This window comes from Mesorhizobium sp. WSM4837, assembly GCF_055811435.1.
In genome coordinates this window covers 56,055-148,190 of the sequence record NZ_JBVVQE010000006.1, presented here as the reverse complement: position 1 = coordinate 148,190, position 92,136 = coordinate 56,055, and the positions used below count along the sequence as shown (strand labels likewise).

The 92,136-nt window shown below is 60.8% G+C and carries 81 protein-coding genes and 9 pseudogenes (1 of these 90 cut by a window edge); 44 read left to right on the top strand and 46 right to left on the bottom strand.

Annotation, left to right across the window (positions count from 1 at the left end; translation table 11 throughout):
- From AC0L3D_RS05615 to AC0L3D_RS05595, 5 genes are all read left to right on the top strand, one after another.
- Positions 1 to 141 (top strand): transposase (locus AC0L3D_RS05615; protein ID WP_473643393.1); only part of this gene is annotated, 141 nt, incomplete at its 5' end.
- A complete protein-coding gene (locus tag AC0L3D_RS05610) occupies positions 138 to 686 on the top strand; it encodes an HAD-IC family P-type ATPase (RefSeq protein WP_473643392.1) in 549 nt (182 codons plus the stop codon). The genes AC0L3D_RS05615 and AC0L3D_RS05610, both read left to right, overlap by 4 nt.
- Positions 683 to 949, top strand: coding sequence for a cbb3-type cytochrome oxidase assembly protein CcoS (ccoS, locus tag AC0L3D_RS05605; RefSeq protein ID WP_123148495.1), 267 nt, complete (start codon positions 683 to 685; stop codon positions 947 to 949). The genes AC0L3D_RS05610 and ccoS overlap by 4 nt, the downstream gene beginning before the upstream one ends.
- Before the next feature lie 288 nt (positions 950 to 1,237).
- Positions 1,238 to 1,792, top strand: a complete 555-nt coding sequence (locus tag AC0L3D_RS05600) for a hypothetical protein (protein ID WP_287344782.1) — start codon at positions 1,238 to 1,240, stop codon at positions 1,790 to 1,792.
- A complete protein-coding gene (locus AC0L3D_RS05595) occupies positions 1,789 to 3,024 on the top strand; it encodes an HlyD family secretion protein (protein WP_287344780.1) in 1,236 nt (411 codons plus the stop codon). The genes AC0L3D_RS05600 and AC0L3D_RS05595 overlap by 4 nt, the downstream gene beginning before the upstream one ends.
- Positions 3,025 to 3,163: 139 nt before the next feature.
- On the opposite strand, the gene AC0L3D_RS05590 is transcribed toward AC0L3D_RS05595, so the two are convergent.
- The 5 genes from AC0L3D_RS05590 to AC0L3D_RS05570 form a co-directional block, all read right to left on the bottom strand.
- Positions 3,164 to 3,502, bottom strand: a complete 339-nt coding sequence (locus AC0L3D_RS05590; protein ID WP_473643382.1) for a hypothetical protein — start codon at positions 3,500 to 3,502, stop codon at positions 3,164 to 3,166.
- A 103-nt stretch (positions 3,503 to 3,605) separates the two neighbouring features.
- Complete coding sequence (locus tag AC0L3D_RS05585) at positions 3,606 to 4,442, bottom strand: universal stress protein (RefSeq protein WP_287260228.1); 837 nt, start codon at positions 4,440 to 4,442, stop codon at positions 3,606 to 3,608.
- A 78-nt stretch (positions 4,443 to 4,520) separates the two neighbouring features.
- Positions 4,521 to 5,471 (bottom strand): DUF2950 domain-containing protein, encoded by a 951-nt coding sequence (locus tag AC0L3D_RS05580; protein ID WP_473643380.1) that lies wholly within the window; start codon positions 5,469 to 5,471, stop codon positions 4,521 to 4,523.
- A gap of 48 nt (positions 5,472 to 5,519) precedes the next feature.
- Complete coding sequence (locus tag AC0L3D_RS05575; RefSeq protein WP_287230777.1) at positions 5,520 to 6,917, bottom strand: DUF3300 domain-containing protein; 1,398 nt, start codon at positions 6,915 to 6,917, stop codon at positions 5,520 to 5,522.
- Positions 6,918 to 6,947: 30 nt separating this feature from the next.
- Complete coding sequence (locus tag AC0L3D_RS05570; RefSeq protein ID WP_128169714.1) at positions 6,948 to 7,175, bottom strand: hypothetical protein; 228 nt, start codon at positions 7,173 to 7,175, stop codon at positions 6,948 to 6,950.
- A gap of 923 nt (positions 7,176 to 8,098) precedes the next feature.
- On the opposite strand from AC0L3D_RS05570, the gene AC0L3D_RS05565 reads away from it, so the two are divergent.
- The 4 genes from AC0L3D_RS05565 to ydiK all read left to right on the top strand — a co-directional run bounded on the left by AC0L3D_RS05565 (position 8,099) and on the right by ydiK (position 10,999).
- A complete protein-coding gene (locus AC0L3D_RS05565) occupies positions 8,099 to 8,281 on the top strand; it encodes an aspartate-alanine antiporter-like transporter (RefSeq protein ID WP_287246371.1) in 183 nt (60 codons plus the stop codon).
- Positions 8,282 to 8,306: 25 nt separating this feature from the next.
- Positions 8,307 to 8,693, top strand: a complete 387-nt coding sequence (locus AC0L3D_RS05560; RefSeq protein WP_287230782.1) for a potassium channel family protein — start codon at positions 8,307 to 8,309, stop codon at positions 8,691 to 8,693.
- Positions 8,665 to 9,753, top strand: coding sequence for a calcium/proton exchanger (gene cax / locus AC0L3D_RS05555; RefSeq protein WP_128169713.1), 1,089 nt, complete (start codon positions 8,665 to 8,667; stop codon positions 9,751 to 9,753). Before AC0L3D_RS05560 ends, cax begins: the two co-directional genes overlap by 29 nt.
- A 145-nt stretch (positions 9,754 to 9,898) precedes the next feature.
- Positions 9,899 to 10,999, top strand: coding sequence for an AI-2E family transporter YdiK (ydiK, locus tag AC0L3D_RS05550; RefSeq protein WP_128169712.1), 1,101 nt, complete (start codon positions 9,899 to 9,901; stop codon positions 10,997 to 10,999).
- Positions 11,000 to 11,089: 90 nt separating this feature from the next.
- Here the strand turns inward: ydiK and AC0L3D_RS05545 are convergent, their stop codons facing one another.
- From AC0L3D_RS05545 to AC0L3D_RS05530, 4 genes and pseudogenes are all read right to left on the bottom strand, one after another.
- Positions 11,090 to 11,743: a VIT1/CCC1 transporter family protein gene (locus AC0L3D_RS05545; protein ID WP_473643378.1), complete on the bottom strand. Its 654-nt coding sequence runs from the start codon at positions 11,741 to 11,743 to the stop codon at positions 11,090 to 11,092.
- A 269-nt stretch (positions 11,744 to 12,012) separates the two neighbouring features.
- Positions 12,013 to 12,186: pseudogene (locus AC0L3D_RS05540) on the bottom strand (protein-S-isoprenylcysteine O-methyltransferase); the annotation flags it as partial.
- 79 nt (positions 12,187 to 12,265) lie between these two features.
- Positions 12,266 to 12,937, bottom strand: a complete 672-nt coding sequence (locus AC0L3D_RS05535) for a hypothetical protein (RefSeq protein WP_473643376.1) — start codon at positions 12,935 to 12,937, stop codon at positions 12,266 to 12,268.
- A gap of 148 nt (positions 12,938 to 13,085) precedes the next feature.
- Positions 13,086 to 13,232 carry an ABC transporter gene (locus tag AC0L3D_RS05530; RefSeq protein ID WP_077380058.1) on the bottom strand — a complete coding sequence of 49 codons (147 nt, stop codon included), beginning with the start codon at positions 13,230 to 13,232 and terminating at the stop codon, positions 13,086 to 13,088.
- Positions 13,233 to 13,452: 220 nt separating this feature from the next.
- On the opposite strand from AC0L3D_RS05530, the pseudogene AC0L3D_RS05525 reads away from it, so the two are divergent.
- The 3 genes and pseudogenes from AC0L3D_RS05525 to AC0L3D_RS05515 all read left to right on the top strand — a co-directional run bounded on the left by AC0L3D_RS05525 (position 13,453) and on the right by AC0L3D_RS05515 (position 16,661).
- Positions 13,453 to 14,151: pseudogene (locus AC0L3D_RS05525) on the top strand (IS6 family transposase).
- A 392-nt stretch (positions 14,152 to 14,543) separates the two neighbouring features.
- Complete coding sequence (locus tag AC0L3D_RS05520) at positions 14,544 to 14,906, top strand: hypothetical protein (protein WP_287230786.1); 363 nt, start codon at positions 14,544 to 14,546, stop codon at positions 14,904 to 14,906.
- A 111-nt stretch (positions 14,907 to 15,017) separates the two neighbouring features.
- Positions 15,018 to 16,661, top strand: a complete 1,644-nt coding sequence (locus tag AC0L3D_RS05515; RefSeq protein ID WP_287260224.1) for a SulP family inorganic anion transporter — start codon at positions 15,018 to 15,020, stop codon at positions 16,659 to 16,661.
- A gap of 1,126 nt (positions 16,662 to 17,787) precedes the next feature.
- On the opposite strand, the gene AC0L3D_RS05510 is transcribed toward AC0L3D_RS05515, so the two are convergent.
- The 4 genes and pseudogenes from AC0L3D_RS05510 to AC0L3D_RS05495 all read right to left on the bottom strand — a co-directional run.
- Positions 17,788 to 17,997, bottom strand: coding sequence for a hypothetical protein (locus tag AC0L3D_RS05510; protein WP_023799928.1), 210 nt, complete (start codon positions 17,995 to 17,997; stop codon positions 17,788 to 17,790).
- A gap of 15 nt (positions 17,998 to 18,012) precedes the next feature.
- Positions 18,013 to 18,246, bottom strand: a complete 234-nt coding sequence (locus tag AC0L3D_RS05505) for a hypothetical protein (protein WP_128169742.1) — start codon at positions 18,244 to 18,246, stop codon at positions 18,013 to 18,015.
- Positions 18,247 to 18,390: 144 nt separating this feature from the next.
- The gene (locus AC0L3D_RS05500; protein WP_245277693.1) at positions 18,391 to 18,858 is read right to left on the bottom strand and encodes a CHAD domain-containing protein; all 468 of its coding nucleotides are present in this window, start codon (positions 18,856 to 18,858) and stop codon (positions 18,391 to 18,393) included.
- An 86-nt stretch (positions 18,859 to 18,944) separates the two neighbouring features.
- Positions 18,945 to 19,940, bottom strand: a pseudogene (locus AC0L3D_RS05495) (CYTH and CHAD domain-containing protein); the annotation flags it as partial.
- A gap of 84 nt (positions 19,941 to 20,024) precedes the next feature.
- Here AC0L3D_RS05495 and AC0L3D_RS05490 point away from each other — a divergent pair.
- Together AC0L3D_RS05490 and ppk2 are read left to right on the top strand one after the other, a co-directional pair.
- The gene (locus AC0L3D_RS05490) at positions 20,025 to 21,704 is read left to right on the top strand and encodes a SulP family inorganic anion transporter (RefSeq protein WP_023799932.1); all 1,680 of its coding nucleotides are present in this window, start codon (positions 20,025 to 20,027) and stop codon (positions 21,702 to 21,704) included.
- 72 nt (positions 21,705 to 21,776) lie between these two features.
- Positions 21,777 to 22,610 (top strand): polyphosphate kinase 2, encoded by an 834-nt coding sequence (ppk2, locus tag AC0L3D_RS05485; RefSeq protein ID WP_128169706.1) that lies wholly within the window; start codon positions 21,777 to 21,779, stop codon positions 22,608 to 22,610.
- A gap of 18 nt (positions 22,611 to 22,628) precedes the next feature.
- On the opposite strand, the gene AC0L3D_RS05480 is transcribed toward ppk2, so the two are convergent.
- The 7 genes and pseudogenes from AC0L3D_RS05480 to AC0L3D_RS05450 all read right to left on the bottom strand — a co-directional run bounded on the left by AC0L3D_RS05480 (position 22,629) and on the right by AC0L3D_RS05450 (position 29,247).
- Positions 22,629 to 23,105, bottom strand: a complete 477-nt coding sequence (locus AC0L3D_RS05480; protein WP_023799934.1) for a hypothetical protein — start codon at positions 23,103 to 23,105, stop codon at positions 22,629 to 22,631.
- 271 nt (positions 23,106 to 23,376) lie between these two features.
- The gene (locus tag AC0L3D_RS05475; protein WP_473643373.1) at positions 23,377 to 23,970 is read right to left on the bottom strand and encodes a BA14K family protein; all 594 of its coding nucleotides are present in this window, start codon (positions 23,968 to 23,970) and stop codon (positions 23,377 to 23,379) included.
- Positions 23,971 to 24,158: 188 nt separating this feature from the next.
- A pseudogene (locus AC0L3D_RS05470) lies at positions 24,159 to 24,399 on the bottom strand (calcium/proton exchanger); the annotation flags it as partial.
- Between the two features lie 264 nt (positions 24,400 to 24,663).
- Positions 24,664 to 24,978, bottom strand: a complete 315-nt coding sequence (locus AC0L3D_RS05465) for a DUF6665 family protein (RefSeq protein WP_128174437.1) — start codon at positions 24,976 to 24,978, stop codon at positions 24,664 to 24,666.
- 31 nt (positions 24,979 to 25,009) lie between these two features.
- Positions 25,010 to 26,893, bottom strand: coding sequence for an ABC transporter ATP-binding protein (locus AC0L3D_RS05460; protein WP_128174435.1), 1,884 nt, complete (start codon positions 26,891 to 26,893; stop codon positions 25,010 to 25,012).
- A 25-nt stretch (positions 26,894 to 26,918) separates the two neighbouring features.
- On the bottom strand, positions 26,919 to 28,793 hold the full coding sequence (locus tag AC0L3D_RS05455) for an ABC transporter ATP-binding protein (protein WP_128174450.1): 1,875 nt from the start codon (positions 28,791 to 28,793) through the stop codon (positions 26,919 to 26,921).
- Positions 28,777 to 29,247 carry a hypothetical protein gene (locus tag AC0L3D_RS05450; protein WP_287120850.1) on the bottom strand — a complete coding sequence of 157 codons (471 nt, stop codon included), beginning with the start codon at positions 29,245 to 29,247 and terminating at the stop codon, positions 28,777 to 28,779. The genes AC0L3D_RS05455 and AC0L3D_RS05450 overlap by 17 nt, the downstream gene beginning before the upstream one ends.
- Before the next feature lie 417 nt (positions 29,248 to 29,664).
- Between AC0L3D_RS05450 and AC0L3D_RS05445 the strand changes: the two genes are divergently transcribed.
- Positions 29,665 to 30,123 carry a tRNA (cytidine(34)-2'-O)-methyltransferase gene (locus AC0L3D_RS05445; RefSeq protein ID WP_128169704.1) on the top strand — a complete coding sequence of 153 codons (459 nt, stop codon included), beginning with the start codon at positions 29,665 to 29,667 and terminating at the stop codon, positions 30,121 to 30,123.
- A 169-nt stretch (positions 30,124 to 30,292) separates the two neighbouring features.
- On the top strand, positions 30,293 to 30,739 hold the full coding sequence (gene soxR, locus AC0L3D_RS05440; RefSeq protein ID WP_023799942.1) for a redox-sensitive transcriptional activator SoxR: 447 nt from the start codon (positions 30,293 to 30,295) through the stop codon (positions 30,737 to 30,739).
- Here soxR and AC0L3D_RS05435 read toward each other — a convergent pair.
- Positions 30,736 to 30,993: a hypothetical protein gene (locus AC0L3D_RS05435; protein ID WP_006202578.1), complete on the bottom strand. Its 258-nt coding sequence runs from the start codon at positions 30,991 to 30,993 to the stop codon at positions 30,736 to 30,738. The two genes, soxR and AC0L3D_RS05435, sit on opposite strands and share 4 nt — an antisense overlap.
- A gap of 105 nt (positions 30,994 to 31,098) precedes the next feature.
- Here AC0L3D_RS05435 and hemF point away from each other — a divergent pair, with 105 nt between their 5' ends.
- From hemF to AC0L3D_RS05420, 3 genes are all read left to right on the top strand, one after another.
- Positions 31,099 to 32,013 (top strand): oxygen-dependent coproporphyrinogen oxidase, encoded by a 915-nt coding sequence (gene hemF, locus AC0L3D_RS05430; protein ID WP_128174433.1) that lies wholly within the window; start codon positions 31,099 to 31,101, stop codon positions 32,011 to 32,013.
- Between the two features lie 246 nt (positions 32,014 to 32,259).
- Positions 32,260 to 32,520, top strand: a complete 261-nt coding sequence (locus AC0L3D_RS05425) for a DUF1344 domain-containing protein (protein ID WP_473643371.1) — start codon at positions 32,260 to 32,262, stop codon at positions 32,518 to 32,520.
- Positions 32,521 to 32,766: 246 nt separating this feature from the next.
- Positions 32,767 to 32,952, top strand: a complete 186-nt coding sequence (locus tag AC0L3D_RS05420; RefSeq protein ID WP_023799945.1) for a DUF1059 domain-containing protein — start codon at positions 32,767 to 32,769, stop codon at positions 32,950 to 32,952.
- Between the two features lie 5 nt (positions 32,953 to 32,957).
- Here the strand turns inward: AC0L3D_RS05420 and AC0L3D_RS05415 are convergent, their stop codons facing one another.
- The 3 genes from AC0L3D_RS05415 to AC0L3D_RS05405 all read right to left on the bottom strand — a co-directional run bounded on the left by AC0L3D_RS05415 (position 32,958) and on the right by AC0L3D_RS05405 (position 35,546).
- Complete coding sequence (locus tag AC0L3D_RS05415; RefSeq protein WP_128174429.1) at positions 32,958 to 34,226, bottom strand: CCA tRNA nucleotidyltransferase; 1,269 nt, start codon at positions 34,224 to 34,226, stop codon at positions 32,958 to 32,960.
- Entirely contained in the window at positions 34,223 to 34,855 is a 633-nt protein-coding gene (locus tag AC0L3D_RS05410) for a CoA pyrophosphatase (protein WP_128169702.1), read from the bottom strand. Before AC0L3D_RS05410 ends, AC0L3D_RS05415 begins: the two co-directional genes overlap by 4 nt.
- Before the next feature lie 61 nt (positions 34,856 to 34,916).
- Positions 34,917 to 35,546 carry a DUF1285 domain-containing protein gene (locus AC0L3D_RS05405; RefSeq protein ID WP_023799948.1) on the bottom strand — a complete coding sequence of 210 codons (630 nt, stop codon included), beginning with the start codon at positions 35,544 to 35,546 and terminating at the stop codon, positions 34,917 to 34,919.
- Positions 35,547 to 35,692: 146 nt separating this feature from the next.
- Between AC0L3D_RS05405 and AC0L3D_RS05400 the strand changes: the two genes are divergently transcribed.
- Genes AC0L3D_RS05400 through AC0L3D_RS05385 form a run of 4 tightly spaced genes read left to right on the top strand, consistent with a single transcriptional unit; the run spans position 35,693 to position 42,524 of the window.
- A complete protein-coding gene (locus AC0L3D_RS05400) occupies positions 35,693 to 36,697 on the top strand; it encodes an AAA family ATPase (RefSeq protein ID WP_023799949.1) in 1,005 nt (334 codons plus the stop codon).
- Complete coding sequence (locus AC0L3D_RS05395) at positions 36,697 to 37,611, top strand: DUF58 domain-containing protein (RefSeq protein WP_023799950.1); 915 nt, start codon at positions 36,697 to 36,699, stop codon at positions 37,609 to 37,611. The genes AC0L3D_RS05400 and AC0L3D_RS05395 overlap by 1 nt, the downstream gene beginning before the upstream one ends.
- A complete protein-coding gene (locus tag AC0L3D_RS05390; RefSeq protein WP_287227516.1) occupies positions 37,608 to 40,433 on the top strand; it encodes a DUF4159 domain-containing protein in 2,826 nt (941 codons plus the stop codon). Before AC0L3D_RS05395 ends, AC0L3D_RS05390 begins: the two co-directional genes overlap by 4 nt.
- 3 nt (positions 40,434 to 40,436) lie before the next feature.
- Positions 40,437 to 42,524, top strand: a complete 2,088-nt coding sequence (locus AC0L3D_RS05385) for a hypothetical protein (RefSeq protein ID WP_287260211.1) — start codon at positions 40,437 to 40,439, stop codon at positions 42,522 to 42,524.
- 205 nt (positions 42,525 to 42,729) lie between these two features.
- On the opposite strand, the pseudogene clpS (AC0L3D_RS05380) reads toward AC0L3D_RS05385, so the two are convergent.
- The 6 genes and pseudogenes from clpS (AC0L3D_RS05380) to AC0L3D_RS05355 all read right to left on the bottom strand — a co-directional run.
- Positions 42,730 to 42,846 (bottom strand): annotated as a pseudogene (clpS, locus tag AC0L3D_RS05380) (ATP-dependent Clp protease adaptor ClpS); the annotation flags it as partial.
- Positions 42,847 to 42,849: 3 nt separating this feature from the next.
- Positions 42,850 to 43,497 (bottom strand): annotated as a pseudogene (locus AC0L3D_RS05375) (VOC family protein).
- 177 nt (positions 43,498 to 43,674) lie between these two features.
- On the bottom strand, positions 43,675 to 43,980 hold the full coding sequence (gene clpS / locus AC0L3D_RS05370; RefSeq protein ID WP_023799954.1) for an ATP-dependent Clp protease adapter ClpS: 306 nt from the start codon (positions 43,978 to 43,980) through the stop codon (positions 43,675 to 43,677).
- A gap of 194 nt (positions 43,981 to 44,174) precedes the next feature.
- Positions 44,175 to 45,356: a choline ABC transporter ATP-binding protein gene (gene choV / locus AC0L3D_RS05365; protein ID WP_023799955.1), complete on the bottom strand. Its 1,182-nt coding sequence runs from the start codon at positions 45,354 to 45,356 to the stop codon at positions 44,175 to 44,177.
- A complete protein-coding gene (gene choW / locus AC0L3D_RS05360) occupies positions 45,353 to 46,207 on the bottom strand; it encodes a choline ABC transporter permease subunit (RefSeq protein ID WP_023799956.1) in 855 nt (284 codons plus the stop codon). The genes choV and choW overlap by 4 nt, the downstream gene beginning before the upstream one ends.
- A 160-nt stretch (positions 46,208 to 46,367) precedes the next feature.
- Positions 46,368 to 47,315, bottom strand: coding sequence for a choline ABC transporter substrate-binding protein (locus AC0L3D_RS05355; protein ID WP_023799957.1), 948 nt, complete (start codon positions 47,313 to 47,315; stop codon positions 46,368 to 46,370).
- Positions 47,316 to 47,551: 236 nt separating this feature from the next.
- Between AC0L3D_RS05355 and AC0L3D_RS05350 the strand changes: the two genes are divergently transcribed.
- The 8 genes from AC0L3D_RS05350 to AC0L3D_RS05315 all read left to right on the top strand — a co-directional run bounded on the left by AC0L3D_RS05350 (position 47,552) and on the right by AC0L3D_RS05315 (position 57,844).
- The gene (locus AC0L3D_RS05350) at positions 47,552 to 48,163 is read left to right on the top strand and encodes a thymidine kinase (RefSeq protein WP_287375412.1); all 612 of its coding nucleotides are present in this window, start codon (positions 47,552 to 47,554) and stop codon (positions 48,161 to 48,163) included.
- A 223-nt stretch (positions 48,164 to 48,386) separates the two neighbouring features.
- Complete coding sequence (locus AC0L3D_RS05345) at positions 48,387 to 49,475, top strand: hypothetical protein (protein ID WP_023799959.1); 1,089 nt, start codon at positions 48,387 to 48,389, stop codon at positions 49,473 to 49,475.
- 29 nt (positions 49,476 to 49,504) lie between these two features.
- Positions 49,505 to 50,650, top strand: a complete 1,146-nt coding sequence (locus AC0L3D_RS05340) for a hypothetical protein (protein ID WP_027151017.1) — start codon at positions 49,505 to 49,507, stop codon at positions 50,648 to 50,650.
- Between the two features lie 24 nt (positions 50,651 to 50,674).
- Positions 50,675 to 52,585, top strand: a complete 1,911-nt coding sequence (locus AC0L3D_RS05335; protein WP_287260205.1) for an AAA family ATPase — start codon at positions 50,675 to 50,677, stop codon at positions 52,583 to 52,585.
- A 220-nt stretch (positions 52,586 to 52,805) separates the two neighbouring features.
- Entirely contained in the window at positions 52,806 to 54,110 is a 1,305-nt protein-coding gene (locus tag AC0L3D_RS05330) for a DUF6638 family protein (RefSeq protein ID WP_473643369.1), read from the top strand.
- A 50-nt stretch (positions 54,111 to 54,160) separates the two neighbouring features.
- Complete coding sequence (locus tag AC0L3D_RS05325) at positions 54,161 to 55,303, top strand: DUF2333 family protein (RefSeq protein WP_473643367.1); 1,143 nt, start codon at positions 54,161 to 54,163, stop codon at positions 55,301 to 55,303.
- Between the two features lie 131 nt (positions 55,304 to 55,434).
- Positions 55,435 to 55,857, top strand: a complete 423-nt coding sequence (locus AC0L3D_RS05320; protein WP_473643365.1) for an ester cyclase — start codon at positions 55,435 to 55,437, stop codon at positions 55,855 to 55,857.
- Between the two features lie 307 nt (positions 55,858 to 56,164).
- Positions 56,165 to 57,844 carry a formate--tetrahydrofolate ligase gene (locus AC0L3D_RS05315; protein ID WP_023799967.1) on the top strand — a complete coding sequence of 560 codons (1,680 nt, stop codon included), beginning with the start codon at positions 56,165 to 56,167 and terminating at the stop codon, positions 57,842 to 57,844.
- Between the two features lie 313 nt (positions 57,845 to 58,157).
- Here the strand turns inward: AC0L3D_RS05315 and AC0L3D_RS05310 are convergent, their stop codons facing one another.
- Positions 58,158 to 58,805: a cysteine hydrolase family protein gene (locus AC0L3D_RS05310; RefSeq protein WP_473643364.1), complete on the bottom strand. Its 648-nt coding sequence runs from the start codon at positions 58,803 to 58,805 to the stop codon at positions 58,158 to 58,160.
- 123 nt (positions 58,806 to 58,928) lie between these two features.
- Between AC0L3D_RS05310 and AC0L3D_RS05305 the strand changes: the two genes are divergently transcribed.
- The 6 genes from AC0L3D_RS05305 (at position 58,929) to AC0L3D_RS05280 (ending at position 66,764) form a co-directional block, all read left to right on the top strand.
- Positions 58,929 to 59,915 (top strand): helix-turn-helix domain-containing protein, encoded by a 987-nt coding sequence (locus tag AC0L3D_RS05305; RefSeq protein WP_473643390.1) that lies wholly within the window; start codon positions 58,929 to 58,931, stop codon positions 59,913 to 59,915.
- A 361-nt stretch (positions 59,916 to 60,276) separates the two neighbouring features.
- Positions 60,277 to 60,738: a membrane protein gene (locus AC0L3D_RS05300; RefSeq protein ID WP_023797878.1), complete on the top strand. Its 462-nt coding sequence runs from the start codon at positions 60,277 to 60,279 to the stop codon at positions 60,736 to 60,738.
- Positions 60,735 to 62,111: an FAD-containing oxidoreductase gene (locus tag AC0L3D_RS05295; protein WP_473643362.1), complete on the top strand. Its 1,377-nt coding sequence runs from the start codon at positions 60,735 to 60,737 to the stop codon at positions 62,109 to 62,111. Before AC0L3D_RS05300 ends, AC0L3D_RS05295 begins: the two co-directional genes overlap by 4 nt.
- 122 nt (positions 62,112 to 62,233) lie before the next feature.
- Positions 62,234 to 63,289 carry a M14 family metallopeptidase gene (locus AC0L3D_RS05290; protein WP_473643360.1) on the top strand — a complete coding sequence of 352 codons (1,056 nt, stop codon included), beginning with the start codon at positions 62,234 to 62,236 and terminating at the stop codon, positions 63,287 to 63,289.
- A 327-nt stretch (positions 63,290 to 63,616) separates the two neighbouring features.
- Complete coding sequence (locus tag AC0L3D_RS05285) at positions 63,617 to 65,806, top strand: anthranilate synthase (RefSeq protein ID WP_473643359.1); 2,190 nt, start codon at positions 63,617 to 63,619, stop codon at positions 65,804 to 65,806.
- 28 nt (positions 65,807 to 65,834) lie between these two features.
- On the top strand, positions 65,835 to 66,764 hold the full coding sequence (locus AC0L3D_RS05280) for a cation diffusion facilitator family transporter (protein ID WP_473643357.1): 930 nt from the start codon (positions 65,835 to 65,837) through the stop codon (positions 66,762 to 66,764).
- A gap of 308 nt (positions 66,765 to 67,072) precedes the next feature.
- Here the strand turns inward: AC0L3D_RS05280 and AC0L3D_RS05275 are convergent, their stop codons facing one another.
- Positions 67,073 to 68,182 carry a hypothetical protein gene (locus AC0L3D_RS05275; RefSeq protein WP_473643355.1) on the bottom strand — a complete coding sequence of 370 codons (1,110 nt, stop codon included), beginning with the start codon at positions 68,180 to 68,182 and terminating at the stop codon, positions 67,073 to 67,075.
- Positions 68,183 to 68,288: 106 nt separating this feature from the next.
- Here AC0L3D_RS05275 and AC0L3D_RS05270 point away from each other — a divergent pair, with 106 nt between their 5' ends.
- The 4 genes and pseudogenes from AC0L3D_RS05270 to AC0L3D_RS05255 form a co-directional block, all read left to right on the top strand.
- Positions 68,289 to 68,726 carry a DsrE family protein gene (locus AC0L3D_RS05270; RefSeq protein ID WP_473643388.1) on the top strand — a complete coding sequence of 146 codons (438 nt, stop codon included), beginning with the start codon at positions 68,289 to 68,291 and terminating at the stop codon, positions 68,724 to 68,726.
- 152 nt (positions 68,727 to 68,878) lie between these two features.
- A pseudogene (locus tag AC0L3D_RS05265) lies at positions 68,879 to 69,545 on the top strand (SDR family NAD(P)-dependent oxidoreductase).
- Positions 69,546 to 69,591: 46 nt separating this feature from the next.
- On the top strand, positions 69,592 to 69,894 hold the full coding sequence (locus tag AC0L3D_RS05260) for a putative quinol monooxygenase (protein ID WP_287204069.1): 303 nt from the start codon (positions 69,592 to 69,594) through the stop codon (positions 69,892 to 69,894).
- A gap of 215 nt (positions 69,895 to 70,109) precedes the next feature.
- Positions 70,110 to 70,362, top strand: a pseudogene (locus AC0L3D_RS05255) (AbrB family transcriptional regulator); the annotation flags it as partial.
- A gap of 474 nt (positions 70,363 to 70,836) precedes the next feature.
- Here the strand turns inward: AC0L3D_RS05255 and AC0L3D_RS05250 are convergent.
- Positions 70,837 to 71,151 (bottom strand): annotated as a pseudogene (locus AC0L3D_RS05250) (ISAs1 family transposase); the annotation flags it as partial.
- Between the two features lie 169 nt (positions 71,152 to 71,320).
- A complete protein-coding gene (locus AC0L3D_RS05245; protein WP_473643353.1) occupies positions 71,321 to 72,628 on the bottom strand; it encodes an O-antigen ligase family protein in 1,308 nt (435 codons plus the stop codon).
- A 1,241-nt stretch (positions 72,629 to 73,869) separates the two neighbouring features.
- Between AC0L3D_RS05245 and AC0L3D_RS05240 the strand changes: the two genes are divergently transcribed.
- Positions 73,870 to 75,990, top strand: coding sequence for a hypothetical protein (locus tag AC0L3D_RS05240; protein WP_473643351.1), 2,121 nt, complete (start codon positions 73,870 to 73,872; stop codon positions 75,988 to 75,990).
- A gap of 428 nt (positions 75,991 to 76,418) precedes the next feature.
- Here AC0L3D_RS05240 and AC0L3D_RS05235 read toward each other — a convergent pair whose 3' ends face one another.
- From AC0L3D_RS05235 to AC0L3D_RS05185, 11 genes are all read right to left on the bottom strand, one after another.
- On the bottom strand, positions 76,419 to 77,546 hold the full coding sequence (locus AC0L3D_RS05235) for a glycosyltransferase family 4 protein (RefSeq protein ID WP_473643386.1): 1,128 nt from the start codon (positions 77,544 to 77,546) through the stop codon (positions 76,419 to 76,421).
- Between the two features lie 21 nt (positions 77,547 to 77,567).
- Positions 77,568 to 78,707, bottom strand: a complete 1,140-nt coding sequence (locus tag AC0L3D_RS05230) for a glycosyltransferase (RefSeq protein ID WP_473643384.1) — start codon at positions 78,705 to 78,707, stop codon at positions 77,568 to 77,570.
- Entirely contained in the window at positions 78,707 to 79,459 is a 753-nt protein-coding gene (locus AC0L3D_RS05225; protein ID WP_473643349.1) for a class I SAM-dependent methyltransferase, read from the bottom strand. Before AC0L3D_RS05225 ends, AC0L3D_RS05230 begins: the two co-directional genes overlap by 1 nt.
- Positions 79,460 to 79,564: 105 nt before the next feature.
- Complete coding sequence (locus AC0L3D_RS05220; RefSeq protein ID WP_473643347.1) at positions 79,565 to 80,827, bottom strand: polysaccharide biosynthesis protein; 1,263 nt, start codon at positions 80,825 to 80,827, stop codon at positions 79,565 to 79,567.
- Entirely contained in the window at positions 80,824 to 81,687 is an 864-nt protein-coding gene (locus AC0L3D_RS05215; protein WP_473643345.1) for a glycosyltransferase family 2 protein, read from the bottom strand. The genes AC0L3D_RS05220 and AC0L3D_RS05215 overlap by 4 nt, the downstream gene beginning before the upstream one ends.
- Positions 81,688 to 81,704: 17 nt before the next feature.
- Positions 81,705 to 82,730, bottom strand: coding sequence for an NAD-dependent epimerase (locus AC0L3D_RS05210; protein ID WP_473643343.1), 1,026 nt, complete (start codon positions 82,728 to 82,730; stop codon positions 81,705 to 81,707).
- Positions 82,730 to 84,004, bottom strand: a complete 1,275-nt coding sequence (locus tag AC0L3D_RS05205; protein ID WP_473643341.1) for a nucleotide sugar dehydrogenase — start codon at positions 84,002 to 84,004, stop codon at positions 82,730 to 82,732. The genes AC0L3D_RS05210 and AC0L3D_RS05205 overlap by 1 nt, the downstream gene beginning before the upstream one ends.
- Positions 84,005 to 84,484: 480 nt before the next feature.
- Positions 84,485 to 85,762: a sugar transferase gene (locus AC0L3D_RS05200; protein WP_473643339.1), complete on the bottom strand. Its 1,278-nt coding sequence runs from the start codon at positions 85,760 to 85,762 to the stop codon at positions 84,485 to 84,487.
- 39 nt (positions 85,763 to 85,801) lie between these two features.
- Entirely contained in the window at positions 85,802 to 87,121 is a 1,320-nt protein-coding gene (locus tag AC0L3D_RS05195) for a UDP-glucose dehydrogenase family protein (RefSeq protein WP_473643337.1), read from the bottom strand.
- Positions 87,122 to 87,258: 137 nt separating this feature from the next.
- Complete coding sequence (gene nusG / locus AC0L3D_RS05190; RefSeq protein WP_473643335.1) at positions 87,259 to 87,822, bottom strand: transcription termination/antitermination protein NusG; 564 nt, start codon at positions 87,820 to 87,822, stop codon at positions 87,259 to 87,261.
- Between the two features lie 425 nt (positions 87,823 to 88,247).
- The gene (locus tag AC0L3D_RS05185) at positions 88,248 to 88,832 is read right to left on the bottom strand and encodes a biotin transporter BioY (protein WP_473643333.1); all 585 of its coding nucleotides are present in this window, start codon (positions 88,830 to 88,832) and stop codon (positions 88,248 to 88,250) included.
- 125 nt (positions 88,833 to 88,957) lie between these two features.
- Between AC0L3D_RS05185 and AC0L3D_RS05180 the strand changes: the two genes are divergently transcribed.
- Positions 88,958 to 89,866, top strand: a complete 909-nt coding sequence (locus AC0L3D_RS05180; RefSeq protein WP_473643331.1) for an MBL fold metallo-hydrolase — start codon at positions 88,958 to 88,960, stop codon at positions 89,864 to 89,866.
- Between the two features lie 611 nt (positions 89,867 to 90,477).
- Positions 90,478 to 91,179, top strand: coding sequence for a formyltransferase family protein (locus AC0L3D_RS05175; RefSeq protein ID WP_473643329.1), 702 nt, complete (start codon positions 90,478 to 90,480; stop codon positions 91,177 to 91,179).
- Positions 91,180 to 91,648: 469 nt separating this feature from the next.
- On the opposite strand, the gene AC0L3D_RS05170 is transcribed toward AC0L3D_RS05175, so the two are convergent.
- On the bottom strand, positions 91,649 to 92,136 hold the 3' portion of the coding sequence (locus AC0L3D_RS05170; protein WP_473643327.1) for an FkbM family methyltransferase. Its footprint extends 217 nt past the window's final position; 488 of the gene's 705 nt are visible here — the last part of the coding sequence; the start codon falls outside the window, past its right edge; the stop codon is at positions 91,649 to 91,651.

Below are 92,136 nucleotides of genomic sequence, written 5' to 3'. Positions count from 1 at the left end.
CAACGCCACAAGATCGAGAACACCTTCGCCCGCCTCAAGGACTGGCGACGAATCCATACCCGATACGACCGCTGCGCTCACACCTTCCTGTCCGCTATCGCTTTCGCCGCCACATTCATCTTCTGGATCAATGAGTCCTGACCCTAGCTGACCTCGGGTTGGCGACAGAGGTGCTGTCCGGCGATCGAGTGGAGGAGGCTTGCAGGGTGGCGGCTGCGTTGGGAATCTCGGAAATCCGCCACGGTGCGCTTCCCGAGGACAAGGTCGAGCGTCTGGAGGAGCTGGCGCGGTCCGGCCGCCGCATCCTTATGGTTGGAGACGGGCTGAACGATGCCCCCGCGCTCGCCACCGCGCATGTCTCAATGGCGCCCTCGTCGGCGGCAGACATCGGGCGGAATGCTGCCGACCTTGTCTTCCTGGGCACGAGCCTGGAGGCCGTACCCCATGCCATAAGAGTCGCCCGGAACGCATCCCGGCTGGTGCGGCAGAACCTCGCCCTTGCCATCGCCTACAACGTTCTGGTCGTGCCCCTCGCTGTGATGGGCCATGTTACGCCGCTTATGGCCGCTGTCGCCATGTCGACGTCATCGATTCTCGTGGTCGGCAACGCATTGCGCCTTCCGGGAAAGCCTCCGCCCGCAGGATCTCCGGCTCTTCGCAGGCTCGACTTGGCGGAGGCGGCATGAACTATCTCGTCTGGCTTGTTCCAATTGCCTTGGGCATGGGCGTCGCGGGTCTCGCGGCGTTCCTGTGGTCGATGCGCAGCGGCCAATATGAAGATCTCGACGGAGCCGCCGAAAGGGTGCTGGTTTCAGACGCCGCGGACGTTCCCCTTCGTCAGTATGGATGGAAAAGCGAGGCGGCCGCTCATGAGGCTCGCCCCAAGGGCGGGAAGGCGCCGACCGCCGACGGCGTTTTCTCAAGGAGCAGAACGGACGGAAGGGTTTGACAATGTCTCAAGCTGGTGACAGGCCGTACGACTGGGTGGCGGCGTTGGCTTTCTACTCGGGAGCCGCCGTGCTTGTCCCAAGCCTCGCCGCCTTGGTCGTTAGCCTTCTGGCGGTCGCCTTGGCATTGCTATAGCAACGAGATGGCTGTCCTGCGTAGGGCGGCGGCTCCGAGACTGCTGGCCTCTTCAGTTGCTTTCGGATGCGGACGGAGTATCCTTAAGTTTGGGCGCGTTGCTGCGCCTAGTGCTCGGGCGTCCTCGCACGAGCGAAATTGGGGAGTGGCAGGCATGTCCGAGGCAATGCATTCGGCGGCGCCGCATCATCTTCCGCCTTTCATAACGGCCCCCGGCGAGACCGATGTGTTGTTCACGGGGTCGGTCATCTTCCTTGTGCTGGCCGTGATGGGGATTGGAAGTTTGTACTTCTGGCTCCATTCCTTGCCGGAGCGCATGTCCCACGGCGGCAGTCAGATCCAGTTCCAGCTTGTGGCGGTGCTGTCGCTGCTGGCGTTGTTCACCCACATCCATGCGTTCTGGATTGCCGCGCTGTTTCTGGCGCTCGTCCCCGTGCCCGACTTCTGGACGCCCCTGGCCAGCATGGCCGACTCGCTCGCCAGGATGGCGACGGGGCGGTTTCGATCCCCCGCCGCGGAGGCGCCGTCTGAGCCGGCTCCCGAGGTGGTTGCCAACTATACGCCGGTCAAAGTGGAGGCCGTACCTCCTCCGACCCCCTTGGAGAAAGCCCGAAGCGACCCCCGCGACGAAATCGCCAAGACGCATGCGCCGGAGCCGTCCGACCGCCATCAGCGCCAGCCGGTGTCAGTGGGAGGTCATGAACGATGATCGAAGTTCTGCTTTGTTCGGTCGTGACCGTCCTGCCCGATTTTCTCGTCCGCCGCTTCGTACAGGGAAAGAGGATTGGTCACGAGATCACGCTCTATTCTGTATGGTATGAGCTGCGATACGGAATAACGGCGTGCATAGCTCTGACAGTGATTCTGCTGACGCTCATTCTCTACTATCATCCGTCGACGTCGAGTGCGATTTCGTTCTTTCGCACCATTCCCATCCTCCCCGAAGGCTCCGGCCGCGTCGAGGAAGTCTATGTGGGCATAAGGGACAAGGTCGAGGCTGGCCAGCGCATCTTCAGGCTTGACAGCTCGGAGCAGGAAGCGGCGCTCGAGACCGCGCGACGGCGGATATCGGAGATAGACGCGGCGCTCGAATTGGCAAAAACCGAGCTGGTAGGGGCCGACGCCCGCATTCAGGAAGCGCAAAGCTCGTACAAGCAGGCCTTGGACGAACTCGAAACCAAGACCGAACTTCAACGGCGAAACGCCAGCACGGTCGCGCAGCGCGAGATCGAAAAGCTCGCCAACATCGTGGAAGGGCGGCAGGCCGCCATTTCCGCGGTCATGGCAAGCAAGCAGTCCGTCGAATCACAGATTTCGTCCGTGCTGCCGGCGCAGAAGAAAAGCGCCGAGGCGGCGCTTGCCCAGGCCCAGGTCGAACTGGACAAGACCGTCGTCTACGCCGGGGTCGCCGGCACTTTGGAGCAATTCACCCTGCGCAAGGGAGACATCGTAAATCCCATTATGCGGCCCGCCGGCGTTCTCATACCGGCGGAAGCCGGAAGGAAGGCTCTTATAGGGGGCTTCAGCCAGCTCGAAGCCCAGGTCATGAAGGTCGGCATGGTTGCCGAAGCGACTTGTATTTCGATGCCTCTGACGATCATTCCGATGGTGGTCACCGAGGTTCAGGATCTCATCGCGACCGGTCAGGTTCGGGCGTCGGATCAGTTGATCGACGCCCAACAGGTGGTCCGGCCCGGAACGATCACCGTCTTTCTGGAGCCGCTGTTCGCGGGAGGGTTCGATGGCGTGCCTCCAGGCAGCAGTTGCATCGCCAACGCCTACACCAACAATCACGACCGACTTGCCGAGGAAGATTTGGGCACAGCGCACTGGCTGTTCCTGCACGTCATAGATACGGTCGGGCTGGTGCATGCGATCATATTGAGATTCCAGGCGCTCCTTCTTCCGGTGCAAACACTCGTCTTTTCGGGCGGGCATTGAGGAACCGACGCGCCGTCGAACATGCGGCCAAAGGAAATTTGCACCAAAGTGCGATCTTAAGCTCGCTATGGCCGTTCGTGCTTAAATGGAACGGGATTTGAACCGACATAACGCGGAGCAACAACGACGTCTCAAGGGATCAATGCGGCAAGTCATACGCTTGGCCTGCCGACCTTAGTTGCTCAAGTGTTTTTCCGGCGCAACTTCCGGACCAATCTCCGCCAACTGGCTCGGCCTTGCCTCGCATGGTGATTGTGCCGGCCTGATTGTCTGGGGTTATATAAACGGCAACCCCGTCTGGACCAATTTTGGACAAGTAGTAACCACGAACGATGCCGCTTAATTCACAACGCACCAAGAAAGGAAAGTCCTCGAACGATCCCTCTTGGGCATGTGCTTCAGGGCTATACATGCAGGCAAGCGACGATTGCGCAATGACAGCGAAAACTGTTCCTGTAAATAGCCAACGAGCCTTCATGCGAATATCCTTCCTAGGCCAAATATACACCATTGATTGCCGTTCCTTGACCACCCGGTTCCGAATAAGCTCGATGACGCTTCGCCACTCGTCACCGACACGATCAATGCGAAAGCATTATCGGCAGCCGGACGTCCAACAGGATGCCTTTCGTAGCCCCACCGAGCACGAAATCCCTCAGTCTGGTGTGACCGAACGCTCCCATGATCATCAGGTCGGCGCCGATTTCGATCGCTCGCTCCTGAAGCGACACCTCGACCGGGCAATCCTCGGATACGAATGGCATGGCCTCGGCTGACAGCCCGCGTAGGTTCAGCCCTTGAGTCAAGCGTTGGGCGGCGTCCGTCTCCTGCAGGGACTTCTCGCCCGTCACGGTGAGCACCGTAATCTTGGAAGCGCGGCGCAACACCTGATGTGCATCCGCCACAGCGCGAGCCGCAACACGGCTGCCGTCCCAGGCAATAGCAACGCTGTGCAGCTTCGTGACAGGCTCGACCTCTGGCAGAAGGATCGTCGGCCTTCCCGACCCGAAGATAATGGCCTGCGCGGTCGTCCTGCTCGTGGGGTTGTTCTCCTCCCAGGCGCAGAGAACGAGATCATAGTAACGCGCGTGAATTGCAGCGGTGTCATTCAGCAAGGGAGCGTTCGACGTGACCGCGTCTGTGGTTGAGTCCACGCCTGCCCGTTTCGCTTCCAGCACAACCTTTGCTAGAAACGCTTCGCCGCGATCCCGGCACAGCGCTTCGGCCTCCCGCGTCATTTTGGGGACGTCGACCAGCCTCCGCGACAGCGCATTCGAGATGTTTCGGATCTCTACGTTGATGGCCAACGCATGCAGTTGCGCGCCGAGGGCCGCCGCCATCGCGACCGCCCTGGGCACTACCATTTCAGGGTTGGGTTCGGGATAGGTGATAACAGGAAGCAGGGCTATCGTTTTCACTAGGGGCCTCCCTCTGAATGCAGGTACGCGACAGCCGTCTAGTCCCAAAGCACGCATCCGGAATGTGCATGGGTCCGCTCACTCGCCCGGATCGTTGACCACGGCCCAACCGTCATCGGGATTGAACGCCGTGATCTTTTCGGCGAGCGCCGCCGTATCGGGCCCGAGATCCTTTTCGTAGACTGTGCCGTACTGGTTTACGACGAAGGTCATGATGCCTGTGCGGTCGTATTCGGCAGGCATCGCGATCAGCCCAAAGCCGGCGATCATGTTGCCGTTGATGACGTAGTCGTACTGGCCGCCGGCGACGTTAGCGCCTTGACCGTTCAATATGCGGTAGCGGTATCCGAAATAGCCGTCCTCGGCGGCCGTCGCCAACTCGGCCTGGCTGATCAGCGAACCGAACGGGCTTTCCGGCACGCCGTCGCCGGGTTCCCAATAGAGCCCGTCATATGTCCCGGGCGTACTGATCAGCTTCTGAGCATATTCGCCGACGCCATCCTCATCCCAGTCGGTTTCCTTGTAATCCTCCTGGGCGTCGACATAGGCGCGCAGGTTGGCGACGGTGGTCAGCTCGTTCTCGCCGATCCTGCGGTTGATGACTTCTTCCAGCCCGGCGATGGTATCGAACGCCCATTTGCCCTCTGTCTGCACGACAGGGAATGGAAACGGCCATACCTGGTTACCAAGAAGAAGCGAGCGGCGGTCGGGTGCCAGTTCCTTGACGGCGATGCCCTTCGCCGCCTCTTCGCGGATTTCCGGAAAGCTCGCCTCCACTTCCTTCGACTTCAGCACTTCGCTGGGCGACAGTCCGAGAAGCGAGGCGACGGCCTCCTTGTCATCTTCCTCCAGCGCTTTGCGGAACGCCTCGACGAGTTCGTCGACTGTTGCGAACGGCGTGGGCGTCTCGCCGATGAAGGCATCGAAATCCTGCGTGGTGCTGGTCTGTGCTTCCTGGGCGCCGCCGGCCGAAAGTGCGGGAACGCCGAGCGAAAGTGCGAGAGTTGCGGTAATGAGGTATCGGATCATGATCATGTTCCTGAAATAAGCCGGATGTCGCACACGATACGGCAGTTGCTACCGGCGTCCTCCGCCTCGTCCGCCTCCGCCTCGTCCGCCTCCGCCCCCTCCTCTTCCACCTCTGCTCTGCACCTGGCGATGGCCGCCACCCCGGCTATAGGCACCGCGGTTCGAATGGTTGGTCGCAACCCTGCCAGGTCGCGGATTCCCCATCGCCGACGGCTTGCGCGGACGATTGTCGGCGCGCGCAGCCGGCTTTTTCCTGGAGGACTTCTTCTGAGCGACTTTCTTGGCCGCAGGTTTGTTGGCCGCCGGTTTCGCCTTCCTGTGCTGGTCCGAGACGCGTTTTGCATCGGGCCGCTTGGTCCCCGACTTCGGCAGCTTGGCCTCCGGCCGGTCCTTCAAACCTTCGGCGACATTCTTGCGGACATCCTTCCCCTTGAGGTCATGCGCCCGCGCCTGCTTGCCCTTGCCCGACTCCCGGCGGTCCTTGGCCTTGCTGGCAATGTTGTTGAAGTCCTTGCTCTTCAGGTTCTGCTTGAGCTTGTCGCGGTCGATGTTCGCGTTCTTGAGATTGATCTTGTCGCGGTCGATGTTCTTGAGGTCGAGGTCCTTCAGCCTGTCGATGTCGATATTGTCGATGTCGATATTGTCGAAATCGATATCGATGTTGTCGCCGATATCGACGTCGAGATCCACGTCGCCGCCCCAGGTTCCCCAGTCGTCCCAGTCGACCACTGCGGCCCACATCGCACCGGTAGCAAGCGCGGCCCAGTAGGGCGCTGTCGGATAGTAATAGGAGGGGTACGGGTCGTAGGCGATCGGGTCGCCCGCTATGACATAGTCGGGCTCATACAGCATTTCGGGGGGATAGGTCGGGATATAGACGGTCTGCGGATCGGCAGACCTGATCACGACATTGTCGCCTTCGTTGACAACCTGCACCTGCTCCGTCGTCTTCAGGTAGTCCTTGGCGACCGCCTCGTCGCGCAACTGCTGGATGGCGACGAGCAAATCCTTCTGCTGGTTGGCGGCCGCATTGCCCAACTGTTCGGTCCACTCCAGATCGTCGTTCATCATCTTCACGATCTTGGGATAATTGAGCAGCGAGATCACGCTGCCATCCCATTTGTCGCTCGGCTCGAGGTCGGGAGACTTCGCCTTTTCGTCGAGAAAGCGGGCCGCCTGCACGATCTGTAGCGGATAGAGCGAAGCCGCGATGGTGAGCGCGACGACATCGTCGGGATAAAGCGCGATCGGCGCGGTCAGGACCTTCAGTTCGTCGAGCGTGAGAGGAGCAGGCTCCTCAGTGACGGCGGCCGGTTCGCTGTCGGCCGCCGGCCGCGGAGTCGGAGTGGGGGTCTGGCCGTAGGCAGGCGCACCGAACGGCGCGGAAAGAAGCAGAAGGGCCGCAAGGCCGACTGAAACGAGGCCGAACCTGGACCAATGGGTCATCTGGCTGCTCCTACAGTTGCGATCGCCAAGCTATTTCTTTTGCGCGGCGTCGAAAGGGTCGACGTAGCTCCGCCCAACCGCGCGGACGGCGCGACCTATGTCGTCATGGATATCGTTCTGGAGATTGACGATGGAGACACGCACGCTCCAGTTGGGAGCATCGAAACCCCCGCCATTGAGCAGCACGATCGAGTGGTCCTTCGCCAGGCGATAGACCAGGTCCAGTGGGTGAACGTTCTTCTCCAGCCACGTAACCATTTCCTCGCCTTGGTATTTGCGCAGCCAGAATTCGAAATCGAGGGGTTCCGATAGTAAGCCGCAAAATTCGCGTTGGGCTGAACATCCAGAGGCGGTCCTTGCGCGTCCGATCTGCATCTGTCCAGCATTCCGCCCGCGCCACCGCTGTTGGAGACGCGAATATGGCTTGCACTGGAAACCGTTTGCGCGGCATCGGTATGGTTTAACCGGTCACACGGGGTGAGCCGTCCCTTCAAGCTCGGAACAGAGCCAAACTCACTGGAAAATTGATGCGCCACAGGAACATCCCTTCAATGGCCCTCAACTCTCTATTGTCAAACTACTTTCTCGCGCAGTTCTTAGACAAACCATAATTAAAATAAGCTTTGAATTATCGTCCCTCAGCGCTCGCTCACGTCTGCTGTTAAAATGTAACCATAGCAGTAGTCTACGTCAAAAAATCGAGACTTCAATAGCATAGCGATGTTCCATGATAACACCTTGAAATAAGGCACGCAAGGGTGTATTGTACGACTTCAAATTAACTGACATTGCAATCAGCGGTTTCATAGATAATTATCATACAATTTACCTTAGCGGCGGAAGCAATCGGAGAACTTCTGGCCGCGTCTTTTAGTATTGAACCTGCAACAGGAGGGTATCATGGTTGAATGGGTTCGTGAGCACAGCTTCGCAGCTGTCCTGAAATCGCGACCTTCATGTCTCTAGCCATTTGCTATTATTTCTGCCCCTTTATGGATGAAGATCTCGGCTTAGGAGCGGTGACAGCGACCCCATTGCAGCCGTCATCGTTAGGCAGCTTGGGATCACGATTTCTCCGTCGCTGAGGGCGCTGCTGGCAGGACTGGTCGTCGGGCATCTGCGTATGCGCTTCCCTCTCTTCGGTGGGACCGGGACTGTACCTCGGGCACGACCTGCCCCGTATGAACCCCATACTGCTCCTGGGAGGACTGGCTGGGGCGCAGACCATGGCCGCCGGCATGGCGGCGGTGCAGGACCGCTCGGGCAGTCCGGTTGCCGTCCTTGGCTATACGCCGGCGGTTCCGATCGGCCACATCCTGCTCACAACCTGGGGGACGGTGATCGTGGGCGTGATGGCGAACTGAAATCCGACCTGAGAAAGGGACTTCGGTGGCAGTAGGATTACCCGGCAAGCCCCGATCGCGGCAGTTGAGACGCGGCTTCTTTTATGCGCTCGTGCAGCAGCTTCGCGTGGTCTGGCCGATCTTCTCCGGCATCCTTCTCGCCATGGCGGGATGCGGGCTGATCATCGGGCGTATCGAAAATTGGCGCGTCGACGAAGCTCTGTACTTCACCTTCGTAACGGGTCTTACGATCGGCTACGGCGATTTCTCGCCGCAGCACCTTCTGACGCGGTTACTGGCGATAGCAATCGGTTTTGCCGGCATAGTGATGACAGGCCTCGTTGCGGCGGTCGCCGTGCAGGCGCTGAGGGCGGCTGAGCGCAATCTCCTGAATGAGGCTGGAAATGGGCCCCTTGATCAAAGAGATCCGTAGCAACGTCGTTCTCTGGCTTTTGGCGTTTGTTCCGGTGGTATTCGTCGTCCAGCAATTGGAGCCGGAAGCGCACACGCTGCTCTTTGTGCTCTCTGTGCTGGCGATTGTACCGCTGGCCACCTTGCTGAGCGCGGCTACCGAGTCGGTCGCGTCCAAGACGGGCGATACGGTCGGCGGGCTGCTGAATGCCACGTTGGGAAACCTGACGGAACTGGTCATTGCCCTGGCTGCGCTGCAAGCCGGCCAGTACACGTTGGTGAAGGCTTCTATCGCCGGAGCAATCGTCGCCAATACTCTGTTCATGTTGGGCGCCTCGTTCCTGCTAGGCGGTATCAAGTATCATGTGCAGGAGTACAACAGGGTCAGCGCCAGGCTGCAAACCAGCCTGCTGTTCCTCGCTACGATCGCGATGGTGACCCCGTCCATGGTGGCGCAAGTCGATTCCGTTGCCACGTCCGCGTTCACCCAGCAGTTGAGCGTTGGATTGTCGGTGCTGCTCATCAGCGGCTACGCGATGGGCCTGATCTTCTCACTGAAGACCCATCGAGAACTTTTCAGCGGAACAGCCCATGCGGAAGAAGGCGAAGCGTGGCCGATGGGCCTGGCTCTCGGAACGTTGGCAGCGGTGACAGTGCTTGTTGCTCTGGTAAGCGAAGTGTTCGTCGAGTCGGTGCAGGAGGCTGCGGTGGCGTTCGGCATGACGCCGGCCTTCGTGGGTTTCATCGTCGTTGCGTTGGTAGGCGGTGCTGCCGAGATGGCGGCGGCGTTTGCCGGCGCGCGAAGGGACCGGCTGGACCTGAGCGTGGGCATCGCGCTTGGGGCCGCATCACAGATCGCGCTTTTCGTCGCCCCGATGATGGTGCTCCTCAGCTATGTTATCGGCCCCGCTCCGATGGACCTGCTGTTCTGGCCGGGCGCGGTCGTCATGGTGCTTATCGCGACGATCACGGCATTTCTGATGACCAATAGCGGACGTTCCGCATGGTTCGTCGGAGTGCTGCTGCTGATGGTCTATCTGATCTTCGCCATGACGATCTACCTTCTGCCACCGCAAATCTAGGCAGGTAGGCGGGCCGTGGTTCCGTCAGGGCGAATACCATAGGTGAACACCAAGGATGGGCTGACCGCAGGTTTGGGCGCGCCAGGAGCGGACTTGGAGAACATGACGTGAGAAAGATAGGCGAGCGGCGTTGGGAGGGCAGATAATGGATTCGGACGGTTCGCGTCCCCTCGTCCATCCTCGTCAGGATCTCACCCGCGTGACGCTGGCGGTGCTGTTCATCGGCAGTCTTCTCATCGCCAGCATCTGGGTGATGCAGCCGTTTCTGCCGGCGATCGTATGGGCCACGACGTTGGTGCTTGCCACCTGGCCGCTCATGCTCTGGTTGCAGCGCCATACCGGCAACCGCCGCGGCCTTGCCGTCCTGATCATGACGCTGACCTTGCTGCTGCTTGTGATCGTGCCCTTCTGGCTGGCGCTCAGCACGGTCATCGCGAACATCGACAAGGTTGGCGACCTGGTCCGGACTATCCTGTCGATGCGACTGCCACCGCCACCCAGCTGGCTGGAGGGAGTGCCCCTGGTTGGAGCACGCGCTGCCGAAGCATGGCAGAAACTGAACTCGGCGGGCGCTCAGGAACTGGTCCAAAGACTGACCCCTTATGCCGGAACGCTGACCTACTGGTTCGCGTCAGCCACCGGAAATTTGGGTGGCATGTTCATACATTTCCTGCTGACGACCGCGATTGCCGCGATCATGTATTCGGGCGGTGAACGGGCCGCCGCCACCGCAATTCTCTTCGGTCGCCGGCTGGGCGGCGTTCGTGGAGAGACCGCGGTAAAGCTGGCCGGCCAGGCGATCCGAAGTGTGGCCTTAGGCGTAGTGGTTACCGCCGTTGCGCAAAGCGCTGTAGCGGGTATCGGGCTGGCCGTAGCCGGCGTGCCCTATGCAGCCGTGCTCATGGCATTGATCTTCATTTTGTGTCTGATCCAGCTCGGTCCGGTCCTGGTAATGGCTCCGGCAGTGATCTGGATGTATTATTCGGGCGACACGCTTTGGGCGACGGTGTTGCTGGCCTTTACCATCGTCGCCGCGACGATGGATCAATTTATTCGCCCTGTTCTCATCCGCAGAGGCGCCGACTTGCCTATGCTGCTTATCCTGGCCGGGGTCATCGGCGGCCTGGTAGCGTTTGGCATACTGGGCATTTTTATTGGCCCTACGGTGCTCGCGGTCGCCTACACGCTGCTCAATGCGTGGATGGCGGATGGCGATGATAGAGAACCTCCTGGGGAAACGCGATGAAGCCGGCAGGCGTTGCTGCTTTTAAGCTAGGCGGCAGCGCCGCGAGCCAAATCGGCTAGTAGGGTGGACTCAATGCGCACGCCCGGCAGTTCACCCTCCAAGCGCTATAGTCGTAACTACCAAGACGCTACCGATTGCCGCCATGGCCAGAGCCATCGGCCAGGGGCTTCTGCCCATATATTTGCCGAGCCGTGCGCCGATCAAAAACAGCATGGCGACGGCTACCGCGTTCGACCCGCGCATCGCCGTCGGCAGATCGTCGATGAACAGGAACGGCATGCTGGGTGGAAGCGTCGATAGGATGACCAGCAAGCAGATTGAAACTGCAGCTCTGACATCCCGAATGTTCACAATGCGCCGATTGTCGGATGCTGGAAGAGATCTGATGCGCGTGACGATACTTTCGGCGTCGGCCTCGGATGTGACCAGGCGGACGTCCTTCGGCAACTCGGAGAGGAAGACGCGCCGCGCCTCTGCCAGGGGCATCACGCGGATGGCCTCAAAGAAATTTAGGCGCTTCACCCGCTCCACAGCTGTCGTCAAGGCAAACATGACGCCGTCGACAATTCCCCAAGCGAGGTTGCAGCCCAGGGCAGCCATCAGCACGGTCCCCACCTTGTCGCCTTCGCCAACCGCGACGCTCATGGTGCCTGTGAAGGAAAGCGCCATCAATAGTCCGAAAATTACCTCCGACAGACGGTCGATGGGGTCGAGCACGGGTCTAACGGGATCGGGACCGTTCATGGCAGGACAACCGGCACATGACAACACTTGAGCAATCGCACCTTACAGCAAGCGATTTCCGTTTGGAGTCTAATTCCGCTTGCCGAGTTCCCGTGCTTTGGGCAGAGGCGAACGAGTGGCTCCGCTTCAGCATGGTGGCGCGGCGGTGTAGAACCTGTCCCATAGCGCATCCTTTGATTCGGATGGCAATGATGCGCCATTAAAGTCCGGGAGCCCATGCCGCGCGCGGCCAGGGCGAAGATGATAGCCCCGAGCGCGACCGCCCATCATCTCGCCGTAAAGTCGGCTGACTCGGGGATTCCGGTCGCGACATAGAAGCCGGGCAGAATCGCCAGGCCGAAGAGCAGCACGCGCTTGGCCCGGTGCTCGAAAGGATATCGAATCACATACCAGTCGACGATCCCGAACACCCATACGATCTCGCCGACTGAACTCGCTTCCATGCTCAATCTAGCTCACCGGCGCCCTTACGGCGGTATGGACGTCTTGAGGAGCCGCGGCCGCCTCGACATTCTCGATCTGCTAACGGGGGGCCGTTGCGGCGGCGGCATTTCCGGATTCAACCCCCGGCGGGCCGGTATAGCCGATCGCATTCGGCCCGCCATTCATCTGTCGAAGCTTTGTGATGAAATCACGCGGCATAAGCCAGATACCTGGCGTCTTGTAGCCCATGAAGCTTGCGATGTCGGCCACGAAGGCGTTGCAATTGTAGAGCGACGCGTGCCAGAGCGGCGACTTGGCCTGCAGCTTGCGTATATATGCCACGACCCTCCTGTATTCAGGTTCGGTAAGCGGAACTGTCCAGCTCGCCGACCGGTAGGCGATTTCCAGATCGCCGTCGGTCCATCCGGTCGAGGCCGGCACCGGCGCGAGATGGCCGAGCATATAGATATTGGGATCGTTGGATTTCGGCGCGAGCCCGGCGACTTCGGCATTGATCATCTTTCCCGATTTGTCCATGCGCCCGAAAATCACGAAGGAGTGCCCGTATGTATAGGCGTAGCGGGAGCGGAACTCGATGAAGTACCGGCCCTCTGCTGAATTCACCATGCTCGTCGGCGCCCCGGCAGCCGCTAGGGTCCGTTCATCGGACGTGAAATTCAGTTGAGGTTTATCCTGCGATTGCGATTGGCATGATGCCGCCGCGAGCGCGAGCAGGGCCACGGACAGTGAACGGCCACTTACAAGCGTCATTTCGTTCCCGAACTCCGAGGAGCGCAGATCAAAAGCGAGCCCTGCCCGCCACTGGTGACCTCACGACCGAGCCGAAGAGTCGCCCGATCCGGATTGCTGGCTGATGGGGAAAGACCAGCGGCCCTTCCCCATCCCGACCTAGGCCGGTTTACTTGTACACGGGCGCCGGTGCAGGCTCTTCGACGACGACAGGCGGCGGAGCCTTCCCCTTCCCTTTGCCGATGTCCATATTTGCGCAGCCGCTTAGGCTGGCGACGGCGAGCGCCGCGACCACTGCGATTAGAATCCTGCTCATCACATATTCCCCTCGGGCGAATCGGTTCAAGCTACAACACGCAAACTAACGGGGGACTACACCGCAGCTAGTGCAGGAAAGACACACCTAGCCAGTTTAACTGTCGGTTGATGGTTGGGAGAGGCATTCTGTCGGGTTCCGTTGCAAAATTGGGCTGTGTTGCAAAGCTTTCGGTACCAGGCGCATGGCATGGCCTCTGGTGTTTCGCCGGAGAGTTCAGATGTTCAAGGGCCGCCATTTCGACTAGTCCGTCATTCTGTTTGCGTTCGCTGGTATCTGGCCTACGGCTTGAGCCTTCGCGAATTGAAGGAAATGATGGCCGAGCGCGGCATCAGTATCGATCATTCGACGATCCACCGCTGGGTCGTTCACTTCTCGCCCTTGCTGCTGAAAGGCTTCAATCGGCGCAAGTGTGCCGTCAGCGGAAGGTGGCATATCGACGAAACCTATATCAAGGTTCGCGGCCGCTGGATGTATCTTTATCGCGCCATCGACAGCGTCGGCGACACCGTCGAGCTCTGGTTCAGCGAGCATCGTGATCTGCCGGCGGCCAAACGCTTCCTGCGCAAGGCGTTGCAGCGTCATGGCCACCCCGAGCGCATCGTCATCGACGGCAGCCAGACGAATCGCGAGGCGATCCCTTTCCTGTGACGCGGAAAGCCGGCTGCGGGATCGGTCGCGGCGGCAGCTCAAGCCGATCCGCATCCGAAAGAGCCAGTACCTCAACAACCGCATCGAGCAGGACCACCGGCGCATCAACTGTCGTGTGCGGCCTATGCTCGGTTTCAAACTTGGCAAGCGCTATCGCCACGCTGGGCGGGATCGAGATGATCCACATGATGCGAAAACGACAGGCGAGGTACGCCTTCAATCCAAATCCGCTATCGCCGAGCAATTCGAAATCATCGCCGTCGCGTGAGGCTGGGGTCGTTCTCAGAGTTTCTATTGCCAGACGACAATTTTGCAACGGAACCGTTCAGATCATTGCTGCACCCTCACCACGGGCGCCATTGCCGCGCGAGCGGCTTAGTCCAAGGGTCAATTCTTCCGGTCTGCGGAAAGGAAGGACGCGCCATTTCTTGACATTGCCAGCGCTTCTCCGAAGCTGACCTTCCCCGAGGCAAGAGCATGGGCAAGTCCTGACCTCAGAGCAGGCATCCTTTCGAGAAGCGCGATGCTCGTCGTCAGGCCACCCGTTCCACGCCGATATCTCCGTTTCAGCGGCCTCTTCCAAAGAGATTCCGCCTACTCCATCGATTTGGGATAGTTGGGAGAACAGGGCAGCCCCCGCAGCCGAAAAGGAGAAGGGGCGTGGATATCGCGAAATGGCTACGGAGCCTCGGCCTGCAGCAATACGAGCAGGCTTTTCGCGACAACGACATTGAAGCTGAAACGCTTCCCCAGCTCACGGCCGACGATCTCGTGCTCGCCGCTATCGCCGCCCTGCGCGCGAATTCGGATACAGCGGCCACCTCGACCACGCGATCCCTGGCGGCGATCTCAGGGACAGCCCCGCCGCTTCCAGAGGCTGAGCGGCGGCAGCTAACGGTCATGTTCGTTGACGTCGTCGGCTCGACGGCACTCGCAGGCAGCCTAGATCCGGAGGACATGCGCGAGATCATCGGAACCTACCATCGCTGCGTCGCCAGACTGAACCGAAAATTCCTGGAGTAGGATACAGTTAAGTACCTTCCTTGCCGAGGAGTTACACCCTAGCTAGACTAGGTTGAGAACCATAACTGACATCGGCAAGGTCGCTCGATTGTTGAGCGCTGGCAAAGCGGCGTGAAAAAGCCCTCGATTGTTGCAATCCAACGCCTCGACGTGGTCGCAGGCCTGACGGCCGCAGCCGTCGTCCTGCCAAAGGCGATGGCCTACGCGACGGTTGCGGGCCTGCCGGTGAGTGTCGGACTTTACACGGCCTTCGTGCCGATGATCGTCTACGCGTTGCTTGGCACATCGCGCGTCCTGAGTGTAAGCTCTACGACCACCCTTGCGATCCTCGCTGGGACACAGCTCGGGCTCGCAGTTCCGGACGGTGATCCGGATAAACTGATCACGGCAACTGCGACGCTCACCGCGCTGACCGGAGCCCTGCTGATCGGGGCCTCAGTGCTTCGCCTCGGGTTCGTCGCCAATTTCATTTCGTCTCCCGTCCTGACCGGCTTCAAGGCCGGTATCGGTCTTGTGATCGTACTCGATCAGGTGCCGAAGCTGCTCGGCGTGCACATTGCGAAGGAAGGCTTTCTCCGCGACATTCTGAGTGTGGCGCACCATTTACCCAACACGTCGCTGCTCACTTTGACCATCGCCATCGCGGCAATACTGGCGCTGTTGGCGATGGAGCGGCTCTGGCCCCATTCGCCGGCTCCCCTCGTAGCGGTGAGCGCGGGGATTGGGCTCTCATGGTTCGTCGGTTTGAATTCTCTGGGCGTCGCGATTGTGGGGTTCATCCCACAGTCGCTCCCGTCGATCACCCTACCGACTCTCAGCCTCGTCCAGCAACTCTTGCCGGGCGCGCTCGGCATCGCATTGATGAGCTTCACTGAATCGATCGCCGCCGGGCGAGCCTTCGCCGCCCCCGCCGATCCGCTCATCAAGGCCGACCGCGAGCTTCTTGCAACAGGGACCGCCAACTTGGCGGGTGCGTTGTTCGGCGCCATGCCGGCGGGCGGTGGTACTTCCCAGACTGCCGTGGTCCGCGCGGTCGGAGGACAAACGCAGAAGGCATCTCTCGTCACGGCCTGTGCCGCGGCGGCCACCATGCTGCTCCTCGCCCCGCTGCTCAGCCTGTTGCCTCAGGCTGTGCTGGCGGCAATCGTGATCGTCTACTCGATCGGACTGATCAAGCCGGCCGAGTTCGTGTCGATCCGCAAGGTACGGCGAATGGAGTTTCGATGGGCGCTGGCGGCCTTCCTTGGCGTACTTGCCTTCGGCACGCTGCAGGGCATCGTCGTGGCGATCGTTCTGTCGCTCGTTGGCTTGGCCAGTCAGTCGGCCAACCCAAATGTCTACGTGATCGGCCGCAAGCGGGGCACCGACGTAGTCCGTCCGTTGTCACCCGAGCACCCGGACGATGAGACATTCGAGGGCCTGCTTATCCTCCGGCCGGAGGGACGGCTCTTCTTCGCCAATGCCCAACGGGTCGCGGATCAGATCCAGGCCCTGGTCGTCGAGCACAAGCCGCGCGTCCTCGCGCTCGACATGAGCCGGGTCTTCGACATCGAGTATTCCGCCCTCCAGATGATAATGGAGGGTGAACGCCGCATAACCGAGCAAGGAATGACGTGTTGGATAGTGGCGCTGAACCCCAGCGTACTCGAATACATCCGGGCCTCTGGCTTCGCCGATCGACTAGGACCCGAGCGTCTATTCTCCAGCGTACGGGGAGCCATCCAGCACTATACGACGAGTTTCAATCAAAACTAGGCACCCATTGGCGCTCGGTCGTGAGCCACCTCTCGGTGGGCGTGAATATGACTGGGGATCCTGCCGTGAAGAGCGGTCGGATGGAACTTCGCTGATCATCCCATGTACTCTGTCAGGCGCGAGACAGGCAGCATTGGCTTGGCTCGAAGGAAGGCACGTACGAAGACCGGGCATTCAGCCGGCCACAGCCGGTGTCCTAGCTGAGATAGTAGGTCAAAGAATGAGATAGTAGGTCAAAGAATAAGACTACATTCCTCAAAGATCAGTGTTGCAAGTCATATGCTTGACCCGTCGATCGTAGTTGCTCAAGTGTTTTTCCTGCGCAACTTCCCGACCCGTCTCCGCCCACCGGATCGGCCTTGCCGCTTACAGTTATGGTGCCGGCCTGCCTGTCTGGCGAAATATAGACGGCAACCCCGTCTTGGCCAATTGTGGACAAATAGAAAGCACGATGCAGGCCGCTAACCTCGCAATGTACTAAGAAAGGAAAGTCATCAAATGATCCCTCGCTGGCATGCGCGATGGCCGCTAACTGCGACAACGCAGTGGCGGCGAAAGTTGCTCTTATGACCATACCACGCGCCTTCACGCGAGGATTCCGCCAAGACGCGACATATGCCATTTGATTGGACCCCACTTTGCTCGCCGTTATTTTTGATGCCGGTTGTGACGGTGGTGTGGACAACCACGCTATTCCCACATCTGCTCTATGAGTGGCTCTTCGAAAACCAAGTTTCGCGCATAAAGTGTCATCTGGCAAGTTTAGGCTCAGCGCAGAAGTCCGTCACCCAACTAAGGACTCAGACCGGCACTTCACCCTTACACAGCCAGACGGGCGGATGCGGACCCGAGCGCCACCAACTTCTTACTGAGGGGCGGCGCGCCGACGTTCTTTGGATTCTGTGTTGCGTGCGTGTATCTTGTGGTCCTGCCCAGGGTCAACGACAGGAGGGTCATACGACTGACGGCAAGACCATGCGGGCGCTTCGATTTGTCGGGTATCAGAAGCCCTTTGAGTTTTGCGACGTACCAATTCGGAGGCTGGGCCAGGCTCTGTACGCGGGTGGAGATTACCGGGAAGAATGCGGCGTTCATAAGATGGCACGGGACGCGGCCAGTGGATTAGTCACTGAACTGGTTCAAGGTTCCGCAACCCGTCGCTGACTAGCTGCAGCGTGGCGATCAGGCGCTTGTATTCCTCGATGATATCAGTCGAGAAATGCGCGAGTTGGACTGCATCGCCCCAATGGTGTGACGCTTCCCACGCAATCATGTCGCGGCAAAGCTCAATCTGTTGCTCGCGGATTGCTATTCGGTCGGCATTGGTTGGACGCAAGCGCCATGCTCCCGATCAAGAGCCGCCGGCTACGCGCTCGGCTATTGCGAACGCCTGCAGGTTCTTGACCTTGCCGTGGTCCTGATCGGCGGTTGCAATAATCGAGAAGAACGCCGCGCAGGCGATATCCTTCTTTGACGCGTTCGGATGCGCTTTCATTGCCGCCTTGGTCAATTGCTTGGGCGTCATGTCTGGCGTCACGACCCGCATCAGGGTGTCGGCAATAGCCTGCATCTCGCCCGCTTCCACAGCAAAACTCCACTTGGCGACGCCAAGCATATTAGCAGGATTGCGGGGAAACCCCATCAACCAAAGTTTGGTCTGTCAAGTATACAATCGCCGCGTCTTCCGGAGGCCACAGCCGGGCCAGCGATCTCCATGCAGCGGGGCCGGTCACTTCCAGAAGGGGCGGGTCTCGTCGAGGCTTCCCCACAAGGTTTTTGCGCCAGCCCAACCAAATTCGGCGCGCGCCTGACTCGCTCCGATCACCCATCCGATGGCGCGTTGCGCGGCCGCATCGCCGGCGCCGGGCGCTTCCGCTCCCGTCAACATGGCTCTGACGACCGCCGCGTCGTTCAGGTCGCCGAAGACTGCCTGAAGTTTCTTCAATTGCTTCAGGAACGGTTCAGCACGTTTCGCCGGGTACAAGGGAGAGAAGAACTCAACCGCATAGCGCAGCTTCTTTAGTTCCTTGCGCAACTCGTGGCGCTGCTCCACATCGAGAGTCTCCAGTCCACGTGCGTGCTTGCTGACTTTCTTCCAGCGCTTGCTGAGTGCCTTGCCAGCCAACTCGACGACCGGCGCTGCAAGCCGCTCGGTCTGGCCAAAATCTTGAGGAACGAGCCAGCCTCGCGCCTCCACGAAACGCGCCAGGTCGTCAGGAACGCCTGCACGCGCGCGTCGGGGAGAACCTTGCGAAGGTGATCGCGCAGTCCCCCAGCCTGCCTCGAGAGAGCAGCGGCAAGGGGCGGCAGACCCGGTTCATCCGCGTGGGCCTCGGCCTCCCGCCGTACGATATTGTTCGCCACCATATCGATATCCCTGAGACGCCCGACCTCCTGGCCAAGCCAGCGGGCTTCCATGCTGAGCCGCGTCATTTCCGGGCTCTTCAGAACGGAAGCGCAGACAGAGAACGCGCTTCGCAATCGGCGCAGGCCCATCCGCAACTGGTGCGGCCCTTCGGGATCGTCCAGCTCCCGGATCACCACGACATTCGTGGCGACCTGATCGAGGCACTCGCGAAGGACGTCGCGTGCCGCCTGCTCGGCGATCTGAGCCCGATCGAGTGCAACGTCCTCGGCATTGCGGGGCGCGAGAGGCGGGTCGATCCATCCCTGTTCCGCGAGCAGATAGCCGCGCGCCGCCTTGGAAAGGCAGGAGAACCTCAGGCCCCCCTCAGGAACCAGTAGATGTGCAATGTCGAACAGTCCGCCCAGGCTGTCCTCAATGAGTTCGATCTCGAGTTCACGCAACTCGGCCGAGCGCCCCCCGGCGTGGATTTCGCCGATGTCTATTGCCAGTTCCGCACGCGTGCCGTCCTCAAGGGACAACTCGCTGGCGGAACGCCTGATCACGGTCTCGCAGACGAACTCAAGCGGCGCGCCGTTCACGCGGCGAACGACTTCCTCTCGGACCGCTGCGTCCGGAATCGCTTCGAGAAACAGCCGCCCGCCCGGAGCCGGGTTCTCCACCTCGCCAACCTGCGACAGACCGCCATGCTGCTCTGGCTTGGTCTTGACGGTCTGTATCCAACGCCGCCCGTCGCGCCGGAGTCTGAGCGCAATTCCTGCCTTCTTCAGCGCATGATCAGGGGTGTCGAGATAGATGCTTCTGAGTGTCCTGGTTTTCGGGCGGCCAGTAACCAGCTTCAACGCCTTCGCGCGCGCGCCCAGTTGGCTCGACGTCAGTTCGTCGAGGAGAAATTTTAGCTCGATCTCGCTCATTGGCCGAGTGTTGTCAGGCCCGGTACAAGGCTATAGAGTAGCTGAAACTAATAAAATAGCTATGCCAGCTAAGGATTCAACCCGGTGGGCTTGCGCCTTCCCGTGCTTACGAGCCTTTCCGGTTATCAACCGGGCTGGGTGCGGAGCGATGTCTCTGCCGGGCTTGCAGTTGCCGCGGTTGGGCTTCCCAGTGCCATCGCCTATCCTGCGATAGCGGGCCTGCCGCCTGAGACCGGCATCTACGCGAGCATCGCGCCGCTGGTTGCCTACGCGATCTTTGGCCCCTCGCGTCAGCTCATAGTCGGTCCGGACGCGGCTACGATGACGGTGCTTGCGGCGGTTTTGGTCGCCGTTACCGCGAGCGTGCCAGTCGGGCTCGAAGTGGAGCGAACTGCGATCGCAGCAATCCTCGCGCTTGGCGTCGGTTTGTTTTGCCTGGCGGCGTGGGTGCTTCGGCTCGGCGTTCTTGCAACCTTCCTGTCGCGTCCCATCCTGACGGGGTTCTTCATCGGCATCTCGCTTTCGATCCTGATCGGCCAAATCGGTCGCTTCACCGGAGTCAAGGTCGAGGCGGAAGGCCTGCTCGCACCGGTCCTCGAACTTCTGCGCAAGGCCGGATCGATACATTGGCCGTCTCTTCTGCTGGCCTTGGGGATGTTCGGTTTGTTGCAGATCGCGCGGGCCATGCGTTTTCCGGTTCCCGGGCCAGTGCTGGTCGTGGTCCTCTCCGTAGTGCTTTCGGCCGTTTTCGACTTTGAAGGACGCGGCATCGCCGTAGTCGGCGATATTCCGACAGGGTTGCCCTCGTTGTCGTTGCCAGCGATCGCTGACCTTCCGATCCAGACATTGGCCCTCGGCGCCGCGGCGATCTTCCTCGTGAGCTACGGCGCCGGCATCATTACGGCCCGCAGCTTTGGGGCAATAGGCGGCTACCCGGTCGATCCGAACCGCGAACTCATCGGATTTAGCGCTGCGAACATAGGGGCGGGCCTTTTCGGCGCCTTCCCGGTGACGGCCTCCGACTCGCGCACGGCGGTCAACCTTACCGTTGGCGGACGCTCGCAGGTGACGAGCATCGTGGCTGCCGCGACCCTGATCGCGACACTGCTGTTTCTCGGTCCGACCCTAAGGATTATCCCGATCCCTGCGCTCGGGGCGATTCTTGCGGCTACTGCAATCAGCCTGATAGATCTCGCCGCCCTTAGGCAGATTTGGCGCATCAGCCGCATGGAGTTCGTCTTCGCCCTCATTGCGATGTGGGGTCCGATCGGTCTGGGCGTCCTTAACGGGGTTGTCATCGCGATCGGCGCGACGCTGGTCTATGTTTTGCGCAAGCTGATGTTTCCCCGCGACGCTATGCTCGGCCGTGTTCCAGGCCATGACGGTTTCTACAAACTGCATCGAACGCCCGAGGCCCGTCAGGTACCCGGCCTCGCCGTATGCCTCATTCAAGGCAGCCTGCTGTTCTTCAACACCGACTACGTCGCATCGCGGCTGCGGTCCATTGCCGAGGAATTGCCGGCAGACACACGCTGGCTGCTGATTGATGCAAGTGCAATTTCCCAGATCGACAGCTCGGCAGCGGCAATGCTGGAGGAGCTATGTGACGAATTGCGCAATCGCGGGATCAGGCTTGGCGTAGCGGAGCTTCACGCCGAAGCGCGCGATATCCTTGTTCGCGCCGGCGTGATCGAGCGCATTGGCTCCGACATGGTCTTCGACATTCTCGAAGAGGCGTATCATGCGTTCGAGGCCCAAGCGTGACAGTTCAGGGACTCTCCTGCTGTCACCCAACTGTCATTTTAATGGCTGCGTGCCAGTGGAGCGGAGGAAGACATGAGTAAGAAGAATAGAGACAGGGCGGCGGCTACGATATCCGAACCGGCGGAGGAAGCGAAATCGGGAGGAAAAAAATATGCGAAGGAACTCGCCCGGTTGCATGTTGAGCTTGCCCACCTTCAGGCCTGGGTGAAGAAGTCTGGTGCCCGCATCGCGATCATTTTCGAGGGCCGTGACGCCGCCGGGAAAGGCGGCGTGATCAAGCGCCTGACCGAGCGGGTCAGCCCACGAGTGTTCCGCGTCGTCGCCCTGCCGGCTCCGACCGATCGAGAGAAGACCCAGATCTACATGCAGCGCTACATCCAGCACCTGCCCGCCGGAGGCGAGATCGTGATATTCGACCGCTCCTGGTACAACCGTCCTGGCGTCGAACGCGTCATGGGTTTCTGTAGCGACAAGCAGGCGCGGCGCTTTCTCGAACAGGCGCCCACGTTTGAAACCGCCCTGGTCGAAAGCGGCATAACGCTGCTCAAATACTTCCTCGATGTGAGTGAGGAAGAACAGGAGCGGCGTTTTCGACAGCGGGCCGACGACCCCCTTCGACAGTGGAAACTGAGCCCGATGGATGTCGAATCGTACAACCGCTGGTGGGATTACACCCGCGCTTACGACGAGATGATCCGTGCAACAGACACAAGGCATGCGCCCTGGTGGATTGTGCCGTCAAACGACAAGAAGCGCGCGCGCATCAACTGCATTTCGCACATTCTGAGCTCCATCCCCTATGAGCGCGTCGAGTTCGAAAAACCTAACTTCAGCAAACGCCAGAAGCGGCCCGACAACTTCGTGGACGATGCAACTCCGCGCAACCTGGTGCCGGACGTGTTCTGACCGAGTGGCACTCGGAACCTATTTTGTTTCCGGGGCCCAACTGAGAAAGAAGCCGATGTCACCAGGTATTCCGCCTGGGAAGTTAATAACCATGGCTTTAAGCTTGTAACCTTGCGGCTTCGCATTCTTCTGGTAGCGCTCATAGAGCTGCTTGGCCTTGCCCTGGAGCGTTTCGGGCCATTGCGGATCAGCGCTGTTGATGGCTCGGCCGCTGTCAGTGCAAAGGGCCGACGGAAAACTATATACTAGTGCTTCGTACTTGCCGTTCTTGACAGCGTTCATCACCAGGCGGCGGACCATCGCGATTTCATTGTCGTTCACCTGGTCCTTGAGGAAACTTTCTGTGAACTTCGTGAGCTCCTGATTTTCTCGCGCCCGCAGCTTTTCCTGCTTGTCTGCCTCCGCCATCTGCTCCTCTAGGAGAGCCATTCGCAATTGCTCAGCGCTCGGCGGCGCCGCATTTATGTCTAAAGCTGTGTCTTTGATGTTGGCCATTTTCTCCTCCACTCGAAACCGTTCGAGAATAGAACACAGAGGCAGATCGACGTCTTGCCAGGTTCGTTGGGCTCAATTCATGCCCACCCAACCGCAAGACGTAAATCAGCAGGGTAGTCGACTGAGGCAGGCTGCCAGCCGCACGTTGAAGGGATCGGCCGCCGCGGCAAGAAGTCTTGTCTTCGCAGTCCAGCTACCATTCCATGATGCCATGTGGGCACATCAAGGTCAAATTCGCGATAGGCGGTAGAATGTGTCGCGACAGGCCGCGCTAGTAGCAATTACCGGAATCGGCTTCCCGGGGCGAGCATGGGCGATAGGACCTGTTTGAGTGATACCCATTGCCATAATACCGGTCGCCATAATACCGGTTGCGGTAATACCGGTCGCGGTAATACGGTTCGCCATAATAGGATCCGCCATAATAGGATCCGCCATAATAAGGTCTGCCATAATAAGGTCTGCCGTAATAGGTTCCGCCGTAATACGGATCGCCGTAGAAGCCGCTTCGGTAATACCCGCCGTAGTAGCCGTTGTTGTTGGCGATCATGCTGCCGAGCAGCGCTCCAGCGACAAATGCGCCGGCGGGGAACCAAAAGTCGTTGTGCCTATGGTATCCCGGACGATAGTGGCGGTAGCCGCGATAACCCCTGTACCAGCCATCTCGAATTTGGATGACATCGGACTGCGCGCTTTGTGCCCTGGGCACGAAGATCGGTGCGGCATCAACTGGAACAGTGCTCGTAAGTGCAAAAGTGGCGACCAGGGAGGTCGCTATGCCTGACAGGAACCTCATGATCGCGTCCTCGCTGGTGGCAATGTTTGCCGTATGCGAAACGTCGTCATTAACTGGAAGAAACGTCATCGATCCAAATTTTGTTCCCGAGACCGGCAAATTGTCTCAAGCCGCTCCGAACCTTTGACGGTCAGACAGGCCGCCGTCCCCAGAGCTACGGGCGCCGGCAACATCGATTCGCCTGCGTCCGGATGGGGATCCCCGCCGCCGAAAAACTCCCGATGCGTTTTAAGCGAGAATACCAGACCCAGTGAGTAGATGATCAGTTCGGTGAGGTTGCCCAGCGTCGCATTGAGAAGGCCGCCCACCCGTATCGCCCGTCTTGGTCGCCACCGACTCGGTGGCGTAGCTCAGCAGCGCGGCCAGCGGCACGATCGCCAGCACGGAAAGCACAAAAAGCAGCGTGTGTGCTTCGGGCTCGAGTGCTTGGGCGACGAACACCGCAGGCACAAAGGCCAACAACCAGAGAACGGGATTGTCACGGATTTCTTTGTGCAAGGGGGGCCATGGATACGATCAGCGAAATACTGTTTGTCTTAGAACGAGCGCTGGCTGGTCCATGGCTTCAACCCCGCCAGCAGGCTTCCGAGCCATCAGTGCTGGTTGCCAAAAATGTCAGCTATCAGGCAGCGAAATGGGCTGATGAAGGGCGGCTTCGGGTCAACTTATTCCGTAGCGCGAGCGAATCTGGACGACTGGAACGGGTCGAAATCGGTATTTATTTCGTCTTCGGTACCAAGCGTCAGATTTCAACACTATTGTCTATTTCGCGCCAAGCCTGGCCAGCACGGCCTTGGGGATGTTGTATTCCCGGATCACTGCGTCGTGCTTGCGCAAGCCGCACAATTCGCGCTGGATGAAATAGCCATGGACCGCCTCCGCCGCGTCCCTGAGCAGGCGAGCACGACGTTCGCCATCCTCGCCATGTTCACGCAACCTCGCCAGCGTTTCATCCACCCGCCGGCCGGCGCGGCCGAGCGCCGCCGCCTTTTCGCCGAGGATTTCATGGCCGAGCAGGTCGAGCGCGCTCTCCCGCGCTCCCGACCGTCCGAAATTCGATGGCATTCTCACCGACATGATTCACTCCGTTTTTTGCTGAAATCTGGCCCTACTCCGCCGGCCGCGTCTCCTCCAGCACGCTCTCCTCGTTGAACAGGAAGCCGCCGGACTGCCGCTTCCACAGCCGCGCATAAAGCCCGTCGATAGCGACCAGTTCGTCATGCGTGCCTTGTTCGACGATGCGGCCGCCGTCGAGCACCACCAGGCGATCGAGTGCCGCGATGGTCGACAGCCGGTGCGCGATTGCGATGACCGTCTTGTTCTCCATCAGCCTCGCCAGATTTTCCTGGATGGCCGCCTCGATGTCGGAATCAAGCGCCGACGTTGCCTCGTCGAGTATCAGGATCGGCGCGTCCTTGAGGAAGACGCGGGCGATCGCCACGCGCTGGCGCTGGCCGCCCGACAATTTCACGCCGCGCTCGCCGACAAAGGCCTCATAGCTCTGGCGATCGCGATTGTCGCGCAAGTCGAGGATGAAGTCGTGCGCCTCGGCCTTCTTCGCGGCCGCGATCACCTCGGCGTCGGTTGCTTCCGGCATGCCAAGCTTGATGTTGTCGCGCAAGGAACGGTGGAAAAGCGCGGTATCCTGGCTGACGACGCCGATGTTGGCACGCAGCGAATTCTGCGTCACCTTCGAGACGTCCTGGCCGTCGATGGTGATCTTGCCGCCCTCGAGCTCGTAGAGGCGCAGGATCAGATTGGCCAGCGTCGTCTTGCCGGCGCCGGACGGCCCGACCAGTCCGACCTTCTCGCCCGGCCGCACGACAAGGTCGATGCCGTTGAGCACGCCAAACCCCTTGCCGTAGTGGAACTCGACGTTGTTCACTTCGATCCGGCCGCCGGTCACGACAAGCTCCCTGGCGTCGGGCGCATCGGTCAGGCCGAGCGGCTGCGAGATCAGCGCCTTCGAGTTTTCCAGCACGCCGAGATTCCGCAGGATGCTGTTGAGCTGCATCATCAGCCGGCCGAGCAGCATGTTGAGCCGCAACACCAGGGACAGCGTGAAGGCGACGGCGCCGACGGTGATCGAGCCTTCGATCCAGAGATAGACGGCAAAACAGGCGATCGCGGTGATCATGATCCCCGACAGCGTCGTCAGCGCCATGCGCACGCCGGTCAGCCTGCGGGTGAACGGGCGCAGCGCATCGAGATAGATGTTGAAGCCGCTCCTGATGTATCGGTCGTCGCCATCGGCGGAGAACAGCTTCAGCGTCTGCACGTTCGAGTAGGAATCGACAAAGCGGCCGGTGATCATCGAACCGGCCTCTGCGGTTCGTTCGGCATGCTTGCGGATCGCCGGCAGATAGCGCCTGGCCAGCCAGCCGAAGGCGGTGATCCAGATCACCACCAGCGCCGCCAGCCGCAAGTCGAGGCCGGCGACCAGCACCAGCGTCGTCACCGTATAGACGACCATGAACCAGACGACCTCGATGAAGCTTTGCATCAAATCGCCGGTCGCCTGCCCGGCCTGCCAGACTTTTGTTGCGATGCGGCCGGCGAAATCGTTCTGGAAGAAGTTGTAGGACTGGCGCGAGACATGGCGGTGCGCCTGCCAGCGCACCAGATTGTAGAAGCCGGGGGTGATCGTCTGCTCGTCGACCAGCGCCGCCAGGCCTACGACGATGGTGCGGACGACCAGCACCACGGCGGCCATGAAGACAAGTTCGGGACCGGCGGCAGTCCACAGCGCGTCCCAGCTGCGCTCGCCAGGGAGCTGGTCGAGAATGTCGACCAGCCTGCCGACGAAGTAGAACAGCCCAGCCTCGACCAGCGGCGCAATGCCGCCGATGACAAGCATGGCGAAGAAGGCGACCTTCGCCTGGCCGACATAGTGCCAGAGGAAACCGCTGACGCTGACCGGTGGCCGAAGGCTCGCGGGCTCCCTGAACGGATAGACCCAGTTCTCGAACCAGCGATAGACGGCAATCATCATTCTGGTGCCATCATTCTGCGGCCCATCATTCCGCTGCTTGACCCTTCACAATGGCATCGTTGGCGGCCGCACCCTCGTCGAGCAGGAAGCCGCCCGACTGACGCTGCCAAAGCTGCGCATAGAGCCCGCCGCTGGCGACGAGTTGCTCATGCGAACCCTCCTCGATGACGCGGCCCTTGTCCATGACGACGAGCCGGTCCATCGCCGCGATGGTCGAGAGCCTGTGCGCGATGGCGATGACGGTCTTGCCTTGCATGAGCTTGTAAAGGTTCTCCTGGATCGCCGCCTCGGCCTCTGAATCGAGCGCAGACGTCGCCTCGTCGAGGATGAGGATCGGTGCGTCCTTCAGCATGACACGGGCAATCGCGATGCGTTGCCGCTGGCCGCCTGACAATTTGACGCCACGATCGCCGACATGCGCATCGAAACCGGTGCGGCCACTGGCGTCCGAAAGCCTTGCTATGAAATCAAGCGCCTCGGCGCGGCGTGCTGCCTCGACCAGCATCTCGTTGCTGGCGTCCGGTCGGCCATAAAGGATGTTCTCGCGCACTGAGCGATGCAGCAGCGAGGTATCCTGCGTGACCATGGCGATCTGGGCGCGCAGCGAATCCTGCGTCACCGCCGCGATTTCCTGGCCGTCGATCAGGATCTTGCCGCTTTCAAGGTCGTAGAAGCGCAACAGAAGGTTGACCAGCGTCGACTTGCCGGCGCCCGAGCGGCCAACGATGCCGACCTTTTCGCCCGGCTTCACCGTCAGCGACAGGCGTTCGATCATGCCTTTCTGCTTGCCGTAGTGGAAGCGGATGTCTTCGAAACGGATCTCGCCCTTGGTCACGACAATGTCCTTGGCGCCAGGCCTGTCTTCGACGACGCGCGGCAGCGAGATCGAGCTGATGCCGTCCTGCACCGTGCCGATATTCTCGAACAGGGTGGACATCTCCCACATGATCCATTGCGACATGCCCCAGAGCCGAAGCACGAGGCCGATGACCAGGGCGACGGCGCCGATCGTCACCACCTGGCCGAGCCAAAGCCACAGCGAGATCGCAGTGACCGAAAACAACAGCAGTGAGTTGAGGACGTAGAGCAGGCCGTAGAGCTGCGTCACCAACCGCATCGATCGGTAGACCGTATCGAGAAAGCCGGCCATGCCTTCCCGGGCGAAGGACGCCTCGCGCCGCGCATGCGAGAACAGCTTGACCGTCTGGATGTTGGAGTAGCTGTCGACGACGCGGCCGGTCATGGTCGAGCGCGCGTTGGCCTGCTCCTCGCCGACCTTGCCCAACCGCGGGATGAAATAGCGCAGCAGCAAGACATAGCCGGCAAGCCAGACGGCAAGCGGTGCCGCCAGCCGCCAGTCGGCCGAGCCGACAATCAACAGCATGCCGAGGAAATAGACCACGACATAATTGAGCACGTCGATAAGCTTGATGACGCATTCGCGCACGGCGAGCGCCGTCTGCATCAGCTTGGTCGCGATGCGTCCGGCGAACTCGTCCTGGTAGAAGGCCATCGACTGCTTGAGCAGATAGCGATGCACCTGCCAGCGGATACGCATCGGATAGTTGCCCATCAGCGTCTGCTGGTTGAGGAGCGCATGGAACCAGACCGTCGCCGGCAGTGCGAAAACCACGATGAAAGCCATGCCTGCGAGCGTCCAGCCCTCGGTCTGCAGGAATGTCTCGCGATTCTGCACCGACAGCCAGTCGACGATCCGGCCCATGAAGCCGAACATCCACACCTCGGCAAGGGCGATAGCCGTCACCAGCATCGCATCGATTGCGATGTAGAGCCAAGCGCCGCGCGTATAGTGCACGCAGAAGGCGATCAGCGTCTTCGGCGGCTCGACCGGCTCCTCGGCAGGGAACGGATCGAGCCTTGTTTCAAACCAGCGGAACATTGTCTTGGTACTCACATGCTCGTTTTCGCTCTCGCCGCGCGGGAGCGTGTAGCGTCCTGGGAGCGCATGGCGTCATGGGTCGCGTGGCAGCAAGGACCGGCGTCCCGGAATCACCCGGGCCGCCGATCCTGCTTCGCGCAATATAGGATGTCGCGGGCTTTTCGCCGACAGGCTCGTTTGACGATCCTGACAGCGCTGTGTCGACGACCCGGAGTTTCGCGCCGGTTTTTGCGCCAGGGCGGATCAGCCTGATGATCCGGCGCACCAGCGACGGCCGGCTGCGGTCGGGAACCGCGCGCGAGAAATCGACGTCCGGCAGCATGCCGCGATGCGGGCGCCGGCGGGTTTCGGCGTGAACCGCCGACGAGTAGGTTTCGCCGACCAAAAGCGCCCAGGTCGCCATCCTGCGCTCGTGCAGGTTTCTTGAACCGGGAATTTTGCAGGGATCGAACATCGGTCCGTCCTCCATGTGAAAATAGGGAAGAAAATCCGGCCTGTTCGCAGGTGAATGGCCAGCGAAAGGCGGGGGTTGAACAGCGGCGTGCTCAGGCGGGGCGGTCAGCCCCTTCGACAGCTTGAAAAACATCGCAGGATTCCTTCGAAGACCGAAAAAGGGTTTCGGCTAAGAATCGGTGCGATCGAGGTCTAAAAGGTCAGGAGAATCGTCGAACCGAAACCGCCGGCAGGCTGGTAAGCCCACATGAGGGGCGCTGGATGTGCATGATCATCATGAATTACCCCTCCATCGGTTCGGGTTGACAATGCCCGGCGTATAACCGACTTCGCAGAAAATGACCACCCGCCGGTCCAGCAATTTCCAAAACCGCGAACCTGTTGTGGCCGATCTGCCACTTATTAGAAGGATGCGGAAATGAACAACCGTCTCCGCATCGCGCTCTACCAACCGGATATCGCCGGCAACACCGGGACAATCCTGCGCTTCGCGGCTTGCCTCGGTCTCGGCGTCGACATCATCGAACCGGCCGGCTTCCCGCTCTCCGACCGGGCGCTGAAACGGGCCGGCATGGACTATCTCGAAATGGCGGCGCTGACCCGGCATGTCGACTGGCAAGCCTTCGAGAACTGGCGCAGGGGCGAAGCGCGGCGGCTGGTGCTGCTGTCGACCAGAGCCGCGACCGCCTATACGGATTTCGCCTTCGCCGACGCCGACATTCTTTTGTTCGGCCGCGAATCCGCAGGCGTGCCGGATCCTGTCCACGAGGCGGCGGATGCCAGACTGATCATCCCGATGCAGCCGGGCGCGCGCAGCATCAACGTCGCGCTTTCCGTCGCCATGGTAGCCGGCGAGGCGATCCGGCAGCTCGGATAGGATTTGCAGAGCCTCAGCGGGCGCAGCGATTATGGCGGCTTTCTCGCCGACGACAGCACGGTCGCTTGTCATTCTCACCCAGGCGCACATCGCCTTCTCCTGCGGTTTGCATATCAAGGGTTTCTTCGTTACAAGCTCAACTTAACTTGAGGTCAAGCGGAAAATTCGAATGGCTGCGGTGACGGAATTGACGGTCGGCCAGGTGGCCACGCGCAGCGGGGTGGCAGTGTCGGCGCTGCATTTCTACGAGGCGCGCGGCCTGATCCGCAGCCACCGCACATCCGGCAACCAGCGGCGCTACGGCCGCGACGTGCTGCGGCGGGTGGCGATCATCAAGGTGGCACAGGAGGTCGGCATCTCACTGGCCGAGATCGGCGAGGCATTGGCATCGCTGCCTGAAGGCCGCACGCCGACGCGCGGGGACTGGAATGTGCTTTCAACCGCCTGGCGCGACCAGCTCGATCGCAAGATTGCCCAGTTGAAGAAGCTGCGCGACGGGCTGACCGACTGCATCGGCTGCGGCTGCATGTCGATCGACAAGTGCCCGCTGCGCAACAAGGAAGACCGGCTGAGCGCCCAAGGCCCGGGCGCAAGGCGGTTGTTGGTCGCTCGCTAATCCGCCGCCGGCAATCGCCTGATGGTGAATTCGATGACGTCGCCCGGCCGCTCGAACCAGCTTTCGATCTCGGTCCAGTAGGCCTGCTTGGGAAAGCGCTCGAACCATTCCTTCGCCTTGAGCCGCGCGTCGGAGCGCGGCAGGACGAAGGTCTCGCGCAAAAACCCGTCGCGCGGCATGCGCTCGCGCTCGGCGCGCGAACGGTCGAGCCTCTTCTTCAGGCCATCCAGCGGCGGTCTTGCCGGAGTGCGCACGAAAGAACTCCATTCACACTTGACCCTTGCACCTAAGAGATTAGGGATCGCGGCCGGAAAAGACGAGTCATTTGTCGGGGTACGCCCGACAACAGGAGACAGCATTTGCAACGACCCGAAATACCGGCGGGGCTGCCGGCCGACATCGAACAGAAGAAGATGAAGGCGCGGCTGTGGTTCGAGACGCTGCGCGAGCGCATCTGCGCCGCCTTCGAGCAGATCGAGCAGGACCTGCAGGGGCCGCAGGCCTCATGGTCGCCCGGCCGCTTCGAAAAGACGCCGTGGCAGCGCGACGCCGGCAAGGGCGGCGGCGGCACCATGTCGATGATGCGCGGCCGCGTCTTCGAGAAGGTCGGCGTCCACACCTCGACGGTCTATGGCGAGTTCTCGCCGGAGTTCAGGAAGCAGATGCCGGGCGCCGAGGAAGACCCGCGCTTTTGGGCGAGCGGCATTTCGCTGATCGCCCATCCGTGGAACCCCAACGTGCCGGCGGTGCACATGAACACGCGCATGGTCGTCACCTCGCGCCAATGGTTCGGCGGCGGCGCCGATCTGACGCCGGTGCTCGACCGTCGCCGCAGCCAGGGGGACCCGGACACGGTCGCCTTCCACCGCGCCATGCAATTTGCCTGCGAGAAGCACGCTGGCGTCGCCGACCACGCGAAATTCAAGGCCTGGTGCGACGAGTATTTCTATCTGCCGCACCGCAACGAACCGCGCGGCACCGGCGGCATCTTCTTCGACTGGCTGCATTCGGACGAGGACAGAGGCGGCTGGAACGCCGATTTCAACTTCGTCCAGGATGTCGGGCGCACTTTTCTCGTCGTCTACGGGCATCTGGTGCGGGCCAATTTCAACGACAACTGGACCGACGGCGACCGCGAAGAACAGCTCATTCGCCGCGGCCGCTATGTCGAATTCAACTTGCTTCACGATCGCGGCACCATCTTCGGGCTGAAGACCGGCGGCAACGTTGCCGCGATCCTGTCCAGCCTGCCGCCAGAGGTGAAATGGCCGTAAAATCTCGGTGAGTTGGACGTGAGTCGCAATCGGGTCCAAATCGCAGGATTCTGGCGGCGAATGTGGCGCGCAGAATATCTTTTTCGTCTAATATCCATTTGAAAAAGCAAGACTATTTTTCGTTACGGGCCGGGAAACGCCGGCGGTTCTCGCCTCCCTGGAACCGCGACCCGACGCGACCGGACGGCCCATGATTGAGTGGGGCACCTCCGAAAAATGGTGCCTTCATTTCCAGGAGAGCATGCCATGCGCAAGCTTATTATGACGGTTGCGGCTGCCGCCGTTCTTGCCTCTGGTGGCGCTGCCTTCGCAGCGGTCAAGCACACCACGGGCACAATCAAGACTTACGATGGAACGGCCATGAGCCTCGTTCTGGATGACGGATCTACCTTTACGCTGCCCAAGGCCTTCAAGAATCCTGGCCTGAAGGCTGGCGAAAAGGTCCGCGTTTCGTGGGACATGAGCGGCAAGCACAAAATTGCCGAGGCAGTCAGGATCGTGAAGTGATGGCCTGCCCGCTGGAGCAAGACGAGGTCTTGCCTCCGGGGTAGCGTCAAGAGGGCGGAGCAGCGATGCTCCGCCTTTTTCGGTCTCTGCAGCAACCAAAACCATCCGATCGTGTTATGCTGGTTCGGCCAGCGCATGACCCGAAAACCGAACCGGTTTCCGACAGAGATCATGCGTCGATCAAAGGTGCTGGAGCTTCCGCGTCAGAGCAGATGCGGCACTCCGAGGAGGAAAGGGAGAAATCCGATGAAGGAATTCCACTGCGGCTCGCTGGTTCCGGGTTGTGACTGGCATACGCGCGCCGACGAGGAAGCCGAGATCATGCGTCGTGCCGTCGAGCATATGCGTGAGACGCATGGCGAGACGATCATTCGCGAGACGATGATCGAAGCGATCCGTTCGCGCATCGAAAAGGCTCGCGACGCGGCCTGATTTGCCTAATTTTCGAGTGCTTCTGCGGCGCGCTTGAGAAGTGCGCCGCGATCCAGCGCAAAGCCGGACTCGATCCACTCGTTTTCGAGGTTCTTCAGGGTTGCGCCGAGTTTCGGCCCGGGCGACGCGCCAAGCCTCGTCAGATCGGCGCCCTTGAGCGGAAAGTCGGGCTTTTTCCATTTTCCGGCAAAGGCCAGCAGCCGCGAAAAGCCGCCAGCTTCGAGCAGCGCGTCGTTGTCCTCGACGGCGCGGGCTCGAGCGGAAGCGAGCGACAGCCGCAAGCGATCGACAAGGCCCTGACGATCGCCGCGATAGAGCCGTTTTGCGAGTTCCGCTTCGGTCGTCTTCGGCCCGACGGGCGCTGTCAGCGCCCACTGCCTGAGGCGACCGGCGTCGCTGACGGAGAACCTCAACCGCTCGGCGAGCGTCTTCATCCGCGCTGCGTCCGGCGGCACGATCGCTTCCAGCCTGAGCAGCGGGTCCAGCGTCCAGCCGAGATCCTTCTCCGCCCTGGTCAGCGCATGGATCGCATCGATGCCCCATTTCTCGCTCTCCGGCAGAACGCTGGTGAGCACGCCCGCCTGGCGCATCCACAGCAGGGCGCGCGATGGATCGGGGGCCGACAGCAGCTTCTTCAGTTCGGACCAGACGCGCTCGACCGAGAGTTGGCCAAGCCCCTCCTTGAGCCGGGCGCAAGCCTTCAGCCCTTCGGCATCCGGCCGGCCGTCGCCATACCAGGCGAAGAAGCGGAAAAAGCGTAGGATGCGCAGATAATCCTCGCGGATGCGCGCCTCCGGATCGCCGATGAAGCGCAGCCGGCGCGCCTCGACATCGGCAATGCCGCCGACCAGGTCGACGATCGTGCCGTCGGCCTCGGCATAGAGCGCGTTGATGGTGAAATCGCGTCGTTCCGCATCGGCCTTCCAGTCGCGCCCGAACAACACTTTTGCCCGCCGTCCGTCGGTCTCGATGTCGGCGCGCAGCGTGGTCACCTCGAATGGCTTGCCGCCGGCGACAATCGTGATGGTGCCGTGCTCGATGCCGGTCGGCACCGCCTTGAAACCCGCCGCCTCGGCGCGGCGGATGGTCTCGTCAGGCACGGTCGTGGTGGCGATATCGACGTCGGCAACCGGCTGGCCGATGAGCGCATTGCGCACCGCACCGCCGGCGACGCGCGCCTCCTCGCCGCCATCCGCCAAAGCCGCCAGCAGGCGCTGCAAATGCCGTTCCCCGAGCCAGTCGGCTTTGCCCGCGAGCGACACCCGGCCGCTCACGTATAGAGCCTTTCATAGAGCGTGCGGATGATGCCCGCGGTGACGCCCCAGATGCGCTGTCCGTCATAGGGCATTTCGTAGAAGACCCATTCGAGATCGTTCCACATGCGGCTGTCGCGGCCGTGGTTGGCCGGGTCCATCAGAAAGCGTAGCGGCACTTCGAAGGCGGCGTCGACCTCCTCGGAATTCAGCGTCAGTGAAAAGTCCGGCCGCACTATTCCCAGCACCGGGGCGATCCGGTAGCCGCTGCCGGAGACGTAATCGGGCATGCGGCCAATGATCTCGACCCGATCCTGGCCAAGCCCGATCTCCTCGAATGTCTCGCGCAATGCCGCCGCCTCCGGGCTCGGATCGGTAGGATCGATCGTGCCTCCGGGAAAGGCCACCTGCCCCGAATGGCTGCGCAGCTTTTCCGCCCGCTTGGTCAGCAGAACCGTTGCATCGCGTCCATGATCGACCACCGGGATCAGCACGGCGGCATCGCGCAGCGCCTTTGCGAGCTTCAAACGCGGATGTCCCGGGTTGAAGCGATGGTCGCCATAATCGTCGGCGGCATGCGCCAGCGGCTGCGCCGCGACGCGGGCGCGAAAATCCGCGGCCGAAAACGGCGCCGGCGTCACTTGGTCCATAGTGTCACCTGGTTCATCGCGTCACCTGGTCCATCATGCCCCGCCATTTGGCGTCGCCCGCTCACGCGCTCAGCCGCTGCAGTTTTTCCGCCGGCATGATCGGATAGACCGCACCCTTCGAGCGGACGGCAAACATCCTTCGGCCGCCGACCTCGATCTCCTCGCCATGCTCGACCAATTCATACATGACCGGCCGCGCCAGCAGCGCCTCCAGCCGTCCGCGCACCAGCACATAGGGTTTCAGGCCGCCGGTTGCCTCCTCGTCGACAAAGCGCAGCGGATGCTCCGGCCCGGCCTCGACCACATCGCCGACATTGGTACGAAAGGTGATGACCTGGCCATCGCCGGTGCCGCAAACATCCATCTCGACGGCTATGAAGGGCGCGTCGACCACGCGGATGCCGACCCTTTCCACCGGCGTCACCAGGTAGGTCCTGCCGTCTTCGTCCTTGCGCAGCACGGAGGAAAACAGCTGCACCAGCGGCATGCGGCCGATCGGCGTGCCTTGGTAGAACCAGGTGCCGTCCTGCCGGATCTCCATGTCGAGATCGCCGCAAAAGGCCGGATTCCAACGATCCACCGGCGCCGGCCCGTTGCCCGCGCGGGCGGCACGCGAGATCAGCGCCTCCAGTCCGCGCGCCTCGGTCGCTGCCGTCAAACTTCCTTCACGATCGTCGGCGCGTTCTGTCATGGTCACGAAATAGTCACTGTTGTTCCGCTTGTCAGCCTAAGTCAGTGATTTAAGTTCAAAGACGGGCGCCACGCGAGGCCGAATCGCGGCACTCTGTGGCGTCGAAGCTGCAAGCCGGTATTTCCAACGAGAAGGATCGATGCTGCATGAGCGTGATGATCAAGGAAAGCCCGATCAGCGAAGAGGACATGATCGCCCTGGCCGAGACGGCGCTGGCCGACATTTCCAGGGTTCGCGAGGGCGTCGGCCGCGTCATCTTCGGCCAGGAAAGCGTCGTCGAACGCACGCTGGTGGCGCTGCTCGCAGGCGGCCATGCGCTGCTGGTCGGCGTGCCCGGCCTCGCCAAGACCAAGCTGGTCGAGACGCTGGGCATCGTGCTCGGCCTCGATTCCCGCCGCATCCAGTTCACGCCCGACCTGATGCCGTCCGATATTCTCGGCTCCGAGGTGATGGAGCAGGACGAATTCGGCAAGCGCTCGTTCCGCTTCATCTCCGGGCCGATCTTCGCGCAACTGCTGATGGCCGACGAGATCAACCGCGCCTCGCCGCGCACCCAGTCGGCGCTGCTGCAGGCGATGCAGGAATACCACGTCACCATTGCCGGTGTCCGCCATGACCTGCCGGCGCCCTTCCACGTGCTGGCGACGCAGAACCCGCTGGAGCAGGAGGGCACCTATCCGCTGCCCGAGGCGCAGCTTGACCGTTTCCTGATGCAGGTCGACATCCTCTATCCGGAAATCGAGGCGGAGCGCCGCATCCTCCTGGAGACCACCGGCATTGAGGACGCCAAGGCGCAGAACGTGTTGCAGCCGGCGCGGCTGAAGGAGATCCAGACCCTCATTCGCCGCATGCCGGTGCCGGAAAGCGTCGTCGAGGCGATCCTCCAACTGGTGCGCTCGGCGCGCCCCGGCCAGGGCAATGCCGAGACCGACAAGCACGTCGCCTGGGGCCCGGGCCCGCGCGCCAGCCAGTCGCTGACACTGTGCGCCCGCGCCCGCGCCCTTTATGACGGACGGCTGGCGCCGTCGATCGACGATATCAGAGCGCTGGCCGAGCCGGTGCTGCAGCACCGCATGGCGCTGACCTTTGCCGCCCGTGCCGAGGGCACGACCGTGCGTGACGTGGTGGCGAAACTGGCAAAAGGCATCTGATGGCGCGTATAGGCGAGGCCCAGGCTCCGGCGGCGACGCGTGACGCGCTCGCCCGCGGCCGGTTGCGGGCATCGCTGGTGCCGGACCTGCTGGTCGAGGCGCGTCGCATCGTCAACACGGTGATCGCCGGCTGGCACGGCCGCCGCAAGCGCGGCATCGGCGAGAATTTCTGGCAGTTCCGGCCCTATGTCGAGGGCGACTCCTCGCGCATCGACTGGCGCCGCTCGGCCCGCGACGACCACATCTATGTGCGAGACCGCGAATGGGAGGCCGCCCATACGGTGTGGCTGTGGGCAGATCCCTCGCCTTCCATGCTCTACAAATCGACCGGCGCCACCGTCTCGAAGGAGTCCCGCGCGCTGGTGCTGGCGCTGGCCATGGCCGAGCTTCTGTCGCGCAGCGGCGAGCGCATCGCCTGGCCCGGGCTGACCGATCCGTTCACCGCCCGCAACGGCGCCGAGCGGATCGCAGCACAACTCAGCCATGCCGGCGAATTGCCGGCAAAGCCCGACCTGTCCGCCATCCGCCGCTTCTGCGACATCGTCATCGTCAGCGACTTCCTCGATCCGGTCGAGGACACCATCGCCTGGCTTGACGTGCTCGCCCGCCACGGCGTGCGTGCCCATCTGATCGAGGTCGCCGACCCGGCCGAGGAGAGATTCCCCTATGCCGGCCGCACCGAATTCACCGATCCCGAGACCGGCGACAAGCTGACCGCCGGCCGCGCCGAAACGCTGGGCGATGACTACCGACTGCTTTACATCGCCCGCCGCCAGGAACTGACCGACTGGTGCAAGCGCCTCGGCTGGAGCTTTACCGTCAACCACACCGACCGCCTCGCCTCCGATGCGCTGGTGCGTGTCCACATGGCGATGACCGTCGATGGCAGCTCAGCCGGGAGGATCCGCGCATGAGCTGGCTGCCGCTCTCCTTCGGAGCGCCGATGGTGCTGTGGGGCCTTCTGGCCCTGCCGGTGATCTGGTGGCTTTTGCGGTTCACCCCGCCCAAGCCGCAGACTGAGGTCTTCCCGCCGCTGAAGATCCTGGCCCGCGTGCTGAAGCGCGAGGAGACGCCGCAACAGAGCCCGTGGTGGCTGACGCTGCTCAGGCTGCTGATGGCGGCCCTTATCGTTGCGGCGCTGGCCGAACCTGTCTTCAACCCGCGTGAAAGACTGCCGGCCGAGGGCACCGCTCTTGCGTTGGTCATCGACAATGACTGGGCAAGTGCCGCCGACTGGGGCCAGCGCGTCGCCACTGCCGAACGGCTGATCGCCGATGCCAGCTCCAACGACGTGCCTGTCATCATCGCCTTCACCGCCGAAAAACCGAATGCCGAGATCGGCCCGTTCGACGCCGCCACCGCGCTCGACCGGCTGCGCGCGGCAAAGCCGCGGCCGATCCCGACCGACCGCCCGGCCGTCTATGCCCGCGTCGCGACAACCCTGGAGAGCTTGCCGGGCGCCAGCGTCGCCGTGCTCGCCGATGGTCTGGCGGCGGAAGGCGACGAGGCCGCCTTCAACACGCTTCTGTCGAAGAACGCCGCCCGTGTCGTCTGGGCCGCCTCCGACCGGCCTGGCCTGATCGGCCTGACCGGCGCCGACAACCAGGTGGACGGCTTCGAGCTGACCGCCATCCGCGCGCCGGGCGATCCGGCGCCGGCTCAGGTGACCGCCGGCGCCTTCGACGACAAGGGCCGCCGCATCGCCGACGCCACGCTGACCTTCTCGCCGGGCGAATCCACCGCCACCGGCACGATGGCGGTGCCTTTCGAGCTGCGCAACGACTTCGCCTCGATCACGCTCGACGGTCAGCGGCAGGCCGGCGCCGTTCGCGTGCTCGACGAGAGTTCCAAGCGCCGCCGCGTCGGACTGCTGTCGCAGGCCGAAGCCGACCAGGCGCAGCCGCTTCTGTCGCCGCTGTACTACATCCGCCGCGCGCTGCAGCCCTTCGCCGATCTGGCCGAGCCGTCGAGCGCCGACCTTGCCGACGCCATCCCGCAGCTCCTCGACCAGAAGCCGGCGATGATCGTCATGGCCGATGTCGGCACCATTCCGCAGCAGGTGCGGCAAAGGCTGGTCGACTGGGTCGACAATGGCGGCACGCTGGTGCGCTTCGCCGGCTCGCGGCTGGTCGCCGCCGGCAATGACGACGACCTGCTGCCGGTCAGGCTGCGCACCGGCGAGCGCTCGCTCGGCGGCGCGCTGTCGTGGACGACGCCGCAGCCGGTCACCGATTTTCCGAAGACCGGCCCCTTCGCCGATCTCGCTCCACCGGCCGAGGTCACCGTCACCAGGCAGGTGCTGGCCGAGCCGACGCCCGATATCGTCGAGCGCAGCTGGGCCACGCTTGCCGACGGCACGCCACTGGTGACCGGGATGAAGAAGGGCAAAGGCACGCTTGTCCTGTTCCATGTCACGCCGGAGGCGACCTGGTCGAACCTGCCGATCTCCGGCAGTTTCGTCGAGATGCTGCGCCGCATCGTGCAACTGTCGCGCAACCAGGGTGCGGCGGTCGCCAATGCCGAAGCCGCCGCCGCCTCGCTGGCGCCCTACCGCATGATATCAGCCGATGGCACGCTGGTGCCGCCGACGCCGGATGCACGGCCGCTGGTGCCGGGTGCCGGCCCGCTGCCGGTGACGTTCGAGAATCCGCCCGGCCTGTATGGCTCCGACACCGGCGTCATCGCTCACAATCTGCTCAATGCCGAAAGCCGCTTGGCGCCGCTGGTCCGTCCTCAGATCACCGTGCCGGTCACCACCGTCCAGTACGCTTTCGACGAATCGCACAATTTGAAGGGCCCGCTGGTGGCGGCAGCTCTCCTGCTGATGGTCCTTGATACGCTGGCGGTGTTCTGGATGGGCGGCCTGTTATCGCGCCGGCCGCGCCGCGCCGGCACGGCCGCCGCAACCACCGCCGCCCTGCTGATTACGCTCGGCGCCCTGGTCGGCCACACCGACATCGCCCGCGCCGACGATGCCAAACCCGGTGATGAGCGGGCGATCGAGGACATTTCGAAAACCCGGATCGGCTATGTGCAGACCGGCGACCGGAGCGTCGATTCGATCAGCCAGGCCGGGCTGGAGGGCCTGACCCGCTTTCTGATCGAGAAGACCGCGCTTGAGCCGGGGGCGCCGGCCAGCGTCGATATCTCGAAGGACCAGCTTGCCTTCTATCCGCTGATCTACTGGCCGATCGATCCTGCCGCGCCGATGCCGAGCCAGGCCGCGATCGCCCGCGTCGACGCCTATATGCAGCAGGGCGGCACGGTGCTGTTCGACACGCGCGACCAGTTCGCCACCGGCATCGGCGCGGAGCAGGCCAGCCCGGCGACGGAGCGGCTGCGCGACATCCTCGGCAACCTCAACGTGCCGGCGCTGGAGCCGGTGCCGTCGGACCATGTGCTGACCAAATCCTTCTACATCCTGCCTGAGTTTCCCGGACGCTTCGCCGGCGGCCCGCTCTGGGTCGCGGCGTCGCTCGAAGCCAGCAACACCGAGAACCGCCCGGTACGCACCGGCGACGGCGTCTCGCCGATCATGATCACCGCCAATGATTTCGCCGGCGCCTGGGCGGTCGACGAGAATGGCGACCCGCTTTTGCCGACCGTGCCGTCGGATCCGATGCAGCGCATTTATGCGCTGCGCGGCGGCGTCAACATCATGATGTACATGCTGACCGGCAACTACAAATCCGATCAGGTGCATGTGCCGGTGCTGCTCGAACGGCTGGGGCAGTAAGCCATGAACTTGTCGCTCGCCTTCGAACCGCTCATCTCCTGGCCGCTGCTCGGCCTGGTGCTGGCGCCGCTGTTGCTGCTGGCATTGGTCGGCCTGTGGTTCCGCCAGCGCGGCGCGGTCTTCCGTTTTGCCGCCCTGCTGGCGCTGACTGCGGCCCTGCTCAACCCGGTGTTGCTCGACGAAGAGCGCGAGGCGCTGAAAAGCGTCGTCGCCGTCGTCGTCGACCGCAGCCAGAGCCAGGACATTGGCGAGCGCACCAGGCAGACCGACGAGGCGCTGGCCGGGCTTCAGCAGCGCCTCGGCCGCTTCAAGCAATTCGACATCCGCGTCGTCGAGGCCGGCAAGTCGGAAGCCGCCGAGGAGCGCACCGAAACGCGGCTTTTCGGGGCGCTTGAGAGCGCTTTCCGCGACGTGCCGCCTTCGCGCATCGGCGGCGCCATCATGATCACCGACGGCGAGGTGCATGACGCCCCGGGCGGCACGCCCGACTTCAACGCCCCGCTGCACGCGCTGATCACCGGCAACGACCAGGAAAAGGATCGCCGCATCCGCTTCGAGAATGCGCCGCGCTTCGGTTTGGTCGGCAAGCCGCTCGAAATGACCTATCGCGTCATCGGCACCAACAACGAGGCGGGCTCGGTCGATGTGCGCGTCTCGGTCAATGGCGAGCAGGTTTCGGTCGAGCGCGCCACCATCGGCCAGGCCATGCCGCTGCAGGTGACCATTCCCGGCGCCGGCCGCAACATCGTCGAGCTTGCCATCGATCCCGAGCCCGACGAACTCACCGACACCAACAACCGCGCCATCGCGCTGATCGACGGCATCCGCGAGAATTTGCGCGTGCTGCTGGTCTCCGGCGAACCGCATGCCGGCGAACGCACCTGGCGCAACCTTCTGAAATCCGACGCCTCGGTCGATCTTGTCCACTTCACCATTCTGCGGCCGCCGGAAAAGCAGGACGGCACGCCGATCAACGAATTGTCGCTGATCGCCTTCCCGACGCGCGAACTGTTCGTTGAGAAGATCAAGGATTTCGACCTGATCATCTTCGACCGCTACCAGCACCGCGACGTGCTGCCGGTCCTCTATTACGACTACATCGCCGAATATGTTGAAAAGGGCGGCGCGCTGCTGATCGCGGCAGGACCCGAATATGCCGGCGAAAGTTCCATCGCCCGCACGCCTTTGATGTCGGCGCTGCCGGCGATGCCGACCGGCGAAGTCGTCGAAAAGGCCTTTTATCCGCGCCTCACCGAGCTCGGCCAGCGCCATCCGGTGACGCGCGGGCTTGACGGCTCCGCCACCGAGCCGCCGCACTGGAGCCGCTGGTTCCGCACCATCGGCGTCGAGAACCCCGGGGGCGAGGCGGTAATGAAGGGCGCCGACAACCGTCCGCTGCTGCTGCTCGACCGCAAGGGTGAAGGCCGCGTCGGCATGTTTTTGTCCGACCAGGGCTGGTTGTGGGCGCGCGGCTTCGAGGGCGGCGGCCCGCATGTCCAGCTCTATCGCCGCATCGCCCACTGGCTGATGAAGGAGCCCGAACTCGAGGAGGAGCGGCTGACTGCCGACGGCCGCGGCATGATGCTGGAAATCCGCCGCCAGACGATGAGCGACGATCCCGGCCCGGCGCAGATCATCACCCCGTCCGGCAAGGCGATGACCGTCAAGCTCGAGAGAGCCGAACCCGGCGTCTTCCTCGGCAGCATCGAGACCAGCGAGATCGGCCTCTATCAGGTCGGCAATGGCGACCTGAAAGCGCTTGCCCATGTCGGCCCGGTCAACGCACCGGAATTCACCGACGTCGTCTCCACCGAGAACCGGCTGAGAGCGCCGGCCGAGGCCACCGGCGGCAGCGTGCGCCGGCTGGCGCAATCGTCGACCCTTGGCAATCTCGCCGGCGGCGTGACGCTGCCGTCGGTCGTCCCGGTCCGCTCCACGGGCGCGGCGGCCGGCAACGACTGGATCGGCCTGCGCACCACCGACGACAGTGTGCTGAAGGCCGTCTCGCGCGTGCCGCTGTTCGGCGGGTTCCTCGGCCTCGGCCTGTTGCTGCTGGCATTGGGCTCGATGTGGTACCGCGAGGGGCGGTAGCGACGCCGATTTTCCTTCTCCCCTTGTGGGAGAAGGTGGCCGAGCCCACGGGTCTTGCCTCCGGCAAGCCCGAGGACAGGCTCCGCTCGGTCGGATGAGGGGTGTTCCAGCTTGGCAGCGACGGCACTCCGTCCAGCACCCCTCAACCGTCTTGGCGCTGCGCGCCAATCCACCTTCTCCCACAGGAGGAAGGGAAGCGGGCGCGCTACTCCTCCGGTTCCGTCGTGAACATCAGCGGGTAGCCCTTGGCCTTGCCGGCATCGGTCGCCCGAGTCGCCTTGGTCTCGGCGACGTCCCTTGTGAAGACGGCGACGACGCAGACGGCTCAGTCGCCCGGGCCAGCAAACAAAATGAGATTTCCGTCTGGATCCATAACAATGAAGTTTCTGGCACCCCAGGGTTCTTTCCTGAGGACTTAGTGAAAGGGCACCCCTGCGGCCTGAAAATTCAGAAAGAGCTGTTTAATCTCGTCTGCAGTATCGACTGTGATCCCGGCGGAGAGCAGGTGTTCACGTTGCCGTATATCGCCAACGAACACAGGTTCGCAAACCAGCCTCAGCGCGAGTTGCGCATTGTCACGTGTCACCTGTCCGTAAAATGCCGGGTCGCCGTAAACAAAGTCGACTCCGAAGCCGAGCTTGGTGGTGAAGAATTCGAACGACGCTTTGATGTCGGTGACGAACAACTGCGCTGAGGTTGAACTCAGAACGGGTGCAGGTACGGTCTGTTTTTTCTGATCTGTCATGGCTGGGGCTCCTGTCTTGAGCGCCTGCCATCCCTCGAACCCCGATTGACGCGCGATCAGTTCCTGCGCGTCGCTGAGCTTGAAATTTGCTTCCAGTACCTGATTGTCATCGAGATGCTGGAAGCGTGGCAACGCAGCCCTGATCTCGGCTGCGACCGGATAGTACCGTTCGCGGTGCCACCGCAAATATTGCTTGGCCTGCTTTTTGAGGTTTTCGAGATTCGGCATGGGCGCAACTGTGGTTACAGTATAGGCGGGCATTGCCCTTTCGACGTTACACCGATGCGCCCTACGCAGCGCTGCGAACGTGCCTCGGCGATGAGCAGTTGTCAATCACCGCACTCCGTCCAGTACCCTCAACCGTCTTGGCGCTGCACGCCAATCCACCTTCTCCCGCAGCCGGCACTACTCCTCCGGTTCCGTCGTGAACATCAGCGGGTAGCCCTTGGCCTTTCCGGCATCGGTCGCCCGTGTCGCCTTGGTCTCGGCGACGTCCCTGGTGAAGACGGCGACGACGCAGACGCCGCGCTGGTGCGCGGTGATCATCACCCGCCGAGCCTGGTCCTCGCTCAGCTTGAACTCTCCCTTGAGCACCGTCACCACGAACTCGCGCGGCGTGAAATCGTCATTAAGGAGGATGACCTTGTAGAGCTTCGGCCGTTCGATCTTCGGCTTCGTCTTGGTGCGGGGTTTGGTGACGATCTCAGGCATCGGAACCGGCAACTGCGCGCAAGAATTTCGCTTTTATCCTGACATGAACGAAAGCAATCGTCCATTTTGAACCGCCCGCAAACCGCCTTCCTGGCGGGGCGCCGCCGTTCACAAGTCCATGCCTTATGTGGGACCGCCGCTAAGCCGCGCAGAGACCGCGAAGAAACGATACGGGCCGTTTCGTTTAGAAATAGCTACCGCCGCAACACCGCCGACAACACATCCCTGATGCCGATGGCGCCGACGAAGCGCGACTGGTCGTCGAACAGCGCCACCGGTGCGGTCTGCGAGCGGTGCATGGCCAGCATCACCGTCTTCAGCGAGGTGCCGGGATTGGCCCAGAATACCTGCGTCGTCTCCTCCGGCTGCGCCTCGACATCGGCGCACGACACCCAGAACGCCGGCTTGCCATCGCGCTCGGCCGCCGCCACCAGCCCGTGCTCATCGATCTTGAAACGCGTCGTCTTGCGGCGGTCGAGCCACACCCAGCCGTCCTCGCCGTGGTCGAGATCACGGCGGTCGCGCATCACGTTCCAGGCAGTCAGCACCGAGAGCGGATTCACATTGGCGATGAAGTCGCGGACATAGTCGTTGGCGGGGCGCAGCACGATGTCTTCCGGCGCGCCGGTCTGCACGATGCGCCCGCCTTCCATGATGGTGATGTGGCTGCCGATCTTCAGCGCCTCCTCGAGATCGTGGCTGACGAAGACGATGGTCTTCTTCAGCTCGGCCTGAAGCTGCAGCAATTCGTCCTGCAGCTTGGTCCGGATCAGCGGGTCGAGCGCCGAGAACGGCTCGTCCATCAGCAGGATCGGCGCTTCGGTGGCAAACGCGCGCGCCAGCCCGACGCGCTGCTGCATGCCGCCGGAAAGCTCGTGGGCGTATTTCGACGCCCACTGGTCGAGGCCGACGAGCTTCAACTGGCGGTCGACGCGCGCCTTGCGCTCGGCTTCGGGCACGCCGGAAAGCTCGAGCCCAAAGCCGACATTTTCCGCGACGGTGCGCCAGGGCAGAAGGCCGAACTGCTGAAACACCATGGCGACCCGCGTCTGTCGGATGTGGCGCAGCGTGGCGGCGTCGCAGGTTGCGACATCGACCATGCGGTCGCCGTCCTTGACCATGACGTTGCCGCGCGCCGGCACGTTGAGCAGGTTGACGGCGCGCAGCAGCGTCGATTTGCCGGAGCCGGAGAGGCCCATCAGGACGGAAATCTCGCCCTCGTTGACGGTCAAATTGGCACCGGCGCAGCCGAGCACGGCGCCGGTCTTCTCCAAAATTTCCTGACGCGTTGCGCCCCTGTCGACGAGCGCCAGCGCTTCCTTGCGCGCCGCGCCGAAGACGATGTCGACATTCTTGAAATCGACCGCAGCGCTCATTTGGCGGCTCCCGTGCCGATGCGGCTGATGCGGTCGAGGATGATGGCGAGCACGACGATGGCGAGGCCGGCTTCGAGGCCGAGCGGGATGTTGACCGAGTTCAGCGCGCGCACCACCGGCTTGCCCAGGCCGTTGGCGCCGATGAGCGCAGCGATCACCACCATGGAGAGGCAGAGCATGATGCACTGCGTCAGGCCCGCCATGATGGTCGGCAGCGCCGCCGGCAGCTCGACTTTCCACAGCAGCTGGCGTTTCGTCGCGCCGAAGGCTTCGCCGGCCTCGATCATCGGTTTCGGCACCGAGGTGATGCCGAGATGCGTCAGGCGGATCGGCGCGGGAGCGGCGAAGATGACGGTGACGATGAGGCCGGGTGCGATGCCGAGGCCGAAGAGAATGAGCACCGGGATCAGGTAGACGAAGGTCGGCATGGTCTGCATCAGGTCGAGGACCGGCTGGAGATAGCGGTAGCCGCGCTCGTTATGCGCCGCCCAGATGCCGATCGGCACGCCGATGGCCATCGAGGCCGCAGCGGCGCCCACGACCAACACCAGCGTCTCGACGGTTTCCTGCCAGAGATCCTGGTTGACGATGAAGAGCAGGCCGAGCGCGACGGCAAGCGCCAGCTTCCATGATTTCTGCAGGTACCAGGCAAGCCCGGCTATGGCGGCGACCAGGAGGACCGGGGGGACGAGCAGCAAAAGATCGACGAGCCCGTCGAGAACGACGGTGAGCCCGTCGGCGATACTGTCGAAAAACCACTCGAAATTGGTGGTCAGAAAGTCGAAGAAGGTCTTGCCCCACCGCCCGATCGGGATCTTGAAGCTCGAAATCAGTTGCGAAACCGGATCCATGGCAAATGTCCCCTCATTCTTCTTCACCTCTCCCCTGACGGGGTGGGCCGAACCGCGCAGCCGAGCCGGGTGGGATGGTCACGGTTATGCTCCGTTCCGAACCATCCCAACCGCGGCGCGTGCCGCGCCGAACCTCCCACACGGGGGAGGTGTAAGTTTGCTACGAACCCAGTGCGGTTTTCACCGCGGCCGCGGCGTCGCCGCCGTCGAAGGTCGTCACGCCGGCGAGCCATGGCGTCATCGCGTCCGGATTGGCCTTGAGCCATTCGGTGGCCGCGGCTTTCGGGTCGGCGCCGTCATTGAGGATCGCACCCATGATCTCGTTTTCCATCTTGAGCGAGAACACCATGTTCTTGAGCAGCGCGCCGACGTTCGGGCATTCGGTGGTGTAGCCGGCCCGGACATTGGTGGCGACGGTCGCGCCGCCGAAATTCGGGCCGAACACCTCGTCGCCACCCGACAGATAGGCCATCTTGATGTTGGCGTTCATCGGATGCGGCTCCCAGCCGAGGAAGACCACGTCTTCGCCCGATGCGGCCGCCTTCTGCACCGCCGACAGCATGCCGGCTTCGGAGCTTTCGACAAGCTCGAAATCCTTCAGGCCGAACTTGTCGGCGGCGATCATGTCGAGGATCAGGCGGTTGCCGTCATTGCCGGCTTCGATGCCGTAAATCTTGCCGTCGAGCTTGTCCTTGAATTTGGCGATATCGGCGAAATCCTTCAGACCGGCATCATAGGTGTGCTGTGGAACGGCGAGCGTATATTTCGCGCCTTCCAGGTTGGTCACGACCGTCTCGACCGACTTGTCTTCGAGATAGGGTTTTATGTCGGCTTCCATGGTCGGCATCCAATTGCCAAGGAAGACGTCGACGTCCTTGTTCTTCAGCGAGGTGTAGGTGACCGGAACCGACAGCACCTGCACGTCGGGCTCGTAGCCGAGCGCTTCGAGGATGACGCTGGCGGTAGCGGTGGTGGCGGTGATGTCGGTCCAGCCGACATCGGCAAAACGCACCGGCTTGCAGCTTTCCGGCTCGGCGGCGAGTGCACCGCTCGCCGAAAGAAATGCCGCCAGACCGAAGCCGGCGGCGAGTAGTTTCATACGCGACATCTGTATTCTCCCATTGTGATCTGTCGGCGAAGCGAAATTGCGGATTTGTCTCCGCCTTGTTTCGTCAGCCAAACACCATTCTGGTGCGGTTTCAAGCGATAAGACAATCGCGATCAACGGCGCGGGCTGGCCGACCAGCGACAGATTCGCCGCTTTTCCGGTGGCCAGGCGCTTTTCCGGTGGAACGTCGGGACGCCCCCTCCCCGCGTTGGGACAACTCGGCTTAAAAGGGCGGCATGGCCAAGCTGTACTTCCACTATGCGACGATGAATGCCGGCAAGACGACGATGCTGCTGCAGGCCTCCTACAATTACCGCGAGCGCGGCATGATGACGATGCTGTTCGTCGCCGGCCACTACCGCAAGGGCGACACCGGGCTGATCTCGTCGCGCATCGGCCTGGAGACGGAGGCTGAGATGTTCCGCGACGGCGACGACCTGTTCGCCAGGGTCGCCGAGCATCACGACCACACGACCGTGCATTGCGTCTTCGTCGACGAGGCGCAGTTCCTCGAAGAGGAGCAGGCGTGGCAGCTTGCCCGCATCGCCGACCGGCTGGACATCCCGGTGATGTGCTACGGCCTGCGCACGGATTTCCAGGGCAAGCTGTTTTCCGGCTCGCGCGCGCTCCTGGCGATAGCAGACGATCTGCGCGAGGTGCGCACCATCTGCCGCTGCGGCCGCAAGGCGACGATGGTCGTGCGCCTCGGCGCGGACGGCAAGGTGGCGAGACAGGGCGAACAGGTGGCGATCGGCAAGGATGTTTATGTCTCGCTCTGCCGCCGCCATTGGGAAGAGGAAATGGGCCGCGCCGCGCCCGACGATTTCATCGGCTTCACCAAGGCCTGAGCAGCGCCGTCGGCGACGCTGCCGATCTCCCCCCTTGCGGGCCCTTGCGGGGGGAGATCGGGTGCGGCTTCGGCTTTTCGCCAATCACCAGCGGTGGAAGGCAGGCCGATGGGGTCGGGTTTTGTTTGAGGTATCGCGGCATCTTCCGCCTTTCCTTCCCCCCTTGCCATACATATATTCGCGGCGTTCGCGACACGAACAATTGCCGAAGCGGGAGGCTCCTATGGCGACATTGCAGAATTTCGATGCCGAAATTGCCAAGACCAATCAGGTCGTGCAGGACATGCGCACCAAGATCGAGCAGTCCGGCGCCGTGCTCGACACGCTCGCCAGGACCGACAGGAAGATCGGCGACGCCAATTTCGACCTCGAGAACGCCCGCATCGAGGATGTGCTGAAGCAGCAGAAGGTGATGGAAGGCAACATCGCCGACCTGATCATCGGGCTGGAGGACGCCACCAACGTCTTCGGCGCCGAATTCGAGAGCATGAAGAACTACACCGGCTGGGAAAGCTTCGTCGGCATATTTTCCGACCAGAGCAAGCAGCGCATGCGCACCGACCGCGTCCGCAACATGTCGCTGGCCGGCAATCTGCAGGAGCTTCTGGCGAAATCCGACACCATCGTCGGCATCCTCAAGGCGCAGAAGCAGATCCTCGACCAGCGTTACAAGACCTCCGAGGCCAGCCTGTCGCAGGTGATCGAGCGCCGCAAGGCAACCATGTCGAATCTCGAGACCGTGCAAAAGCGCATCGAGGAGCTCAATCCGATGCTGCTCGACATCGAGAACAAGATCGCCGCCTCGACCAGCCAGAAGGAGCGCACCGAGCTTGAGGGCGAGCGTTCGAAACTGGCAACCGAGTACAACGAGAAGCAGGCCAAGGAGCAGGAACTGCTGGCCGAAAGCCAGACGCTGGAGCGCTACACCTCGATGTTCCAGACCTTCGTCGATTCGCTCAACAACCAGATCGCGGCGCAGTCGACGCTGATCAACAAGCTGACCATCGATACCGAGCAGCGCATCGTGCTCTACAAGGCCCTGGAAGATTCGCTGAAGACCGCCGCCCAGCAGGACGTCGCTCACAAGATCAACACGCTGGGCAGCCAGGTCGACAACACCGCCGAGGAAACCATGGCCGGCATCGGCGCGGCCTCGCAGAAGCACATTGGCGATCTCCTCGAAATGCACGAGAAGAACATGGTGGCGACCGCCGACATCCAGCGCCGCAAGAAGCTGGCCGACGATGCCTTTGCCCGCCGCTTCGACGACGTGCTGAAAAAGCACAATGCGGCAAACTACGTGCAGTCGTAATTGCTGCATATCTCCCAAGGGCTGGCTGCATGACCCCCGAAAACGAAGCCGCAACGCGGTATTTCTCGGCGATCACCGCGGCACTCAGCGGCCTCGAAGTGTTCATGCGCGACGATCGCTCGCCGCTCTATCGGCACGGCATCGTCGCCAAGATCGTCGCCGAATACATTGCGCGGCTCGACAACTCGTTTTCCTGCTGGCGCAACCGGCTGGGCTTCATGGAGACATTCCGCATCTCGCGCGCCGAAAGCGGCTTTCCGGTCTTCCAGAACGTGCTCGAACTTGAAAACGACCGCCGCCAGGCCGATACGCGTCTCGCCAACATACCGCTGGCCGACGAGTTGCGCGAGGAAATGGCCGACTTCATCCTGCGCCACAAGGAATTCCCCGAGGCGCTGCAGAAGTCGATGGCCGAGCGGCTCTATCTGGAAGGCGTCAGGAGCGAGACGACCTTCGGGCCGTTCACCTTGGCGCAGACGGCAAAAGTCTCGGTCAATCCGAAGACCAGGCGGCCTTACTACCTCGCCCATTGGGCAGCCTTCGACGGCAGCGCCAACCTGCCGCTGGTCTACATGGTGACGGTCGAGGATTCCTCCGAAGAGATGATCGGGCAGCTTGTCGACCGCAATGGCAAGCTCAACGAAAAGGTCGACATTCCGCTTCCGGTTGAAGGACTGCTAAATCCCGAGCTTGCCCACCGCTTCGACGACTTCACCGAGAAGAACTCCGCCTATACGCTGTCGCCGGCTACGATCGCGGTCAACCTCGACAAGGATTTCGAGCAACTCCACCCCAAGCAGCTGCGCCGCGTCGTGCTCGGGCCTTTCTATTCGGCCGGGATCACCGACAACAATTCGACGGTGACCGACATTCTGGACAAGGTGCGCAAGCCGGAAAACGCCTGGCTGCTGACCTGGACCATCCAGGAGGTTTATTCGAAATCCGAAAAGCCAGGTCGCAAGGGGTTGTTTTCGAGCGAGAAGGCGACGCAGGAATTCTTCATCGACACCGACGATCTGGAGGCGGCGCGACAAGGCGTGTCGAGCTACGAGAAGCACGCGCTGATCCCGCATGAGGCCTATCAGGCGCTCTACGCCGCCGGCGAGGCGCAGAAGATCTTTTCCGGCTACAAGGTCCACATCCTGTCCAAAGGACAGGTCATCAGTGACGTCTGACAGTCAAACCGCGGAGCATCCTTCATGGACACCGGCCTGACCACGATTTCGGAAGCGGCAATCGAAAAGCACCGCGCCACCGCGCAGAGCTTCATCACCCGCATCGTCGTGCTGGAGGACCCGTCGCGGGAATCCGGTACCGCACTGGCCGGCACCAACCGCCGCTTCGTCTCGACCGTCTCGGTCGGCTCGGTGCGCCGCACGCGCGAGGTCGAGCTTTCCAAGACCGTCGCCGCCGTCCATCCCGACGACCAGCTGCTGAGCATTGCACAGCACATGCTGCTTTATCGCACCCGGCGCGGGCTGGCGATCGCGCTGGCCATCGCCGATGTCTTCGCCGAAGGCTCAGATCTCGAGAGCCTGAAGGCGAAAAACGCCCGCGCGCCGCTCGAAGGCGACGAGGCCGCCGCCTTCAAGAAGCTGCTGTCGGCCTCGGCCTATATTTCGGCCTTCAGCCTCGCCTCCTATCTGTTCCAGCTGATCGACAGCGACGGCGAGGCGCCGAACGACACGCCCGAGCCGGACTTTTTGTTCGACACGCCGCAGGACGCGGTGAAATCGATCGTAGCCGGCCTCGACAGGGCGATAGCAGGCGCGAAGGACGACGCCGATCTGATGACCCGGGCGCGCGCATTCGCCCGTGTCGTCATCGACGGGCTTTTGGCGCGAAAGGGCCGCTTCGACGGCATTGGTCCGTTTGAGAATGCGCATATCCGCATCGACGTCGACGACTTCACCCTCGACGGCTTCGACGTCGCGCCGGGCAAGCGGTCGAAGCCGCTGGTGATGACCTTCAAGAAGCCGGAAGAGGTCGTCGGCAACCACATCGCCAAATACCAGTCGGTCAAGCTCGCCAAGATGCTGATGGCATACGATTTCGAGCGCGAGCTGAACCCGTTTGTCGAGCTCGGCGGCTTCCTGTTCACCTTCATCGGCGACGGCGCGCCCGGCACCGGCAAGACGACGCTGATCCAGATGATCGCCGGTCTCGTCAACGGCTACTGCCAGGTCGCCGGCTATCCCTTCGCCTACGAGAATTTCGGCGTCGACCAGATCTCCTCCTACCAGGGCAAGTCGGGCCAGAACTGCCGCCAGTTCATCAACAATGTGCTGAACTCGCGCGTCATCGGCTTCGGCACCATCGACGATATCGACCAGGTGGCGGCCCGCCGCTCCGACGATCGCGCCTCGGCCGGCCAGCAGGAAATCACCGGCGTCCTGATGGACGCATTCGGGGGTGCGGCCACGGTGGTGCGCGGCAACTGCTCCTTCGGCATGTTCTCCAACTATCCCGAAAACGTCGACGACGCGCTGCGCCAACGCGCCGGCGCCCGCTGGCTGGTCGATGGGCCCCAAACGCGCGACGACTATATCGACATCTTCGTGCTGCTCGCCGGCAAGAACCACAAGATCCCGCTCGGCGACCACAAGCTCTATGCCGCCCAAGAAATCCAGCGCGCGGTGATGGAGGCCTATGAAGAGCACGAGAAGCCCAGGGAAGACGGGCTGATGAAGGTCTATGAGCGCTACATGAAGGAGAACGGCGCGCCGAAGTCGATGGCCGACATCGGCACCTATCTGCACATGATCAAGGAGGCCGAGCCGCGCTTCACCGGCCGCGCCATCAAGAATGTCACCGATGCGATCAAGATGCGCGCCATGGACATCGAGTTGCCGGACGAATGGTTCGAGAAGCCTGAAGTCTTCATGCACAAGAGCTACGACGACAAGAAGGCGATGATCGAGGAACTGCGCGGCCCGTTCTCGATGGACATGGTCATGCAGGAGGTCAACCGCTACGCCGACTCGGAGTTCCGCTATTCCGACAAGTCAGACGACGCCGCAGTGACCAAGATGATCCGCGACACCCGCCTGCGCGACCGCGCGGTCCGCGAGATCGAGGAGCTGAAGAAGAAGGGCCTGTGGAATGCGTGAGACGCGCCGACGCTCCCTTCTCCCCTTGTGGGAGAAGGTGTCGCCGAAGGCGACGGATGAGGGGTGCTCCAGCTTGGCGCCGATGGCGCTCCGTCCAGCACCCCTCATCTGTCTCGGCGCTACGCGCCGATCCACCTTCTCCCACAAGGGGAGAAGGGATGCCCGCGCCCCTCATCCGCCCTTCGGGCACCTTCTCCCCGTGAACGGGGAGAAGAGATAGATGAGCCCCGCCAGGAAGTCCGACCTTTTGCGCGAGAACGAGCTGATCTATGGCCGGCTGCTGACCATCGACGAGCCACATCTGATCCAGCGCTACAACAAGGCTTTGGTCGCCTTCGGCCTGAAGCCGACGAAGCTGAAGAGCTTCGAGATCGACCGCACCGGCTTCTCGCCGCAAGTGGCCGAGGAATGCGGCGACTACAGCTACCTCGATCCCAACGAGATCAATCGCCGCTTCATCCTCCTGACCCCGTCGCAGGTCGACCTGCCGGTGGTCCACACCGCCTTTTCCAACACCTCGCAGCTGATGTTCGAGTTCATGTCGACGAACCAGCGCGCCATCGACGCGCTGACTATCAAGGATGTCATCTACGGCGAGATCGAGGATTCGGTCCCCAAGGTCGACGACATCGAGGACCTGCTGTCGATCAACCAAGTCGAGTTCAAGGTGCTGTCGGCGGAGGACGTGCTCGGCAAAGCCGCCGAACTCGGCAAGCTCGTCGACCGGTTGAAGCAGGAGCCGGACGCCTGGCGCGACAGCGCCATGCTCACCCGCATGGTCGAGCTTGCCAAGATCTGCGGCGACATCCGCGAGAACGCGCTGGTGCCGGATCGGGTGATCTTTCGCCACAGCGCCTATTGGACCAGCCATTTCGGCGGGCTCTATGTGTTCATCGACCCCGACATGACGACGGTGATCAGCGACCCGGCAGCACCCGGCTTCCGCCGCTCGCGGCCGTGGCAGGTGAGCTACCTCTCGATCAATGATGCCGACAGGGTGTTCAAGTTCCTTGCCGCGACCGGCCGCATCGAACTGCCGCGGGCCTCGTGGATCGAAACATCAGGCTATCTCGAGCACCGCGCCGAAATGGTGGTCCGGGCGCTGATCCGCGACGCCGAGCCCGACCGCAACCTGACCGACGTCGACAAGGTCTGGCTGCAGACCTGGATCCACAGCCATGCCGACCTGATCACCAGGGACGGAAATTTTCCCTTTCTCAACGCCGCCAAGCGCGAGATCGCTCACCTCGGCTATCTCAAGATCGAGGACGTGTTCCCGCAGCAGCGTTTCCTGACGATCCGGGCCAAGCCCGGACATCCCGACGCCTGGCTGACCAACCAGTTGATCTCGGATTTCGTGCCGCAGGACTTCGTCTCGCGCTACGTCTTCAACAAACCGGGTTTTTACAGGGACTGTGACGGCTTCAGCGACGCTTGGCGATCGCATGTTGTGGACGTTCTGAAAACCACATATCTGAAAGACAAGGTGGCGTTTCGCACACGCCTCTACGGCCTTACCGATTGAATGCCTAACCTTATCGAATACTTGGCTGACTGACGAGGGGTGACATCGCCATGCTTGATCCGATCGTGAATTTTTTCACACGGATATTCCAGTGGATCGGCCGCGGCATCGGCTTCGCCGTCGGCGTGATCCTGTGGCCGTTCATGTGGGCCGGGCGCTGGTATACGCAGCGCGGCTGGATCCTGAAGGCGGTGCTCGGCCTCGCTCTGCTCATGCTGATCGGCCTCTACGGCTATTTCATCTGGAACACGCAGGTTTGGAGCAATTTCAATCCCGCCTATGCGGAAGCATATAGGTTCACGCAGCCGGCCGGAACCGCGCCGGCGCAGCCCGCTCCTTCCGCCACCGGGGAAACCGCTGGCGTCGAGGGAGAGGTCAAGACCTGCACCCACTCGGCCATTGTCCAGGTTACGGCCGATCTCATCGATTTCAACGTCAACGAGAATGCCTGGATCTCGTCGATGATACTCTACAAGCTCGGGTTCTTCGGCATGGACTGGGACCGCACGCCGTTTCTCGACAACAAGGCCTCCTTCCAGCGCGGGGTCAATCAGGCCATCCGGCGCACCACGGTCGAGCTTGTCGACACGCTGGGCCGCGTCCGCGGCACCAGCCAGATCGACCAGAACCTGCAGGATGCGCGCGGCGCGATCACCTTCGACGAGGAAACCTGGTACTTCGGCCTCAGGCCCTTTGGTCCGAAAACCCCGACGCCGAGTTTTTATCGCACGGCGGCGAGCAGCCTTCGCGCCTTCAACGACCGGCTCATGAAATGCGAGGTTGTCTTCAACGCGCGCGCCGACAATCTGTTGCAGTTCGTCGATCGGATCGCGAGTGACATAGGCTCGACGTCGGACCTGATCCGTGACCGTTCGCAGAACTTCAACAGCGGCTGGTTCGACACGCGCGCTGACGACCGCTTCTGGTTCGCCTACGGCCAGCTCTACGGCTATTATGGCATCCTGACGGCGGCGCATCACGATTTTCAGCAGATCCTCGACAATCGCGGCCTCACGCCGCTGTGGAACAGCGTGGAAGGCCAGCTCAAGGCAGCGCTCGCCATCCAGCCTCTGATAATCTCCAATGGCCGCGAGGATGGCTGGATCATGCCCACCCACCTCACCACGATGGGTTTCTATGTGCTTAGGGTTCGATCGAACCTCGTCGAGGTCAGGTCTGTCCTGGATCGGTGAAGCAAGCGATTGGTGAAAGACGCCTTGGCTTGAATCACCGCTGGCCCCGTCGGGATCGGCAACGTGCTGACGCGGCAGTTCGGCTGCGCATTGCGAGGAGCGGAACCTGATCGTCTCGTCGTCGTTCAACCGTGGGCGGCAGCCAGCGAGGACACGCGATGGATATCCGGGAAATTGCTCGAAATCTCTATGCCACGATCGATGCGCGGGACTGGGATAGACTGGCCGGTCTGGTCTCTCCGGATCTCGCCGTTCACCTCGCCAGCGCCAATCCGATCGGCTTTGATGACTGGCGAAAATCCCTGACCGAATTCTTTGTTGGTTTCCCGGACGGCCATCACGTCATCGACGACTTTGTCAGCGATGCCGACAAGGTGGTCACGCGCGGTCGCTTTCAGGGCACGCACACCGGCATCTTCCACGGCGTCGCACCGAGCGGAAACTGCGTCTCGGTTGGTGCGATTAACATTGATCGGCTTGAGAACGGCATCGTGGTCGAACATTTCGGCCAGCTTGACGGCTTGGGGCTGATGCACCAGATCGGCGCATTCTAGCGAGACCGCTCGAAGCGCCGACCGGCGCTCGGACCCTGTCGCATTCCGTGCATTCCGCGGCTGTTTTGAGACGGCAGGACGGCGCGTGCTCTGGCTTCTATACGGCGCGACAACCCGCGAAGATCCGGGTCAGGTCGACCAGGAGCCGTCTTTCTCTAGAGGAAACATAGTTGCATGCAAGTTGACGCCACGGCAGCGACAGGGCTAGAACGTGCCCTCGCCTGCAGTACCGGGCTGTTTCGAACAGGCTTGCGACCACACTGATCAAACCCGTCCCCTCCACCGTCCAATCCAGAGGAAAGCCGCCATGGCCGAAGTGAAGTCCGACATCGAGATCGCGCGCGCCGCCGACAAGAAGCAGATCCAGGCGATCGGCCAGAAGATCGGCATTCCAAGCGAGCATCTTTTGCCTTACGGCCACGACAAGGCGAAGATCTCGGCCGAGTTCATCAAGTCGGTGAAGGCAAACAAGGACGGCAAGCTGATCCTCGTCACCGCCATCAACCCGACGCCGGCCGGCGAAGGCAAGACGACGACGACGGTGGGCCTCGGCGACGGTCTCAACCGCATCGGCAAGAAGGCCATCGTCTGCATCCGCGAGGCCTCGCTCGGCCCGAATTTCGGCGTCAAGGGCGGCGCTGCCGGCGGCGGCTATGCGCAGGTCGTACCGATGGAGGACATGAACCTCCACTTCACCGGCGATTTCCATGCCATCACCACGGCGCATAATTTGCTTTCGGCGCTGATCGACAACCACATCTACTGGGGCAACGAACTCGGCATCGACATCCGCCGCGTCGTCTGGCGCCGCGTCATGGACATGAACGACCGCGCACTGCGCGAGATCATTTGCTCGCTCGGCGGCGTCGCCAACGGTTTTCCGCGCGAGGGCGGCTTTGACATCACCGTCGCCTCGGAGGTCATGGCGATCCTGTGCCTCGCCACCGACCTGAAGGATTTGGAAAAGCGCCTCGGCGACATCATCGTCGCCTATCGCCGCGACAAGTCGGCCGTCTATGCCCGCGACCTCAAGGCCGACGGCGCCATGGCCGTGCTGCTCAAGGACGCCATGCAGCCCAACCTCGTGCAGACGCTGGAGAACAACCCGGCCTTCGTCCATGGCGGCCCCTTCGCCAACATCGCGCACGGCTGCAACTCGGTCGTCGCCACCACGACGGCGCTAAAACTTGCCGACTATGTCGTCACCGAAGCCGGTTTCGGCGCCGATCTCGGTGCCGAAAAGTTCTTCGACATCAAGTGCCGCAAGGCCGGCCTGAAGCCGGCGGCCACGGTCATCGTCGCCACCGTGCGCGCCATGAAGATGAATGGCGGCGTCAAGAAGGAAGATCTCGGCAAGGAGAACGTCGAGGCGGTCAAGAAGGGCTGCGCCAATCTCGGCCGTCACATCGAGAATGTCAGGCAGTTCGGCGTGCCTGCGGTGGTCGCCATCAACCATTTCTATTCCGATACCGATGCTGAAATCAGGGCGATGAAGGACTACGTCGCCTCGATGGGCGAAGAGGCGATCCTGTGCAAGCACTGGGCCCACGGCTCGGCCGGCATCGAGGAACTCGCCAACAAGGTGGTGACGCTGGCCGAATCCGGCTCCTCGCAGTTTGCGCCGCTCTATCCCGACGCCATGCCGCTGTTCGAGAAGATCAACACCATCGTCCAGCGCATCTATCGCGGATCCGAAGCGATCGCCGACAAGTCGGTGCGCGACCAGCTCCACGCCTGGGAGCACGCCGGCTACGGCAATTTGCCGGTTTGCATGGCCAAGACGCAGTATTCGTTCTCGACCGATCCGAACCTGCGCGGCGCGCCGACCGGCCACACTGTGCCGGTGCGCGAGGTCAGGCTGTCTGCCGGCGCCGGCTTCATCGTCGTCATCTGCGGCGAGGTCATGACCATGCCCGGCCTGCCCAAGGCGCCGTCCTCGGAGAAGATATTCCTGAACGAGATGGGCCAGATCGAAGGCCTGTTCTGAGGGCTCGCTGCCCCTCACCCTTGCCTCAGCTTCGGCGACTGGCTGATCGACCAGCGCGTCGACCAATTCTCAATGTCGGCGCCGCCCCTCATCTGCCTGCCGGCATCTTCTCCCCGTGAACGGGGAGAAGAGGCTGGCCGCACCCTCGGCACGCATTCTGCAACGCTGTAGATTGGCGAAATCGGCGATGACGGCATCTTTCTCCCCGTCACTACACCGGGAGAAATGCCCGGCAGGGCAATGAGGGGCGGCGCTGATTCAACAATTGTCCTTACTTAAGGAACGCGGGAGACGCCTGAACATCTAAGTTCGCCTAAGCGGCGCTCCGCGCCAGCGCGCGCTGGTTGGAGGCATAGGGCGTATCGCGCTGGGGCAGCACGCCGGTCTTCAGGCAGTCGATCCATTCGGCGGTCTTGAGAACGGCGGCGAAGCGCGACTGCAGGACAACCGTCACCACGCGATGAATGTCCTCGGCCGAGGCGTAGCCGGCGCTGTTGGCATAGGGCAGCGACCCCGTCGCATCCGACAGGAACTCGACCGCAAAGCCCATATGGACGGCGTGGATGACCGTCGACAGATCGCAATTATGCGTCATGTAGCCGATGACTGTAATCGTATCGATAGCGTTGGCGCGCAGCCATTCCTCGAGGTCGGTGCCGGTGAAGGCGCTTGGCAAGGTCTTTTCGATGTAGTGGTCGCGGTTTCGCCTCGCGACCTCGGGATGCAATTCGGCGCCGTGACTGCCCTTGGCGAAGACCGGTGAGGTTTCCGGCGCCAACTGCTTGACGACCACCACCTTGACGCCTGCCTCGGCGGCCGCGTCCATGGCGCGCGCCACATTGGCGACGGTGTCGCGGAAGGGTGGGTGCTTGATGGCGAGATTGCCGCCGTCATAGTCGTTCTGAACGTCGACGACGATGAGGGCACGGCGTGGCGCTTTGCCTTTGGCTGAGTCCGACATGGGCTTTCCTTTCCCGTTGACATTGATGGGTCGAGGATAGACTCGGCATCAGGCCGCAAAAGTGTCCCGATTGACATAGTTCGAAATAATTGGGACATTCCGGAAACTCTCATGGTGCTTATCATGGCCGATCCGATCGTTGCCGCCATCGCCTTCGATGGCATCAGCCCGTTCCACCTCTCCGTGCCGTGCCTTGTATTCGCAGAGGATCGCACGACGCTCGGCCTGCCGCGCTTCGAGTTCCGGGTCTGCGCGATTGAGGACGGGCCGATCCGCACCGATGCGGGGCTGATCATCAGCGTCCCGCACGGGCTTTCCGCGCTTGATGACGCCGACATCGTCATCTTGCCCAGCTGGAAGAACCTCGAAGTCCCACCGCCGGCGGCACTGATCGAGGCGCTGCGTCGCGCGCACCGGCGCGGTGCGCTGATTGTCGGATTGTGCTTGGGAACGTTCGCTGTTGCGGCGACCGGACTGCTTTCGGGGCGGCGAGCCGCGACGCACTGGGCTTTTTCCGACCAGCTGCAGGCCCTCTATCCCGACATTCTCGTCGAGCCGGAGGTGCTCTACATCGACAATGGCGATGTCGTGACCTCGGCCGGCGTCGCCGCCGGGCTCGACTGCTGTCTCCACATCATACGGGCTCGCTATGGCGCGGAGGCGGCACTCCGGCTTGCCCGGCAGATCGTGCTTTCTCCTCATCGTCAGGGCGGGCAGGCGCAGTTCATAGAACGCCCGATCGCCAGGACCGGCAATGCCGACCGCTTCGCACAGGCTCTCGACACCGTGCGCAAGACGTTGCACGAGACGCACAGCCTCGACAGTGTCGCCGACATCGCCGGCCTCACCCGCCGGACATTCACCCGCCGCTTCCAGAAAACAATCGGCACCAGCTTCGGCGACTGGCTGACCGACCAGCGCGTCGCGCTGGCGCAGCGGCTGCTGGAAGCAACGGAAAAATCGATGGACACGGTTGCCTTCGAGGCCGGGTTCGGCAGCGCCACCTCGCTGCGCCAGCATTTTTCGGCGCGGCTCAGGACCACGCCCGCGCAGTACCGGCGCGAATTCTCGAAGAACGTTCAGGAGCGCGTGGCGCAGGCGCCGAGGTGAGGCAATCGCTTCAGGTCTGGCGCTGCCCCTCATTGCCCTGCCGGGCATTTCTCCCCGTATAGTGACGGGGAGAAAGACGCCGTCTCCGACGATTTCGCCAACTGTCAGCGTTGCAAAAGGGGTGCCGAGGTTGCGGCCAGCCCCTTCTCCCCGTCACCATACGGGGAGAAGATGCCGGCAGGCAGATGAGGGGCCGCGCCGACGCCGATTGCCATCCAACAGGCTGTCTTTTCTCTGCTCTCTATCCTGCGCTCGCTTCGGGCCACGGTGATCCGTCCTGCTACGCCTCTGGTCAAATGCCGAACCTATGCTAGCCTGCCCCGGCTGGGCTGTCCCAGGCCGTGTGATCGAGGGGCCAATCATGCTGTACATTCTTGCACTTCTCATCGGCGTCGTTGCCGGTCTTCGCGCCATGACCGCGCCCGCCGCCGTCGCCTGGGGCGCCTGGCTCGGCTGGCTGCCGGTCGCCGGAACCTGGGCCAGCTTCATGGGCCACTGGATCACCGTCGGCATCTTCACCATCCTGGCCATTGCCGAACTGGTCACCGACCAGTTGCCGTCCACGCCGAGCCGCAAGGTGCCGCAGCAGTTTGGCGCGCGCATCGCTGTCGGCGCCTTCACCGGCGCGGTGATCGGCGCGACCGGCGGCGCCACCGTCGGCGGCCTGATCGCCGGCGCCATCGGCGCGGTGATCGGCACGCTGGGCGGCGCCGAACTGCGCAAACGCCTGGCGCTGGCTTTCGGCAAGGACCAGCCCGCCGCCTTCATCGAGGACGCGGTGGCGATCGTCGGCGGTCTGCTGATCGTGGCGGCGGTGGCATGACGGCAAAGTCATTCGACGCCATCATCATCGGCGCCGGCCAGGCCGGCCCGCCGCTCGCCGGCCGGCTGACGGCGGCCGGCATGAGCGTGGCGCTGATCGAGCGAAAGCTGGTCGGCGGCACCTGCGTCAACACCGGCTGCATGCCGACCAAGGCCATGGTCGCCAGCGCCTATGCCGCGCATCTCGCCCGCCGCGCCGCCGACTACGGCGTGACGCTCTCCGGTCCGGTCGGCGTCGACTACACGGCGATCAAGGCCCGCAAGGACAAGGTGTCGGACGACGCCCGCGGCAACCTCGAAAGCTGGATTGCCGGCATGGACAAATGCACGCTTTATCGCGGCCATGCCCGCTTCGAGACGGCCGATACCGTGCGCGTCGGCGACGACCTGCTGAGCGCCGGGAAAATATTCATCAACACCGGCGGCCGTGCCTCGGTGCCTGATCTGCCGGGCGTCGACGAGATTTCGTTCCTGACCAACTCGTCGATGATGGATCTCGACGTGCTGCCGCGCCACCTCGTCGTCGTCGGCGGCAGCTACGTCTCGCTCGAATTCGCGCAGATGTTTCGCCGTTTCGGTTCACAGGTCACGGTGATTGAAAAGAGCCCGCGGCTGATCGGCCGCGAGGACGAGGATGTCTCGGCCGCCATCCTGTCCATCCTCGAGAACGAAGACATCACGGTTCATCTCGGCGCCGGCGGCATCGGCTTCGCCAGGCAGGGCAGCGAGATCGCCGTGACTTTCACCGCCGGCAAGGCGCCGGCTGTCGGCTCGCATGTGCTGCTGGCAGTAGGCCGGACCCCCAACACCGACGATCTCGGCCTCGCCAACGCCGGCGTCGAGGTCGACAAACGCGGCTTCATTGTCGTCGACGACCAGCTTCGCACCGGCGTGCCCGGCATCTGGGCGATGGGCGACTGCAACGGCAAGGGCGCCTTCACCCACACCTCCTACAATGACTACGAGATCGTCGCCGCCAATCTGCTCGACAACGACCCGCGCAGGGTGAGCGACCGCATCGAGGCCTATGCGCTCTATACCGACCCGCCGCTCGGCCGCTGCGGCATGACCGAGGCAGCGGTAAGAAAGTCCGGCCGCCGCGCGCTGATCGGCCAGCGCCCGATGACACGCGTCGGCCGTGCCGTCGAGAAAGGCGAGACGCGAGGTTTCATGAAGATCCTGGCCGATGCCGACACCAACGAAATCCTCGGCTGCTCGGTGCTCGGCCCCGGCGGCGACGAGGCGATACACTGCGTGCTCGATCTGATGTATGCCAAGGCGCCGATCAGCACGCTGGCGCGCGCCATGCACATCCACCCCAACGTCTCGGAACTTCTGCCCACCATCGCCCAGGAGTTGAAGCCGCTGGCATAGGCCGGGCAGGACCAGTATGTCCACCGCGCCCGGCCGGGTAGGCCCTTGCGCCCATAGCGTGAAAAGCTGGACCAATCGACAGCGTATCGACGAAAGGGCATGAGTTTTCCTGGAGGATCATCATGCAGAAATCGATCGAGCGCCTTGCCGGCGACAGCGAAGGCGTTTGCTACGAATTCCCGGTCTTCCACTTCGAGGGAACGGACAAGGCGGCATCCTCGGCCTATCTGCAGGCCGCACTGCATGCCGGCGAACTGCCGGGCGTCGTCGCCATCGACGCGCTGATGCCGATGCTTGAAAAGGCCGAAGCCGAACGCCGCATCAAGGGCGATATCACCGTCGTGCCGCAAGCCAATCCGATCGGCCGCGCCCAGTATCATTTCGGCGAGCACCAGGGCCGTTTTCACCTGGGCACGCGCACCAACTTCAACCGCGGCTTTCCGCTGCTGGCCGCGCCTGACGTAAAATTGTTGCCCGACACCACGCTTGGCACTGCCGATCAGCGGCTGAAGAGCCGGCTGCTGCAGCTGTCGATCGGCCACGACATCGTGCTCGACCTGCACTGCGACGACGAGGGCCTCGCCTACCTCTATGTCCACACCAGCCTGTGGCCGGCCATGGCGGATTGTGCGGCGGCCATGGGCGTCGATGCGGTGGTCCTGTGGGATGAAGATACCGACGGCACCTTCGAAGGCGCCTCGATCACGCCGTATCTGAAGGTCCCTGCAGAGGTGGCGCGGTTCGACCGGCGCGTCGCCACCACGGTCGAGTATCGCGGCATACTCGATGTCGACGGCGCTCTGGCCGGCGCCGATGCCGAAGGGCTCTATCGGCTGCTGGTGGCGCGCGGCGTGGTCCTGGACCAGGCCTTATCCACGTCCGGCAGCTTCACCGGAATCGTTGCGCCGCTCGAAAACATCGACATGATGCCGGCGCCGCGGGCGGGCGCGGTGCTTTACGACGTGAAGCCCGGCGACCGTGTGGCAAAAGGCGCGCTGCTCGCCACCATCGTCCATGCGCCGGGTGAAGCCGGCGGCCGCACCCAGCTGTTCGCGCCGCAGGCGGGCATCATCCTGACACGGCGTTCCCGACGCATCATCCGCGCCGGCGAAGATCTGCTGAAGCTGGTCGGCGACAGCAAAAGCGCCGATGCACGGTCGGGAACGCTGGAGGATTGAGGGCTCATGCCCTTCTCCATGCCCTCCCCTTCTCCACCCCTTCCCCTTCTCCAGGCCCCTCATTGAATCCGTCCATTGAATCCAGTTGCGCGGCCGTTCAATCGCCGCTATTGGAATCGCCATGAACATGCGCTCGATCAAGACCGTCTGGTGGTGGGCTCGCTGACAGCGGCCTGTTCGAACGCGTGCGCGTGAAAAATGGAAGGTGGCCGCAACGGAATGTCCGGGCGGCCATTTGTTTTTCAAAGCCATGCCCCGGGTCCGTTGCCCCCAAGACGCTGAAATATCCAAGATGCTGAAATAGCCAAGACGCTGATGGAGACGGCAATGACGACGAAAATTCTGGAGAACGGGGCGGAGCGCTTCGTCACGGCGGGTGGCGTGACGATTACCCGCGAGCGCCATGACCGGCCTTACGAAGGCGCGATCGACGCCTATGTCGACGGGCTGAATGCGCGCCGTGGCGCCGTGTTTTCGTCGAATTACGAATATCCCGGCCGCTATACGCGCTGGGACACCGCCATCATCGACCCGCCGCTGGTGATCTCGGCGCGTGGCCGCGCCATGCGCATCGAGGCGCTGAACAGCCGCGGCGAGATGCTTCTGCCGGTGGTCGGCAAGGCGCTCGGCGGCCTTGACGAGGTGACGATCGCCGAGACGTCGAAAAAACTGATCCGCCTCGACGTGGCCAAGCCCGGCCGTGTCTTCACCGAGGAAGAACGCAGCCGCGTTCCCTCCGTCTTCACCGTGCTGCGCGCCATCACCGCTCTGTTCAAGACAGAGGAAGACGCCAATCTCGGCCTCTACGGCGCCTTCGGCTACGATCTCGCCTTCCAGTTCGATCCGGTCGACTACAAGCTCGAGCGCCAGCAAGGCCAGCGCGACCTCGTGCTGTTCCTGCCCGACGAGATTCTGGTCGTCGACCACTATTCGACAAAAGCCTGGACCGACCGCTACGACTATTCCAGCGACGGGTTTTCGACGCAGGGATTGCCGCGCGACGAAATCGTCGAGCCGTTCAGGACCGCCGACCGCATCCCGCCGCGCGGCGACCATGAGCCCGGCGAATATGCCAATCTGGTGCGCAAGGCGATGCAGAGTTTCAAGCGCGGCGACCTGTTCGAGGTGGTGCCCGGCCAGATGTTCTACGAGCGCTGCGAGACGCCGCCCTCCGACATCTCCCGCAAGCTGAAGGCCATCAACCCCTCGCCCTATTCCTTCTTCATCAATCTCGGCGAAGGCGAATATTTGGTCGGCGCCTCGCCGGAGATGTTCGTGCGCGTCAATGGCCGCCGTGTCGAGACCTGCCCGATCTCCGGCACGATCAAGCGCGGCGGCGACGCCATTTCCGATAGCGAGCAGATCCTGAAGCTGCTCAATTCGAAGAAGGACGAATCCGAGCTGACCATGTGCTCCGACGTCGACCGCAACGACAAGTCGAGGGTCTGCGACCCGGGCTCGGTGCGCGTCATCGGCCGCCGCCAGATCGAGATGTATTCGCGGCTGATCCACACCGTCGACCATATCGAGGGGCGGCTGCGCGAAGGCATGGACGCCTTCGACGCGTTCTTGTCGCATGCCTGGGCGGTCACCGTCACCGGCGCGCCGAAATTATGGGCGATGCGCTTCATCGAGCAGAACGAGAAGAGCCCGCGCGCCTGGTATGGCGGGGCGATCGGCATGGTCAATTTCAACGGTGACATGAACACCGGCATGACGCTTCGCACCATCCGCATCAAGGACGGCATCGCCGAGGTGCGCGCCGGCGCCACGCTGCTCTTCGACAGCATTCCCGAGGAAGAAGAAGCCGAAACCGAACTGAAGGCATCCGCCATGATCTCCGCCATCCGCGACGCCAAATCAGGCAATGCCGCCGACACCGAACGCGCCACCGCGCGCGTCGGCGACGGCGTCAACATCCTGCTGGTCGACCACGAGGACTCCTTCGTCCACACGCTGGCCAATTATTTCCGCCAGACCGGCGCCAATGTCTCGACCGTGCGCACGCCTGTGCCGGACGAGGTCTTCGACCGGCTGAAACCCAACCTGGTCGTGCTGTCGCCCGGTCCCGGCACGCCGAAGGATTTTGACTGCGCCGCCACCATCAAGCGGGCCCGCGCCCGCGACCTGCCGATCTTCGGCGTCTGCCTCGGTCTGCAGGCGCTGGCCGAAGCCTATGGCGGAGAACTGCGGCAGTTGCACGTGCCGATGCATGGCAAACCGTCGCGCATCCGCGTGTCGAAGCCGGGCATCATCTTTTCCGGCCTGCCCAAGGAGGTGACGGTCGGCCGCTATCACTCGATCTTCGCCGATCCGGTCCGCCTGCCCGACGGCTTCGTCATCACGGCCGAGACGGAAGAGGGCGTCATCATGGCCTTCGAGCACAGCAAGGAGCCGATCGCCGCGGTTCAGTTCCACCCGGAATCGATCATGACGCTCGGCCACAATGCCGGCATGCGCATCATCGAGAACATCGTTGCGCATCTGCCGCGCAAGGCCAAGGAAAAGGCGGCTTAGCTCCGGTTTCGGCGGCCGGAAGCAATCGATGACCGCTATTGATTCGAAAAACGCCGCCAAGCGCAAGGTCGCCAGCCTCGCGTTGTGGTCGATCATCGTCGCTTTCGTCGTGCTCGGCCTGAAGCTGGCGGCCTGGTATATCACCGGTTCCGTGGCGCTGTATTCGGACGCGCTGGAATCGATCGTCAACGTCATTGCCTCGGCCGCCGCCTATTGGGCGATCCAGGTCAGCCACAAGCCGGCCGACCAGGATCATCCGTTCGGCCACCACAAGGCCGAGTATTTCTCGGCTGTCCTGGAAGGCGTGCTGATCGTGCTGGCAGCCCTTCTGATCCTCAACGAAGTATGGTGGTCCTTGCGGCACCCCGTGCCGCTCGACCAGCCCTGGACCGGCCTCGCCGTCAACGGCGTCGCGACGGTGATCAACGCCTTCTGGGCCTTGACGCTGATCCGTGCCGGCCGTGCCGAGAAGTCACCGGCACTGGTCGCCGACGGCAGGCACATCATGACCGACGTGGCGACCTCGGTCGGCGTGTTCATGGGTGTGGTCGGCGCCGTGCTGACCGGCTGGCAAGTCCTCGATCCTGCTCTTGCCGTCATCGTTGCGCTGAACATCCTGTGGCAGGGCTGGCACGTCATCGGCTCGTCGATGAACGGTCTGATGGACCGCGCCGTCGAGACGCAGGAGCACATGCGCATCCGCGACGTCATCTCGGCCAATTGCAAAGGCGCGCTGGAAGTCCACGATCTGAAGACGCGGATTGCCGGCCGCGCCACCTTCATCGAGTTCCACCTGGTCGTCGACGCCGACATGTCGGTGGGCGCCAGCCACGTCATCTGCGACCGCATCGAGGATGCGCTGAAGGCAGAAATCCCCTCGGTGCGCGTCACCATCCATGTCGAGCCCGACGACGAGGCAAAACTGCCCAGGGGCACGACGGCCGTGCCGTTCGCGTGAGGCCTGAGAGACGCCGGCTTCCCTGCCATGACATCAAAAACGTCGAGCCGGTGCAGAACCTCTAGGCCGGCGGGACAGCGCCCCCCTCTGTCCTGCCCTCCCTTTGCCAAAATATGTCATCTCCCCCACTTGGGGGGAGATCGGCCGTCTTCCCGGCTTTCGCCAATCTCTGATGGTGCAAGAGTGGGCGGGACGCTGAAGCCGCCAATCTCCCCCCTCGTGGGGGAGATGCCAAGAGGGGCAAAGAGGGCAGGACAGAGGGGGGCGCGAAGGATCGCTGCCGCCGCCATTCTGATCCGAGGATCCGATCAAGGCGCGCAGGCAGCCTGCGGCATCGGCTCGAGCCGATAGACCTTGTCGTCGGATGCGGTCTCGCCTTCTGCCGCCTTCGAGCACAGGTCGACGATCGACAGGCTGCTGTTGGGATTGGCCAGCATCATCGTGCCGTTGGCGCCGCGGCGCAGATAAATCTCCCTGGCCGCGATGTCGCAGGAAAAGTCGCTCGTCCTTCCGCTCGCCACACAGCGCCACTGGTCCGCTTCGCCGTCACAACTGTAGCTCTGCGTGACCTCTACGGCATTCTGGCGCGTGGTGACGGAAACGACTATCTCGGCGCCATCAGGCCAGCTTGCCGTCTCGCCGTCCTTGGCGAAGGCGGCCAGTTCGATCGGGCCCCGGAAAACCCGGATGGTGTGGGTAAGCTGATCGGGATGCGAGCCGAGATGCGCGGCATCGTAGTCGCGCCCGTAGCAGAACGGCTGGTCCGGTTTCAGCCGCTTGCGCAGCGGTGCTCCCAGCGCCGGATCGACCGGATCGATGCGCGCGAATTCGGCCTTGCAGGTCTGCGCCGGCATGCGGTCGAGCCGGAAGCCGTCGTCTTCCGTGCCGAGTGCCTGCCTGGCAAACTCCGTTTCGCCAAGTTCATCCTCGGCGCCGGCATCGAGATAAAGGTTGCGATGCACGCCGGAGACGATCAGCCGGCCTTTTTCGTCGATGTTCACCAAGGCCATGGTGCGGTCGCATTCCATGCCGCAATGGATCTCGCCCGATTGCGGATCATCCTTGCCGCACCAGCCGCCGACCCATTCGGGCTTGTTGGCGCCGCGCACCGTCATCGCCAGAAAACCGTTGTAGCCGGATGGACCACTGCTCGGCTCCTCATTCGGAGGGCTCACCGGATCGCTGCCATGGTAGAAGAAAATCCGTTCCACCTTCTGGTTCGGGTGCAGCTTGAGATGCGCGGCATCGTAGATACGCCCGAAACAGCCATCCTTGCCGTCCGGGCTGAGTTCGGTGAGCTGAGGCGTATCGTCGGCAAGGGCCGTGCTGGCGACAGCGGCCAGCAAGGCGACAGCAAGTCCGGCGCCCACAATGGTCTTCCCCACAGTGGTCTTCCCCACAATGGTCATCGATGTCATGTGCCCCTCCTCGCCCCTCTTCGCCCGACCACGACGCAACGTCAATTTATGCTAGGATCGAGGCCGAAGCCACGCAATTTGCCAGGACAAAGTGGAGAACGACATGATGCGACGCCGCGATATTTTCCGCGTGGCCCTTGCCGGAGCCGCCGGTCTTCTCGGGTTGCGCCAGGTCAAGGCGGCGGCAGTCGAAGAGGAGAGGCAAAAGGTCGCCTATCACCTCAGCGACCTCGACAAGGTCGGCTTCGTGCTTGGCAATATCAAGAACCACTATGAGGGCACCGGCGGCAAGGTCGACATCGTGCTGGTCGTGCACGGACCGGCACTCGCCGCCTTCAAGTCGAAGAGCGCGTCGGCTGCCATTTCCAGCCGTTTTTCCGGTCTGGTTGGCGAGGGGCTGGCCCCGCATGCTTGCGCCAATACCATGCAGGGCATGGACATTGCGCTCACCGATCTGCTCGACGGCTTCCATGCCGCCGAGACCGGCGGCGTCGTCAAGCTCGCCGAATTGCAGCGCCAGGGCTACGCCTATTTGCGGCCCTGAACCTCTACGGACTCGGACATGAGCACGGCGAGGCCCTACGAAGAGCAGGACAACCCCGGAGGAATGCCAGCCTCCACAACCGCCCCTGTAACCTCCACCCCTGTCACTTCCGCGCTTGTCACCCCCACTTTGGCGACCTCGCCGGCAAGGCGGTGCTGGTCACCGCGACCGGAATCGGGGCGGCGCTTGCGCTGGCCTACGCCGCGCAGAAATGCCGCGTCGCGCTGCATTACAATTCAAGTCGGCGAAAACCTGGCCAAAACCATCCGCAACGGCGGTGGCGAGGTATTCCCGGTCCAGGGCGATTTCTCGATCGCTGCCGATGTCGAGCGCGTCGTCGAGGACAGCGCGCAACATTTCGGCCGGCTCGATGGCCTGGTCAACAATGCCGCCTCGGCCGCGTGCCTAAGCCGAACTGAGCGAGGCGCATTGCGACGCGGACCTCAACGCCCGCTCCGTGCTGACCGCATCACGCAAGGCGATGCCATGGCTGAAGCGCCAGGGCGGCTTCATCGTCAACACCTCGTCGATCGCGGCACGCAATGGCGCCGATCGCGGCACGCTTTATGGCTCGGCCAAGGCCTTCGTCTCCACCCGTGGCATGGCCAAGGAACTGATCGGCTCGCGTCAACGCGGTGGCGCCGGGCACCATCGCCTTCCATGAGCGCTATTCGACCGAGGAGCAGGCCATGGTTGCCACCATTCCGCAGGGCCGCGCCGGCACGCCGCAGGACTGCGTCGGCGCCGTTCCTCTCGTCAGCCCTGCTGAGCGGTTACATCACCGGCCACGAGGTGAACGGTGGCCAGTTGATGCCGTGAGCGGCGGCCTGCATACTTGTCGCAGCAAGCAACGGAGAAACCGGCAATGTACGGTCTGATCGGCAAGATGCGGGCGACGCGCGGCCAGCGCGACGCCATGATGGATGTCCTGCTTGCCAGCACCGGCGCCATGCCGGGCTGCCTGAGTTATATCATCGCCACCGATCCGGCCGATGCCGACGCGATCTGGGTGACCGAGGTATGGACCGACCAGGCGAGCCACAAGGCTTCGCTGCAATTGCCGGAAGTCCAGGCGGCGATTGCCAGGGCGCGGCCGATCATCGCCGGGTTTGAGTTCCAGGTGGAAACGCATCCTGTTGGTGGGTTTGGGTTGGCTGAGGCGGGATAGGCTGGCGGGACAGCGCCCTGGGCAGCGCCCCCCTCTGTCCTGCCCTCTTTGCCAAGACTTGGCACCTCCCCCACCAGGAGGGAGATTGGCAGCTTCAGCGTCCCGCCCACGCCACCAGAGGTTGGCGAAAGCCGGGATGACGGCCGATCTCCCCCCAAGTGGGGGAGATGTCCGGCAGGACAGAGGGGGGCGCGAAGGATCGCGACGCAAGGCGAACGCGTGCGCTGCCGCAGATCGTCGGCCCGATCAGCATCCTCATCGCCTTCTGCGGCGGCCTCGGCTTCATGATCAGCCATGTGCTCGATCCGCTGACCGCCTATCTGGCGACCAGCCCCGGCGGACTCGCCATCATCGCCGCCGCCGCACAGCATCTCCTTCGTCATGGCGCTGCAATCGGCCCGCTCCCTCGTCGTGCTGCGGGTCGGACCGAGCGTGGCGCGGCTGGTGGCGCGAAGGCTGAGGGAATAGAGCTGCGGCTGCAGAAAGACCTGCGGCGCTGTCACATGAATGGGCCGCAATCTGCTCGCGGCCGCTGAAGGACCAGCCCGGTCGCTCAGGATTGCGTCGGTAACATGGGAAACACCCCGGCCCACTTGTAGGGTTCCGAATCGAGGTTAACGACGTAAGTCGCCGAGGATTGCGCGTCGGTGCTCCAGCCGGCCTTTTTGCACCTGAGTTTGATTGAGCGCTTGTAGCCGGCGGCTCTGACAAGTTGAGGGCGAAATGGCGCACGATGGCCAGGGCGCCGTGGCCTTTTCTGAGGCGCGACTGGTCGTCGTTGAAGACGACGCGGTCGAGGGCCCAGTGCAGAGCGTTCTCCAATGGCGGCGCACGGCATGAGCGGCCCGTTCGGCTCGGCGGAGGCGATAACGTACCGCGTGTCGAAGCGGCTTTGTCCTTCAGCCCGGTGCGCGAGCTGACGCGCACGATGGTTGTTGCGCCTGGCAGGCGCAGTTCGCCGGGAAAGCGGCGCTGGCCTTGGACCCAGCCAGCTCGCGGGAGACGGTGACGGCGCGCTGCTTGATGCGGCCATGGCACCCTGTCGAGATCAACGAAGCTGTCGAGGCAATCGGCGGGAGCTTCGACGAAATAGCCCTCAATGTCGGCTCTGCGCGCCGGCTGGTTGGCCTTGACGGCGAGCAGGTAGTCGGCGCCGGTTGTAGCAATGGCGGCATTAGTGGCGATGACGTCGATCGAGACGAGCGTGCCCTTGAGGCCGTCATTTGCCGCCAGGCGCTCGACAAGCACCGGGATCGCAGGTTCGCCTGCTCGGTGCTGCGCCATATCCGGGTGACCTCGAAACATGAACTCTAACAGCGCATCATGGCTGGAATCGACGAGGTCAATCGCCATCCCGCTATCCACACCTGGTCCTACAAACTCGCCGAGCCCGCCTTGATATGATTCGAACCAAAGAAACGCAGGACTAGGAAGGCGTTCCGGCGGGAACAAGCAATTTTTCGCCGTTATGATCGAATTCACTCTTCTGGGCCAAACGGGCTGCAAATCCTGTGTGGAAGATAACAGCGTTCAGATAGGCAAAGGTTATCGCCAATGCCGCGGTTCGCAGCGGATAATCGACCAGCGAATGAATGAGAAGAAAAGTTACCGAGAGGATCGCTGCTTTCTGGAGCGGGTCTCGGCGAATCCTAACCAATGCAGAGAAAAGCAAAGCAAAATAGCCTGCCAAAAGCAGGACAACAGGAACTCCGCCCTCGAAGGCTATTTCAAGGTAGTCATTATGGGCATGATTCACGTATTGCTGGAAAAGCATGCTCTCTCGTTCGTATATCTGGTAGGCCTTTTGAAAATTCCCGAACCCGACACCCGTCGCCCAATTGTCCTTGATCCCCTCGATGGTGGTTCGGGCGAGTTCTCCTCGCCCGAAGGCCGGATCGAGCACCTGTGTACTTATCTTGGTCCAGGCGCCTAGCGTGTAAATCGAGAGTCCAACAAGAGCCAGGAGCACGCTAAATCCACTCGCCCTTGAGCGGGCTGAAAGGAAGATGACCGACAACACCGTGATCGCCAATCCGATCAGAGCACCGGCTCGGGAACCGGCTGCCAAGAGCAGCAGCAAAATCGCGACAAGGCCGATGGATCCAGACCACAGATGCCCGCGGAACAGGCCGTAGTAGACGACGAAGGGAATCGAAACGAAAAGCAACGCAGAAAAGTGGTTCGCGTTGGCAAAAAGCCCCGCGTTAATCGTAAAAGGCAAGAGCCCGACAATGGCGATGTCAGTGGAAAGCGAATATTGAATCGCTCCCGCCAAGCCGTGGCAGATAACACCCATGAAGAAAAAAGGAAGAAGCGCGGCGACCTGCTCGGCGCGCAAACGCAATACGGCTAGAAAAAATGCGGATGCGGACACAAAATAGAGCAGACATTCGACTGTGCGGCCCACCCCAACGCTGACGAAGCGAAAACGATTTTCTCCGATCCAAGGATCTCCAAGCAGCAGTTCCGGCCGCAACCCGTTGAATATGGCCGCCGGCAGTGGGACGATCTGCAAAACGATCAACGCCACAGCGAAGATAAGCAGCCACAGAACATAGTGGGGGATTCTATGGCCAGAGGCCGGTGAAAAGACTGCCGCAGCCGAGACAATTGCCGCGACCTCAATTAGCGTGTCCGTGTAAAGGCCGCTCCAAGTGCCACCGCCGATCAGCAGCGATATAAACAGAACCGATCCGAGGAGATACTTATTCCATTCCGATGGTCGGTCGCTCAAGATGGAAGCCTCTCGATGCTCAATCTGTGCATTCCCAACGTACCCACATATCGAAACCGCCATCTCTCGGCAATGGCGGCAGTCTATAGCCTTAGCAACTGGAGAGGACAGGCCCAGGCAGTTCCTTTAGGACCTGCAGGGCGCGGCCGCCGGAGAGCGGCGCCGACGATGATGTCGTCGACGAGGTGCTCGCGCAGGCAGGCAACCCACTGCATTCAATTTCTCAACAACGTCGTAATTTGCCTTGATCCATGTCAGCCGCTCAGGATGGGTAAGAATCGGAACGAACCCGGCGTTTATGAGGTGCAGAGCAAGTTTATTTCGTGGCGTTTGAGCGCCATCGCCTCGATGCCTGCTATCGCACATTCTGTCTTTCGTTTTATGACAGGCAGTTGGCGAGAACTATGAACCTGCTAGCAAGATTTGTAGGTCGAACTGCCTGCGCCGGCTGTCCGCACAAGATGCCATTCTCGGCAAGCTTGGCGGCCAAATCCGCGCCATCGGACGTGAGGTATTGCACAACGAATGCATCACCGAACTTTGAGGCGACATTACCGTCGCAAGGCGTCCCCTTGCCGACTGGCTTGCAGGTCAGGGCGAGCCCTTGGTAGTCCCGTCGCGCGACCTCGGTCACCATGGCGCGTATGGCCTGCGGCTTCGCAAACGCTACACCGCACAGGAGAATCTTACGGCTGCCGACCCTGAGATCGTCGATTGTCGGAATCGTAAGCTTACCACTAAACACATCAAATGACGCGCTCGGCCTAAAGCACCGGCGCATTCGGTTCGTTCTTTTGTATCAAAATTATGCTGAGAAAGCTGACGCCAAATACCAATGCGAGTAGCGAAAGCAAGCCTATCTTCCTGAACGACAAAATCTCCTCCGCTTACGCACGGCTCTAGGCCCTATGCCAAACGCCAGACCGCCTTTGAAACGATGGCAGCCCGACTAAGGGCGAAGAATCGTTGTAACATATTACGGTGTTGGGCATTTCGAAACGTACCGGTGGTCACGACCGAAATTATGATAGACTTTATCATCGTTCGGAATTTCTCGCACCTCACGTCGAAGAGGTCCTTCAGCCTTGAAGGTAGGTCGTGCTTTTCAAGGTGAGTTTAGAAAATAGTTTGGCGCAGGGTTAACGACGCTGCATCGCTTCTGGGTGTCTCAGGCAGCTGCCCAACAAAAGTCGATTTTTGCTCTGATTGGCTCCAGACGAAAACGGTCCCGGAAATTCAAAATGGCAAATGACGCACCGGCGATTCAGCTAGAGCTCGACATGGCGCTTGGAGGCCTTTCCTTGCCAGCTGGGGTTTACCAAATGGTGCCCGGATCCGAATCGCCGTTTACGCTTAGCAATCTTCCAAACCAAGTTTACAGAGCGATCGCGTTAATCCAGAGCAATTTTACGATTTCCGGGAACGGAGTGATTTTCCACGGTGTCAACAGGCCTGGAGTAGCAGTCTCCGATGTTCAGCCAGTTTTCGCTACGGACAAGAACTTGACCGTTGGAACAATCAAGAATGTGACATTCAAAGACATCGCCTTCGACCCGGCAAACGCCGCTTCCCCACCTAATTCAAACCAACGCTTCCTATATGGCGTCGGCATCGACGGTTTGCGGTTTTTGGACACGATCGGACATTCTAGAGGGAATCGGAGCGGGTATTTCGCCCATATTCAGAACAGCCGGAACATTCAGGTAACCGGTCATCGCCATGATACAATGACAGGGGGGTTCAATCTTCGGTATTGCGAAAACATCGTAATCACGGACTTCGTATTTAACGATTTCTCCGAAGCTATCGACTTGGATGGACCCACAAAACGGGTGGTCATTCGCAGTGGCGTCTTTCAAGGAACAACGCGCAGGCAACAGTGTATAGACCTCAATGATCAGATTGACGCATCGATTGGCGATTTTTCGGTAAACAACGTCGGCAACATCATTACCATAAACTATAAAACAACGACACCAGACACATACGGTGAATATCTCGATAATTCGCCGGTAAGGAATTTTCAGGTCGGAAAGCGTATAGTTGTAAGCAACATCACGGGAAGCGAAATCGGCGATGGAGTTAACAACCCTTCTATATACATCGGATGGGATTGGGCGGCAGGAAATCACGCGGGTTCTGATCCGGTCAGCGATATAACTCTTGAGAATATATGCTTAGAGGACACTGGGTTTATCTTCGTTCGCGAAGGATCAGGCCTTGTTTTCAAGAACATCACTTTACGATCAGTAGTTTCCGCACCTGGATTCTCGGCCGTCGACATGCGCTCGGCTGGGGCCAACGCCGATCAGATTGGCTTTTCCAACCTCGATGTCCACATAGACAAGTTGAGGATCGAAGGTGCCCAACGTGGAGCCCTGAAGATATCTGCCCCGTCTCGTGCTGTCGTCGACGGCCTCATCACTCGTGGCAACAACACACTGGGCGGCACAGATCCCGATCTGGTTCTCACGTCACTGCACACGCGAGCTGGCAGCTGCGTCATAGATAACTGCGAGATCGAAGGGGATGTCTTGATAATTGGTGATAGTACGGCCGTTTCGGATTGGAAAAGGCAGACCCTCTACAAAAGGAACTCAGTTGTCTGTAATAATGGCCGTTTCTATCTTTCAACCGTCGACGGTATGTCGGGGTCGTCTGGCGGACCGTCTGGAATCGGGACGGCCATTCCTGACGACGGCAGCGAATCTATTCCTGTGTGGGCCGGCGGCAGCAAGTATTTGCTCGACGGCCTCTGCAGAAACCAAGATCGTTACTATGTCTGCATGACAGCTGGCGTTTCAGGGTTGTCCGGCGGCCCTACCGGAACTGATGAAAGAATCCTCGATGGGAGCGTTGTCTGGCGACCCATCAATGGGCCACTGCTGTGGCGTTATCTCGACAGCCCCTACTCCGTCCTGTGGGGTAGGAAAAACCGAGTCGGAGGAACCATCATCCTGGGAGGCGACGCCCCAAAATTCATCCACGGTGAGCATGTGGACGTGGAGGTCGGCGACCTTGCTGCCAAGGGAACCGTCAGTAAGGGCCTATTTGTAGCGCGACGCCGGACATTGATTACACGTGGCAGCTATTTGGTCGTGACGGGAGTGACAGCCGATGGAGCGAACTATCGAAATCTCTGGCTGACGCGTCATCGACACGGGTCACCCATCAACATCGCCACCGTTGATACAAAGACGGAAGGATTCGCCGCATTCATCTGTCGTGATGCTGGCATCACATCGGCCGATGCCGGCTGCTACTTGGATCCGGGCGATGTAGTCGCCTTGAACTCAAATCACAAGGGTGCAGGCCTGATGCTGGAGGGCCTTAGGGTGACGCTGGACTTCATCGAATACTGAAGCTGATCAAATCGAATACTGAGCTGGTCAAAAAGACATCACAAAAGGACGTCGGCGAGGCCACAGACATCCTCGACTATTGCAGCCGGCCCCGGACAGGAGGGGATCCGCTATGGGGGCGCGATTGCCAGCCTGCCTATGCTGGTTGCGATCGGCTTGCGACGGCCAGTGCCGGGTTCTCAAGTTTCTCGCGCAATCGAACGGCATTCATGGGAAGCAGCCTACCGGCGGCGCAACCGCCTGCGCAGCAACCACTGATATCGCGATCGCGCAACAAGAGCAGAACGGTGATCGCATGTCGGGATCCAGCGCCAGTGACGGGTTATATCTCGACAATGGGCCTGCAGAATGGCGGAAGTAACGTAACGCTTGCCGAGGCGGTTGTTTCGGCAGTATCAGCCTGTCTGGCCAATTTGTCGGTCTCCACCCTAGCTGTCTGCTGCTTTTATAATTTGCTGTATCGCGCTCAAATATTTCTCTATTACTATCGCCTCTGAGAATTGCTTTTCTATTTTTCTCCTGCTCTTCTGCCCCATGCTAATTCGCGATTGATAATCCATTGCCGCAAATTCAATCATCTTACTTGCGAGATCCTCAGCATCTCTTGGCCTGCAAAGAAACCCATTTTCGGCATGATCAACCACCTCTTTGCAACCAGGCACGTTAGTCGCAATAAGAGGCTTCGCCATGGCGCCGCCTTCCAGGAGTGAACGCGGTGTGCCCTCACGGTAGGACGGCAAAACGACACAATCGGCCGCTTGCAAAAACGGGCGGACATCGTCGGTTGAACCCAAAAATTCAACTAGCCCTTCATCAACCCATTGCTCAATTCTATTGCGCGGCACCGCAGTCCTGTTTTCCACATCCAGAAAGCCCAGCAGCTGGAAGCGTGTTGTCGGCACTTTTTCGCGAACAAGCCGGGCTGCTTCAACAAACTCTCCGACTCCCTTGTCCCAAAGCAGCCGCGCTACAAGAATGAACACGACTCCATTTAATCGGGGGGTCTCATCCACAGAAGGAGAGAAATGGTCCAAGTTTACCCCAGAACCGGGCAACAGCAACGTCTGCTCTTCCCGAACGATTCCCTCGTCGACAAATAGCACTCGGTCGTCATCGTTCTGAAAAAATATCCATTTTGAGCGATACAGTGCACAACGATACATCGATTGAACAAGCTTCCGTAGGAACCCGCCGCGCACGAACGCAGTTCCAAGTCCTGAAATATTGTTTATTACTGGAACACCACTTAGGTGTGCCGACACGGAGCCAAATATATTCGGCTTTATTGTGAACCCTATAAAAACATTCGGTCGTTCTTGCCGGATGATACGCCAGTAGCTCCAAGCCAGATGAAGATCTCGGAACGGTGACATCCCAGCATTATCCATCTCAATCGCAATGTAGCGGCACCCGAGATCCGTCACTTTTGCTGAATGATCATCCTTTGGCGCAACCACAGAGACTTCATATCCACGGGAGCGCAACGCCTTGATCAACCCACTCCTGAAGTTAACAACATTCCAGGAGGTGTTCACCGAAAGAACTACTTTTGGCATTTCAGACACATTGATCTTCGCTCATATGGGGCCATCTCCTCCCAAGAGCCGATCTACAAAAGCCCTAGGTGAACGCAGAGTTAGGGCTTTGCCATAGAGGCTGAATCGGTCGCCCGTTTCGATCACCCGCATCAACGCGCTTGCGAGTTCGGCGGCACCAAACTCTCCCGTAATCTCAACTCCCGGTAGCAAGTGGAGATCTCCCGCGCATGGCGTAGTGACTATACCAGGAACTCCACAAGCCATCATTTCCAGGATAACATTGGGAAAGCCCTCGCTTATTGATGTAAGCAGACCGGCTTTCGCTGCGCGAAATAACGGAAACGGATTGTCTCTGTGGCCGGCGAAATTTACGCGTGCGGCTAAACCTTGTTCTCTTGCGTATACTCGCAGCTCGGCATCCATTGGACCCGCGCCGATCATTGTTAACCCAAAATCCCCCGCATTTCTTTTCTTTAACTCTGCAAGGACGTCAATCGCCATCTTAGGGCGCTTTACGTCTATCAATCTCCCACACCACACTATCTGGGGACGTTCCGCAAATATTTTTGTATCCTGCTCCGACAGCTTGTCTACGGATTTCCTTCCAATAAAGTCGGCGTCTACCGGATTTGGGACAATAGACAACTTTCCGAAGGCCTTCCGAGGCAGCACATCAGTCAATTTTCGCTTCATGTAGCCTGTCTGCGCCACGATCATGTCCTGGCTTCCATAAGTGGAATAGAGCATCCTGTACGCTAGACCGCGAACGCCAGCAAAACGGTCCAAGAGAACGGTTGATTCTCGTGCGACAAGCCGGCTAGTTCGTACAACCCCAGCGCTTCGAGCGCCGGCCAAAAAAGAATTGACTCTGGTATGGCTCGAAAAGACTAGATCATATTTGTGCCGGACTAATCGCGGGACGAGGAAAAATTCGCTCAAAATTTTTCCGCCGCCGTATCCGTAGCTGAGCCGCACACCATTTCCATCAGGGTCGGCAATATGCTGCTTCAACTGCCTTCCCAAAACGGCAATTTCCACGTCCCACTCTGAGCGGCTCGCGAGTTCGTGAGCAACTAGATTTATGATGGTTTCGGCGCCGCCGGTAAGCTCAAGTGGAAGCGCGACAAGCGCGCGCCTCTTGCACCCTGGCCGGGCTAGCGTCCTTCGCTGAGGCCGCATCAATGCATGCGCCGAAAAACATACGCATAGGTCTCGGCAGCGTCAGCGCCAAGAAAAACGGCCGAAACGCCCTGCCAAACGCGCCAAGCGAAAAATGCAGGAACGAACGCATAAAAGTATGTGCTCGTCCAAAACAATCGGCGCTCGACTAATTCTAAGCCATTCTGGGCGGCTATTCTTTCCACCTCACTGGGCAAACATTTGTCATAGAAGGCCGGAAATCCATCATGTCCCAAACTTTTTTTTGGAAAAAGATTGAAAAGCAACCAGCGTTTTACCTTCTCAGGCAGAACACGGTTCAACCGGGCGAAAATTGCGTTCCGCGAGGGCGAGAAAATCGCAATCAGACCTCCTGGCTTAGCGCAGCTAGCAATAGCGCGTAGTGCTCCAGTGCCATCTCTGACGTGTTCAAGCGTCGCCTGGCAAATAACAAGGTCAGCATCGCCTCTTCCAGAAAAGATCGTGAGATCGGCCTCGATCCGCTCGTCGTAAGCCCCTTGGGGAGCCTTCGCGAGTTCACCACCTTCGAGGTCAAGCCCAACGACAGTGAGGTTTAGCCTTTGCTTGTCTGACAGGCTCACAAAAGGTCTCGCCCCTCCCCCCAAATCATAAACCAGCGCATTCTGGGTTAATAGCCGAGGGGCTATCTCGGTCGCGAACGTCCGATTGCCATCAGTGCGAAAGCGCTCCGGCAATAGCCGGTCGCAATACTCAGATATGGCTACGTTTTTCTGAAGAAACCAGCGTAACATCTATCTTTTCCACCATCGATTCAACTTTGCTGCGGCAAAAGCTAAACTAGCCATTAGTTCAAACCGCAATGCTGAGTTTCCCATCAGCCGTACATTGCACTTGACTCAACTTGCACCCTCCGAACGACCCTTTGTAGCCTTCGTCATCTCGCCGCGACCATCATCCAATATCGCGCTCTTCAGCAGAACAAATGAGCACGCCGCTGCCAACAAATAGCCTGTCAAAAAAGCCACCTCCGCGCTGTACCGCAAAGATAATGCTAAACCTACAGCAGAGATAAGACCAGATACTGACGCGCCGATTGCATACGCGTATGTCAACTTTAACGTGCTATGCGATCGAAGCGCAAATGGGTCAATCACAACCTTTTTAGTTCTATTTATCAGAACAGCAGCCGATAATATTGTAAAACTTAGGGGGTCAAATGAATTGTCGAACCACTTTCCACCATAGCCCGAGAAGAACAAGAGGACGATTCCCGCAGCCGATACCGCGGCCAAAACGGCTGCGACAGCCGCTCCCGTCAACAATCCGCGCTTAAACTCCCTAATGCCTCCAACTGCGGCATGAGAAAACGCTCTCGGCACAAACACGAAACTGGCTGCATTCATAAGAAAGCCAACTGACCTTTGGGCAAGATCAACGCAGAACGAGAACACTCCGAGTTGGTCATGGGAGCCAAGGATCATAACAATGTATCGAAGGCCTACAAACAATCCGTTTTCGGCTAAATTGCTTAAGACGTAAGCATGACCTGTGACGAGCGATCTTCCAAGATATGATAGCCGCGGGCGCCTCAGGTCCAAGGGACCCACGAACCAAAAAGAGATTATCGCTCCCACGAAGTAGCTCACAGAGAACGCAACGAGGGCAGCCTGAACTTTCGCGTCCCCCGAAACCAGAAACATGACTAGCGCCTGATAGGTCAAAGCCTGCCCTATTGCAGACCAGCCGTACGCCCACAAGCGAAGTTGAGATCTAAGTATTTCTTGCAGAGCAGTATGAAGTCCAAAAGTCGCTATGATGGAAATAGCAACGACACTGCCAGACCGAAAGCTTTCCGTTATGATCGCGCTCACGGCGACAAGTACTGACAAACCAAACAACACTACCAGTACGCTAGATATGTATTCCCGTTCCAGTCCATATACTTTCATTTTAGCGGATGCGGGCATTATGGAATAGGTTGCAACCCCGAATACCATGGTCGAAATAAACGAAACGGTTGCGATTACCGTGCTAAATATTCCATAATCATTTGGTTGCAAAACATGTCCAAGATAAAATAGTGTGTATAAGTTTATTATCCCAGGTACTACTCTAATGACCAGAGACTCTCCCAACCTACGCAGATTCTCTCTTATCATGAACTGAAACTCGAAACGGATTTTCTAAGAAAAACGGGAACACTTAGAGAAAGGAAAATCACACTTGAGATCACCGCCTTCGATAAAAATTTCTTCGAGAAATACCTACCAAGGAAAAAGGCCCTTATGTAGTTGCAGTTCAACAAAAATATAGGATAGGGATTTTCCCTCTGTAACTGCCTAATTTTCGCTGACATACCATCCGCCAAATACCTCTTCCGTCCAATGTCAATATTTACGCAATTCACATCGTATTGCAAAGCTATTCTAGACCAGAGTAGCGAAGTAGGAACTCGTCTGAAATTCCCGGCAGGTGGCGTCGCAGCCAATTTCAATAGCCGAGTCTTGATGATCTCCTTTTTATCGCCGACTACCCTTTCGTCGGCTCGGATTTTAATCAGATTTGAGCGTGCGGTCGGAAACGAGTTTGCGTTAGCACGCTCGTCACTGATCACCATTGAAAACACAAATCCTGCGATCTTGTCCTCCCTTGCCGCGGGTCCCACGAGCAGATCTACGATCCTTGGCAAGTTATTAGTGAAACATTCGTCATCATCATCGAAAATCATGGCATACTCGCCGGCAGCCGAGCGAATAGCTGAAAACATCGCCGATGCCCTACCTTTGTTTTGGCTGTGTGTGACAACCAGCCTCGTTTCGCTCGACGCGATCTCGTGCAAGGCTTCGCAAGTGCCGTCGGTTGAGCCATCGACATGTACACACACCTGCAGGCGGCTTTCTGCTTCCAATAGACGCTGGACCAGTTCTGTGACTGCGTCCCGCCGATTGAACGTCGGGATACAGACGCTCAGAACTGGCCTATCTAGTCGCCCAGTTCCTGACCCATCATATTCAATCATTATACGTCTTTGATGTTCTACTGAACGCCGAAATATCCGAGATACCAATCGACAAATTTTCTAACTCCAAGCGTCACAGGTGTGTCAGGCTTGTAGCCAACCGCGTCAATCAGGCCAGAGACGTCGGCATAGGTGTCTGGCACGTCGCCAAGCTGCAATGGCAGCAGTTCGACAGCCGCATTCCTGCCAAGCGCCTCCTCCAGAGCCTCGACATATGCCGTTAGCTTTACGGGATTGTTGTTGCCTATGTTGAAGATGCGCCAGGGTGCACTGCTGGTTGCAGGGTCCGGGTCAGCTGAGTTCCAGTCCGCATTCGGAGCTGCAGGCTGGTCGCTTGCACGAATAACGCCCTCAGCAATGTCCTCGACGTAGGTGAAGTCGCGTGTATGATTGCCGTTGTTGAACAATTTGATGGGCTCCCCGGCAAGGATACTTTTGGTGAACAGGAAAAGCGCCATGTCCGGGCGGCCCCAAGGACCATAGACGGTGAAGAAGCGAAGCCCGGTGGTGGGCAGGCCGAACAGGTGGCTATAGCTGTGTGCCATCAGTTCGTTCGCACGCTTTGTCGCCGCATAGAACTGCAGCGGATGGTCGGCAGGGCGATGCTCGGAAAAAGGCATGTTGGTATTCGCCCCATAAACGCTTGAGGTACTAGCATATGTCAGATGAGCCACACGACTGGCGCGGCACGCCTCAAGTATGTTGGTGTAGGCGATAATGTTGCTTTCCACGTAGGCATGAGGGTTCTCCAGGCTGTAGCGAACCCCAGCCTGGGCAGCGAGATGGATCACGCGATCAAATGCATGAGCAGCAAAGCAGGCATCCACCACGCCCTTTTCAGCCAGATTGCCGCGGATGAAATGAAAGCCAGAATTAGTTCTGCGGTTCGCTTCGTCCAGCAACCGCAATCTCGCTTCCTTGATTTCAGGGTCGTAGTAGCTGTTGACACTGTCTATTCCGACCACTTCATCACCGCGCTCCAGCAAACGCTTCGATACGTGATAGCCAATAAACCCAGCGGCGCCGGTCACCAAAATTTTCATCAGAAGCGTCCATCCGTGATTTCCTTGGGAAACAAGCCCTTGATGTCGTAAATGACACCCGGGATCTTGCGAAGCGCTTGTAGACCGGCAGCACCCAGCGCGTGAAATTGCCTGTGCCCCACCGCCACAATCACGCCATCATAAGGCCCCGCGGGCTTGTCCTTCACACTGAACACGCCGAGTTCTCGAGCACATTCCTGCGGATCGACCCAAGGGTCCCAGAGATCAACTTGGGCGTTATACTCCTTCAATTGTGCAACCAAGTCGGCAACCTTGGAATTTCGCAAATCCGGGCAGTTTTCCTTGAAGGCTGCGCCCATCACAAGAACTCGGCTACCAACGACGGGTATTCCTTTGCGCATCATCAGGCGGGCTGTCTGGTCCGCTGCGTGTTTTCCCATGCCGTCGTTGATTCGACGGCCGGCGAGTATGACCTCTGGATGATAGCCGAGTTCTTGCGCCTTATGGGTGAGATAGTAAGGGTCTACGCCAATACAGTGCCCCCCGACGAGGCCGGGTGTGAACCGCAAAAAGTTCCACTTCGTGCCGGCGGCTTGCAGGACCTCTGACGTGTCTATGCCAAGCTTGCCGAAGATCAGCGAGAGCTCGTTCATCAGAGCTATGTTGAGGTCTCTTTGTGTGTTCTCGATCACCTTCGCCGCCTCTGCGACAGCAATGCTGCTCGTCCGATGCGTGCCCGCAGATACAATCGACGCATATAACGCATCAATGGCGTTGGCGGCCTCTGGGGTTGACCCGCTGGTGACCTTCACAATTGTCTGCAGCCGATGCTCGTGGTCGCCCGGATTGATGCGCTCGGGGCTATATCCCAAAAAGAAGTCTACATTGTAGCTCAGGCTGGAGTGTTTCTCGATAAGCGGTGCACACACCTCTTCCGTGCAACCGGGATAAACAGTTGACTCAAAGATGACGACTGCCCCGCGAGAGATGACCTCACCAACCATCGTTGATGCACTAACCAACGGCCTGAGATCAGGGCGGTTAGCTTTGTCGATCGGCGTGGGAACTGTTACAATGAAAATTCCGCAGTCGCGCAGGTCATCTTTGTTCGTCGTAAATTTCAGCCGCGACGCCAACCTGATTTCTTCACGACTAGCTTCGAGCGTGTGGTCTTCTCCACGCCTGAGGGAATCCACCCTAGCCTGGCTAATATCGAATCCGACCACATCTTTTGTCGCAGCAAAGGCGATTGCCAACGGCAGGCCAACGTAACCTAGCCCGATGATGGCAATTTTTTTGGACTCTAAGTTCATTCTGTCTCCTGCCTACGTTTGTGGACTCGGTAATCGCATGCCCGATCTACTAGCAATTCTACTTCGCATCAAATAGAAGTGATTCTTGTCTAACGTCGATCCTTGCACTCAAACCCGCCAATCCTTGGGGCAAGCTGCACGTCCTTCTCCCCATCGTGCCGAGTGATGCGGTCGATTTCTGCAACACGTCGCATCCCGTTTTCGAGGGACTCTCGGGTAGGATAGGTCCGGTTGGAGGTATCTACGGTCCACCTCGTCCAGCAGTTGGTAGATTGCGAATCGATGTTTGGTTGGTCTGCCGACAATCCTTAACCTCGATGCACCTCGCGATGCTAAGCTCCACAAAACCACGGACCGCGGTTTCTCGACAGCAAGGGTATTTATCTGGAGCACCATGGGCGCCTCCCTTTCCGCCCGATGCCATTAGCACATATCAAATTGCAGCAATCAGACTGCAATTTCGGAGCCGCTTGCAAGCTTTTATCGAGCACCAAAACCTGTCAGCATCGTTCGGATGGTGCGAAACACAATCAGAACGTCGAGCCAAGGGGAGAAATTCTTGATGTAGTAGAAGTCGTAGTGAAGTTTTTCCAGGACATCGTCGACGGCCGCGACGTGGCCTTGGTTGACTTGCGCCCATCCGGTAATGCCGGGCCGAACGATGTGGCGGTATCGATAGAATGGCAGCTCGGCCTCGTACCACTTGGAGAGTACGAGTGCTTCCGGGCGCGGTCCGATCCAGCTCATCTCGCCACGCAGGATGTTGAAGGCCTGCGGCAATTCATCGATCCTGGATTTTCTCAAGAACTGCCCAAGGCGCGTGATGCGCGCATCGCCGGCCTTTGTGATGGCCTCTTCCTTTTCATCGCCAACCGGGGCGCCGAGTTTCATTGTCCGAAATTTGTAAACTTCGTAGATCTTTCCTCTGTAACCCATTCTCTCTTGCCTGAACAAGGCCGGACCAGCTGAGTCAAATTTTATCGCTGCCGCCACGAACAAGAGCAATGGCGAAAAACCCACCAGAATAACTAGTGCCGCAATCCAGTCAGCCGCCTGTTTGATCTTTAAATATGCCTGGTTAGGGTTCAGAGATCCCAAGGTATTTTCGGAAAGGTGTTGTATTTCCACTCGGCCTGTAAGCGATTCGCTGATTTGTTTGACATGGTAGACCGGCGTTCCCGAGAGCGCGCGATCGGCAATATACCGCTCCCATTCATCCGAAAGATCGGCTCGAAGATCGGCCACCACACCGCTGGCATGTTCGACAATCGTCTCGGGCGACTGAATCCGGTGCCAACTAACGCCTGGTATGCTTTGCAGCCTATCGACATCTCCACCGGGGATTACTGCCAGCCGGTATGGGTCGAGCCGACGCGTGGCCAAGCTCAAACCAAAATACCACAATGTCGACTGAAAGAGACTCGCCGCGGCCTGGAAGCGGCTATAGTCGAACCTGAAAAAGAAGATGGCCATGAATACGAGGCCATAAGTCAGGGCGAAGGTGGGCAGGATGTAACCAGCTGCCGCCACACCCGGAAAATTGCCGATGCGCTTGTAAAGCAGGTAACCCGACGTGTGAGCCATGAAGGCAGCAAGAATCGTAGCTTGCATGTTCGTTGACCAGATTACTTGTTGATCGAACGACATTCGGACCATCGCGGGGACCAGGATCGCGAACGTCAATCCGCCAAGCAGCTGAAAGCGCATCCGAAGCAGAAGATGCCTCTGCCTGGGCAGGTTGATAGTGGAGGTGTTCAAATTGCCACTCGCGAACCGGGTCCTACGAAAACCTGACATTCACCTGACAAGATGCCGCTCTCGGCCAACGCTCGAATAGGCTATGCCTTCCTTCACGACATCCTCACCTCGGTAAACGTTTCGAAGGTCAACCATCACTGGCATCGCCATGAGTGCACGGAGCCGCTTGAGATCCAATGACCGAAAGGCATTCCACTCGGTGACGATCACTATCGCATGGGAGCCGTCGGCTACCGCGTAGGCGCTGTCCCCGAATTCAATGCCGTCGATCAGCTTGCGCGCCTGCTCCATGCCGACCGGGTCATACGCCTTGATCGAAGCGCCCGCATCCTTCAGCGCCTGAATGATGGCTAATGAGGGGGCGTCGCGCATATCGTCGGTGTTTGGCTTGAACGTAAGGCCGAGGACACCAATGGTCTTGCCGCGAACCGAGCCCCCGCAGGCATCGACCACTTTGCGCGCCATCGCCCGTTTACGCTGGTCGTTTATCGAGACCGTCGTTTCAATAAGCCGGATGGGACTTGCCGCGTCCTGCGCTGTCTTGACCAGCGCTAGCGTATCTTTCGGGAAACAGGAGCCGCCGTAGCCCGGCCCCGCGTGAAGAAACTTTGCGCCGATGCGATTGTCCATGCCGATGCCCCGCGCGACGTCCTGCACATCGGCTCCCAACCGCTCGCAGAGATCGGCAATTTCGTTGATGAAGGTGATCTTCATCGCCAGAAATGCATTCCCTGCATATTTGGTAAGCTCCGCCGTACGTCGGCTCGTATAGAAAATCGGCGCGGCATTCAGCGAGAGCGGACGGTAGACCTCGCCCATCACTGCCTTGGCCGCTGTGGCGTCGGTCCCGACAATGATGCGATCAGGTCGCTTGAAATCGTCGATCGCCGATCCCTCGCGAAGAAATTCCGGATTGGAGACCACCGCAAAATCGGCCGCTGGATTCTGCTCGCGGATAATTCGCTCGACCTCGTCACCAGTACCAACAGGCACCGTCGATTTCGTCACAACGACCGTAAATCCCTTCAGCGCCCGGCCTACTTCGGCCGCCGCGTCATAAACAAAGGATAGATCGGCAAAACCGTCGCCACGTCGCGACGGCGTGCCCACGGCAATGAAGACGACATCCGATTGAGAAACCGCGTCCGCCAGATTGTCGTCGAAACGCAAGCGACCTTGCAAAGCGTTGGTCGTGACGAGCTCTTCGAGCCCTGGCTCATAGATTGGTATCTTGCCGCCCTTGAGCATGGCAAGCTTTTCTGGATCGCGATCGATGCAGCAGACCTGATGGCCAAAGTCGGCGAAACAGGCGCCCGAGACAAGCCCAACATAACCGGCACCAATCATTGTTATTCGCATGCCACGTACTCCCAATCGGCGCGGATGAGGCGATCTCGCAGAGCGCAAGTCTTATCAACCGACGGCTACCGCACTCCAGGGTGAATCCCCGAGAGCGGATACCACAACAATTACATCACGGCGCCTTGATGGTGGCGCTACGCGATCGCAACGAGTTCCCTTGAATCCATGTCAACAGGGATCTCGCCATTCATGATGGCAACCAGGACTGGGGCCCTTCCGGCTGGATCGAGCCGGTCAAGGCGACCGATCATCTCCGCGAAAGGACCTGAGAGAATCCGAACCGAGGCGCCTGCAGTAAGGCCTCCACTGAAATCAAGCAAGCCGTCCTTGCCGGTCAGAGCGATGAACCGCTCCACCAGTCCCGAGGGGGCCGGCAATGGCCGTTCACCCTGCATGATGAGGGAGCGCACACCGAAGGTTCCGTTGGCCGAGCGCCACCGCTGCAGCGCAACATCGAGGGCGATGAACATGTAACCTGGAAAATAGGCTGCCGGTCGCGTCTCGACGCGCCGGGCATGACGAACGGTCCTCTCGCAGCGCGGTGTAAACGGGTGAAACCCCTGTAACCGGAGATGCCGTTCGGCGACGTCTTCCTTTCCCGGAAAAACGCTGGGGGCATACCAGCGCGCTGCGGCGCCGACCGCGGGCCGTTGCAACGATGAAGTCGCCTTAACAGTTGTTTTTTCCGGGGTGATCACAAGTATCCTTCTCGGCGGTCTTTGGCACGGTCGGGGCAAGCGTTACGACAGCGCGAAAATACCAGCAAGCAACCATGTCGCGAGAATCGATGCCGTTGGTCGAATCCTATTAATTGTCCACTACTTTAGCTGCGCCTAAAAGTCATCGCGCCGCTTTCTTTTTAGCTATCCAGCAGCGGTATCGAGCAATTGTGTCGATATGTAGCTGCTTGGTAACGCTGACTCGCGACGAACCGCAGGCTCTTCTGGTCCTTAATCGGTCGATTTGAACATTGTGTGACGGTTATCGTTAGCAAAGTGTTACCGACCGCTTGGCGGTGGCCTGCTTCGACGAGAACTCGCAGCAGGCCGTCGCGGAAACGGGACCACGATCACGTCCTGTGGTTGCGGGGACTCGATCTGTGCTGCGCCCGATCGACAGGAATTCAGGGGCGCCTGAGCAGCGACCAGACGGCTGGCACAAGGCTCGCCGCCAGGGCGACCTTGATCAGGTCGCCGACGATGAAGGGCACGACGCCGAACTGCCATGACTTTTCCGGGCCGATGAGCAGCGCCAGCCAGGCAAAGCCCATCGCCATCATGGCACTTTCGGCAACCAGAATCGCGCTGAAGAGCTTGACCGGATGGCGATCCCAGCCGCGATCGGCGGCCCAGCCGACGATCGCCGCCATGACGAGGAAGCCGGCAAGATAGCCGCCGGTCGAGCCGAGCATGTAGGCAATGCCGAGGCCCTTTTCCGGCGTGCCCTGGAAGACCGGCAAGCCGATGGCGCCCTCCGCCATGTAGAGAAGCAGCGTGGCGACGCCGAGGCGCATGCCGAATGCGGCTGATATCAGAAACACGGCCAGGGTCTGCATCGAGATGTCGACCGGTCCGAGCAAAACCCTAGTCTTGGCCGACAAGGTCAGCACCAGCGTTCCAACGATCGCCAGCAAAAGCTGCGTCGCCAGGCGGGCCGCGCCCTTTTCAGGCAGAGCGAGAGAAACAAGCGGCGTCGTTGCAATTGCCATGGTCTTCCTCATTGCGGACTGCCGCAGATCGCGGCCTTGCGTTTTCCTATATTGGCTTCCGTGTTATGCGGCAATCGGTTTTGCCGACATCGGTTTTGCCGCCTCTGGAACAGGGCTGAACTGCCATGGCGCTGAAATTCGACACAGACTTCGACCCGGCCTACGGCCAGGGCGTGACCGTTGCGCCCGACGTGGTTCGGATCACCGCGAAAAATCCCGGCCCGTTCACATTCTACGGCACCAACAGCTACATCGTCGGGCGCGAGACGCTGGCGGTGATCGATCCGGGGCCGGATGACGAGGCGCATCTCAAGACACTGCTCGAGGTGATCGCAGGCAGGCCGGTCAGCCACATTTTCGTCAGCCACACGCATCGCGACCATTCTCCGCTGGCAGCGCGGCTAAAGCAGCACACCGGTGCGATTGTCCTGGCCGAGGGTACGCATCGGCCGGCGAGGCCACTGCGCATTGGCGAAATCAATCCGCTCGACGCCAGCGCCGACACCGCCTTCAATCCGGATATCGCGCTTGCCGACGATATGGTGGTCGACGGCGACGGCTGGGCGATCAGAACGGTGCCGACCCCGGGCCATGCCGCCAATCATGCAGCCTTTGCGCTGGAAGGAACCGGTATCCTGTTCTCGGCCGATCACGTCATGGCCTGGGCGACCTCCATCGTTGCGCCGCCCGACGGCGCCATGGCTGACTATATGGCCTCGCTGGATCGGCTGATCGAGCGTGACGACCGCCTGCTGCTGCCCGGCCATGGCGGGCCGGTGACAGCGCCGCGCAGCTTCATGCGCGCGTTGAAGACGCATCGCAGGATGCGCGAGCAAGCGATCCTGGAGCGGATCAGAAGCGGCGACCGGACGATCATGGAGATGGTCGCGGCGATCTACCGGGATACCGATCCGCGCCTGCACGGCGCGGCCGGGCTGTCGGTGCTTGCCCATCTCGAAGACCTGGTGGCGTGCGGCCTCATCACCACCGACGGCGACCCGGCGATCGACGGCATTTTCACTCCTATGGCATAAGCACTGTTCGCCCGGGGTCGTGCCGACCCGGCCTGCGACTTCCTGATCCAGTTCGGCAAGCAAATCGACGATACGGGCCGCAGTATCGCCAAGGTCGTAGCGTCCGGAACGAGAGGCCGAACGCATGTCGACGGTGGCCGCATCGCCGTCGTCGGTCACGCGGACAGCGACATCGGCGGGAAGGCTGAGGACGAACTCTTAGCCAGGGCGTTGATCGTCGCCTCGCCTTGCCATTCGCGTCGGGAAACGGTCCTGAGGCTGCCGATCCTGCGCCCAGCGGATCGGACTTCCATCGACGGTCGATGGCTGTGTCCAACCGAGAGAACGCAAACCGCTGCGCTGCCTCAATGAAATTTTCATACGACAGTGACTCCCAGGATCGAAGATTTCTATAAAACGCGTGGAGCTTTTAGCAAGCTGCCTCTGCTTAATCGAAAATCTGATCCTGAACACCCAATCAGTGCGCCGGCGGAAGATCGCTTTCAGCTAAATCGGCTACGCTCGTGTTGAAGTCGGAAGAAGATGATCGAAGGAATGGCCTCCCCGTTGACAGTATTCTGGCGTGGTGACAGAGGATGGCACCCTTTAACTGATTGGGCTAATCTGCCCGAATGAAGCTGTGTCTACTTACCTACGACTGCCCTCACTTAAAAACGTTGCAGGTCCACAACGCCCTGCACCAGCAAGGTATCCTAGATGTCGATTTCCTGCTCATGCCTTTTACACGGAGAACGAATCGCGATGTTTTATGCCAACATCGGCCGGAGCAGTTTTCCGGGCCGATCCCGCATCAAATCGCCGCGGTTTCGGGCGGATCAGTCTACCCATACCGCGATTGGCCTGCCCTGCTGGACAGGTACGACTACTTTCTCGTGTGTGGAGCAAATCTCATTGAGGCGGAGTTCGCGAACAGCGGCAAAATACTCAATGTGCACGCCGGACTCATTCCAGCCGTCAGAGGCTTGGATGCCTTCAAGTGGGCGATACACAGAGGGCAGCCGCTCGGAAACACCCTCCATCGCATCAATGCAGAGACCGACGCCGGGGAAGTCCTCGCCCACATGTCGACCCCGGTTTTCATGGATGACAGCCTCGAAATACTGGCTGCCCGCCACTACGCTAACGAGATCTGGATGCTTTCCAATTTCCATCGGGTTATGGCTGTAGGCGAGAAGCAACCGAACTTGGTGCCTGCTGCGCCAACGAAGCGAATGTCCGTATCTGTTGAAGTTGAGATGATCAGCTTCTTCACTGCCTACAGAGCGCATCATGCCGTCGGCAGACCAGACCTTGGAGCGCACTCGGCCAATTAACGTGGTCCAGATTGACTCAACGTCTGGTGGAGCCGCTAGCGTACCGTTTACGATATCGAAATTACTTTGGTCATAGTTTAGGTGTCCGTTCGGTTCGGGAACACTACCAGTTGGGATTACAAATGTCAGACGAGCAAAAGACATATAGGCAGGCCGAGAATATCCGGGAAAAGAAGCGGCCTGACGTGGCCTTATTCGACCCTTGGGCCAAACATTTCGTCTCCCAAAACGGACGTAGTGACTTCCAAAAGGCGCTGGAATCCTCCGTAAGAGACGAGTTTTAGTCCCCGGCGAACGCGGACCACACAGGCAAGGCTCATAATGCGACGGTGGTGTGACAGCATCGCCAGTGGGAGCTTACCTAGAACTGGGCGACGCTGTGGTCCATGTCGGCGGCACTGGCGCAGCGATAAACGGTCTTGGACTCACTATGGATTTCATCGAATACTAGGAAACAGGGTGCCACCACCTAAACCTTCAGGAACACCGAAGTACCGCCAGCACTCGCTACCTCTTTGAAGCCTTGGTCAATTATACCGCGCTTGAGTTCATCTGTCGCGGCGGTGCCGGAAAGCTTCGGGTGAAACTCGATGATGAGCTTGTCGAAATGCCAGAAGTCGGAGGCCGGTATGGAAGTTTCGGCGCCCTCGATGTCCATGATCAGCACATTGGGCGAGAAAGGCAGATCGCGCAGCAGGGTCGGGACAGACAACATCGGAACGGTGCCGCGCTCCAGCTCATTGTCGCGGGCCAGTGTGCTTGACGACCAGAAGTTCTTGCTGATCCCGAAGCTGATCTCACCGTCCGACGCCCTGACTGCAACATTCTTCCATATTGGGAAGGGAACACTGCTCAGCCGGAAATTTTCGCGCACGATCTTTCCAAGGCGCGGGTTCGCCTCAACCATGCAGTAATGCGAAACGCCGATGTTCTTTATGATGGTGATTGCCATGAAGA

Bases quoted from the DNA above. Each gene is read 5' to 3' on its own strand.
- AC0L3D_RS05260 (WP_287204069.1), top strand. From the start codon at position 69,592: ATGTACGGTCTGATCGGCAAGATGCGGGCGACGCGCGGCCAGCGCGAC.
- AC0L3D_RS05210 (WP_473643343.1), bottom strand. From the start codon at position 82,730: ATGAAAATTTTGGTGACCGGCGCCGCTGGGTTTATTGGCTATCACGTA.
- AC0L3D_RS05475 (WP_473643373.1), bottom strand. From the start codon at position 23,970: ATGACGTTTCTTCCAGTTAATGACGACGTTTCGCATACGGCAAACATT.
- AC0L3D_RS05355 (WP_023799957.1), bottom strand. From the start codon at position 47,315: ATGTCGCGTATGAAACTACTCGCCGCCGGCTTCGGTCTGGCGGCATTT.
- AC0L3D_RS05330 (WP_473643369.1), top strand. From the start codon at position 52,806: ATGAGCCCCGCCAGGAAGTCCGACCTTTTGCGCGAGAACGAGCTGATC.
- AC0L3D_RS05300 (WP_023797878.1), top strand. From the start codon at position 60,277: ATGCTGTACATTCTTGCACTTCTCATCGGCGTCGTTGCCGGTCTTCGC.
- AC0L3D_RS05565 (WP_287246371.1), top strand. From the start codon at position 8,099: ATGAACCCCATACTGCTCCTGGGAGGACTGGCTGGGGCGCAGACCATG.
- AC0L3D_RS05590 (WP_473643382.1), bottom strand. From the start codon at position 3,502: ATGAAGGCTCGTTGGCTATTTACAGGAACAGTTTTCGCTGTCATTGCG.
- AC0L3D_RS05460 (WP_128174435.1), bottom strand. From the start codon at position 26,893: ATGATGATTGCCGTCTATCGCTGGTTCGAGAACTGGGTCTATCCGTTC.
- AC0L3D_RS05390 (WP_287227516.1), top strand. From the start codon at position 37,608: ATGAGCTGGCTGCCGCTCTCCTTCGGAGCGCCGATGGTGCTGTGGGGC.
- AC0L3D_RS05345 (WP_023799959.1), top strand. From the start codon at position 48,387: ATGGCGACATTGCAGAATTTCGATGCCGAAATTGCCAAGACCAATCAG.
- AC0L3D_RS05290 (WP_473643360.1), top strand. From the start codon at position 62,234: ATGCAGAAATCGATCGAGCGCCTTGCCGGCGACAGCGAAGGCGTTTGC.
- AC0L3D_RS05570 (WP_128169714.1), bottom strand. From the start codon at position 7,175: ATGGTTACGTGGCTGGAGAAGAACGTTCACCCACTGGACCTGGTCTAT.
- AC0L3D_RS05235 (WP_473643386.1), bottom strand. From the start codon at position 77,546: ATGCCAAAAGTAGTTCTTTCGGTGAACACCTCCTGGAATGTTGTTAAC.
- AC0L3D_RS05600 (WP_287344782.1), top strand. From the start codon at position 1,238: ATGTCCGAGGCAATGCATTCGGCGGCGCCGCATCATCTTCCGCCTTTC.
- AC0L3D_RS05185 (WP_473643333.1), bottom strand. From the start codon at position 88,832: ATGGCAATTGCAACGACGCCGCTTGTTTCTCTCGCTCTGCCTGAAAAG.
- AC0L3D_RS05305 (WP_473643390.1), top strand. From the start codon at position 58,929: ATGGCCGATCCGATCGTTGCCGCCATCGCCTTCGATGGCATCAGCCCG.
- AC0L3D_RS05325 (WP_473643367.1), top strand. From the start codon at position 54,161: ATGCTTGATCCGATCGTGAATTTTTTCACACGGATATTCCAGTGGATC.
- AC0L3D_RS05270 (WP_473643388.1), top strand. From the start codon at position 68,289: ATGCGACGCCGCGATATTTTCCGCGTGGCCCTTGCCGGAGCCGCCGGT.
- AC0L3D_RS05220 (WP_473643347.1), bottom strand. From the start codon at position 80,827: ATGATAAGAGAGAATCTGCGTAGGTTGGGAGAGTCTCTGGTCATTAGA.
- AC0L3D_RS05425 (WP_473643371.1), top strand. From the start codon at position 32,260: ATGCGCAAGCTTATTATGACGGTTGCGGCTGCCGCCGTTCTTGCCTCT.
- ccoS (WP_123148495.1), top strand. From the start codon at position 683: ATGAACTATCTCGTCTGGCTTGTTCCAATTGCCTTGGGCATGGGCGTC.
- AC0L3D_RS05310 (WP_473643364.1), bottom strand. From the start codon at position 58,805: ATGTCGGACTCAGCCAAAGGCAAAGCGCCACGCCGTGCCCTCATCGTC.
- AC0L3D_RS05335 (WP_287260205.1), top strand. From the start codon at position 50,675: ATGGACACCGGCCTGACCACGATTTCGGAAGCGGCAATCGAAAAGCAC.
- AC0L3D_RS05465 (WP_128174437.1), bottom strand. From the start codon at position 24,978: ATGTCGGTGAGAATGCCATCGAATTTCGGACGGTCGGGAGCGCGGGAG.
- AC0L3D_RS05215 (WP_473643345.1), bottom strand. From the start codon at position 81,687: ATGATTGAATATGATGGGTCAGGAACTGGGCGACTAGATAGGCCAGTT.
- AC0L3D_RS05350 (WP_287375412.1), top strand. From the start codon at position 47,552: ATGGCCAAGCTGTACTTCCACTATGCGACGATGAATGCCGGCAAGACG.
- AC0L3D_RS05230 (WP_473643384.1), bottom strand. From the start codon at position 78,707: ATGCGGCCTCAGCGAAGGACGCTAGCCCGGCCAGGGTGCAAGAGGCGC.
- AC0L3D_RS05295 (WP_473643362.1), top strand. From the start codon at position 60,735: ATGACGGCAAAGTCATTCGACGCCATCATCATCGGCGCCGGCCAGGCC.
- AC0L3D_RS05545 (WP_473643378.1), bottom strand. From the start codon at position 11,743: ATGAACGGTCCCGATCCCGTTAGACCCGTGCTCGACCCCATCGACCGT.
- AC0L3D_RS05410 (WP_128169702.1), bottom strand. From the start codon at position 34,855: ATGGACCAAGTGACGCCGGCGCCGTTTTCGGCCGCGGATTTTCGCGCC.
- AC0L3D_RS05405 (WP_023799948.1), bottom strand. From the start codon at position 35,546: ATGACAGAACGCGCCGACGATCGTGAAGGAAGTTTGACGGCAGCGACC.
- AC0L3D_RS05285 (WP_473643359.1), top strand. From the start codon at position 63,617: ATGACGACGAAAATTCTGGAGAACGGGGCGGAGCGCTTCGTCACGGCG.
- AC0L3D_RS05530 (WP_077380058.1), bottom strand. From the start codon at position 13,232: ATGAGCAGGATTCTAATCGCAGTGGTCGCGGCGCTCGCCGTCGCCAGC.
- AC0L3D_RS05205 (WP_473643341.1), bottom strand. From the start codon at position 84,004: ATGAACTTAGAGTCCAAAAAAATTGCCATCATCGGGCTAGGTTACGTT.
- AC0L3D_RS05275 (WP_473643355.1), bottom strand. From the start codon at position 68,182: ATGACATCGATGACCATTGTGGGGAAGACCACTGTGGGGAAGACCATT.
- choV (WP_023799955.1), bottom strand. From the start codon at position 45,356: ATGAGCGCTGCGGTCGATTTCAAGAATGTCGACATCGTCTTCGGCGCG.
- AC0L3D_RS05340 (WP_027151017.1), top strand. From the start codon at position 49,505: ATGACCCCCGAAAACGAAGCCGCAACGCGGTATTTCTCGGCGATCACC.
- AC0L3D_RS05385 (WP_287260211.1), top strand. From the start codon at position 40,437: ATGAACTTGTCGCTCGCCTTCGAACCGCTCATCTCCTGGCCGCTGCTC.
- AC0L3D_RS05195 (WP_473643337.1), bottom strand. From the start codon at position 87,121: ATGCGAATAACAATGATTGGTGCCGGTTATGTTGGGCTTGTCTCGGGC.
- AC0L3D_RS05280 (WP_473643357.1), top strand. From the start codon at position 65,835: ATGACCGCTATTGATTCGAAAAACGCCGCCAAGCGCAAGGTCGCCAGC.
- AC0L3D_RS05580 (WP_473643380.1), bottom strand. From the start codon at position 5,471: ATGATCCGATACCTCATTACCGCAACTCTCGCACTTTCGCTCGGCGTT.
- AC0L3D_RS05445 (WP_128169704.1), top strand. From the start codon at position 29,665: ATGAACAACCGTCTCCGCATCGCGCTCTACCAACCGGATATCGCCGGC.
- AC0L3D_RS05395 (WP_023799950.1), top strand. From the start codon at position 36,697: ATGGCGCGTATAGGCGAGGCCCAGGCTCCGGCGGCGACGCGTGACGCG.
- AC0L3D_RS05315 (WP_023799967.1), top strand. From the start codon at position 56,165: ATGGCCGAAGTGAAGTCCGACATCGAGATCGCGCGCGCCGCCGACAAG.
- AC0L3D_RS05420 (WP_023799945.1), top strand. From the start codon at position 32,767: ATGAAGGAATTCCACTGCGGCTCGCTGGTTCCGGGTTGTGACTGGCAT.
- AC0L3D_RS05180 (WP_473643331.1), top strand. From the start codon at position 88,958: ATGGCGCTGAAATTCGACACAGACTTCGACCCGGCCTACGGCCAGGGC.
- ydiK (WP_128169712.1), top strand. From the start codon at position 9,899: ATGGATTCGGACGGTTCGCGTCCCCTCGTCCATCCTCGTCAGGATCTC.
- ppk2 (WP_128169706.1), top strand. From the start codon at position 21,777: ATGAGTAAGAAGAATAGAGACAGGGCGGCGGCTACGATATCCGAACCG.
- AC0L3D_RS05225 (WP_473643349.1), bottom strand. From the start codon at position 79,459: ATGTTACGCTGGTTTCTTCAGAAAAACGTAGCCATATCTGAGTATTGC.
- soxR (WP_023799942.1), top strand. From the start codon at position 30,293: ATGGCTGCGGTGACGGAATTGACGGTCGGCCAGGTGGCCACGCGCAGC.
- AC0L3D_RS05400 (WP_023799949.1), top strand. From the start codon at position 35,693: ATGAGCGTGATGATCAAGGAAAGCCCGATCAGCGAAGAGGACATGATC.
- cax (WP_128169713.1), top strand. From the start codon at position 8,665: ATGGGCCCCTTGATCAAAGAGATCCGTAGCAACGTCGTTCTCTGGCTT.
- AC0L3D_RS05595 (WP_287344780.1), top strand. From the start codon at position 1,789: ATGATCGAAGTTCTGCTTTGTTCGGTCGTGACCGTCCTGCCCGATTTT.
- AC0L3D_RS05240 (WP_473643351.1), top strand. From the start codon at position 73,870: ATGGCAAATGACGCACCGGCGATTCAGCTAGAGCTCGACATGGCGCTT.
- AC0L3D_RS05535 (WP_473643376.1), bottom strand. From the start codon at position 12,937: ATGACGCTTGTAAGTGGCCGTTCACTGTCCGTGGCCCTGCTCGCGCTC.
- AC0L3D_RS05175 (WP_473643329.1), top strand. From the start codon at position 90,478: ATGAAGCTGTGTCTACTTACCTACGACTGCCCTCACTTAAAAACGTTG.
- choW (WP_023799956.1), bottom strand. From the start codon at position 46,207: ATGGATCCGGTTTCGCAACTGATTTCGAGCTTCAAGATCCCGATCGGG.
- AC0L3D_RS05480 (WP_023799934.1), bottom strand. From the start codon at position 23,105: ATGGCCAACATCAAAGACACAGCTTTAGACATAAATGCGGCGCCGCCG.
- AC0L3D_RS05450 (WP_287120850.1), bottom strand. From the start codon at position 29,247: ATGTTCGATCCCTGCAAAATTCCCGGTTCAAGAAACCTGCACGAGCGC.
- clpS (WP_023799954.1), bottom strand. From the start codon at position 43,980: ATGCCTGAGATCGTCACCAAACCCCGCACCAAGACGAAGCCGAAGATC.
- AC0L3D_RS05455 (WP_128174450.1), bottom strand. From the start codon at position 28,793: ATGTTCCGCTGGTTTGAAACAAGGCTCGATCCGTTCCCTGCCGAGGAG.
- AC0L3D_RS05575 (WP_287230777.1), bottom strand. From the start codon at position 6,917: ATGACCCATTGGTCCAGGTTCGGCCTCGTTTCAGTCGGCCTTGCGGCC.